The sequence below is a fragment of the Desulfosporosinus fructosivorans genome (genome assembly GCF_004766045.1).
GTDB lineage: Bacteria > Bacillota > Desulfitobacteriia > Desulfitobacteriales > Desulfitobacteriaceae > Desulfosporosinus > Desulfosporosinus fructosivorans.
Genome location: NZ_SPQQ01000008.1, coordinates 1 through 85,051, shown reverse-complemented (window position 1 = coordinate 85,051; position 85,051 = coordinate 1). Strand labels below are relative to the sequence as shown.

The window sequence follows — 85,051 nt, the reverse complement described above, 5'->3', positions numbered from 1 at the left end:
AATATCGACATCCAATATCCACCCGCCGTTCATCTCCATGGTTTCCTTCCATATGACACCAAGTGCCTGGTGCTGTGACCGCCCCGGACGGAACCCAAACGAACTATCTTTGAAGTCTTGTTCATAGATCGGTTCCAACAGCATACACACAGCCCTTTGAATTATCTTATCTTCTAAAGTGGGTATACCGATTGGCCTCAGCTCTCCCTTTCCGTCCCCTTTTGGAATGTAGGCTCTTTTAACGGGTGGAGCTTTGTAACGTCCTGACTTAGCTCTCTCCACTAGGCCCTTCAGGTTCTCTTGCAGATTAGCCTCGTATTCCTTAGCTGTTACTCCGTCTACTCCTGTGGCTCCATTTTTCTTGGTTCGCCTGAAGGCTTCTTCGAGCCATGTGATGTCCATGTGATAGGCTAGCGATGTGAAGACCATCTCTGGTGACTGCTTCGCCAATTGTGCTATTCGTTGCTGTTTCGTTGACACCGAACTGAATTCCGATGTATTCACGGTGTTTCCTCCCAACGATTCCATAATAAGGTGCAACGCCCTTCCCTCTATAGGGTCCTCTTGGGTGAGTTCCCCTACTTCATTGGTACTATGACGGCACTACGACTACTGTTATCGCATCCCGCCGCACTTCGTTTCCTTCGCTTGGCAGTACCATCCTCTATTCTCATTCTTCGCTCTTCCCATGGCTGAGAACAGGCCTTGGAAAGCCTGGAGTTGTTAACCCGTGATCCCCACCGGACACTTAAGATGGACGTAACAGTTTCTCCCAGGTTCCTGGGGAATCCCTTGTGCATTTGCTCTGCTCTATGACCCCGGTCGGACAATGGTACTAGGTCAATAGGGTACCCTCGTGCTGCTCTCGCCTTCTTAAAAACGAAAGCTCCAACGAAGCATTTTTCGAGGCTCAATCACACAGCTTTTGCACTCGCTGTCTACGCTTCACACCAGAAATCGCTTCCCAGTATGCAAGACTCGCTACCGGCTGTTGACCAGACTTTACCGGGCAGGTCACTTCCTCCCTGCTAGATTCCTTCTAAAGGTTTCAGCCCAAAGGCATTCCCCTTTACCAGACTTGATCCTGGCGCAATAAGAATAATGGGACGCAGACTGAACGCTATATCAGAATGATGCGAATTAAACGCCAACTACATCTATAGGAACTGCTTTACCATTCTTGAAAACTTTGATAGTGTCAAATTTTTCTGACGATTTAATCTTGTATATTAACATATTGTCAATTTTTCGAGTATAATTCGAATCATCAGTCAGTTCTTCATTAAAACTAATTTTAAGTGTATGTTCTTGTTCTTCTATTTCAAATGTTACATCTGTGAAAAAAGATGCTCTGTCTCCTTGATTAACATTAATTGCATTTAAAAAGAAGTAGTCGTAGTCATCATTGTCAATATTACTAGAATAAAGATAGACGCCATTTTCTTCACTAGTTGTATCAATAAAATTTTGAACTCTCTTAGGGATATCTTGCCTCACGACTTTAGAAAACTCCGGATCAGATTCTTTATTGCATCCCATAGTAGTAGCAAGCACCAAACAGAAAATTAGTAGTAAATAAATCATCTTTCTCAATAAATTCTCACTCCTTATTTGTGGCACATAATTCTACGAATGCGTCACAGTTTAAGATTAATGCGAATTAACCGCACTCAATTAATACTCATTATTAATATATTTCTTTAGCGTTTTTAGGTAACAAGTAAACATCTTTTAAAAACTTTAAACTGTTATTTGCCTCAATTTCGTTATATCTAACATTCATAATATGAGATACCTCTTTGGCAATACCATCAAACAAATCGCACATGATAAAGACTGCTTTCCAGATATCTTTTACAGCTCCAGAAGAATAGGTTTTCAAAAATGCATTCCACTTCTCCTTTTCCAACCATCTATAAATGTGCTTTCCCGACTTTCCAATACTAACAGTAAAATTTGTTTCGAATCCAATTTTCCATCCTAATAAACGCAATAACTGTGGACGGACAACAAAATTTAACATATCCATTACAGAAGGTATTTCCTCTCGCCATAAGCCCTTTGCAACATTATTAAGACACCACCAAAATTCATTACATGTATCCAAAAATTGAAACTCTGTCGGTTTCTTTACCCAAAAATCCTCATCCGTTGCTTCTTCAAGATTTGGTAAACATTTGTCTTTGGCAAGCAGTATTTTACAAAGCCTGTTTCCTTTAATATCCTTAAGTACATGTGTTAGTGTACATACATGCAAGTCTAGACGATTTCCATCAGTAAATTGAATTAACCATCCATAACAGCTTTCAACATCACTTTGATAATAAGAATTTTCTTCAGGATATTGCATATATAACCGTTCGCCAAATTGGTCAATCCACCTCTTATTATTACGAAATGACTTTGTTTTCTCAACAACATATACAATATCATAATCCTGAAAAATATCTTTTATAGCATTCGGATTTGTTCTTGACCCGTTCAAAAGAACTGCACGAATTCTTTCATCCTTCTTTGCGATATCTAATATTAAATCGAACATTTCCTGTTCTGTACGCATTCTAACCTCCAAATGAAAAAATAACCTTACTTCACGTTATCCTACCGATGGTCAGTATAAGAATTTTGTGAAGTTATACTAATCGGGTCAAAAAACGAAGTAGTACCAATATTTCGCACCAATTTATTTACTGTTCTTTATTCAAAATATCCTTTTGCTCTTGAACAAACTGTTCTATACCTTCATTCCCATTAAAGTAATTGGCTAGAGCAATATCCTTTGTTGCTTCGGTTTTTTTGTTTGCTGAAGTCACCCTTTGTCTCTCTTTTTTCCCCAAGTGATTCTTTCATGCTCATCCTTAACCCATTTAATAAAGTTTTCACGTTCTTGTTGGTGGTTAATTAATAATTGTACGTTTTCTTTTTTATTTAGATATCTTCTTACCTTCCAGGTTTCATGAATAACGTTTCGATATCGATAATCATTGTAGAGCTGGCTAAACCATTCTTCTTTATTTAATTCCTCAAATTCTGTGTTCTTTGTAGATGAAAAAGCCATTATGATTTCTCCAAGACCAATGAAAATATCTCCTAAAAAATCAAGCATTTAATACCTCCTAACTTTACCAACCACACCAATTGCTGTCTGTCGATAATATATTATTAATAATCATTACTTCCAATTATCCTACTCATGCCGTCCAACACTGAATTTTAATGGGACGGCTTTTTTACTGCTGGGTTTAAGAATAATGTGCATTATTTCCATTCTTCTTTTAGGAGTGCAAATAAATATTCATCAGTGTATTCTCCTTTATTCCATGCATTTTTTATAAAGTGACCTTCCTTTCTCATTCCAATCTTATCAAGCAATTTAATAGAAGGCTTATTTCTTACATCAGTTATAGCAATAACTCTGTGCCTATTCCATACGGTGAATATAAACCCCAATAGGCTGCTGACTGCCTCTATTCCAAAACCTTTATTTTGATATACTGGGTTTAATGTAAATCCTATTTCTACCTGATTTATGTCCTGCGGTAATGTATGTATTGCTAAATCTCCTACCAGATTTCCTGTATTCTTTAATTCAATTGCAATTTGAAACCAACTATCGGGTATACCAGGTTCAAAATCCATTTGTTCTTTTACGAATTCCACTGCTTGTTCAATTTTAAAATTTACCCATCCTTCACCTTGATATAGAGCTACTTGGGGATTTGTCCTGTATTGAAAAAAGGTCTCAGCATCAGTTTCTTTAAACTTCCTTAAAATTAACCTTTCTGTTTCTATCTTGGAAAACTTTATTTTACTCATATTATTTCTAGTACCTCCTTTACTTCCCATTATCCTACTGATGGTAGCCAGTTTAAGAATAATCCTGCTAATAAAAGTCAACCATAAATTTCAAGAAATATCAATATAAATGTGAACATAGCGAAGCTGACCAGATAGATACCGAAAGACAACTGGCCGGTTTGAACAATGAGTTATTAGGCTGCAGCATAAACCGCTTTCACTCTGGCATAGTAGATGCGTAGGAACTTGTTTAACGCAGCGATTTTGGCAACTTTTTTTGGCTTCCCTTCTTTTTCTTTCTTAATCATATACTGGTAAACAGCGTCATCTTCAGACGGCTTGCTAATCTTTATGTACCTCATGATTTCGTATCCTGTCTTACGCAAAGAGGCTGAGCCACGTTTGGAAATGCTTCGCTTAGTAGCTGTGAATTTGCCCGATTGAAACGGTGGTGCATCAAGACCTGCATAAGCAATGACGGCTCCACCACTATGAAAGCGTCGTACATCTCCTATTTCTGCTATAATCCTTGGGCCGAGTATCTCACCAACTCCAGGCATAGCCATGACAACTTTATATTCCTTCAGCGACTTTGCCAATCCTCTCATCTGTGCTAGAATACTCGCAAGGGTCGTGTCTATCATGTGCAGGACCTTAACTGCTTCCTCTACGAGCATTTTGGTCGATGGCGTAGTGGAAGACAAAGTGGGGATGCCCTCCAGTGCAAGTGCGTAGATTTTCTTCGCTTTTTCCGTGCTGGCTCGGTATCCTTTTCTTTTTGTCCAGCTGTTATAGTTGTTGATGTATCTGGCCTCAGACATACGCGTAATGTTGTCAAAGTGCCAGTATTCCTTTACAAAGTCGCACAATTTGTCCCGATCCGGTACGTCAGAGCGATTCCAAAGGAGTGTTTTTATCCCCGGCATTGTTCGATCCAGCAGATTTGCAAGCGTCTGTTTCGAATGAATACGCATAGATATGTAGCTTAAATATTGTCGGTTGAGTGTTTTTAACTCATCATACACATCTGCCGTTGGCGAGTAGTTTACAAGATGATACCAGTGATCTATACCAAAGTTCCCTATCTTAATGGCATCAAGCTTATCTGTTTTTCCTTTGCGGATTGCAACATTAACATACTTGCTCATTACCAACGGATTAATAACAGATGTAAAAATACCATACTCTTTCAGATATGCTAGTACTGGGTAATGGTATGCTCCTGTAGACTCCATAACGACACGGGTTTCCTCTGTAAGTGTGTTGATCTGATTTACCAATTGTTTTAAGTCACTTTCCGTGTGTTTCAACTCAAAAGGTTTATGTAGCACCTCCCCATACGGTTTCATAAAACAGACAGTACTTTTCCCCTTTGAAATGTCAATCCCGACACTGATCATACTACTCCTCCTAATTATTTGTGTTGGCGTCCATCCTCGCTTATTACCATTCATATTGGTTAGTTACACGAAAGCCTCATCGGTTTCAACCTGCTTAATCGAATGCACATAATAAGGGGATGGCTGACTGATTATTCTACGGATGCGAAATCCAATGCGAACTACGCCAGGCCATTTCTCCCCTTATTATATTTAAATAAGCACAAGCATCCAACCCGTCATTCGGATCGTTTGCTTGTGCTTTTATAGTACCAATGCGAGCCTGACGATAGTCATTCATATAACGTCACGAGGGTCTGCGGCGTCGGGTTACTATATTTTTAGTCTCTCCGATGTCTGCAAATACGCTGTTACCGAATGGGCTGTACCTAGCGGTCCATGGAAGGCGGAGCGTCCTCTCCGATGCCTAACCTTCACAATTTCTATTTACTTTTCCTTTGAACTTTTAGTAAAGTGCTATGAACAGCACCATCATTTTGGAATTCAAACCTTCCATCTTTAATCAAATGATTCAACAATTCTACTTCACTAAAGGTTAGATATCCCTCAACAATTAATTGACAATATACATCATCCAAACTTCTTGCTTTCCTTTTACCTTTTAGATAATCGTAACAAAAATCCGAAACTTCATCGTTCAATCTCTTAACTTCTGGGACTGAAACCCATTTGAAGTCTCTTTCACTTTTCCCCAATGCAAACAAGGCATCTAAAATTGAATACTCGATATCACCATAATCTGGATTTTTTCTATACAACGGTGTGAAATAATCAATTGCTTTTTCGTACTCTTTACATAAAATATATGCCTCTCCCAAACGCCATTGTGCATAGATATCGGTAGAGTGACTCTTCGCAACTTCTTGTCTATGCCTTTTTAATCCTATGTAATCCCCTTTACTGATGAGATTATAGTCATCTTCCCAATCTTCAAATCCATTCATGTCATTATCATCATCGAGCTTTTTTCTTCGACTACTAATGTTTATAATCTTGCTGTCATTATCCAAATAGATCACCTCCATGTGATTGTTTTATACCTTCAAACCCTGACTTAGTGAGCAAGGATGGCGAACTGCTATAACGTTCCGAGGGTTTGCAACGTCGGGTTATTACATTCATATTCTCTCCGATGTCGCAAAACCCTCTGTTATCCAATGCCGTACGCCCCCAGATTCAGAGGCCGCCATGGACGGCGGCCCCTTGAGCCTCCGATCATTTAAGTACTCAATATAAGAAGATTTCGACATAACTTTATAAGCACTAAAAGTAATGCTTAAACTGCGGTTATCATGACTAAACCGGCAAAACCGAGATAATATAACCACCGGCAATTAAGCTTATAAGATTTGCGATAAAAGCATAAATCAAGATACGGCTCTTTTTATGTTCCTTAATATAGATGGGAAACGCAATCATTTCTGCCGCAAATACAAAAATCTCTCCAACTAATAAACTGAAAATCAAATAGCTTGGCATCAGCGAACCTCCGCTATTCAACAAAACATTCAGTATGCCCTGAGTAACAAGGTTGATAGCAAGAAAAATAAGCCAACTTCTCGTTTGTCTAAACCTAAAGAGCCAGAAAATGATGCCTTCAAGTATAAGCGTAAGCAGTAACCGTATTGACACCAAGAGCACCGAGCGAAACGGATATTTCCCGGGTGTGAGCTCCTGATTGGATACGTTCAAGGTAACCACGTTGTTATAACGCTGTAAGGGTGCACCAAGCGTACACTCAAAACTCTCCCCATTTGTGGTAACCTTGAACGTATACTTGCCACCGACCTGTATATCTCGCGAATAAAAAACGTAATATCCTTCCCATGCAACCCGCCGAACTATCGCTTCTGGTTGACTTTCATTGGATACCAATACAATTGAAAGGTCATCTGGCGGATTGTTAATCAGTATAACCAATGATGGCGGTTCCGCAGAATTTGCCAAGGCGTTTGCAGGCAGGATTGATATCATCAACATACCTAACACCATAACCAATAGCAAGCGTTTACCAGCCTCGTTCATATTTGAACCCCCTTGGCGAAGATAATTTAAGTAAACTTAATCACATTATCCTGCTAATATTTTTATAACCGATTCTTCAGTTGTGACACATTTTCCTACGAATACCTAAAAGCATATTCAGAATGGTACGTTGTATTAAAAGGACTCCTACTTATATTGCTCGTCAATCTAAGTAGGAGGGGGGCGACAACCAGTTATATATTAAAATTCCACATCTACTCTGTACATTCCTTCCAAATCAACAAATTAAAGCCAATACCCTTAAGTCCTGGCTTTGTTTATGTCCCAATTCTATGGATTTCTGCACAAACTAAGAATTAGCAGAAGTCTGAATAAAGGAGGCGAATGTCTAGCGAACCAACGGTAAGTGCAATGTCTATAATGCGACGTTGAGATAATCAATTATAGGACATTAGAGAGTGAGAGTGTAGGTGTACTCTGTTTATGTGCCAATTCTCTCAATTTTACTGGGATAAGTATCCTTCTGAGTCCTGATAATTAAGTTCATATGAGAGCTGCCATTTGTGCAATGGCAGCTCTCATATGAACTTAATTTCGGGGTAAATCATTCGGTAGTATAAACGATCTTCGCAGGATAATCCTACAATTGTATTATTAGTTCTATCAAACCCACGTACATAAATGCCCTCTCTTCGTCGAGTAAAACGAAGGGAGGACGTTGTGTCAATAACCGGAACTTAATATCGGTTCTAAACCAAAATATGGCGCTAAATGAAAAGCAGGGCACTGAGCAAACAAGTCGTTCTAGTAGTGCCAAGCTTTGTATTACGATAAGAAAGTTGTCTAAAACTTCTCGCTTGCCATCCGATTTTCTAATCAGGTTTCTCCACATTGGAACACCCGTACCTCAGTTAGCGCATGCATCCAGTCTTGATTTAATTACTGTACAGCTGCGCACCATCATCATGAAAAGAGGCAGTTAGAGGTAAAAGAGTGGATAAATTAAAGATAAATAGAGGGGAGGAACTTGAATTACGTCAACAGACGCAAACTAGAGGATGGAAAGAGGCAGTTAGGGGTAAAACGGTGGATAAATTGAGGACAAATTGAGGGGAGGAACTAAAATTACGCCAACAGACGCAAAGTAGAGGATGAAAAGAGGCACTTAGAGGTAAAACAGTGGATAAATTGATGTCTCGTCTCATTCTTTAATAACCTTATCTACCACAAATATTCCTCCATTTCTATCCAATAATCTTCGACGAAATAGAGGGATTTCCTTCATTAAGTGGAAAATATTATATATAGTTTAAACCAATCTTCTTAAAATGTCACAATAACTCACATTATACCGAATACCTCAAACTTTGCTCAATTAATAGTAGTGTGGAGTAGGAGGTGAGAAAGATATGATTAAACTCGAATGTAAGTCCAAAAAGGCGGAAGAAGGTTATTCTTATGAATGGGGTAATAACGCAAACAGTAATTGATTTTTTTATGGCTGTTAATTGGGCAAGTATTGGCTCTGTATTATTTGGTGCTATTATTTCAGCATTTATTATTCACAATCTAACTAAATGGCGAGAGAACCAGCGACTTAAAATTGACCTTCAGGTAAAGACTGCTGACATACTTATTGATACTGTAAAGACTTTTAATAATATGTCTTCAAATATGACAAGCAATAATTTTGCATTCCTCATAAATTATAATATAACTCTGGAGTACAACCCCATTGTGAAAGGCGAAATATCTGATCCATACAATTCAACAATGATATTAAATGATATACGACAAAGGCATATTGAACAGGGTAAAGAAAATGTCCGTAAAAACTATGATGTTTTAAATGATACATGGGAAACTTACAGTAAAACGTTTTTCCCCATTATTTCTATACTCGAATCAAAGGAAGTTATATTAAACAAATTTAAGGGCTTCAGATACTTGTTATTAGATGAATTTAAAGAACTTATGGAATTACAAAAAGAGTTTTCGGCTATATATTTTAATGAGATTTCCCAAAATATAATGAACTCAGAACCTATTGAAGAAACCACTCTGCAAAAGGTTGATGATGTTCGGCAAAAGATTATGGAAAAGTGCATAGACATAGGATGTATTATGTGGGATTTACTCGTAGGCCTACAGAACGAGTTCTTGAGCAAATTGTTTAAGTACAAAGTACCGTTGAGACAACCAAAAGATAAGACCTTACCAGTATATAAGTCAGGATTTGTTTACGATATTAAGAATTGAGGGTTTAATAGAATGAAAACTAAAACTTGGATCACTGAGGAATGGTCAAAAGGTGCGATATTGTGTTCAATACTTAGTGTTCTTTTTACAATAGGATATGATCTTATCAAAAGCAAACCAATATTTAGCACTATTTGGCTGGTAATAAAGGGAGTTTGGAATTTTATCATTTACACTTTGAATTTCAATCTTAAAGTATGGTGGGTAATAGTCGGTATAATAATAACGATTGTAATTATTTATTTTGTAGTTAATTTTAAACAAGAAGTAGTAAAACCAGATTTCTTGGGTTATAAAGTAGATAAATTTAAACGATGGAAATGGACTTGGGACTACAGATGGAATAAATTAGAAGATACTTGGAGGATTTCTAACTTGACTCCTCATTGTCCAAGGTGTGATACTCCATTGATAGAATATTCAATGGGTTTAAGATTTGATTGTCCTAGATGTGATTTTAACGCAGAATATGATGAGTGTGATGAACCACATAAAATTGAAAGATTAATATCGGATAATATAAATCAAAGATAGATTTCGAAGTCATACAATACAAAGGAGATTATTTAATGTCAATATGCACTGATTACGGTTATGAGAGCAAATATGATTGTTGTAGCAGTATAGCAAAGGATTATGGGTTGATATAAATGACGACATAGGAGGTTTTTTAGTGGAAAAGGAGTCTGGTAGCAAATTAGATACTTTAATTGATGAGATAATTAGAATAAACGAAACATTTCATTCCTATGAACCTAGAATTAAGGAAATAGGAATGAATTATCCTAAACTTATGTTTTATGATGATTTTGATAATAGTAAATATCTAACTGAAAAAGATGTAATCAATTATCTTTGCATCAAATGGAAATTACGTAACGATTACAATGGTAAATTAAGCGAATTAGGTCTCAGAGGTATATTTGAAGCTGTGGAACATTGGGATTCCGAAAAACTTATTAGCAGGGTTTATGATAAAGAATATGGCGTCTTTGGATTTTTGAACGCCATATCCATTGGTAAAGGTTCCGTGGAGGCTTTTATTGAGTATCTATATTCAGATTATGAAATGGATGATGATTGTAACCTTATAGACGAAGTCGATTGACGCTGTCCATGAGTGTATAAAAATTAACTCGCAACATTTCAGTGGTTTTTAGAATCTTTATAATTGAATATAGGCCATAATGCTAAGAGCAAATTTATGGAGGCCAGTCAATAGTGGCTGGTTTAATAGCCCTGGGAGGATTTAAAATGAAAATTGACATCAAAGTATCATCTAGTAGGGAAAAAAGTATTGGTATGGATCTGAAAGAAGCGTTTCCAAGTTACGTTGACGAAATGAATGAATATTCTTTTCATGTATCTATTAGTGTAAGTGAAAATGGAAGTCGTGTTGCGACAGTTCATGGGCTTGTTTTTGATGAAAATAAAATATTAAATGAACATGAGAATATAGTTAACATCGCAGATATACATAGTGCTGATGCATTAGGAGCAATATCGAGCTTAGTAAAAAGTTCGATTTATAAACAAGAATCTGACGAAAATTTGATATTTGAATCTCCTTATATTTGTTACATCGAAACTTTATATGTCTATCCCCAATATCGAGGGAAAAGCATTGGTAAATATATATTTAATAATATATACAATATTTTTCTATATAGTCTAAATATACATACACGTTGTTTGGTTATTTGCCCAAAACCACAAGAACCCGTTGATAAACATAGTTGGGTTAATTCGTTAGATGATGATGGGCGCTTGAAGAAAATTATGCTTAATGTTCTCAAAGGATGCGGCTATAAGAGAATCGGCAAAACAGAATTTTTCGCAATAAATTGTATGACCTAAGCCTAATATTATTCTAGATGCTGATTTATATTGTTCTTATTTCCATAGTGAAATTACCTAAAGAGTCTGACTGGTTAGATAGGCTAATTTCCGCCAGTAGCTTAATAAGTGATTTATAATCAATACTATTTTCTTTCGAAATCCAAATGCGTATTGTATCAAAAAAGGGATATACCCTTGAATGAGGAAACATATTTCTTACAACCATTTTGCCTGACCACGGCACGAGGAGTTTGTGCTAGTGCTATATCGGTGTGGAATTAAAGTTTAATACAAGGGGACGCAGAGATTTATGCTGGCAAATTGAGCTTCCCATTATCCTACTAACTATATCTTAGCTAATCATATCCCAGCTTCCAGTTATAGACATTATCAAAACTTATACTTTATCGATTCCACTATTACCGAAATACGGATTCATCGTACTAGTTGGTAATCGCAAACCTAAACTTCAGATAATTGTTACACCCTTAAATCTCCATAATTACCCTTTCTCTTGAGTAACTCCCCGCCACATTGGGGCAATTATTAGCGCCAATTTGGTTCGCTGCTTCAGCTTTCTTTTTATGTATTCCTTCGACATGCTGAGTTCTGACTTTTTTATTACGTGGGGTCACCCGTGAGCGATAAATCTGACATCCTATTTCTAATAGCTCGTATAACTGCAAACACTTTCTATAGCCTAAATTCTTCATTATTCTGTTAATCCCTGCCAACAACTGTTCCTTTTTACAATATTCTTTATATTTTGCCCTATTAGCACTAACTTTCAGTTTGATAGCCTATCTTGCCTAGCTTACTCTGCGTAAACCATAACACTCAGCTCAGACAATTCTATGTGAAAAAGGGAGCCGAAGTCTAAGATACCCTTAGTTTCGCTCCCTTGATTAGTTATCCACTCAACTGAAACTCTCTTCCATTCCATCTTCAACACATCAGCTGGAATACAAAAACCTTCCGTTTCACCCTATAACACTAAGCCACAAATCTAAGCTTTCTTCAGTAGATCCTTGCCTATTAAACTTCTTCAAGAAATTTAACCTGGATCTTACCCTCTAGTAAGTCTTCAAACTTTTGGGCTGCTTCCTGAAAATAAGCTGAACTCCCATGGGGTTTGAAGGCCTCCTTGCCGGCTAATATCCTTGGGCCGGCAGTCCAAATCCTCTTTCCCTATTCAGAATCACGGTTTTCATCTCGAATGGTCATGACTTTGAGCCCAGGAAACGGCTCTCCATCTATGAATTCCGCTTCTCCCTCCTGCTGTGCTTTTAAAAGGATATCCATGGCATCTGCAACTTTAGCCGCAAGCTGAAAATACATCATTTTATAATCCGGCATCCTAATATCCCCCCTATTTCAAGCAGCGGCAAGGCTCCGGGTCATGACCCGGTCCTGCCGTCTGCTTTTATAGGGGAAATTAAAAAGCGCATGCGAGGTTTTTTTCACCCTACACATGCGCTATGCTTCGTTACTTGCTGAATCCTAAACACCTAACCTCAATCAACCGGAAGCAATCCGGCTGTGAACAGAAAGGCGGTCCGCATAACCGGTACGCGAACAGTTCCTTTCCGCTGCCTGGGTCAGGAATAGGCTGATCTCTTGCTGCGTGAAGCCGCACAGTCTGCTCCCTGCCAGACATCCCATTACACTCACTTCACCCGCAGCACAGGCACCTTGCTTGTGCATAAACGGGCAGCATTGTATAATAAAAATGTCGTCGTGGACAGCCGGACTGTTACGTGTAGGTGCTTGCTCACCTGCTCGTGCCTGGAAGTGCGTCAACACTTTCAGGTCACGGCGACTTTTTAATTTCCACCTATTCCTAATTATAGCTTTTTTGAGGTGAATTGCAACTGAAAACTCTTTTTTACCCTCGCTGCTATCACCAACAATAAAGAGATTATACCTTAGGTGATAGTGGGTTCGATTATCCATAAGATATCTCAGACTCTGGTTCTGGGTTAAATCGCTACAATTTCACCTTGCCAATTCAGTTTAAATGAAATATCTCCATAGACTCAATTACTTTCAAATTCTGTTGACTTATCTTAAAAGGTTCAGCCGGCAAAGGCTTCAAGTATTTCCTTTCCTCCTAGAACAACTCATTGGGAGTATGTCCCTTTGACACCAACGATAGCTAAGAATGCATATATATCTCAAAGCAGATGAGCCCTTGGGTGGAGTTCAAATGGTGCATCGATGCACCATTTGAACTCCACCCAAGGGCTCTTTGGCTTCCGTCAGACACTATCTGATCTCGACGGCGTTGCTAAGCAGCATTTTGGCGCTTTCTTCCTTGATAAAGTTAAGCAATATCACTTCTTTAATAATGAATGACTACTGTTTCGGCTCTCCGGAGTACATATCCAATCTTTGTATTGCCTTATACTTGCACCATTTCATACAAGTTCCGCATTTTGTGCACTTTTCTTCATCGATCACATACGCTTTCCCGCGTTCTCCGCTGATCGCCTCGGCCTTGCAAACTTTTTTACATTTGTCGCAACCCCGGCATTTTTCAGAGTTAATCTGATACCGATAGGGAGCTCTGACTGGATTGCTTTTTGGCTTCCCATCTGCATTCTTTGTGAGACGAGACAGTATATCCTTTAGCATTTTGTACCTTCTTTCATTAATCCAGGATCGCTCTCTTCACCAATGTCTTGGCTATTTGTACCTTGTACTTATTGTCCGCCAGTGGCACCGTACCCTTGGCAAGAGCAGCAGCTGCCGTTTCCGCCACCGATTCACTGATGACTTTACCCTTTAAGACATCCTCAACTCCGGTTGCCCTTTTGGGCCTCGCTGCTTCCGTTGACGGTCAGTTTTAGCGTATCTCTTTCAGCCATGTGCATTTACCTCCCTTTTCCCGGCCATGTCGTTGTTTGCCCTGGTATCACATACCAATTTAGTCAATCTTATCAGCCGATTCACTGTCAAAAAGAGCGCTGATTTCTGTGAAAAACCGTAAGATTGTAGCTTGCTCATCGTCGCTGTAGTGTTTGAAAAAAGCCAACCACTCTTGTCTGGCTTGGTTATGGATTTTTTTATGCTCGTCATAGACGGACTGTCCGCTCTTAGTCAGTTGAAAATAAATTTCTTTGTTATTGTCCGGCTCCTGGTAGCTTTCTATTAAGCCCTTACCCAGTAACCTTTTGCTGATTCTACTGATGCCTCCCCGCGTCAGGCCCATTTTTTCTGAAATCTTTGTGACATTCGGATGGTCAATCATACCAATCCAGTCAATACAGTGGACTTCCGCAAGGCTGATTTCATCCAACAGACCCTCTCCTTTATGCCGGAATACGTCCGAGTTCTCCTGTATTTTTATAAAAATGTCTAAGATTTTCAGTGCTTGATTCATACGATCCCTCCTTTTTGTTGACGGTGTAACAATAATGTATCACGGTTTTGTTCCATCGTCAACAAAAATTCAGCTTTGCGAGACTGTGCCATACGATACACCAGCAATACAGTATGGTGTTTGTCAAGGAGTGAACGATTTTGTTTTGCAAAAAAACAGATGGCGCAACGGACTTTCCCGCTGTACCATCTGTTAACCAAGATATTAGAAATGGACCTCAACCTCCGGGTCCATTCTATCTAATGCGGTGAGCATTTTCTGCAACTCATCATAAGCTTTGATCATGTTATCGCGGTGAATGTTGAATTGTGCTTCGGTCGTCCTGACCGAGGATTTGGTTTCCGCGTCTTTGAGCTTCTTTTCCAGTTCGGCAATTTATTTATCGGACCCACAAATTTAAATCCGAGCAGGCGCTGCCAATAAATCCGTTCGCAGTTTCAAGATCTATACACACGGCTCTAATTAACCCTTTTATAAAAAAATATCCTGCAACATCAAATTTGCAGGTACATATTTAACTTTTTTAGATTAATGATAAACCCAGCATCTAGCAGCATATCCAATCCTAAAAGTCCATTAATATCTTCGTAAATGTAGCTTGTAAAATCCAATGAACAATTATTAAGGCAATATTCTCCGACCTCAACTTTGTCCACTTTCTTTACAAAAGAATGTTCTTTCCCACCTATGCCATAAGAGGTAACAATTTCATCCTCACCACTTACTAGTATACCTATTTCATCAACACAATCTTGGGTTAACAGAGAATGTGAGGCACCTGTATCTATTACAACATTGCTTATTTGCTTCGTTTTCCCTCTATATGTAATTTTAATATTAGTAAAAAGCAATCCATCTCTATATTCAATGCGCATTTCTTAATGCTCTCCTCAATCCAATTCTCGTTCTCAACTTTATCACTACTACTTCATTTGCAGTATGATAAATCAAAACATTATCCTTAGATTCCAAAAGCTCACGCGTTGCTTTATCATCCGCTATAGGCCCAATTACGGCTATTTCATCCACATACTCCTTGTCGTTTTCAATATGTGATTTTAAAACTTCAAACTTAACAAACTGATTGGGATAAATATTTCTTACCTCATCCCACTTCATATAAAAACACCTTCCCAGAATTTAGTATAAATTAGTATATCCCATAAAAATCAAAGCTTCAATAGGCAACTATATAACTGGTGTCTGAATTGAATTTCAGACGCCGGTTTCCTCTATAACAACTCAATCAAGTCATCTATCGTAAGTTCCGCTTGTTCCAAAATGCTCTTTAGAGTCTTTAGGTCGACGGTAATTCCAGAGTGTACTGGCACACAAACCAGATTCCACTGGAACGACGTAAGTAGTGGTGACTTCCTCGAATGTGTGAAACTCTAAAGTCTGCTCTCTTATCAGTTGTTTTGACCCAGTGAATCCGATCACTTATCAACTTAGGTAAAACATCTGCAAGCGGGGCCATATGCACCAACTTTTTCTCCTCATCACCCACTACGAAAGGAATATCCCCTATTGGCTGATTCAAATTGCTTGAATGGACATATTCCAGAAAATAAATGAAAACCCAGACGGGAAAATTGCGCCTTAGATCCTATATGACATTAAGTAGTTCCAAGCACTTGGTCAATCATCGTCAAAAGATAATCAGGGAAATCATCCGTATCATGTTCAATGGATATAAGTCGCTTTTTCATTCTTTTTCCGACTTCGACAGCCTCTTCTTTATTACCATACTTGCAAAGTAACTCCAGTTCATCGATCCTTTCAAACAAGGCTTCTCCACAAGCACTTTCATGTTTGTAACTTAAAAAATCGCCCTTCAAAAACCAACTCAAAGTCCTTTCAAAATGCTCAATAATAACATCTGGATTGATACTTACCCTTCTTAGTACCGTATCTTTGCCAAAGACTTCTTCGGACAGATCCCTTATCTGAAAATCCATATTAAAACCCTCAAAAGCTGTGAGCGCCCGTCCAAAATCATGTAAAGGAATATCCTTTCCATCTATAACCAGATAAACTTGATTTTCTTCTTCAGCATGTTGAATCCGGCATGTTCCAACGGTATTAAGGCTATACTGCTCCTTGTCGATTTGAATTGCATTATCTATAAAATACTTATCCGACAAATGTGTAAGTGTTTTATATCCAAGACCCGTCAATATCTTCTGATGCATTTGTTCGATTGCCACTGCCTGATTTTCTTCAAGCTTTACGAATATCTCAAACTGATAGCCACCCTCCATTTCTTCGGCTTTCCATACGGAAAACCCTGGCATAATCATATTCGAAATCTCAAATCGATGTATAATCCCATCGGCATCATAGACTGATATGATTTTTGGAAAGTCATCCATCTTGCTGACACCAAGTAACTCAGCCATATAATCATTATGACAATCCAAACAGAAATCACCAACATTTGATACATGAATAGTCGATTCTCTTGATTTGCACTTTTTGCATTTCATGAATACGTCTCCTTTCCGACGCTTTTATCCTCTAAATCGTTCCCATGAAACAATTAACTCTTCATCATCGCCCTGCTGAGCCTTTCCAGTGACATTTGGCCCAGTATTACTCCCTATCACTCCGTTGAAATCTCTTTCCGCTCCTTTTTACGTCGTGCCTTTCCAAGCGACGACAACTTCTCAAACTATCCTCTCAACTAGCTTTTCCATAAAACATACTGTAAATGGTAAATGCTCATATTTCTTCAACCCTGTCTCTATGAAACCATATAATTTATACCAATTCTTCAGAACTGAATTCTCATCAACAATACCAATAGATACTTTCTTTGCTCCTTGAGCTTTCACATAATTAAAGACAAAATCCATTAAAAGTTTCCCATACCCTTTATGCCTATATCTCGGTAACACAGATAATCTTTCTATGTAGAAAATATCATTAGCCTTTTCAATTGCTACAAATCCGATTTGAATTCCTTCTTCAAATAAGCCAAACATTCCGATCTCTTTATCTTTCATTTTTTTAAGATTTTCTAAATTTGTGAATGCTGGATTTGAAGGGCAATTCTCTTCCGTAAGGTTTAACTCTCTTGCAATTGTAATAAATGAATCCTTGATTACCTTTAAACTATCTACCAAACTTGCCTCGTTCATGATTTCTTTAATACTTACTTTCTCAAGAGACATATGAACCTCCATTCCGCCGCTGTCGCTGGCGGCACAAATAGTAATGAGTTATTTATCACTCCGCCGAAATCTCTTTCCGCTCCTTTTTACGTCGTGCCTTATCCAGGCGTTCTTGATACATCTCTCGAATCCAAGTACTCACAGGCGCCTTCCATTGTTGGCTTGGGCTGGGGATATTTTTGATCAGACTTCTGGGGTTTAACCCCATCTCTCTAGCCATTTTCAGGGTTTCGTCGTTCAGTCTGCATTTCTAAGGCTTCCGTAGGTACAGCACGAAACGCAAAACTTGCAGAGATTATTGGGAAATATAATGCTATTATTAACGAGAAGGAAACAGATCCCAGCCTGCGGATCGAATTTGAAGCGAAGTAGAGTTATAGTTCTCAACTATTTTGCCCGCCGTTATCTCACTGCGTTTGCTTCAATAAATCCTCTTAGCATTCCGCTAGCACTTCTTGGAGGACCCTGCAAGCAACCAATATCGCCAAAAACAAAAAAGTAATCCTTGGCTCGGGAAACTGCTACATTCATTAAACTGTTATTAGCATCAATAAAATAGCATCCATCCCGGTTACCATATACTGTGGATAAGATAATAACTCTTCTTTCCGCCCCTTGAAAAGTATGCACTGTGCCGATATTGATTTTCGAATGATAAACCGGTAGTACTTTCTTCAATTCCGCCCTGATCGCTTGAACCTGAGCCTTAAACGGCGTGATAATACCCAGCAAATTTTCCCGGATCTCATCGGGATAAGCATTAACAATACAAGCATAGTTAGCTTCCAGCCATGCTGCAATCTGTTTAGCTTCTGTAAGATTTAATCGACTGCTGCTCCTTCTGACCGAATACTCGGATTCAATCTGCATATGCCCCATCTGCGGCCATTGCATAAACGGTAACTTTGGATCCCGTTTTCCCTCCCCGCGCATGGGTTGAAGATTTCCTTCGTACACCAGCTTATTCGAGTAGTCTATAATTTCATCATAACAACGACGGTGTTCACTTAAGAACAGGCCCCTCTCCTCAAACTTTTTGTATTTGCAGCATTTGGCTGCAACTTTCATTACACTGGAGCTGGAGCAGTTTAACTCCGTCCGTGCCAGTAATTCAAACTCCTTTAAACTGGGGATAACCCTATTAGAGACAGCTAAGGCTTTATCTAATGCACCATTTACAGCCCATATCGGCTCAATCTGATGTATATCCCCGACAACAATTGCCTTTTTAGCGAGTGAAAACGCTCCGGCGGCAATTTCCGGAGACACCTGCCCTGCTTCATCTACTATGAGCAAATCGATAAAGTTAAACAAATAGAAGTGTTTTTGATCACCATAAGCCCGAAAATGCTTGGGGAGCGCGAAAAACGTCATGACTAAGCACGGCGCAACCATGCTGAGCCTATGGTAAAACTTATCTAAAACACTTTCAAAGGTCATACCTGCCTGTTTCCCAACCGGCCGATCTTCTTCCAGGACCCATCTGCACTCGAAATAATGGACCGCCAGCCAGAATTCCACGTATCTGACCTTAGTATCCAAGAGATCGTTGACGTAGTCTGAGTCAAGTAGGTATTTGCTTTCCTCTTTTTTATACAAGCTAACATTATGATGTTTCAATTGTTCCAATTCATGATCGTATCGGATTTTCAGCTGTTCCAGCTTCTTTTTGTTCTTTTTAAGCTCCGTAAGGATTTTCTTGTGTTCCTCACTTTTATAGCTGTATTTTTCCTTGATTTCATCCAGACTCATAGACACGCTGAGAAAGCCCTGCTCATCCTCATTGATAAATAATCTGAATTCCGTTTGTATTTTTTTGGCAAATGCCTTTATAAACCGGAGCAATCGGTAGATCAAAGGAATCCTTTTAAAGCAGGCTTCCCATTCTTCGACTCTCCGGTGAATATGCTCAACCATTCCTTGTTGGCATTTAATCTGGTTTTCAAAATTGCAAATACAGTCATCCAGCGGCTCTCCGTTGAGTCCCAATTCTGAAGCTTCCTGAACCAATTCAAGCAATGTTTCTTTTTTGTTATTTAAAAACTTTAATTCTTCATGCAACCTGCTTTGGCATGCATCAATGTCTTTATAGGCACTACCAAAATATTTGTTACACCCTTCTATGAGTTTGAGCTTTGATTTTATAAGATTATCTTTATCCTCAATCTTCGCAACAAAAAAGCCGCCTTTTTGATCGGTATATTGATATCCCTTACTCTCTGCTTCTTTCTTTTTCGAGGCGGCGGGAAAATAAACAGCGAAACTATCTACGCCCTCAATCCATCGTTCTTCCAAATTTGCCAAGCCTATTTTTTTGATATTGCCAAAAGAAGCAATGATGTTGGTAACCGCTTGATTGTTGGTGGAAGAAGCCACAATTACAGGAGCTCTTTCCTTATGTAGGGCCCGTTTTACATACATATCCGCAACAATAGACTGCAATAGAGTAGTTTTCCCGGTACCAGGCGGACCATTGACCGCCACTATTTCAGCCTCACTCATGCTGTTGAAGTGATTGACTGCTTCTCTTTGTGAGGGAGATAAAGGATATTCTCCCCCCATTTGACCGCAGTGGGCTTTCATCTGTGCCCATGTATTTTGGACAAGGGGGCTGGTCTCTGGTATTTGCAGCGATACAAAGTTATCGTAAAGAGCTTTGAATTGTTCGTCTTTTTGGAGATCATTGTACAAGTTCATAATATGGAAAGTAGTAAAAACCGTCTTATCCAGAAAAACATAGACGTTATTTTCCAGTTCGAAGTAAGGTTCCTTTTCGTCCAGATTCCGAATGGTGTTTTGGTCAAATTGAGATTCCGTAACTTTCTCATAGAAATTCTTGAAAAACTTGACATACTCTGGCCAAGCTTTAATCTTTATTACCTGGTCCACTTGATTACTCATAAAATCATCAACTGCACCGGTAGTCCCAATTGCTAATTTAGGTTCAACCATAGGGTGCAGAAATTCTCTCGGAAACCAAGGAAGTTTTCTGTCCTCTCCATCAAATGACAGAGCTCCATTAAGCTTAAGAAGAGCCGGGATAAAATAAACTCCGGTTAACTGATCAATTTCATCCTGAACTTTTTCATTAGCTTCAAAAATTGTTTTGATGGCTTTAGCACAAATAATGATATTGAGCAAGGATTTCTCCTTGGCTTTTTTCTTTGATTCGTCCTCGTCCTCATGCCCAGAGTTTTTTCTATTGGCCTCTGCAAATAGTTCTTGAGTGGCTTGCGGATTAATTCTTCCTTGCAGCAATTCTGCTGCTTCGACCATCTGAAAAGGGTTATCCTTAAAAACAATTTCTTTGTTTGATTGCGCTGCTACAGCACTCCTGAAATATTTCGTGATCTCTTGTGTCTTAAAGTTCATCTAATTTTCCTCAAAACCTTCCAGTTTTTTATAGGGTTCAACTATTAATCTAGCTAAGACAGTGCTATATGCCACACCTTACAATTGGACGCCCAACATGCTCCAGAAGACTTGCTTAGCCCTTGTTGCCTTATTAAGCGTATTAACCATTATGATCCAAACGATCGACAGCCTCTTTCACTTCCTGAAAAGAAACCCTCTCTTGTTCCAAGCGAACTCCCTGACCCCAAGTATTATTTTGCAGGGAAGAAACCAGCCGGTGTTCATCTGCCGTCAACCGATTCAACTGTGTGAAGGAAGGCTTCTCTTCTCTGACCCATAGGTGCTGATGACTCATCAATATCCTTTCATCCATAAGCAGCGACTGGGCTTGAGGCAAAAAGCTGCGGACTTGGTCCAAAATGGCAAATCCGTGGGTATCGATATCTCCCCAATAGTAGATTGCTTTCTCCTTTAACCAGGTCACGGACTTCAACACCTCAACACCGTATCCCAGCCCGAAGATCACCAACGCTTCCTTGACATCAGGAAAGCATAAGCCATTGATTTCATTTTCGGTTATAAACACCTTGGATACCGGAGGATTGAATTCCGCCAGCTGTTCCACCGGAATCGTCAGATCGGAAATGCCCTGAAGATACTGCTGCCGATTAAGGAAGCGCAGCCTGACTTGCACCGGCTTGGACTGCAATCCGTAACGCAGCTCGAATGAGGAAGCGCTGTTATCAATCGCCTCATCCGGCAAAATAATATTCAATAATTCCGTCAGAAACCCTTTCCTTTGCTCAATAAACTTGGTGTCAATCCCGGGAATATCCAGTTGCCGCAGATATAAGCCGCAGCGCGGGTGACTGAAAAACCAGCTTAGCACGGCCAGGATACCACTCCAGTCGGCTCCGGCGGCCAGTACTTTGTGGGGATGTTTAACGATCCATTCCTGCAAAACGGGCCATTCCGCCTGAATCAGCCGGGCAAGCTCCAAAAATCTGTCTCCTTCCCGCTCTTTTCTTAACAGGCGCAGGGCATCCCGTATGGTGGGAATAAGGGCATGAGTTGGCAGGAGATTACGGCCCGATTGACGGTGAACCATTTCCTTTTCCACCAGTTCATAGCCAAAGCCGGTCTCCTGCTTGCTCTGATTCTTAAGGGACTTGATCCAGCGGGAGATTTCAGCGAAATTCTCGTTTACCTCACTGCTTTGCGGCTTTTTCAGGGGGATGCGCAAGGGAAATAGATCATCAGGCATCAGCAGTGAACGCAAAATTCGGCCCGAATCCCACTTCCGCCGTAACTGTTCTCGGATCCATGGAGGATCAGACCACTTGATGGACATATTGGGCCACCTCCCTGGCCTTCCGCTCTTGCTCATACTCCTGGATAGAAATATCTCGCAGCATGGATTGATGTTTTACATCATCATGATGGACAAAGCCCACATGGGCAATAAATTTGGCGATTGTGGGGATTTTGAGAAGGGGAGTGACAATCAGCAGCTGCAATTCCAGCTTTTTGAAAAGTTCCAAGCCAAAGCGAGCCGATTCATCCGAGCTTTTCAAAAACGCTTCATCAATGACTACGAAACGGAAAGACTGGGGCCGGGATTCCTGCCCTTCCAAACCAAAATGATAGACCAGGCCGGCTGCCAGAATGGTGTAAGCCAGCTTTTCCTTTTGGCCTCCGGATTTTCCGCCGGAATCGGTATAATGCTCATATTCCTCATCGCTTTCCCGCCATCTTTCCGAAGCGGCGAATAAAAACCAGTTGCGGACATCAATGACTTTTTTAGTCCAGCGCTCATCCCTTTTGGTCTCCCCAGGCCGGCCCCGGAAGCGCTCAATGATGGCTTTCACCTGCAGGAACTTTGTTTCAGCATATTGTTCATCCTCAGAACCGCTCAAAGCCCCTTCAGTGCAGGCTTTCAACTGAACTCGGAATTCTTTGATATCCGTATCATAGGTTTCAGCATACTCCAGCCGGATATACCTTCCTTCGTTATAGTCGATGGCGTTCAGGGAACCGTTAATCTGTTCAATCCGGGTCTGGATGGTATCCTGTGCCTGTTTTAATTTGGCCTGGAATAAAGCGATTTGATTAATAGCATTTTCATGCAGCAATTGCTTAAAACGCTGTTCAAATGCCGGCAACCCGTCGCTTTGCAGTTGCGCCAATATCCGTGCATATTCGGGCAAGCTCTCCAGATCGGAATCAAACTCTCTTGTTTCTTCAGGGTATCTATAATTATAATCCTGCATCGCCTTAACAAGCCTGTTTTTGAGCCGTCCAATCTCATCGGCCAATGTATTGCGTTCGCTTTCGATCCAATCCAGATAATCCCGTTCCAGCGTTTTCCCATTGTCCAGGTTCAAACCGGTATTCCCCAAAGCCTCCGACTCATGCTGCTCCAGGAAAGGGTAAGCTTCTTCCCGCATGGCCGGCGTGGCTTCAGCCGCAGCCTTTCCTGTGCTCACATTATCCCGCAGCAGAGCGTCCCGGTTATTTTCCATGGTTGTCTCATCTTTGCGGGCCCTCTCCACAACCTTTTCATGGATTTCCCGCTTCTGCATCAGTTCAGCCAACTGATTCTGGAGCCCTTGCAGGATATCGTTTTCCTGCTCCAGTTTCCTCTTCAATTTTTCTTTTTCTTCAATATCCTTTTCCGCTGTCTTCGTGTCGATGTCGGCAAAATCGTCAATACTTGCCATGCCGACAACAGCCTGAACACGTTCCTGACTTTCCCGCTGCTTCCGGTAGATATCATCCAGTTCCGTATGATAGAATCGGGCCTCATTCCTCAAGTCCTGTTCACTTTCCTCCAAAACGGCAACTTTTTTCTGGTTGGAAAAACCCAGCATATAGCGGCGGCGGTCATTGAGTCCATGCCGATCGTCTTTTTCATGACGTTTGCCCCCGGTTTTCATCTGCCCGGATTGGGTGATGGCCTGAGCTTCCCGGCGAAATTGCTCCATCGTCTCGCAGCAAACATGAGCGAAGCGCTGGCGCAGCTCCTTGCTGAGCCAGACGCCAAAAGGCGTACTGGGCTTGATGTTCAGCTTTTGAGCTGCGGAGAAAGGATTTAACCGGCCGGAAGCAGACGGCTGGCCCTCATCCTGAACCCGGTAATAGACCAGCCGCATCCCCAGGTGGGTCCGGTCTACCCACTGCATGACGGCCTGATAATGACGCTCCGGCACCAGCAGCGACAGACTGAAGCTATGCAGCAGCCTCTCGATAGCACCTTCCCAGCTCTCTTCCCCCGCTCTGACTTCCACCAGTTCACCGACAAAGGGCAATTCGTCTTCTCCGATCTGCAGAACCCGACAAAGTTGTTGGCGTTTCTCAACGTATTCCCGAGGAATACTGGAAGTACGGGAACGGAGGGATGCCAATTCTTCAGCCACTTGATCGGCGGCCTTCCTTGCCTTGTCCTCCTCCGTAACGGCAGTTTTAAGATCCTCCTGCAGACCTCTCTGCGCTTCTTCCTCACTCCGTTTAAATTCCGCTGATTTCCTTTGGTTAGCCAGGAAAACAGCTAACGAATCCGGCACGGGCAGCTTAAGTATTTGGGCATGACTGGCATAGGCCTCCAGATTCTTCCTGAAACGCCTAAGCGTTTGCCTGCCGATCTCAATATCCCGGGTCAATCTTTCCAGGGCATCCCCGCCATTAGCAAAAATAGCTCTCTCAATTCCTTGGATATTCTTAGCCAAGTCACGCTGGATTGATTCTGCCTGTTCCCGTGCTGCAACAGCCAGAATCAGTTTCTGCTCCTGATTGGCGATTTCAGCACTCAGCAAAACCAGCCTCCGCTCGGCGAACCAGGGGCCTAAAGCCTGGCGTGCTTGATTCAGCAACCTTTGTTTGTCTTCAAGCCGGAGGCAGCGATTTCCCTGATCAACAAGGGGAGCCAGCAGCTGAATCTGCTGCTTGGCTTTAAGGACAGCTTCATGGGCCCCATTCAGATCCTGAAAATGTTTGATCAGGTCATCCACGTTTTTAGCCGTATTAGGAACTTCCAGCATATTGGTTCGGACAAAATCCGTTAAAGCCTCAACCTTTTTCATAGAGATGGTCTGCTGAAACAGATCCAGAGCCTGCTCCTGAGCAATGCCGAACTTACGCCGAAAGACTTCAGCATAGCGGGTGTAATCTTCATAGACCTGAACCCAGTTGCCAGCCTTTAAACGTTTTTTCAGAACTCGGACATCGTTGTTAAATCTGGCAAAGTCCCGGGTGATCCACATCTCTTTATCGGCTACAATATAAAAACGGACCGGAGACTTCTGGGGATCCGGAAACCAGAAAAATTGAGCCAGAGTAACATTCTGAGACAGACCCTGATCCAAAAATGTTGCCAAGATAACTGAATAGTGATTGGTGTCTCGCAAGGAATCCGGCTGACCATTCCCTTCACTGCTTCGCTTCTGGCCAAAATAACCCCGCACATAAGAGGTGACTGAACGCTCCTTGGCGCTGGAATCGGCTGCTTTGTTATAAGCTACCTTCCGCGGATGGACCAAAAGGGTCGTTAAAGCATCAACCAAGGTGGATTTACCCGAACCCACATCTCCGGTTAAAAGACTGGTTTCTCCTTGGGGCGAAAAGGTCCAGACTTTACCGTCGAAAGTACCCCAATTATAGACTTCAAGCTTATGTAAGCGAAATCCCGGTGTTGCACCAAAAAGCCTGCCGGGTTCTTCGGACTCCAGGTTAAATGAACTCATGACTTCGCCTCCCCGTCCTTTAGTTCACCGGCATTGGCGTAACGCCGGTATTCTTCAAGCCGCTCGTTGAAATGGCTGAGCCACTCCCCGGTGACAAAATTGCGGAGAATGCGCTGGACTTCAAAACGTTCTTCGTTGCCTCGTAAACGATGCAAAAAGCCCATTTTTTCCACTCGGTCAATATGCTTATCGATGTCAGCCATTAGTTTTGCTTCATTGGTGGTGTCCTTCAAAAACAAGCTCATGCGCTCGGCTATCTGCTGCCTGGTGATAATAAGCCGCTGATCCCCGGTGGTTGAATCAAACTCCACCAATTGTTTCCGCAGGAGCACAAGCAAAAGACTAACCGGATAGCTCAGTCCATGGCGAGGTACCAAACGAGGAATAGCCTCTTCGCCTTCTCCGTAAGAACGCTGCTTCAAATATCCATAACCATCCAGCTCATCTACGATCAGGGTGAGGCCAATCTTACCCACATAATCTTCAATTTTGTTTTTCTGGGCCTGGATGACTTCCCAATGCTCCTGATCCGTTTCTTTAAATACAACATTTTTAAAAAGTGCGACGACAGTGCGTGAAAATGCCAAATCATCCATTGCATTCATGACTTAGTCCTCCCCCACGGTTCATAACCTCCTGAATTCATAGCTAGCAAATTCTTAAACCCGCTGAAAAATTATTTTAGCCAGCTTGGCTACACGTCTGGTTCCTGTTTCATCCTGCCAGAATACTTCCTCCAATTCGTCGGGATGAAACGCCGCTTGCGAGCTTTCGCTGGCAATGACCAGATAGGTAATAAGTTCGCTCAACCCCAGCTCGAGAGGAAAATGCCCAATAATTTGCGAGAGCGAGATTCTGTCCTGAGATTGCAGCAGGTAGCCAATCCGGTCTTTAAGTTTTTCCTTATCCACATAGACTTGGGAGAACAGCGCTTCCGCCGGAACATCGTCACTTCCTGCGTCCATGATGTCGTCCTTCAGTTCCGGCCGCTGGGGAGGTGAAAATAAAGGCCTGTCTAAGGGAAGGCTGATTTCCGGTTTTACCCCGTCAATTTCCATGGACCAGTCCGAGGGCGGAGTATTGCGGATTGCCACAGCCTTTCCTTCAATTTCCCGCACAAGCTGATTGATCCGGCGCTCTTCCTCCAAAAAGTTCTCATCCACATACCGCCTTAATTGCTGAGACAGAGCAGCTACTGTTTCCTGGACATGGGCACCGGCATTAACCCAATCATGGTGAATATAGCGGATATTCCGGCTCGGGCCCATTTCCTGCACCGGTTTCATCTGCAAAACTTTATCCAGGGTGCTCTTAAAATCATCTTGATAAGCTGAGGACATTAAAAATTTCCAGAATGCAGCAAAACTCTTTCCTTGCTCCGATTGGGCAATCCCGTCCTGTTTTGCAAAGATTGATTCCAATAATTCTCCTTTTCCCCGTTCCCAGATGGCAATCCGTTCCCGCATCCCCCGGTCCAGTTCCCGAAAATTCTGCTCTACTGCCCGGAAGTCGGCCAGAATCTCTCGGGCAGTCCTCATCGCCTGCCAAAAACGCTCCTTGATTTGCGTTTCATCCAGCAGCTCCACCTGTCCCTTCTGCACCCGGATGATCTCCTGTTCAATTTCGGCTTTACGTCGTTGGAGCTCGGCCAAGCGTAACTTTGGATCGGTTTCAGAACGCTCCACAATCTGGTGAAGGAGTTCAAATACAGTAATCAGGCGTGATTCTGTACCGATAAAAACTTGTTGCCTTAAACTCAGAAGCCACTCAATGGCTTTCTGGGCCAGGGAGGTTAAATCAAAATAAGGCTCGTCCTGTCCCGGGGGATAGAATTTCCGCAGCCAACCATGTTCATCATTGGCCCAGTCATCCAGATATTCTCGTCCTGAACGCGGAAAGAGGGAGTCATCGCGCCCCTGACTGAGCAGCTCAATGAAGCCTTCCAAGCGGCTGATCAATTCTTGCTCAGCAATCTGCCGCTTGTTTTCCGCAATAAATTCTCTATAGTGAAACGACGCCACAAAAGGAGCCTGAGATGATGTTAATAAACGCCAGGCCGGATTTTTCTTGCGCAGTAACTCCAGAAACTCGAAAGACATATGTTCCGAAAACTCAGTTTTTTGCTGTGCCATCGAACGACTTTCCTCCGTTTGATTTCCTTCTTTGTTAAAATATAGATTTCGACAGCTTACATCTATTTCCTCTAAAAGGTCAACAATTTGTAGACCCGTGAAGAGCAAGGGTTAAAGTAGAAGCTATTCGCCATTTTCGATAGTGTTCTCCTGATTTTTATCAATTCCTGCTTGGGGAAGAGGATGAGGAGGATGAGGAGTATAAGGGTTTAGCAAAGAATTGAGCAAAGTGATATTGCATGCTATAATTCAGATAGATTTAACTCTGAGTCGGGAGTGATTCTATGGCATCCCTAACTAAAACAGAACAAACGGCCTTAGACAGAACAATTCAACATATACGCGATGTTTGCAGGGATAACCTAATTTCTGTGATTCTATACGGTTCTAAAGCCCGAGGGGATTCTTTGCCTGAATCCGATATTGATATTATGATTCTTGTCCGCAATCGCGATAAAGTAGACAGAGATAAACTTTATGATTTTCTTTTACTTGACGATGTGGGTTATAACATAAATATTTCGCTCAATATTTATGAAGGGGAATACTTTAATCAGTTGTCAACAATGCACGTACCTTTTGTTAAAAATGTTCTTAAAGAAGGAGAAACATTGTGGACCGTATAGAAACCAAAGATTTAGCCTTTTATCGATTGCAATCTGCTAAAGAACGGTTAGCAGTTGCCGAGGATCTTTTTAATCTGGAACATCACCGGGATTGTTTATCCAAGGCATACTACTCCCTCTTTCAGGCGGCTAGGGCGGCTTTGGCTACATTAGGACTTGATTCGCGGAAACATTCTGGGGTAATAAGTGTGTTTAATATTAATTTTGTGAAGACCGGAATATTTCCAAAAGAATACCGAAAGATTATCGCAAGCTCTCAGGACCTGAGATTAGCCAGTGATTACGATGATTTCTATCTCGCTAGTAAACAAGACGCTAAAAAAACTCTTAAAGATGTCTAAATGGTAATAAAAGGTGTCGAAGACTATTTAAATTCTTACTATGCCGACCTCCAATGAAACAAAGGCTTCCCTGAGAGAAATAAATCTCGGGGAAGCCTTTGTTTCGATATGCTTATTCTTATGGTAGAGTCACCGATCTTAACACAATAGTCCATTTTATGTAGTAGGCAGCGATGTTTATTGATTTTGTTCACTATATGAGAGTTTAGCGAACCTGAGATTCTGAACTAGTTATACCTTGATTAAGGGAAGAATGGCTATGATACCTTATAAGGGAATTTAGGACAATATTATTCTCACTCAAAACTTCAATGTTGGATTCTATGATCACTTGGTCAATCATCTTCAAAAGATAATCAGGGAAATCATCTGTATCATGTTCAATGGATATAAGTCGTTTTTTCATTCTTTTTCCGACTTCGACAGCCTCTTCTTTATTACCATACTTGTAAGCAACTCCAGTTCATCTATCCTTTCAAACAAGGCTTCTCCACAAGCACTTTCATGTTTGTAACTCTCTCCGGTACTATCTTCATAACATCAGCTGAAATACAAAAACTTTCCGTTTCGCCCTACAATACTAAGCCACAAACCTAAGCTTTCTTCAGTAGATCTGGTCACAAGTTTTATAAAATTCCAGTACTCGCCAGTGGTATGTGCCAGGTCGAGGGAATCGGCTTCAGTAAGTATGCTTTTGGGACCTTATTGCGAAATATAAAGTTCTTATCTAAGCCATCTTTCCGGCACCTAAATCTCAGAAAAAACATCTGATAAAAGTATCTCTAAACCCGGGAAGACAGTTGATTGAATAGTATCTCCCTGCTGGAGGCTCATTAGGTTGTCTATATCTCTTTCTTTAGAAAAAGAGTATTGAAGTATACTTTTATTTTCCGGGTTTACAACCCAGTATTCTAAAATACCGCTTTTCATATAGAGATTTAATTTTGCAGCCAGATCCTTGCCTTTGGTGGATGGAGACAATACTTCGACCACCAGTGACGGTATGCCTTCATACTTGTTCTTTTCATTAACCTTGTTTTCATCACAGATCACGATTACATCCGGCTGGACAACATTCGGATCTTCTTCAAACCTGGTCGCATAACCGAAAAGCCGTATATCCAACGGAGCAGTTAAAGACCGACAAAGTTTTCCTCTAAAATAGTTATTAAAGTGCCAAGATATTTCGTTTACAACCACCTGATGAGTAAAGGTAGGTGAAGCTAACAGATAAATCTCACCGTCGATCAGTTCGTACCTTTGATCAGAGGAATCAATCAGCTCCATATATTCTTCGTAGCTCACCGTCTTTGTCGGTTGATATCTTTTTGCTTCTTCATGTACAAGAAAATAGTCCGGTTCGTTATAGCGGATGAGTTTGGCAATACTCTTGCCGTTTTTGGTAATAACAATATCTTCCTTCTCTACGAGAGCAAGATATTTTCCAAACGCATTTTGCATATCTGTGGTATTAATACGCATACGATCACCTTCATCCAGAATTTCAACTTAGGTATTATTTTAGAGCGGTTTAGCTATTCTGTCAATTATATTTTAGCTAAAATTCAAGCCAGACAAAGGCAGGGTCTCATATCCATATACAGACCGTTCCGAATTAAGCAGGAATATTCATACCACTTAGAAACATCTTTCGAAATTCATAGCAAGAATATCACTCCGTTGAAATCTCTTTCCGCTGCTTTTTCTGTCGTGCCTTATCCAGGCGTTCTTGATACATCTCTCGAATCCAAGTACTCACAGGTGCCTTCCATTGTTGGCTTGGGCTGGGGATATTTTTGACCAGACTTCTGGGGTTTAATCCCATCTCTCTGGCCATTTTCAGGGTTTCTTCGTTCAGTCTACATTTCTTTTTTGCTTCAGCCCATTCTGCATCCTTTTTTATATTACTAGCCATGTTGTATTCCTTTCTTCACACAATTTGAATTAGATTAACATCCATATTAATCACTATTTCGTTTTACAGCCCGATACTGCTGCTTGCTACAGTTTGGCTTGTCAGGAACCCCCATGGGGAAGCAGGTCCTTATGAGCGCCGTGCCAGGGATTATCCGTCCCACAAATAACAAAAGCGCACATACATCTCAGAAAATGGCTGTAGATGTCTGTGCGCACGAATATCCCATCTATTATTTAGACTTTCCCATAATGTCACCTCACGTAAGAACATCAAGCTGTTGAATAATACTGGAGAGCATATTATTCAGTAGTTATCCGCTCAACTGAAACTCTCTCCGGCTCTATCTCCGAAAGCAGAGGTGGCTACCATGATTTGAACCTCTCCCATAATATCAACTATTCGATTATTCTTATTCTTATTCATCTCTACCTTCGGTAAAAAACTCATCCAGACACCCGTCATCAATAGCTGACCCTCTATTTTTAATATGGAACTGACCGTGGCCTACCCATTTAATAAAATTTGCATGCCTTAGGTCCATAACAAAAGGTTTCAATCTCATCAAAGAAAAGGTCTTTTGCTTTGATGAATACTTTTATTCCTGCAGTAGGCTTATCTTACAGATTCTCTTAACATTTTTTATGGATTATAGGCTTCAATCTTCTCACTGACAAGCCTCAGCCGACCACCTTTTACTGACCAGACCGATTCAGCCCAGGCAACTGTATTAGCATGAGTAATGAACGAAATACGTTGCTTGCCGTGAAGCTCCTGAGTACCATCACCGTCATCGTCAGCAGGATCCAGGCTGACAAATACATCATCCATGACTTCATCATCTACATACGACTGGTCTTTAAGAAATACCCCTGCATTATTATAGACACCACTGTCAATATATAGAGGAACAACTGCCCCATCATGAAAATTAACGATGGAATTAACCCCTGTGTTTTTATCGATAATCTTCATCTCAAACCCGGGAAAGCATACTACTTTCAGAGCCAAGCCTTTGTTCAGCTCTTCCTGAGATACCACTGAAACTACCTTTCTATTTTCATATGCCATTAGGGCATAAAGAACAATTCCTCCGCTGCCACCAGTTTCAACAGAAACCAGGATCTCGTTTTTCTTTGCGGCAGTGAAACTCCCGATATTGAATCGCGGTAACATGACTCCAAAATCTTCAGGCAGTAAAAATGCGGCAAACTTCCCTGTAACCCCATCCCTGACAACTACCGCCAAATTACAGGTTTGGTGGCCAAAAAGGGCATTCGTATCATTGTTTTCGCCAACCAGCAGCACATCGTCGGCAGCACCGTCTCCATCGGCGTCAATTCTAGTGCTGTCATAAACATATCTAGTCTTTCCGTTTTCCGAATCATCCTGCGAGAACGTACTACCGGGAACAAAATCCGGAGAATACTGGTGCGTTGTATGTGCTGAAGTACTTTCCGAAACAGTAGGATCTAGGTTTTCACCGGAGGAAGTATTACTGGTGGTTGAATGACTTTCATTGGATGTTGAATTAATGCCGTCGAAGGTATTAAGACTGGCGACTGTTTTTTTGCCGCCCGTAGTATCATTCTGCGTATTGTTTGTACTACTGGTTACCTTGATAGCGTCTGTTTCAAAAATCTTATGATAATTAAAGGCAACGATTATCCCTGCTGTACAAATAATCATTATTGCAATGATTATAATAGCAGGTAACTTGTAAAAAATATTTCTGGTCTGCATTGGCTTCAATTTTCGGCTTCACAATTATTGCACTGGCAATATGTGATGGCCAACCCCTTCCCGTTAAATAATTCTTGAAATCAATTTCTGATTTCTTGCAAAATTACTTCTAATACCCAGCTTTTTGGCATACAACCTATTTCCCACAGTTTATTTCGCCCATTCTTAACCTACTAGGAAACGGATTTTTCTCATATGGATATTGCGAAGTTTATCTTCCGCCTTCTCAACAATCCTGAGTAGAAACCTTAAAAATATGGTTACTGCGAGCTTAATTGAAATTTACAAAATACCCTAATTTTTACGTTAATAACGACCTTACATAATCAACTGGTACATCCATACGAGTGGCCGTTTCTTCAATCGAAAGCCCGGTGTTTATAAATCTCTTAACAACCATAATCATGTTTTCGCCGACTTCAATAATGTGCTTATCCACATCATAGAAACGAACTACTCGCTGGCCCCATGAATGTTCAAAGAGCGGATGAACATATTCGATACTTTTCATAGTGTTTAATTTTGTAGCAAAGCCGTCCATGTCATCTTCCTCAAAATATAACTCACATGCATTATTTCCGAAAACAATTTCTTCATCTTGCTTATGAATAAACCCTTTCCAAGTATCAGCAGTCTGCAATGCAATGCCGCCCGTCAAAGTAACATTTGCCCCAAAATCAGCAACAATCTCTAACCCTAAAACGTCGTGATAAAACTGCTTTGCTTTTTCTATATTTCTTACAACAATCAACGTGCAAGTATACTTCATTCTCACGATCCTCCAATGTAGATTAGATAAAAAATAACATTTTACTAATGTCCGTTAAGATTCCCATTATTGCTATAATTAGGATTTGTGCAAGTCTCCAATTATATGAATCGAATCTAACTTCGCATTTTGACATTATCAATACTTATACTCTATTGACTCCGCTTTTACCGAAATCAGGATTCACTGCCTAATTAGTAATTGTAAACTATACTTCGGATAATTGTTACGCTCTTTAAAATATCCATATTTACCCTTTCTCGTGAGTAACTCCCCACCACATTTGGGACAACTATTAGCGCCAATTTGGTTCGCTACTTCAGCTTTCTTTTTATGTATACCTTCAACATGCTGAGTTCTGACTTTTTTATTACGTGGGTCACCCGTGAGCAGAAAATCTGGCTTCCTATTTCTATTAGCTCATATAACTGCAAACACTTTCTATAGCCTAAATTCTTCATTATTCTGTAAAACCCTGCCAACAACTGTTCCTTTTTACAGTATTCTTTATATTTTACCCTATTAGCACGGAACTTCTGCTTGATAGTCTAATGAAAAAAGCACCCTTGCCTATTTTTGAAAAATGAGCAGGGGGATTTTTTCGTTATCCGTTTGTTTGTGCGCAATCATTATGGAATTATTGTTTTATTAGTGAAATTTATTATAATCTTTATGGGAATGACAAACAGGAATTTGGGGTGTAGATTATTTATATACAGTGGAATTGACCAGAGCTGACTATAAATAATTAATCAATTTCTAAGGGGGTGTAACGTGGATACCGCATTAATTTTAAGGATTGCTTCTGAAAAAAATGAGTATTTAGAGAATAACGAGATTTCCAGTCTGTTAAGTCAATCGGCATTAGTCGGAAAACTCACTGCAGATTTTATAGATAACCCTTTGTTTGCTGTGTTTCGTGTTATGGGTCTGAGTGAAATTCCACATATTGAAACATTATCTTACACCCAAAAGATGATAGGCTATATCAACCAGAACATTGCCACGCAACAAGGATTTTTATGTTTAGGTGGAGTGGAAGAAATTGTCCCTTGCTACAATGCAATGCTGCTGGAAGCCTATTGCCGACTTGGGCTTGCTGCCAGTAAAGAGGCACAAGCAGCTTTAAGTTGGATAGAACAATATCAGCTTTTTGAGCGCAATCAAACCACTTCATGGCCTCACAAAGGTATTTGCAAACATGGTGGTTGCCTTGGAAAAACGCCGTGTTATATCGGAATCGGTAAAACAGTCCGTGCGCTTGTAACATATTCGGAATGTGTTAAGCATGAAAATCAGAAAGTGGAAAGTCTTCTTATGCAAGGAACAGACTATATGCTTCGACATAAAATGTTCCAGCGGCTATCGGATGGCAGACCCATCAGCCCGCATATTACAGACATAATGTTTCCGCAGAGTTATGCTCTCTCCCTTACTGATTTAACTTATATTGTTGGCAAAAGACAATTAACGGCGCATGAAAACAGCGTGGCCTTGTTACACCTCCTTCAGGAAAAGCAAATAACGACAGGCCAGTGGAAGATAGATTATCTTTACAGTTATAAAGGTTACATCGGTTTTGAAACCAGGCGTAAAGCGTCGGAATGGATTTCAGTATTATTTCCGATATGGCTATCTGGTTTATTATGAGCATAATGGAAAACTGACAAATTCCAATTTGTCGTACTCCAAGTTGTGAGAGTGGACTTTGTTATGAAAAAAGAACATGTGTTTTAACGTTAAACAGGGGTGCGGCAGTTGTGGCTACCGCCCCCTTGTTTTTATATACATGCAAAAATCACATCTAGTCAGCGCAATGATAAAGATTTCCCACATAGGAAACATAAGCGCGAACAGTTACCCCCAAATGGACATATCTCGAAAGATATAACTAGTAAGCAAGCTCCGTAGTCAGCTCGGTGATGATACCGCTTTGGTCTTCCAATGCCACGCCAACCGCTTACATCGCATTGGCCATGCTCATTATCACCCACAGCCGTCACTTTTCCGTCAGATTTAAGACCAACGTGACATTCTCCAATAAAGGCATGTCCAATAAGCGAATACGCATTCGTTTATTGGACATGCCTTGGTTATTCGACGATGGGGTGCATGTCGACATAAAACCGGATTTAAACCTTTAGCAAGCCACGGAACCCTCTGGCTGCATAGTAGGATTCTGCACCATTGTGATATACGAAGACATTGCCGTAACGGAAATCCGCAAAGATGGCACCGCCCAGCTTTCTAATATCTGAAGGTGTTCTAATCCAGCTCGATGTTTTTGCGTCGTACTTTCCTAGTTTCTGAAGGTTCCGGTATTCTTCTTCTGTTAAAAGCTCGATGCCCATGGCAGCGGCCATATCAATGACGTTGTTTTTGGGCCTATTTTCTTTCCTTGACTCAAGAGCCTCACGGTCGTAGCAAAGACTTCTACGGGCTTTAGGACTTTCTTCAGAACAATCACAAAAAATGTATTCGCCCGTCATCTCATCAAGACCAAGAACATCCGGATCACCGCCCGTACTTTCCATTTCATTAAGCGACCATAGTTTTTCAGGATTATTTTCTAGCTTTGCTTGTATTTTACCCCAATCAAGACCTTCATGGCGATTCATATTTTTCTCAAAACGAGCTTTTAATGCTCTGAGTAGTTCATCGCGTTCTTCAGGTGATAAATCCATGTTAATTCTCCTTTTCATAAATAATACTCTCTTATTATGTATTTCATTTATGATTTGAATTCAATCAAAAAAGGACTTGATTTAAAGTAACTTAATCAGCTCTTCTAGCTCTTCAGACAATACTTTTGCAAGAACAAAATCAGTCTCTTTTAAAGCCAATTCTATTTTTGTTTCAACTGATTTTTTCTTTTGTTCAATTTCTAAATAGTCTCTATCAAAGTGACTAGCATAAATCATCTTTCTGAATTTTCTTATACTCATTTTTCTGATCGTCTTATCCTCAATGATTAAAACATAATCCATACTATTTACAATCGAATAAAAATCATGAGAAATCATGAGAATCGCACCTTGATAGTTTTCAATGGCTTTTTCCAGCGCTATTTGTGAATAGATGTCTAAATGACTTGTCGGTTCATCAAGAAGCAATATATTTGCTTTACTGGCAGAAACTTTAGCCAATTGAAGCATATTTTTTTCTCCACCAGATAAAGATCCTATCTTTTGATGAACGATTTCTCCTTCAAAACCATAGTTTGAAATATATGCTCTAATCTGATCATAGCTTTTAAACCCAGCATCGAAGAACTCTTCAAGTATCGTATTAGACTCATTGAGCCTTTCGCCTTGAAGCTGAGATAAATAAGCCACTTTAACGTCACCATTTATTTCAATTGAATTATGATTATTTTTAAAGATTTCTCGGAGTAAAGTCGTTTTCCCAGCACCGTTTGGACCGATAAGGGCTACTTTATCCGTAGATTTTATCTCAAAGTTAACATTTTCTAAAGGCAACACTATAATTATTGACGTTTAAAATAATGGTGTCTTCGATTTCATGACCAATATCTAACCTGATATCCGGTTGCTTTATATCTACAAATGGCGCTTTAATTCTACGCGCTTCTAATCTTTCTTGAACTTTAACCCTAGCTTTTAGTTTTTTTCCTTTAGAAACGTCGGCGATATAAGTTGCGTTTTTTCTAAGTTTGTTTATTAAGATCTCGTTTCTCTTGATTTCTTCATCATCAACTATAGTGAGTTCTTGTAACTCAATTTTAGTTTGAAGTAATGAGAAGTTATAATCAATATATCTCCCATCAAACTCTTGGAGCTCCATGTTTTCAAGGTGGATAATTTTGTTAAAACAATGATTCAATAGATATCTGTTATGCGTAATAACCAGCAATATTCCTTTGTGAGAATTAATCAGATTCTTCATCGCATTTAGGTTTTCAAAGTCCAAAAACACATCTGGTTCGTCCATAATCATTAAGTCTGGACTACTGAGCATTTCCTTCATCACTTGAATAAGTTTGAATTCTCCACCACTCAGCTCAGATACCTTAATATCTTTTTGCTTGATTAGGTTTGCTAGATTTAGCTTCTTATTTATATTGTTTTCAAAATCATTCCCGCCCATTGAATCAAATGCGTCTAAAGCGAGTTGATACTTTTCTAGTAAAGAATCAGTCTCCGAAGATGTTTCCATTTCAGTACAAATCGATGTTATTTCATTCTGTATCTTAATGAATTCTTCCCCTATATATTCGAAAACTGATGCGTCTTTCGTTTTGTCTGGTTGTGAGAACTTACTTACATACCCAATTCTACACGTTTGATCCATCTCCAATATGCCATCGAACATATATCGATCTGGATCCATCAGTATATCGATCAGTGTGCTTTTTCCACTGCCGCTTGTTCCTATAAAAGCGCAATGTTGTGCCTCTTCTAGCGTAAATGAAATCTTTTTATAGAGCTCTTTTTGCGGAAATGAGAATGATAAGTTATCAACTTTTATCATGGTAATACCTTCCTTTATAACTAAAAAAGATCCTATTAAAATAGGTTCTTCAATAAATAGTCTCCCCAATCGAAATGATGCAATTGAATAATCTGTAGTAACGACATTAATTTCGGGTTACCGACCGTTGGAGCATAACACTTTATACTGCTAATTTCAATCATTTCACATTAAAGCCACGGATAAATCAGCCAATTCCGAATTCATTGACATCCATAAGGCCTCAATCTTCATTCGGTGCATATCTGGATGAAGAAAATAAAAAAGCTGCAAACCTGAGGCGTGCAGCTTTAGAAAAACTATACTCAATTTTTTTGCCAGTGATCGCAGACAGGAGCCGGAGGAATACTCTGAATGAATTTGAAGATATTCTCCGGGTCATATTTAGCTTTTACTTTCCGGAGCCGGGCAAAATTATCCCCATAATATTCCTGTCCATAACTTTTTAAATTTAAATCAGGTACATTAACGTATGATCCGGTTATATAGGGCTGCAGTTGTATACGGGTCTGTTCAACAAGCTTAATATTCTTCTGTGTTTCAGCTTCTTCTGTCCATGAGGCGTCCCATTCCATATAATATTTTGTATTGCGCCAGAAAAAGGCTGTATCCTCGGGAGGTACCCGGTTCATTGCGCCTCCGGAGTTTAGGAAAAAGAAATTGGATTCACTTCCTTTTGCTTTTTCCAGGAAACTTCGGATTGAATTAATTCCTTCTGTGGGCAGGATTTGCTCCACCCAGGCAGATGACCACGTAGTATTCTGATTATCGAACAGCGGTTCATTCGGAGCCCAGAATTCTATTGCCTCAGGTAGTGTAACCTCATTAATCAACACCTTAATAGGAGATCCAACATCTGTCAAAGGCATTATCAATTTTTCTAATTCTGCTTTGGGACCTAGGAATATTCCCTGCGAACGGAGCAGACCATTCGCTTTCGAGAATATCTCCAATATGGTCCCCAGTCTTTCATCGACCGAAGGAGACCATCTTTGCCATACATCAACAACTCTGTCCAATTGCTCCCACGGCCAGATTATTTCAAATATTCCAACTTGAAAGGGAGCAGGGCGTATTGTAAATGTATACGAAGTTATGATGCCAAAGTTACCTCCTCCGCCTCCACGGATGGCCCAAAATAGATCTGGATTTTCGTTCTCGCTGGCGCGTAACATCTCACCATTAGCATCAACGATAGTAGCAGCCAGAATATTGTCAGAAATCAGTCCGGCGGTACGCTGGATAACTGTAATTCCACCCCCAGTACTTATTCCGCCTATACCAACTGTAGAACTATCTCCAAAAGGAGCCAAGACGCCTTCTTGCGCAAGCATCCTCACCAGCGGACCTACACGTATTCCTGCTTGGACGGTGGCGATTCCCTGTGTTTTATCCAACATGACATTTCTCATTTGACTGGTATCTATCACTATTCCACCATTTGTCTGAGAGAAATCTTTCGCTAGAGCATGCCTGCCGCTTCGCATCCGAATGGGTACATTATTCTCACGAGCCCATTTGACAGCATTTGCGACATCCTCATCCTGATGTGCAAAAACAAATACGATAGGGAATGCATTGGTGAATGGGTTCCAGTTCATACGTGCCTGCTGATACTCTGGATCATTAGGGTATATTACTGTTCCCGTTAATTTTGTATTTTTATTCATTCAATCACACCCTCGATTTATGAATTAGCTTCACATAAAAGTGATTCCACTTTTCATGCCCAAGCACTCTACGTTATAATATGAGCTTTTATTGGATATGTGTCATCTCTTTAACATGAGTTGTTATTCAATAAAAACTTTGCCGCCGTCATAAATCGAGAAGTCATTGAGCAAGGTGCAAAAATGTTAGCGGATGAGCTTTGTTGGAGCGATTCCAGCGAGTCCTTCAGCTGCCTGGCCGTTTTATCGAGTTCCGCTTTGGACGTCTTGACATTCTCCAATTGGACCTTCAGATTGGCAAGCTCCGTAGTCAGCTCGGTGATGATACCGCTTTGGTCTTCCACTGTTTTCTGGAGGTCCGCGTTCTCCTGCAGGGCTAGGTCTTTTTCCTGTAAGGCCTGGTCTTTTTCTTGCCGGGCCTGCGTCCGTTCATTGACCGCTTTCCTGAGTTCCTGATTAATCATGCCTTCGACATCCATATCGGCGATGAATTGTTCTCGTCCTTCTTCCGGGACTCCTAAGAGGATCACTGCCTGGGAGTATGTCAGATTGCGCACTGGTGCGTAATCTGAGTTGCTGTCGGAGGTCAAGCAGTTTGCTCCCGTACTCTCTAAAGACCTTCATAAGTCTGTCGGCCGTACTCTGAGAGTAACTGACCGACTCCTCCAGCCACTTGCCCCATTCTCCATCATAATCTAGATCAAAAAACTTGAACCCAATTTCTTGTGCCAACTGCTTGCCAATAGTTGTTTTTCCGACACAGCTTACCCCACTGAGAAATAATCGCATTTACTATTCACGCTTTCTTAGTTTTTCTTTACTAATCTGTTAGATCCTATCTTCTTCGTCTAAGCGCCGTTCAATCTCTTTATCAATCAAGTCAAACTGGCGAGCGTATTCTCGTGCCCGTTGTCTCTGCGCATAATAATCCTGTTTGCGTAGCTCTCTTTTAGGTAAATTTCGAGGGGATAGCTTTTTCCAAGTGAGCAATTAAATATAATCCCTCATAAATACAAGGAAATGAGGGATATCATCTATTATAAATAGTTAAATTTATTTGGATTTCAAGTATAATACATATAGCGAAGCGAAGCAGAAAGATTATAAAAACAGGAAAGAGTTAGCGAGTATGTTTAAATTTTTCTGCCCAAAGTGTAAAAATAATTTATTTAGTGCAAGTGATCATCGCTATGAAGAGAAGATCTACTGCTCAATCTGCAACACTTATCTTGATAATCCATATTACAAGAAACCATCTAATTAACAAACCATTCCTCTAAGGGGCCGTATCGAAACTAAGTTCAACTTAGTTTCGATACGGCTTTATTAGAGCTCTTGACTCAACTCATCTTCCAGGAAAATCCTGCAGGAATTAGCACCACTGCCGCTAAGGCCGGTTGCTGGGTTTCATCGGGCCAGTCCCTCCACCACTCTGAATGAGAATCCATATTTAATTGTTTTTTACAATATAACATTAAAGGAGCATCTATCAAGTTTTCAATATAATTTAAACATTAAAATTGTCCGGTGGCAGTCGTTCCTATAGGCAGTGATAAATTTTTATTCAACCCACTCATTAAAGCTATCCTTGTTCTCAATAATTTTTTCAGCAATCTTTGTCCCAACATAAGAAAAATAATGTTCAACAAGTTCTTGACTGAAACAATTGTTATTACCTTCTATGAACTTACCACTCTCAACAACTCGGCGAAGCAGAGGAATATTATTTGTTTGGTTTATATCAAAATTCTGAATGGCAATTTCAAATTCTTCTTTTAAGATAGACGTGCCCCAATACTTAGGCCCTTTTTGAGGTTTGATCTCTAAGGCACGCCTCACAAACTCATGTGGAAATGCGCCAAAAGTAATAAGAATCTTGGGTTTATGTTCGAGAATAAGTTCCCTGAACATCACTATTTCTGCCTCTACTTCAGCTCCCCACCAATTCAATGTATTAGGAACCATTCCACTTTCTCTAACAACGTTCCAAATAAAAATATCCGTCGTATCGATTCTCTTATGTATTTCTCTATACACTTTGTCCTGTATCACTTCTACTACAGGTGTCCAAATATAATAGCGAACAGCAGGATGTTTTGGATTAACTAATAGCCAAATTGGATAACTTCTTTTTCCCGACTCCCTTGTCGTTATGGTTGTCATTTCATATCAATCCTCTCATTATCTTGATCCCATGGTTTATTTCAATCTTTCCATTTCCGATATAATTAGTGTTTAGAATACTGCTCCTCCTTGGAGAAGTCAATACCGATGCCCTGGTTAACCTTAGACTGTTACCAGTGGGTTTTACTACAAGCGGCTTCTTGATATCTGATAGCTAAGACATACACTGTTCTATTTTTTTGCAATTAATACTGTCTATAACTGATATATTTGGGTCTAAAGAAACAAGGGTTTGAATTCTTTTAGAATCAAACCCTTGTTTTTCTTTCGTTTAATGTTCTGAAATGAGCTCCTGATCAATCAACCGGGCCAAATACTCAGAGTAATGTGTCAACTTCTCTTTTGGTCTTAGCTGAATAAGACTAACATTCGTATCCTCCATGTCCTCAACCTCAGGCCCATAACTAGGATGAAGAGCAATCACTCTGATGGCCTTGGAAACCCCAGCAGGATCACCGATGAATTTAAGCGAATTTGAATAGTTTTGTAAAGTATTCATGTTTTTTGGGCGGTTCTCATCTTCCACCCTATCGTTGTTCCAGATGTTTAAGCGTTTCCGGTATTTGGCATCGAGAATGATCGACCCAGAATAAGCAGCGCTATTAAATACATCAATTCGAATATCCGGTTTATAATTCGTCCCTTCCATATAGACAATTCGGTTGCTTCTGAGCGCGCTACGCTTCGCGCGGGCCATTTTTTCATTAAACATCACGGAAAGACGAATTGTATCTTTAACCATTTCCACTACGGTATCATCTTGAAGTACCGGAAAGACTAATTCTTGTCTTACCTGGTGAGAAGCATCATAAATCCAACCCGAAACCGGCGTATATCCCGCCTGTTCCAAAGCAATAATGGTTTTAATGTAACACCAATATTCATATAAAATATCAGTCCGCTTCCATTGCACCTTAAAATCAAGAGCTAAGGGACTCTGGAAATCCTGTGCTCTGAGTTTCTTCCACCATATGAAAACTCTCTTGTAGCGCCAATCTCGTTGAAGTTTCAGCGTTAAGTGATTAGAGTCACTTAACGGTTTGAGCTCTTGGAACACTGGGTGATCTATGTATTTTCGGACATAGAAAATTCCCTTTTTCATTTCCCGTTCCATCGCTTCAAGACTAGTAATTTTGCTTTTTAGAACCCTTACTTCGTGACTTGTCGATTTTTGATGGACGATAAAGGGTGACCTCGTTTCAATCGCCCTCTGTTCTTCCGTAATCGTACACCTTATTGCTCGCAGGACACCCTCCATTTGAGACGACACATAATAAAGGAATCCCAATACCATCCGATTTTCAGGCGTATCATAGGTAAGTGAATCGATTATTCCGAGGATAACTTCAGGTTGTACCAAGCTTTTGGCGGCAGCATTCGCCCGTTGCCCTTGTACTGATAGGAGCCAACGGGAGCACTTAGCGTCCTGCTTACAATTCACATTGGCTTTTACTTGTCGGTAACGCCGCTCCAGATGCTGATCTGGGCATCGTGTCAAATCTTCAAGGGTTATCCCAAGCTCTTTTACCATCTGCTTCAGAATTACAAACTCGGCCAGCACTAGGGGGGGAAGTAAGCCCCTTTCTCCGTAGAGTTCTATTCCACGATTCATCCGAGTTTGATCATAGGCGAGACCCTGAACCATTTCGTTAAGCTCGTCACGCATCACGTCAAGCTGGTCTTCCGTAATATTATTGGGTCTTACGCGCAAGGTGGCTTCGAACGAATCGCTAACTTCCCCTTTTCGCTTCACAAAGATCAAATAGTCAGCAGGAATCAGTGGGTAATCTTCATTAAGATCACTATAGAGGGGAAACCGTATAGTCCCAGAGGGCAAACACGGAATCCCTTCTTCATCGAGAATTAGCTTCACAGAATCATAGCCATCTAAGCCGTCAATATAGAGGTAGGCATCTTCTTGGTTTGCAGTATACGAAACATAGAGGTTATCTCGTTCATAAACCTCGATAACGCTGTCTTGACTAACCTTGCGCTGGATCTCTTGTCTGCCTATGAAAAACATGATAGAAATCCCTGCGTTTTCAGGATGCATAGCCATGATCTAAAAGTTCCTTTGCTTTTTTATGACAGACATCCCGCGAATAATTAAACGTTGAGACAGAGGGGTATTTCTCAAACAATTTTAGGATCTGGCTCGTCGCTTGCTCAGGTTCTGTGTATTTACCAAAGAGCTGCACAAAGTCGCTCTCTGGGCCTTTAAACTTAGTCATGATCCGTTGCACCAGTTGCAGATCAAAAGCCTTACCCCGTTCGAGGAACTCCTGCCCCTGTACATTGCATGGGATGTTCTTTAAATACGATCCGATTTGGCGAATGATCCGGTAACCCACAACCCTGTCCTTGTCAATTTTACGCAAGACCGAGTTCAATTCATCCAGAAAATCAATTTCATCATCCGTCAAACCAATCTCTGTTGGCGAATTATTGCACCACGAGGCAAAGACATTTCCAGGGACTGGTGAGAGTTGAGCTCGCTCTTCAGAAGGTTTCCCAGATGAAGCCTTTTCTTCAAAAACTGCTTTCCAGGCGCGCAAAGACTCATAAATTTTCAACCTAATGACATTCGCTCGATCAAGGACCTTATCACTAAATTGGAAGGACGATTCATCAATATTTACCGTACCTACAAAAAAAACATTATTCCCAATGGGCACTCGTGGCGAATACTCGTGCCGATTATACACTTCAGGTGCCAGTTTCTCACTGTATAACGTTAAGTACCGGTCTTCAGAAAGTTCTAAAATACTTAGAAATTGACTAAAGTAATGTTCGACCCGTGCCAAGTTCATTTCATCAAAGCAAATGAGATAAAGCTTGTCCTTGTTATCCTCCAGGGATGCTTCGATGAGTAGATCGACAAGCCCAGTTTCTGCCGGACGGTAAATCTTGTGAATCGCATCGTAAAAGCCGATCAAGTCAGCATCGTCATTCCAGCTGGGCCGAACCGGAATAAATAAGAATTGTTTACGTTCTTCACCTGCTTCATCTACTCCTGAAAGTCCTAAGGCGCGAGCGTAATTAATGACAAGTTGGGATTTTCCCACCCCAGACATTCCTGCTAAAACCACTAACGCTCCAGTTTTAATGGCAATATGGAAATTTACGAGGTCTTCCATGTCATATACCAGCTGATTCGACAACGCCACCTGATTTAAATCTTTAATGAACGTTTGCTCTCCGCTATCAACCTGCGCTTCATAATTTACCGGTTTAACATTTGGCTTTGATTCCACGCTCGGAGAGTTTAGCACGACCTGTGAAGAAGGCACTGTGAACCGTTTAATAAATTCACTAACTGGAAAAGGTTCACCAAATAACAAATGGTTGCTGATTTCATTCAAATCCTCATCCAGTAAAAACGCTAAATTTACGCGCCGCAAGATTTGGCTTTCAGGTATTTCCGCTGGGACACAAGTCACCTCTTCCCCTTCAGGGCAATAAATACGCCAATGTTGCCTAAGTTCGCCTAACCATCCGGACTTACATCCAAAAAAATAATCCTGGTAGCCAATAATTAGCGGTGGGTCTTCCGGGTATTGATAAGACAGAAAATCTATGGAAGGGAGCTTCTCATAAAGTATTCTGCGAACACGCTCAACTGGAACATCTTTCGGAATAATGGGTATGGGAGTGAATTGCGAAGTATAGGGATTAAAAGTAATAGGGGTATCGTGAAACGCAACATTCTTGCCATTAAAATACACTCGTTGGGTATCTTTTTTCACCGCTTCCACTGTGAAAGAAAGCAGTCGACTTTTAAAGAAGTCCCTGGCACGTGCTTTTCTACTCTCATTAATTTCGAACTGTCGAAAATGTGAAATTGTCACAAGCTCGTCAGGAAACCCTGCTAACATTAAATCTTTACCCCAGATTGTAATCTGACGCCTTCCGTCTAAAGCTTTATGGAGACTATCCGGTAAGATAGAAATCATATCCACCTGCAAACGCAGAGACTGAGAGTTAATATCTACGTCTATACTTTCTATTACAGGCTTTCCTATAACAACGGAATTCCATATCCTACTATCTCTAATCATGGGACAATCCTCCCTCTGAAATTCAAGAGTTCACTACACGGAACATTCCAGTACCTAGCAATATCTCGAATTTCTTCAAGCTTATTAGGCTTCACTTCATTCTTTTTATACAGGACAAGTTGACACGTAGACATTCTTCGTCTCGGACGGTTCCAATCAATTTCCATGGCCCAAATGGGAATGATCCCTAAGGCATTGAGTCTATCGTCTACTTCATTATCCAGTTCTGCAAAAATCAACGCTTTTCGTCCCTGATAGGCTGTAAAATCAAGGTCACCACATAGGTCTTCCTTTGCTTTATGCATATCTATTAGTTGATATGGTTCCTTTATTTTTTGGGTCTGTCTCTGTTCTATTGTCTGTTTTAGTAAGTCAAACTCTTTATCTTTTTCGGCTCGTTCTTCTTCAAGTTCTCTTATTCTATTTCTAAGCTTTCCAGTATCTTGCTTTTCTTTGGCCCATTGTGATTTTAAAGCTACTATGTCTATTTTTAGTTTTTCTAATTGTTCCTTAGTTCTTTGCCCCTCCAAATTAGCTTTTTGTAGTTTTTGTTCCAATATTGTTATCTTTTTACGAAGATCTTCGGCCTCTTGAGTATCCCTATCTTCGATATTATTCTTGGTCCGCGTAGAAATAACAGCAACAGTATCTTCTAAGACATTGTTATTAGCTAGAGACTTGTCTTCTTCTGCTCGAGAATATATTTCTTCCCCCATTGCTCTTATCTCTGAGTTAGGACTTAACGTAAACATGTATCCGACTTTAAATCGTTCTTCTCGAGGAACAGTTTCGGAGGAAAACGGAGTGAACGCTTCTTGAGAAAATGCCTCTAATTCTTTTCTTAGATATCGATTGATTTCTTGCCAAACCCTTCCTCTATCCTCTGGTTTCCCTCTAGGGTGAGCTAGAATTTCCTCAATTATTTCACTCTTTGTTGACCTTATTCTTCGTTTTAATCTCTTAGCAAGCTCTTTCATCTCCTCAATTGTGAACCCATTCAAAATCCGCTGGGGGTTATACTGAATACCATCCATAACCATCCTCCTTATATAGGCATATTTATAATTTTTCTGCATCCACTCTCTAATTCCTTCCGTTTTCTACATAATCTTATAAAACAAATTAACCCAATATATCCCACCCAAAAACCATGAACACTTCTCCGTTACAGGTCATAGATTGTGTTATGGTTAATTGATAATGGTTATCTTTCGAGGAGGAATCTATATGTGTGGTATCGTAGGTTTTGTAGATTGGAGACGGGATCTTACCTTCCATAAAGATATTTTGGTCGGTATGACTCAAACTCTTATACCCAGGGGACCAGATGCAGAAGGGTACTGGCTTTCCCCTCGCGCTGCTCTTGGCCACCGCAGGCTCGTTGTCGTTGACCCCCAAGGTGGCCTTCAACCGATGATTCGCCAGCGCGGTGAAGACACGTTTATTCTGATCTATAACGGAGAACTCTATAATACGCCCGAGATCCGTCAAGAGCTATTGAGTCGCGGTTACCATTTTGAAGGGCATTCTGATACTGAAGCCTTACTTCTCTCGTACTTAGAATGGGGTCCATCATGTGTTGAGCGTTTGAACGGTATATTTGCCTTTGGCATCTGGGACAGTAGAGAACAGCAGTTATTCGTGGCACGTGATCGCCTAGGAGTTAAGCCGCTCTTTTACAGTCAACAGACAGGCTCCCTTGTTTTTGCGTCAGAACTTAAAGCCCTGCTACAACACCCGGATATATCCCCCATAATCAGTCGAGAAGGCTTAGCTGAAGTCTTCCTTGTCGGACCTGCACGCACTCCTGGAATTGGTGTCTACGAAGGAGTTTCCGAACTAAAACCAGGGCATGTTCTCTTTTATTCTGCAAATGGTTTACACATCCGCAGGTACTGGGCTTTACCGAATAATGTCCATACGGATGATCTAGGAACGACAACCGCTAAGATACGCGAACTTTTTCTCGATACCGTTGAACGGCAGTTAGTTTCCGATGTTCCGATTGGAACCCTACTCTCTGGAGGTCTCGATTCTAGTGCTATTACAGCAATCGCTGCTGTTGCCCTTGATAAAGATGGAAAAGGACCTCTGCCAACCTTTTCAGTTGATTATGCTGATAACGACCGTTATTTCAAGTCCAATGACTTCCAACCCGGCGCAGACGGTCCCTGGATTAAACGTATGTCTAAAGCCTTCGGAACCAACCACACCAATTGCACCTTTGATATTCCAGACCTTATAGAAGCACTAAAAGCTGCAACACTTGCCCGCGATCTACCTGGAATGGCTGACATTGACTCGTCTTTGCTACTCTTTTCTAGGGAGATAAAGAAGCATGTCACAGTTGGTTTATCCGGTGAATGTGCAGACGAAGTGTTCGGTGGTTACCCTTGGTTTCATCGGCAAGATGCCCTCGAGGCCCAGACCTTTCCTTGGACACTGCATGTCGAAAATCGTTTACAGATTCTATCCCCTGAACTAAATGCACTTCTTCATCCCCACGATTACTTACAGAGACGCTATGAAGAGGCACTAGCAGAACTCCCTCTGCTGCCAAGTGCTTCCTCAGTAAGTCACCAAGACAGCAGAAGCTTGCAGGGGAATGCACAACGCGAGGCGCGAATCCGCGAGATCACCTATTTAACCTTAACCCGTTTCATGCCCACCCTTCTAGATCGCAAAGATCGCATGACAATGGCTACCGGGCTTGAGGTACGCGTTCCTTACTGTGACCATCGCTTAGTTGAGTATGCTTGGAATATCCCTTGGGAGATGAAAGCTATTGAAGGCAGAGAAAAAGGGCTTCTGCGTCATGCTCTCACCGGGATCTTACCCGACGATGTGCTTTGGCGCAAAAAAAGCCCCTACCCAAAAACTCACAACCCCATTTATCTGTTGACTGTTCGTACCTGGCTAAGTGAAATTCTGGCAGACAAAACTTCTCCAATTCTCCCCTTCCTGAACATCTCAGCTTTACGGGATCTCATGAAGGTCTCATCTACCATGCCTTCTGGTAGTCCATGGTTCGGGCAACTAATGGACATTCCGCAACTCTTTGCCTACCTTATCCAGGTAAATTACTGGTTAGTAGAAAACAAAATTAGAATTCTTTAGGAAATAAATAGGGGCCACGACGTAATATCGTGCCCCTACTAGAAATGATCAAACGGCTTTATTTACATCGTTTACTTCATTACCTTTACTCTCATGAGGTTTCTTAATGACTCTAACCTTTGTAATTCTATACCCTATAACTTCCATCACTTCAAAGTTAAATCCATCAAAATAAACAGTATCCCCTTTGACTGGCTTACGACCAATCCGGGCGAAAACGTATCCCCCTATGGTAGAAACGGTATCCTCCTCCAGTTCAATCTCGAACATTTCAGAGACCTCTTCTAATAAAACCCGTCCATTTAGGATATATTCATTTTCAGCCAATTTCTGAACGTCTGGCTGTTCAGACTCAAATTCATCATAAATCTCTCCGACCAATTCTTCAAGCATATCCTCAAGTGTGACAAGTCCGGCCGAGCCGCCAAATTCGTCCACAATAATAGCCATATGGGTTCGTTGGCTCCTCATTCTCTGGACTAGATGAGAAATCGGCATTCCCTCAGGAACTGCCAAGATATCTCGCTTAATTTGTGTGATCTCTTTCGTCCCCGCCTGTTCCTGTAACCGAATGATGTCCCGCAAATGGACTAGGCCCAAAACATGGTCTTTATCATCATCACACAGTAAGTAACGAGTATGACCGTACTGTCTTACAATCTCCAGAATCTCCTCAAACGTATCCTGTATGAAGATACATACCATATCTTGGCGTGGAATCATAACCTCACTAGCAATACGGTCTGAAAACTCAAAGACATTATCCAAGAGTTTACCTTCCATTTTGTCCAAATAGCCATGCTTTTGACTGGCATCGACCAACATTCTTAGTTCCTCTTCACTATGTGATAAATCGGCCTCATTGGCCGGTTGAATTCTCAAGATATGCAAAATAAGGTTAGCTATACTATTGAGCGACCAAATAACTGGATAAAAAATCCAATAGAAAAACTTTAAGAAGCCAGCAGTCACAAGGGCAATGCTCTCAGCATTTTGAATGGCTAATGATTTAGGAACAAGTTCTCCTAGGACAATGTGTAAAAGTGAGATGATGAAAAATGCTATGGCAAAAGCAATGGTATGAGTATAGATCAAACTCCAACCACCAAAACCCGCAAACAGCGGTTCGATTAGGGTGGCAATCGCTGGTTCTCCTAACCAACCTAAACCTAAGGAAGCTAATGTGATTCCTAGCTGACAAGCAGAAAGATAGGCGTCAAGTTTCGAGGCAACATCAAGTGCGGTTTGCGCTCTGCGCGAACCATTCTCCGCGAGTTCCGCTAAACGCGTTTTACGTACTTTTACCATTGCAAATTCAGCAGCCACAAAAAGACCATTAATTCCAACCAACAAGAGAGCAATTAAAACCTTTGTCACACTCCAGAGCAGACCTTCGATGATTTTTCTCCTCCTTTTATTTCCAGAAGCAACCTTTATGAATCCTATCATATCATTAGTATTTTGTTAGAATATAATTATACATCATTCTTTGTATTAATGTTAGCAGTTTGAGTTTAAAGCTATAGTTATTGTACTTACCATTATATACGAAAGACCCCATCTTGTGAAATGTGTTGAAAATCTAAGCAATAAGCCCTTCTCCCGAAAGGAAATTTACTGCGTATAAAGCTAATCTCGGATATCTAAATTTCTGGACAAGTATTGAGATAAGAAAAGGGTTGTGTTATGCTAAAAGAAAAATAGCGATATTTTAGGTGCCCTTTGCGGGAGAATAGGGAAGTTCGGTTTAAAACCGACGCGGACCCACCACTGTATTCGATGAGCAACGCATACCACTGGCTTTGGCTGGGAAGGTTACGGATACGCGATGATTCGAGAGCCAGGAGACCTGCCTAAAATATTTACGTCTTCCCACACCTTGGGGAGCGGCGGTGATGACGGTAAAGTCCCGACCACAGATTTATTTGTGGTCGGGACTTTACTTTTTCTACAAATTATTACAAAATAGAGGGGGAAATACCATGGATAATTTAACAGTAGCTCAACTAAACGCCCAACTTGAGACAATCACAAAGAACATCTCGGACCTTGATGAGGAGAGCGTTGCTCAGATCCAAAAACGCTTGGACTCGCTCACCAAACCACTAGGTAGTCTTGGACAATTAGAATCTTTGGCAAAGCAGCTAGGCGGTATCCAACGAACCTCGAGTCCTAAAATATTGAAGAAAGCCATCCTATTAATGGCCGGAGATCATGGGGTTGCCGCAGAAGGGGTAAGTGCCTTCCCTCAAGAAGTGACACCCCAAATGGTTTACAATATCATAGGGGGTGGCGCAGCCATCAATGTTTTAGCTCGCCAGGCCAATGCAGAGGTTTTTTGTACTGATGTTGGAGTTGCCTTCCCTTTAGAGGGGGACATCATTCACAAACGTGTTGCTAACGGAACTCAGAATATGGCCAAAGGACCCGCAATGACCCGTCAGCAGGCCCTCCAAGCCTTGCTAGTTGGCGCAGAAGTTGCCGATGAAAAAATCCGTGCAGGCTTTAACCTCTTAGGAACTGGAGACCTTGGCATCGGGAATACGACCCCCAGCTCGGCAATCGTCGCCCTGATTACAAATTCCCCCATTGAATCCGTCGTTGGCCGAGGAACTGGCATCGATGATGCTGGATTAATTAAGAAACGAAGGGTAATTGAAAAAGCAATTGAACTTAATCAACCCGATCCACAGGACGCTCTTGATGTTCTAGCTAAGGTAGGAGGATTAGAAATCGCAGCAATCGCAGGCTCAATCCTTCAAGCTGCAGCAAGCCGTGTCCCCATCGTGATCGATGGTTTTATTTCGACTGCTGGAGCACTCATTGCTGCGAAACTTGCCCCGAAAAGCACCTCTTTTATGATCCCCTCCCACGGTTCAGTAGAAATAGGTCATCGCAAGGCCTTAGCTTATCTGGGACTCGATCCGGTACTTAACTTAAATATGAGACTTGGCGAAGGGACTGGGGCCGCCTTAACCTTTCACCTCGTCGAAGCAGCTCTTCATATTATTGAGGAAATGTCCACTTTCGCGGATGCTGGAGTCAGCGAACAGTCAACCTAAGTCCTTCGAGGGAGATCATTAAACCAGATTTGAGTAATCTGTAAGCCAAAAAACAAGTAAGTAGGTGGATGCAATCTCTCAATTTACGTTCATCACTGGCGGTGCCCGTAGCGGCAAAAGTAGCTTTGCCGAACTTCTTGCCGCTCATGCAAAACGGCCCGTAATATACATTGCCACTGCCCAAATTTGGGACGAAGAAATGGCTCTACGCGTCAAAAAACACCAGCTCCAACGTCCAGCAACATGGCGGCTCATCGAAGAGCCCCGAAACGTTCGAGAAACCTTGATTAAACTTAAAGACGAAGAGGGGGTAGTTCTCCTTGATTGTGTCACACTCTGGCTCACCAATCTACTCTTAGCCGGACAATCACAACCAGTGACCCCTTCCTGCCCAGATGGAGAAAAATTCCCCTTAGACCTTCAGAACGACAATGATTCATTTAACAACGAGCTTGAACCTCAGATCTTGGATATTGTGAAAAACGTTGCTCAACTGGCCCAAGAAATTAAACCGCAAGTTATCTTTGTCTCGAACGAAGTCGGTCAAGGAATTGTTCCTGAAAACCCTTTGGCCCGAGCCTACCGGGATTTAGCTGGACGAAGCAATCAAATCCTGGCTCAGAGTGCTGAACAGGTTTATATGGTCGTAGCAGGTTTCCCCATAGAGATCAAACACTCTGGCGAAAAGCTGCTTGCGTCCCTGCTCAAGGAGTGATTAAATTGCGTGGATTTCTAATTGCCCTTACATTTCTGACTCGGCTCCCTTTACCTGCACCCAAAGTAGAAGTCACCTCGGAGGAATTTACACGTAGTTATCGCTATTATCCTTTGGTCGGACTTGTTATAGGACTAGTTCTCTGGCTTCTGGCGAAGGGGTTGACTCTTTACTTCCCCCCCTTGGTTCTAGGTGCTCTCTTATTAGTTGTAGAGTTAATGCTTACGGGAGGGCTTCACCTCGATGGGTTCATGGATAGTATGGATGGTTTATTATCCGCCCGCAGTCCAGGACGCATCTTGGAGATCATGAAGGACAGCCGAATTGGAGCTCATGCCTGCATGGCCCTAGTAGGCCTACTCCTCTTAAAATTCACCCTACTGGCTAGCCTAAGTCCGACTCAGTTTTCCATTCTCCTTGTTATGCCCATGCTCTCACGCTGGGTATTTCAAATTGGAGTTGTCGGATTTCCGTATGCCCGCCCCCAAGGACTTGGAAAAGGTATTCATGAAACGATCCACTGGATCCCGTTTCTTATCAGTGGAGGCTTAGTCTTAGGAGCCTCCTTTTATCTAGCCAGCTTTGCTGGGCTAATTGCCTTTGGAGTATGCGTGATTGCCATAACCCTTTGGGCTGCTAGGATTTCCTCCCTCTTAGGGGGCCTAACTGGAGATTTGTACGGAGCATTTATCGAGGTTTCAGAAGTGGTGTGCTTACTGGCCGCTTTTCCTTTTTTGCGATAATGCCCTTAGAATCTCTTGAGCGATGACTAACTAAACATCATCCACAATGCCCACGTCTTCTCACAAACGCAACCAATCCTAAAACATCATTACTGAACTGATGTTTCATTCAAGCAAAGCCATTCTTGTTTAGTATTTCTAAACCAAGAAATGGCTTTGCTCGTCATAACCTGACATTGAAGTATGTACTACTTAAAGCTGCTCTGCTAGAAGGTAGAGGTCTTCATTTTCCTTTTTAACTCTCTTCCTTAGTGCATCAATTATCGCCTCTGTATCCCTTATGAACTCATCTGGATTATCTTTAATATAGTTACTGTTTTTATACAAACACCTGTATTCATCAAACGCGCTACTTAGCCCACCCATTTCATTAATGAAGCATTCGGTTGTCTGCCTCACCTTTAGGTCATTTGAGGTCCTAAGCTTTGGATACAGAACTTCGTCCTCATGCTTCAAGTGTATTTTCAATAGGCCTGCGAGTTTAGCAATCTTCATGGTAACCTCAAAGGCAGAGGCAGTGACTGATACTTTTTTTACACTCAAATAGCCTTCGACTTCAGTGATCAAATTGGCAATATCATTATGTTGTCTATTCAGATTTGATATATCCACTTTAATTATTCTCCTTCAATCCTTAATTTTGTTGCAAACCGCGGTTTTATGCTTTCGGTATGCCTAAATAATATAATAAAAATAGATTACCAGTTGTGTCTCAGAAGGTTTTTTGATGTGATAAAAATCACACTTAAGCGTGTAAAGGGGACGGTCATTTTAACACACAGACAAGGGGACGGTTCTTCTGTCTAACTTGAAGAGTTAGACAGAAGAACCGTCCCCTTGTCTGCAGACACTTTTCCTACAGTCAAATAGACTTCGTCTTCTCTGCTCAAATTGGCAATATCAGCGTGATGTCCCAAGCACCCTCGCCCCGCTTACCCTTTGATCGCCCGAGCTAAACGTTGAATACCCTCATCAATGATCTCGGGAGTTGAACAGGAGTAATTCAAACGCACTTCGGATGTCACACGCCCATCTGGGTAAAATAACGCACCCGGTACATAAAGAACATTTTGTCGAATGGTCTCCTGAACGTAGTCAAAACTGTTAGTAATCTTTTTGAAGCGCGCCCATAAAAATAGCCCTCCAGAGGGAATAATCATCTCCACCTCGTTCCCTAAATACTTTTCGACGGCCCGAACCATAGCGTTTCTGCGTTCCTTGTAAACTGTGCGTAAGTTCTGGATATGACCGGGAAGCAATCCTTCTTTTAAAAACTCAAGTACAGCGCGTTGCGTAAGGTTATTACTGTGCAAGTCCACACCTTCTTTGGTTTGACAAAGATGGTTAATGATATCGGGGTCCGCGACGACATAGCCTACCCTCAGTCCAGGGGAAAGAACTTTGGAGAAAGTACCCAAGTAAATGACGTTATCCCCTAGTTCTATTAAATTCGGGGATTTCTCTCCTTCAAATCGCAACTCACCATAGGGATTATCTTCAACAACTAGCAAGTCATGAGCCTTTGCCACATGCAGCAGTTCAATCCGTCGTTCAAGCCCCATAACCTTCCCTGAAGGGTTTTGATAATTGGGAATGAGATACAGAAACTTTGGTGTGACTAGTTTCAGCTTCTTTTCCAGTTCTTCTGGAATAACCCCCTGCTCATCACACGGTATCATCATCATCTGCGCTCTAAACGATTGAAAAGCCTGAATCGCTCCTATATAAGTAGGCGTCTCTACAAAAACGACATCCCCAGGATCAAGAAAGGTTTGCGCTAACAAACTCAATCCTTGCTGGCTACCCGTTGTCACCGCTATTTCCTCGATTTTGACCGGTTTACCGTTGTGCTTATGCTGCTCTGCTAACCACTGTCTGAGCTGTGGATGACCGGCAGTTTGAGCATATTGCAAAGCTGGTTTCCCTTGCTCTTCAAAAACGTGTTGAAAACTGCGCTGCAATGCTTGATCTGGAAAAAGTTCCAACGCAGGCAATCCACCGGCAAAAGAAATCATACTGGGGTTCTGCGCTGCCTTTAACATTTCTCCGATAAAACTTTCACCCGACTCTTCCATCCAACTCGCGTACTGCATCCTATTTCCTCCTCAAGATCCGCTCAAGTTTTTTCTCCAAGACTCTACATATTTAGATAATAATTAATTACTCTTTAATTAATTCGACTTTGTGAAATAAACTCCTGCCCCAAGAAATATTTATCCTGTAATTTAAAATTAAAACAATAATTTTATCATACATTGTTCCATATAAATGTACAACGACAGATTTATAGAGTACACTTATAGAGATACCACTTAAATGTTGACTGAGTATATTCTATTTTCATTAGTAGAGCACTGAAAGGGAAAATCGTAACCATGACAATCTTTATCCTCACTTTCGCTTTATACGCATTTGCGGGTTGGGTCATGGAAACCCTGTACCGTTCGGTCCCACTACGCAGGTTAGTCAATCCTGGATTCTTAACTGGCCCTTTCCTTCCAATCTACGGATTATTCGCAACGATGGTGATTTGGTCCTCAGGACTATTATCCCTTCTGGATTGGAAATGGCAGTTCATTTGGTTCGTGTGTTTAAGTACCGTACTAGAATATGCCGCTGGTTGGTTTTTCGAGCGTTTCTTTCATCTGCAACTCTGGGACTATCATGAAACGCCCCTCAATCTTCACGGGCGGATAGCGCTTCCCTATTCTCTGCTCTGGGGAGTCTTGGGCCTTGTGTTTCATCATGTCATTCATCCTAAAGTTCAAATTTATCTTTTGCAGATTCCCTTCCCGACCAGTACTATTTTGGCAATTATATTGACCACTTATGTAATATGGGATATTATTCACTCAACCCTATTACTTCGACGTCTTGAGCATTTTATTGCTGTATTTCAGGAACGATATGAACGATTGGAACTTACGCCGTTCCAAATGGCCTTTTCTCCGTTTCGGCGCCTCCTGAATACGTATCCCAGAATGCGCCACACTTTAAGTGAGAAAATGGATCTGCTTTATGCAAAACAGGCAGCCCTCGAACACTTTTTAGTACTCCAACGCAAAAAATTTTACGATCCCGATAGAGAAAACGACACCCACACACTTGATTAGGAAGGTGAAACAATTGAGTTTAGCAGAGCATATTGATGACATCTTGAACCACGATGAGTATAAACAGTTAGCTTCATATACTCATCACCGTCCTTTTACCACGCTAGAACATTCCATCCGCGTTGCTCAAATTGCTTATGACTGGTCAATACGACTAGAAGATAGAAAAATCAGGCTAGATACGCAAGCACTCATCCGCGGGGCCCTACTTCATGACTTTTTCTTATATGACTGGCATCACCTTAGACCCGACGGGTCAAGATGGCATGGTTTTCGCCATCCTCGTATTGCCTGTGACAACGCGGAACGTTGTTTTAACCTTAATGAGAAGGAAAAAGACATTATTTTAAGTCATATGTGGCCGCTCACCGTTCGCATGCCCCGGAGCCGGGAGGCTTTTCTCGTTATGATCGCTGATAAAATGGCCTCTATACAGGAATTTAGATTTAAATTCAAACGTACCCTGCCCCCCTCCGAAAGATACACTTCTCTCCGTCTTGTAAATAAGAGCAACTAGAGAAGGCTCACTTTTTACTTTAGAAATGACGAAAATGGCATGCCTTGAATTCTAGCATGCCATTTCTCATTGTCAATCATAGCCATTTCACAAATTTTGGACCACTCTTTTTCGTATTTCTCACAACACAATAGAATTGACGAAATATCAGCGAATCTACAAAAATATGTAGCTTTCAAAGTAAAGCTGCATTAAACTAGAGCAAGGATCCTTCTTAAGCATCAAGAGTATGGATCCCTAAGTATTGATGCCGTGGGAGGATGACCGTTGACCAAGAAACACTTTTCCTTTATAACGTTGCTCATTTCACTTGCTATAGTGGTTTTTCTTTATCCCAAGCTACAGAACCCCACCGCTTTAAAGGCGTTTGTCTCACAGTGGGGATTACTAAGTATTTTTATTGATCTTGTTATCGTCATGATTTTGGCTCTTTTCCCAGTGATACCCTTCGTCTTAATGGCTGGGATTAACACCATTCTTTATGGGTGGATCGGTGGTTTTTTGCTTTCCCTTTGCGGAAGTTTGTTAGGTGCCTCTTTAGGTTTTTGGTTAGCACGTACGCTTGGACAAGCCTGGGCACAGCCCAAGATGTCGAAGCTAGGAAAATGGGGCACTCTTCTAAGAGGCAATAGCTTTTCCGTTGTTCTGCTCTCGCGACTTATTCCAGTACTACCCTCTGCAGCAGTTAATTATGCCGCCGGCTTATCCCTTATGACCTTTCCATCGTTCTTGATGGCCACACTGCTCGGTAAAATACCCATGATTGTTTGGGAATCATGGGTAGGACATGATTTATGGCGAATATCACATCATCCCCGTCGGCTGCTATTAGCCTTAGCCATCGGCGTTCTGGTTTTTGGTTCAGTTGGTCTCTATTGGTATTTTACAAAGAAATTCCCAAAGGAACCTCGCTTACTGTGAAAATTTTAGCGAGTGCGAAGTTACAAAACTCCAACAGGTCTCTCTGAGGCTGTTGGGGTTTTGTGTATATTTTCTACTCTGCGAACTCAATACCTAGCGAATGCCTTTGCAATTGCTCTATACCCAGCTGCATTGGGGTGCCCATAATCCGAGCCGATTAGTGAGCTTTCTTTTCCTCTTATCTCACGATCTATATAAACCACCACAAAACCATAGCGTTTTGCCCAAGAAATAACTATAGCGTTAGCGGAATCGATAACCCCCTGTACTTGGACATAATATTGGGCGTAAGGGCCTGCTGGCAGGGGATTATACAGAGTACCCACTTTTATAATTGCTCTAGGATTGAGCTGCCTAAGAACTTCTCCTATTAGCGCAAGCGTTTTAGCCAAATTACCTAAAACAACACCTAACTGCTGTGAGTTAACTAATTGATTAGAATTCCTTATAAGACGCAGTAGATCATTGGAACCTATCGTGATGGTGATTAATGATGCCTGGGAAACAAGCTGTCTTAGCCTGTGATTAAACTGTAATAACTCAAGTAGACCCTGTGTCGTTAATCCGTTAACACCCAAATTATAAACCCGCAAGTCAGGGTCGTGCCTTCTAAGAAAATTACTGTAGACGGCAGGAAAAGAAAATTCGCTTCCAACTCCATACCCTGCAGTTATCGAATCACCCAACGCCAGATATAAACTCACCCTTCTCACCGCCTTCAAAACATTCCTACATATCACATTATAGGTTATGTTTACCATTTACCATCTGTCACTCGCTGAGCATAAACCTTAAAGATTGTGGGATGCTATATAGAAAACGTGGCTATGGCCAAGCCTTCATTATGATCTGGTTCTGATTATGACTCAACAGAAGTTCAGGATTATTGTGCTATAGCCGAGGCTGGCGAGACCCCTAATGGCGGAGACTAAGGAGGAATCACTGATTAAAGCGTGGGAACTTATTAAAAAAGGAAATACTTCATCGTTTTACGCGGCCCTAGGCAACCTTTTTTTAGTCATTCTTAAAGGAATAACGGCTTCTTTAAGCGGAAGTGGCGCTATGTTTGCCGAAGCAATGCACACAGGCGCCGATACAATTAACCAAATCTTTGTCTTTATAGGGAGCATTCTTGCTGAACGAAAGCCCACCCCCCGCTTTCCGACGGGTTTCGGGCGTCTGATCAATGTTTTCTGCATGGGTGCTGTGATCATCGTTACGATCATGGCCTATGAGACCCTTCTTGAAGGGATTCATTTAATCCAACATCCCGCATCGATTGATAGTTTGGGATTAATTATTTTTAGTTTAGGCACTTCCATGGTTATTGATGGGTTTGTCTTATCCAAGGCCATGCGTGAAATCGCGCGAGAGACTCGCTCTGAAGCAAAAGGATTAGTGCTCATCCCTGTCGCTCTAAAAAATGTAAACCGAGCTTCTCCCGCCACTCGCTTGGTCTTCTACGAAGATCTGGTAGCCACCTTTGGCGCTATACTGGCCCTTGGAGCAATACTTGTGACACGCTTCACGCCTATTAAAACCTTAGATGGATTTGCTGCGATCATCATCGGACTTCTTATGGGGGGAGTAGCTTATCGAGTAGGCTATGACAACATGGTAGGACTCATCGGTGTTTCTGCTCCGAAGGAAATCGAGGACAAAGTCTGCCAAATTATTTTATCTGACCCAGACACTACAGATATCAATAAAATGCGCATCCTCCAAGAAGGGCGTTTTTATCATGTCGAAAGCTACATTGAACTTCGTCCGGGCTTAACCTTGGCTACAGCTGACAGGATTAAATCTAGAATTCGGGATCAGCTCTTAGCTTATGAAGATATCACGGATGTCACGTTGGGGATTATTGAAGACACTGGCGTAAAGGATTGGCCGCCTAAGGACCCTCCTAGCGATAAAGAAAAGAGCTAAAACACACCCTCTAAGGATATCGTTTTAGCCCTGACCATATCAAACTAATTGTTTATCGCAACAGTAAAAGGGAGTGATGTCGTTGCTGTCTTATATGGCTTTTCTCATGAGGATGCCCAGAGATACAACGATGCTACTGAACCATAAGGCGAATACCTTTTTCTGTAGCGTTCAAACTTTTCCTTTGGTAGCTCTTTGAGACCATATATGTTCATCATACCTCGACAGATTGCTAGATCCTTAAAGCTAAGCACATCAGGACGATTGAGGGAAAATATCAGAAGCATTTCAGCGGTCCAAACTCCCACTCCGTGAAGAGAAGACAGCTTTGAAATAATTTCCTCATCCGGCAGAGTATGAAGCTCCTCGAAATTGACGGTTCCTGATAAAGCCGCCTCTGCTATGCCCTTTATGTAGCTAGCTTTTCGCTCTGACATCCCGCAAGCTTTAATTTCAGACAGGCTCAGCCGGGTAATACTTTCTGGGCGAATACTTTCTGAATTGTTCAGCACTGGACTGTTACCGTCTGGATTGTTACTTAAAGTCGGAATATCCTCGAGCAGTATACACAGTCTGGTCCACACCGTTTCGGCAGCCTTTTTGGAAATCTGTTGGCTTACAACGCTGGAAATCAAGGCTGTGAAAGGATCAGGAGTAATCTCACGTTGGATTATTCCGATTCTATCGATGGCTGCACCCAGCTTTTTGTCTTTGCGTTTTAAGAAGTCAATTTCCGTTTGCCCATAGTCAAAAATCAGCATGGTTTTAGCTCCTATCGAATGATTATCTATTTATTATATGCCATCATTAACCACAGTAATATCATAATAACAAGCGTTTCCAAGGTACGTGTAAATCTTTAATAAGCCAACTCAACCATCAACTATACATTTTCTATATTTTGAAACCCTTTCCCTAAAACTTCATGTGCCTCACTAACAATAATAAAGGAATCTGGATAATTCTTCTTCAAATATGTTCTTAGTTTTATGAGTTGTGTTCTATCCATAACCGAATAAATCACAGAATTTTTTTCTCCAGAGAACCCCCCTTGTCCTTCAAATGCTGTGCATCCTCTGTCTATTTCATTAATTATATATTTTTGAATGTACTCACTGTTATTAGAAAATACCATAACAGCTTTTACGGAAGTAAATCCTTCAAGAACTCTATCAATTATAAATCCATTTAGAAGAACACATACAACTGAATACAATGCTGTTGCAATCCCAAAGGTTAGAGCTGCCAGGAGAACTACAAAAATATCAACTGACTGCATGGATTTCCCTAACTCTAAATGCAACGATTTGTTCAATATCTTTGCAATTATATCCGTTCCTCCCGTTGATGCGTTTTGAGAAAAAACGATCCCTAGACCTGTTCCAAGTAATAATGTCCCAATTATTGCTGAGAGTAATACATCATTTGTCAGAGCCTGCGGTTTCATAACCACTTCTATTAACCACATGGTTCCAGACACACCGAAACTAGCATAGATCGTCTTAGCTCCAAAATTACCGCCTATGAACAGAAAACCAATAATGAATAAAACAACATTCATAACCAACATCAACATTCCAATCGGTAAGGAAGGCATGTGATAGTTTATAATAATAGCAATACCTGTAATCCCACCTCCAGTTATATGAGCTGGTACATAAAAATACGCCACTGCGATACTAACCAAAATAACACCTAAAGTTATTATTAAATACTCTTTTATTGGCTCTTTCATATGTAGATTACCTCTTCTTTTTTAGGATTATACCACAATATACGACTCGCCAGTAGGCCTACGCGAGCGTTCCATTGGGTTGTAAGTCCTTTTTCTTTTGAATAATGTTCTGAACTTAGAGAAAAGCTATTACTTGTTACCTCGTTATTATTAACCATTTTGCCTACAACCACAACATGATAAGACAAACATTTGGGAGGAAGTTATGGCAAGCATCTACTGGTATTGTCTTCTAGCTATCATTGGGGTGGGAATCGCGGCCTTTACAATATATAAGAAAAGAGATATCAAGCTCTCTACTTTTCTTGTGTTTTTTATATTTTCTACATGTGTTACATGGATAGGTGAATTTGTTGTGCTTGGTTTACTTGATGGGTATGCTTACAAAACTGGTATCTACACAAGCCCTTGGGCCCAAAACATTTTAGGTCATCTTATACTCAACTCGACTTTCTATCCTGGCACTGCGATATTAGTTGCAGCGTACTCATTGGGATATGGGTGGATTTCTTTGATTACCGCTATTTATTTACTAATAGAGTATTTGTTTATGAATTTAGGAATATACGAACATCATTGGTGGAAATATTACATGACAGGTGTTGCGATTTTTATTTATCAGCTCTTTACTAAAGTGTGGTTTAAAAAGTTAGACAAAATACCGCATGGATGGTTGCGCACTAGCACATTCTACTTCGTTGGGTTTGTCATTTTACACTATCCGATTCCAATAATTCTACTTTTAGGGAAACAACACTATAATGTGAATTGGGCCCAAGATATGTACTTGTCTAGTACCATGTTTATATTCCTTTATCAGTTAGTTGAGACTTTGATCTTAGTGTTTTTCGTTTGCGTCCTTGAAAAATGGTATTGGAAGTTTGTGCCCTTCATTATTTCTTTTGTGGGTCAAAGCCTACTGGTCAAGTTGAACATCCTAGTTTTTCAGGACGGGTGGAATCTGTTCTACACAATGTTAGTTTATTTTTTCGGTTTATCAATTTTTATTTTACTTGAGAGATATTCCTTGCAAACTGAGGAAACAATAAATTGATTAATCTTGAAGCAAGGGATTATTGAATGGTTAAAGTCTAGAGGAGAAAAAGTAGATTAGCTAAATTTAGAACGCTTCAAAAAGAACAGTCGAATATCGACTGTTCTTTTTGAAAGTAATTTACTCTACCTAATTTTATTCATTAACGTTTAAGGCTTCGAAGGCTTCTGCCGCAATGCAAAGGTAATAGCTAAGACCAACTTGCTGACTTTCGAGCATATTCCTATGAAAATCGTAAGTTTATTTTACAATAAAAAAGGACGGCGCATGGCGTTCACCATACTGACTCGATGGGTGATTGACGATCTCGCCATTGTAGTAAAGAACCGCTGAGGCGCCGCCGTCAAGATTCGCAACATTATAGGCACCGTATTCGAGCATAATATCTTGTACATCCTTAAGGGTTGCACCTATGGACCCAATCTGACGTCCATCGATGACCAGCATCAAAATACTGCCATCCCTCGTCTGTCCTATCGCTGTCCGGGGAGCAATACCCCATCCCCCGTCTCCATGGGTAATCGCCGGTTTACCATCAATTACAAGGAATGGACTGAACGAGACGGCATCCCTTATGCCCATTTGTTTAATTTGGTTCAGGGTATAATGACCAAGAATCAAAACATTGTCATTATTTAGCCCTATAATGTCAAATGCTGAGACTGGAGCTTTATAGAGAATTTTATCGTCCGAGATAAGGATACCCAGCGGTTGACCACCGTTGCCGTTACCCTGCGGGTCATCAAACGCCCCTCCATTAATGACGGCAACTGCTCCGTTCTCTTTAGCAATGTCTTCAGCCTTTTCTCCCTTTTCGCCGAGATAACGCGTTGCTGCTACCTTTACACGTTTAGGATTATTAACCTTAAGAAGATAACCTTTAAAACCCTTTTGACTGATATCAATCAGCTCTGTTCCAGTATTGTTTTCAATTCCAAGCGTCTTAATGTTTGAGGGATGGGAGTTGCCCAGATCCGCGGCTTTGTTGTTATCCATTATTTCTTGAATCTCTGCCCCGCTAAACAAGTACGTTGCAAGGTACTGATGGTTCAACGTCGTCATTGCGCTAGTCACCCATAAGTTACGAAGCATCTCAAAGGGTTTGACGGGAGCATATAAAAACCCCAAAAAGCACAAACCAAAGATTAGGAAGAGACTGAGCATCCCCTTTAATGTTTGCTTTAACCGTTTTTTCTTGCGACTGTAATAATAGATCCCTGCAGGTTTTCTATCAGCTCTAAGTTGAATTATTGAATTTGAAGACCTAGAAATCCCTGTATTACTCATTTTAGCTCCATCTCCTAAGAATAAACATGATTCATCAAATATCTATATTCTACACCATATTCTTTATATAAAGTTAAACCAATTTGTAGAAATAAACCCAAAATATTTATACATTAACGAACACACAACAAAATCCGCCATTTGAGTGGATTTTGTTGTGTGTTTCTGTTCACGTAACAATTATGTTTACGTGGAATATATTGGTAAATACAATAAAACGCGTTGGTTGGGAAATTTCGAATTTCCTTATCCAACGCGTTGCTCACTTCTTACTATTAAGATAGTGTATCCCATTCATTCAACCTCTATATCGTATCCTTGCCAAAATATGAACACTTTTCTTTTCGGCACCCGTGGGGATGCCTATCACTATGCTTACAAGCAATGTTCTCATTGACTAATGGCAAAGAAACACATAATTGTTCTTTCACTATTTTTGTCGCCTCGACCAATGATTTTCGGACGAAATTCTTGCAACAACACGGCCCAGTTTCGTTGGCAATAGTACCAAGAATTCTTGCCACTATTCTCATGGTTGTGGCAGTTTCACGGTCCTTTGAACATGTTGCACCAAAAATGACACTAAAACAGGCACCAATCGCAGGGGCAATCCCACATACCCCTGTTAGACCACAATATCCTCCGATCGCTTGTTTCTTTGTCCTGTTTAGTGCTTCATCAATCTGTTCATTCGTAACCTTAGCAGTTCCTTCGTTTTTAAGTGCAGCCATTAAAGCTCCTGCCGTTATCCAGGCATTTTCACAACCTAGCATCGGTATACTATTCAGATCCATAAGCAACTCTGCAATTTCTAAAGGGTCCTCGGATTTAGTGGTTATCACGTAATCTTTTACAGTACCAAATAGGCCTTTCCCGTGACATTCATCGCATATGTAATGCCCATTAGGGCAGGAAATGTTGCCGATATCCTTTTTACCACAGTCAAGACATGTAAATTCCTGTCCAATACTTAAGTATTCTAACTGTCCTCCACAAAAATGACAATTCTCAGTATTATATTTAGGGTGCTGACCAGCACTTGAAGTCGGCCCTCAACAATCTGTTGAAGCGCCCCTATTATTTAAGTTCTGAATTAGGTCTATCAAGTCCAGCACCTCCTGTTGGCGATGAATCAAAGCGTGCAACAGATGCACCCAGCAATAAGTTCCCGAACATTTAGTCCCTCTGCTTTGAGGATCTGATCATCAATACCCGTTTCCCCAACTTCATTTTCGATAATTACCAGAGACGGGTTACCACTCTCCAACTGTTGTGTCGAAAATCCTTTTACGAGGTATTTCGCGACCTGCAATATAATCGAAGTTTTGCCCGAACCTAAGAATCCACCAAAAAGTAAAACGTTCATTACTTTTAACTCCTATAGTTTATTATACATTAAATTGGGAGCACTCAACGAACAATCGTTCATAACCTTTGGTCAAGCTCAATTCGAGATAATCGAAGGCTCTGGCAAGCGTTACCATCTCTTGGCGGGTTTCAAGGGACATCAAGGCCAGATAAGCCCCCGTCTTTGAGGAATTCCCGATATAGGTGATCTTTTCTTGGACAGCCTTTGGCAAGATCCCCGTCCCTATCAGACTTTCTACAGGAAGATGAGCGCCAAACTGACCGGCCACGATCACCTCATCCAGATCCGCAAATGTGAGATCCATAGCATTTACCAGCGCTACAAACCCTGATAAGATCGCACTCTTAGCCAGTTGGACTTGGCGAACATCCCCTTGGGAAATCAGGATTTTCGTTGGACCCTCTCCGATACGAATTCGTCTTTTCTTGCCGTCGAGGTCGATATAGGACAGTCTAGGGTCCCCTACCTCTAATTCCTCAGGCTTAACGATATTTCCACGGGGAGTGATAAAATTATGTTTCAGCAATTCTCGAATAGCTGCCAGTATCCCGCTACCACATAAGCCTAACGGAGCTTTGTCTCCAATAACCTCTAAAATAAAGCCCTTCTCTGTATCGAAATGGACTTCCTCGATGGCCCCGTCGGCAGCACGCATACCGCTACTGATATTCATCCCTTCAAGGGCCGGTCCCGCTGCACAGGAGCAGGACACTAATTTTCCCCCGTCGGAGAGAACGATTTCTCCGTTCGTGCCGATATCGATAAAGAGTACTTTATCCTTCCTAGCGTGGAGCCTTGCCACATAAGCGCCGGCCACTATATCTGCTCCAATATAGGAGGAAACGGCTGGTAGACAATATACCCGACCGAAGGAGGAAAGGGCAGTCAAACCAATATCTTTCCCCGAAATATCTTTCTCCTCTACAAAAATCGGTGCATAGGGAGATTTCCCAATCGATAGCGGATCAACCCCAAGAACCATATGCATCATCGTGCAATTAGCCGCAATGGCGACTTCATAGATAAAGGAAGGGGAGAGCTTTTGCCTTTCACACATGGTCTGGACCATCTCATTTAAGGAATCGACAATGGCCGTTTGTAGCTGATCCCGCCCGTTCTTACCATGATCGAGAACATAGGTGATGCGAGTTAGCACATCTTGACCAAAATTTTTCTGGGCATTGATAGCAGCTTCGCTATCAATTTCTTCGCCTGTCCTTAAATTGATCAGGGAGGTTACAACGGTGGTAGTTCCTATATCTACTGCAACTCCGTAAAGCAGCTCACTGGTATCCCCTTTTTCAAGACCGATAAGCTGGTCTTGATTAAATACCGCTGTATAAGTTCCCTCACCCATAGTGATTTGGCGGAGCACATCCCAGGGCAGATGATTGATAGCCAACGCCTTTTCGAACAGCACTTGGTAAGGGGTTTGTTCTTCCAGTGTGGGCTTTCTAATCTCAATGGTCTTTTTCCAGATCGTCGGATTGGGTTGATACTCTGGTACATAGCCTCCTGTCAGAACCTGGTGATTCACCTCCTGATCAATGATATCGATCTCTAAATCCGCTGCAGGATAGATGAGACAGGCTAAACGGATACCTTCCTCGATCTCTTTTTTTGTAAGGTGTTCTTCCTCATCAACAGATAGAGGTGGAAGATCCCCTCCTAAATGTTTAATCTTACACTTGCCACAGCTACTTCGACCACCACAGGGGCTGTCAATGAAAATCTGCTGAGCAATAAGAATATTTAGAAGACTGTCCTCTAGCCCTCTATCATAAGTAAATTTTATATTTTGTCTTGGTAAAGCAATTGTATGCATTCTAAAACCTCATCTTCCAGTACAAAGCCCTCAAGCTCCTAGGCTTTATGACTGCTTTCCTGGACAAAATGTAACATCGCCTGAATATTTTTCAGAGAGGACTTAGTTCCCAGACCACAAGCAGGCGCGATGATATCTGACCCATCATCCATCACCTTCTGGGTCAGGACGCGAATGCGGTCTGCATCTGCAAGTTCCAGAGCATAGGTACTTACATTACCTATCATAATCTTACCGGGCATCACTTTTTTCGACTCTTTGATGCTGACAATAGAGTCGAAGCTGTGGGCATCGGCACGGATTTTATTCAGTTCTTCGTAAACTTTATGCATTTGTCCACAGATGTGCACAATGATTGGTATATCCGGATTTATCTCGTGGAGCCCATCAATCAATTGATTAATATAGGTCACCACATATTCGTCAAATAAACGGGGGCCTAAGATCTCCCCTGAGCCACTGGGGTCAGAGATAGCTATCACATCTGCTCCTGCTTCGATCTGAGCCTTGCCAAAACTAATGAGCCCTTCAGTGACAAAGTTCATAAAAGCATGCGCATCTTCTCTATGGCGTCTTAATCCCTTATAGTAATCTACCGGTTCAATCAGAGAAGCAGCAACACTTACAGGTCCAGAGAGATTACCGATAATAGGCACGCGATTATCGTCTTTTTTTAGAATTTTAATGGCATCTAGCACCACTTTTGCCCGTTTACCATAGGGGTCTAGATGTGGTAATTGATTCCATTCAGAAAGGTTTTCGATGACATAGCCAGTGACATGGGGTTCATAGACGGTAGAACCTAAGTCCACGACGGCACCCATCTGTTCTGCTTCGATGGTCATACAGAAGGGTACGCCATAATTTTCGAAACAACCATAATCATAAACTGCCTTGGCTAGTCCCGCCATTTTAATAGGATCTGTATGCGCTTCTGGCCAGTGGATATTTGCCTTTTCCATCAAGGCAGTGACCACCATATTCATCATACCACCCGGGCAAATACAAGGGGAGCGATCGGTAGCCTCGCCTTTTAAAGCGCTTAAAAGTCTGTCTTTTGAATCCATGGGTACTTCCTTTCTGGTCTTATGTCTAAACCATTCCGACTAGTTTTTTCGCCAAAGAAACTGCCGAAATGGCATTGACGGCATAGCCATCAGCCTTGATTTGATCACAATAAGCCTGGGAAATAGGTCCACCGCCGATCATAACTTTCACTTTGTCTTTAAGTCCTTCTTTTTCCAGCATATCCACGACTTCTTTCATGCCAGGCATTGTGGTAGTCATCAGGGTGGAAAGACAAATTAGTTGCGCTTCCACGTCCTTTGCTTTTTCGACGAAACTTGTCAGTGGCACATCCCTGCCTAAGTCATACATTTCAAATCCTGCCGTCTCGAGCATAATTCGCACAAGGTTTTTGCCGATATCATGGGTATCCCCTTCTACGACGCCTATAACACATTTGTAGTTGACAGCACCTGTATCCTTCTCCAGAGGTAGATGAGGTTTTAAGACTTCCAGACCATTATACATAGCATCCGAACACACCAAAAGATCGGTCACGAAATACTCTTCTTCTTCATACATCTGACCAGCGCGGTTCATCCCGTCTACAAGCCCTCTAAGAACCCCGTCAAGTGCTTCGTATCCTTCCTCAATATATTCTTTAGCTACATCTGCTACATCATCATCTTCCATTTCAAATACGCAATCGGATAATTGTTGTATTAATTCTTCTTTTGACTTAGCCATACCCTTCACCTTCGCCTTCTTAAATTAGTGTATTAATGGTCAGTTTCCGGTTCGTTTAACAGCGCTTCATCAAGGGGGTAGCGTCCATATTTGCGAACCGCTTCCATCATATGGTCGATATTTTCAATAGGGACATTTTGCGTAATATCACAACCAGAAGCAATAATATAGCCTTTTGGGCTGTCTTTTCCCTTGCGGATGCAAGTCTTAACGGATTCGAAAACATCTGATCTTGAGCCCAACATAAGCACATCGACAGGCGGGACATTGCCCAGTATGGGTAAACGCGCTCCCACTTGTCCTTTTACATATTCCAGATCCACAAGGTTATCAATACTGAGCATATCCGGTCCTGTATCCACCATGTCCATCACAATACTCGTCGTATTGCCACATATATGATAGCAACACATCCCCCCCAATTGATGAATATGGTTCATCAGTTCGGTGGCATAGGGCTTAACGAACTCTACATATTGGCTTTTTCGAAGGAGTGTGCCCGATGCAATCGGATCACACATGACAATGATAATGCCTCGTTCGATATATTCTTTATAAATATCTTTGAGAGCATCAGTGCACAGACGAAGTAGCCGGTGGATTGATACCGGATCTTTACGGGTTGCCCTTAAAAGATTTTCAGTGGGAAAGATACTTGATACAGCAGTAAAAGGCCCTGTAATCAACACCCCTGTTGGAATCTCCTGTCCCATTTTTTCCTGACAGATTTCACAAGCCTCTAATGTTTTCGCAAACCAAGGATCATTTTCTTTTTTTGTCTTGTCGAAATCCAGTTGATCAATATCTTTAAGGTCTTGTAAAACGTGATTCACAATGGCAGGCAGACTATCCTCAGGATCATTCATTTCTGACCCCAGTGCGGTTCCTACGCCGTGAAGGCCATATTCAATGATCATCAGATCATTCCCATAACGTTTATAACAATCGATTTGCGACTGGGCCTGCAATTCTGCCGAAGCGCGTTTTTCTCGATGAGTTATCCCAGCCACTCTGTGTGAGATGGAAACTAAGATAGGCATCGCAAGAATGCGATCCATTTTTTCCCCTTTAATGAAGGCCTGAAGCCGTTCGTTAGGCGTCATTTGGTCTTGTTCATGCATAGCAATTCCTCCTTGTTTTTACTAGTATTGAATTAAGGTGTTAGCAGCTTTAACGTCTTGATCTGACCATCTTTAAGTATGCGATTACGGTTATGGATACAAGCATTACCTACCAAGTTAACTTTACCGCGAAGTTCCAAACAGGCTTGGGCATAGGACATGGGCTCTGGTAATGTGTAGTTTTCCCACTCTGCCATTCCCAGCGCCACTAACTGGAGGGAGGTCTTAGGACAGAGATGCATTACTACCTGTCCATCAATTAGTTTTAGTGATTCTTCTACAAATGGTTTTGAAAAATGACGACCCTGCAGTTCGAAATATTTTGGTCCAAGGATATTAAGTCCTCCTACCGGATCTTCAAAGGCAATGAAATCCACCCCAGCTTCTAGGGACTTTTCGATGTAACGTAACAACTGGAGGCGCATCTTCTCTATCACTTTTTCAATTACTTCCGGCTTTTTTCTCCAGATCTTAAAGAGTTTACCGATATCGATTAAATTGTTTAAGGCGGTCAGCGGGCCGCAGATCTGGATACCTACAGCTTCCCTTGCGGCTTTAAGTATTTTAACGGCAACCAGGGTTTCTTTTAATCGACCTTTCTCAAAATCCAAATCAGGTAACCTCAACAAATCGTCTTCATCTCTGTACACCGGTGCTTCGCAACGTGGCCCAATCCTCGCCGTTCCCAGCTTGATATTGCCGCCATAGTTTTCCGCTTCCACGGTGTGGCAGAAAGGCACCATACAAAGGGCTCCTCCTTCTACTTCCCGTACGGCGCACGCGATTTTTGCGATCCCGTCTCCATATGTGTAAGCTTCTGGAAAAGGCAAACCTACTTTTTTTACCACGTCCTCTGTAAAACCGCTGGAATCTGACCCTTCGGGACATTTAAAATCTGTAAATGCGATCGTCGGTTCCCTCCTAACCCTTGCCCAATCCGAGTATATTGCATGAAATCTCCATATCCTTTTATTAATACTTATATATAACCAAATTATAATATCACAACTCTTTAAATTTTTATACAGTGCATAGCGTTTATGTTTACTGAAAATAAAACATTATTGTCTACATAAACTACAGCCCTTTTTACATGTAAATAGCAAGTAGAGATACTAAAGAAAAAATAGACTTGGCAGAAGCCAAGTCTTAGGTCAAAATCTTGATATAACATTGAATCTTTAACTAAAATACTACCTCATCATTGACTTCCTGTGCTCTTCTGGCAACTGGAATAAGCCCTAGTTTTACATGCTTAAATTCTTCGGATGCCGATTTTGCTGACGTTTTTCCTTCCACTTTGCTAACACTGTAAAGAATGCTGGTACAACCACGAGTGTCATAACGGTTGAAAAGAATAGTCCAGAAATGATTGTGATTGATAAAGCTCTAAACATCAGTTCCTTGCCTGTAGCAAGAGAGAGCAGTCCTGCAATTGCAGTTGCTGCAGTCAAAATTACCGGCTTTAACCGAGCCTTTCCAGCATTAATAACCGCCTGTTCCAACTCTACCCCAGTATGAAGTTCATTCTCAATAAATTCAACAAGGACAATTCCATTTCGAACGACGATTCCCACTAAGCATATCAAGCCCATAACCGATCCAAAACCAAAGGGTGTTCTAGTAAGAAATAGTCCCACCATACTGCCTGAGAAGGCCAAATAAACAGTACTCAGCACAAGAATCGGCAGACTCAGCGAGTAAAATTGCATAGCGATGACAATTAGAATAAAGAAGATAACCACGATCATCAATTTACCTAAATCTGTAAATATGTCACTTTGATCTGTTGTTTCCCCTCCAAACTCCAGCGTATATCCGTCAGGGAGTTCGATTGATTCTATCATGGGCTTAATCTCTTTCATTGCCTCTGTCGCAGTAATACCAGAGAGGTCACAGGTAACCTCTGCCACTCTGTTCAGATTTCTCCTTGGAACTGTACTGATGCTGAAAGAAGGCGCCATCTCGGCAATTTCCTTCAGTGGTATTAACTGTCCATTGACATTTGGAACATATAGTCTGTCAAAAACCAGCATAGGATCAGCTTTAGACTTATCCGAGTACATCATAATATTGATCATATCTTTGCCATTGTCAAATTCGCTAACCGTGATTCCCTCACTTGCCAATCTTAGCGTTTTCGTGAGATCATCATATTTCACCAGATGATGTTCCATCTGTGCTTTGTTGATCGTGAATTCAAGGTCCGTTTTATTAAGTCCTATGGACCCGTTAATATTAGTTGCCCCTTGGTAGTTTGAAAGCATACCTTTGATGTCATTCTCCAGATTTTGAAGCACCTTGATATCTTCTCCGTATATTCTGATATCCACTGGAGAACCAACTGGAGGTCCAAATTTGATTTCTTTTGGTAAAACACTTATACCCGGATACATCTCCCTAAACTTGGTGTTCCACTCTTGAACAAGTTCATCTGTTCTGACCTCTTGAGTATTTACTTTCACAACAATTTGCGCAATATCTTTTCCCTTGCCAATGGCCAGGTCCCCTCTGAACATGGAGGGAGCACTGTCCCCTGAATAAGTATTCACGAGGATTACCCCTTGCTGTTTCTGAACCCAGGCTGCTATTTCCTGCGCCTTTTGATTAGTTCCTTCAAGACTTTCTCCTTTCGGCATTCTTACATCAATCAGCATTTCTCCTCGGACCGAATTTGGAAAAAGCTGTATCGAAATAAATGGGAACAAACCGTAGGCAAGGGTACTGATCAAAACTGCTATTAAGCCAACTTTTAATGGCTGTTTCAGAATCCTAGGCATGAGCTTCTCGGAATACCAGACAGCTAATCTGTCAAGCTGATTTCCTAAGAGGCCATTGCTCTTGGTGTGATGGGACGGGGAATCAGCTTGTCTTACCGCCCTCCAGTGCCTAAATATCGGGATAATGGTGAGGGACATGGCCATCGAAGCAATCATTGATAGCGTGATGATAATAGGCAGGGGTCTAATAAATTGCCCAACGTTTCCCTGCAAAAAGGCAATGGGACCAAACGCAAATATGGTTGCCGTGGTGGCAGTAAGTATTGAGATAAACACTTCATTGGTCCCGTTGACCACTGCTTCTAAAGGGGGTTCTCCAAGTTCAACTAGCCTTCTTTCTATATTGTCATTGACAACGACAGCATCATCGACCAAAATACCCAAAACGATGATTAACGCGGCAATAGAAACCAGATTTAACGTTATATTCATATTGGGTGCAAGCATTAAGCCCATGGAAAGAGAGATTGGTATGGCCAGCGCTATGATGCACGACGTGATAAAGTTTAGCCCAAGAGAACAGACGATCAGTACGGAAATGACAGCTATGATTACTTCCTTCGTAAGATCCGAAAAGAGCTCGTCAATTCTTTCATTTTGAGAATATACATGCTCCAACTTTGACCAGGAGGGGAGCTGCTTTTCTAATTGGTTTATCTTATTATCTACGTTCTTTTGCATGCTTGGAACATCGCTGCCAATTTCCGCCTGAACACTGATCGAAACGGCAGCTTTACCATTGAGACTTACTAACGATTCCTCTTCTTCTGTAGCGAGCGTTATTTTAGCCACATCCCGTAGGTATACCGGTATACCCTGTTCATTCATGGCGACAACCGTACTATAAAGAACATCTGGATCGCGGTTATCTGTGACTTTCAGTTGATAAAGTCGGCCACCGTTATTCACCTCTCCTAAGGGTGTTCTCTCATTTTCCTTTTTTAGTGCACTGGCAACTTGCATCCATGATATTCCAAGTTGATTGATTTTATTGTTATCGATATCGATTCTTAGTTCCTGATCAGGAAGTCCCATAATTGTAACATCCGCTACATTAGGAAGGGTTCTAAGTTGATCCTTCCATAGCTTCAATGTCTCTCGCAAACTATAGACTTTTTCATACGAATCGGCAGTCACTGTAAATGTTTCGATAAACGTCTTACTTAGATCATCGTTGATTTCCGGCTGTCTACAATCTGCAGGAAGGCTAGTTTCGATATCCTTGACCTTGTTCCTCAGTTCATTCCATTTTTCCTTGGCATTTACCCCATTTTCTAGCTTAATCACGATTTTCGAGTATTGTGATTTTGATTCTGACTGGATTGATTTCAGCCCCTGTATCTCATTGACTTTCTCTTCAATTATTTTGGTGACCGTTTGTTCCACTTTTTCGGGAGAAGCGCCAGGATAGACTGTTAACACCAGGGCCTGGTCAACAACAATATCTGGCTGCTCCTGATGTGCTAACTGAAAAAAAGTCGCAAATCCATAGATAACAAGCATTACAAAGAATAGCAGTGTGATTTTTCTCTTCTTAATTAAATACTCAATCATGGCTCCACACCACCGGATACCTTCACTCTAGCTCCTTCAAAAAGTTCACCGGCCCCACTTACAATAACTTCTGACCCTTCCTCAAGGCCCGTGAGGATTTGAACTTTGTTATCTTTCAACTCCCCGAGAGTTATGTCTTTTTTCACGGCTTTTCCATCATTATTAATAAATAAGTAAGGATTTTTTTCGCTCAAACTTATAATCGATTCTACCGGTAAAAATATAGAGTTTTGAGACTTACCGACATAGCGGCAAACTGCAACCTGTCCTGGAACCCAATCATGCTCGTTATTCTGAACAGTTACTTCCACGCCAATTGTTCCAGTCATGACATTGGTCGCAGAAAGAATGTTTGTTACAACCCCTTGTTTCTCTTTTCCATACAAACTGACTGTTACGCTGTCGCCCTTTGTCCAATTATCTATACTGTTATCTGGAACCGGGAGGATTAACTTCAAAGAATCAATATTGCCAAATCGGAAAACTGGTGTGCCAGCAGCTACGATTTGACCATCGGAGGCCGATTTATTCAGAATAGTACCCTTAAAAGGTGCCTTAAGCTGAGTCTTTCCTAGCGCAAGCTTTGCTAGATCGCTATTTCCTTCGGCAAGTTTATACCCTTCTTGGGCCATCTGTTTGGTTTCGACTCTTGCTCCTTCCTGGGCCATATCGTAAACTGCTTTTGCAGCCGTCATATCGGTTTGTGAAACCGTGAGACGTGTTTGTGCATTTTCGTAGTCACTTTTCGATATTGCACCTTCCTTTAAGAGACTTTCCATTCTTTTGAAATCTATTAAAGCTTTCTCATATACAGCATTGGCTTTGTCATAGGTGGCTTTTGCGCTTTCCTTTTCTTGTTCTCTTGCCCCATTTAAGGTTTGACTAAGATTCGCTTCTGCCTGAGCTAGGGAAGCATTTGCTATTCCTGAGTTAATTTGATATTGGCTAGAGTCTATTCTAGCAATAATTTCATCGAGCTCGACGCTGTCGCTTTCCTTTTTGTCGATGGCTATAATTCTCCCTGGGACTTCAAAGGAAAGAATAGCCTCCGCCATCGGCTGCAACAGGGCCGAAAACTCACTCTTATCCTCGACTTCAACCATTTTAGCAATTTCTGTTTTTACTTGTTTCACATTGGAATCTGCCGTAATAGCCTGATCCTTCGTTAGACTCCCGCAACCAACCATTGAAATACACATGGATATAATAAAAGCAAAATGTATTATTTTTTTCATACTACTCACCTCTTAATATTGGCAATAAGCTATAATTTATTACCCTTCTGCCTTTTAATAATAGGCATTCTTTTGTCTATTTAAAGGGGCATTTATTATTCACTTCCGTTATATGTATATCTTCACTTTTTTAGCATCCCATTTAAAAAAATCTTTGAGGCACTTCTGCATAACCTTTCAATTTCAATCGGTATCAAGTCCCCTTCAAGTCTGTTTTGCACAACAAAGAGGCCGATAAGCGATTCCACATACATCAGCGACGCCGTGAAGAAGTCATTTTCGATAAGGATTCCTTCTTGATAGAGTGCTGTAAATCTTCTCTCTAATATTTCAATGAGTTTACTTAAAATTAGGGTAACGTTGGTAACTAATTCTGATCTCCTTTTTGATTCAATGATTGCGACAATAAGCACACCCTTACTGTCAACGATTCGTTGATACAACTCCATTCCAAATTGATAAAGCATTTCTTCTGGCGAAACGTTACTCTCTAGGATGGTCTCAAGCCTTAGGTGGTTATATTGGGTTATTTCTTTAGTAATTTCTAGGAATATACCCTCCTTGCTTTTAAAATGTCTAAAGAATGTCGCCTCATTGACGCTTGCTTCTTTAGCGATCATTTTTGTTGTCGTCCCTTTAAATCCATTTTCCATAAAAAGTATTTTCGCTGCTTCAAGGATTCTAAAACTCAAATCATTTTCGTTTGTACCCATCGATTCTGTATCTTTCATTAATTCTCCCCCCACTAGAACGGCTGCATGCAAGTGCTTACTTGCATAATATTAACATGTTTAGCCAATAATTAAAAGTCCCTTTTGACACCATGTAGAGAAACTCGAAAGCGTCAATTGGCCCTTATCCGGAATTTGGGATAAGAGGCCAATTGACGCTTACCTTCATAAGAACTTTCTACATAATATCATTTCCTTAGTTGCTTATTATATCCTCTGTCTTCGAGTGGTTGCGATTTCTCCAGCCACGGCTTTCCAAAGAATACTACGTTTCGCTCACAATTGTACTTAAATGGCTTGCGGGCTTTACGTCCTCTTTTTGAGCAACAATAACAAATCTATGTTCTTTGCTTTCAATAAATCCTTGTGCTTCAACTATTGATTGCAATAGACATAATTGCTTAAAACAATTATCTACAGAGAAATTCGGAAATTCCCATTCAATAATTTTTGCAAAATAGACCAATGCTCCCACATCAAAAAATTTAAGTTTTGGAAAACATTCGTCAGATTTTAGGATAGTCAATCCTTTGGCCTCAATTAATAGCAGATTATTTTTCAAGGCATGTTCACTACTGCTAATTTCCTTGAAATCATTTATTAAAAACCTTGATAATTCCTTGTTGTTTAATCCGCCAACTTGTTGGGTAATAAACAAACCATTCGGCTTTAACAGTCTATAAACTTCGTTGATGTCAAAAGCCGCATGCCTGTTTATTATTATGTCAAACATCTCGTTTTCAAGTGGAAGGTAATTATCATTAAAAACTTGTCTAACATCAATGCCAAGTGGTATAAGTGTTCTTCTGCACAGTTCAAAGTTTAAAGGATATGCTTCAGTAGCAAAAATATTGCAATAAGGGTGATTTAAAGTCAATAAATACTCCCCACCGCCTGTCCCCATATCCAACAATATAGAATTGGCATTTAAATACTGTCGAACTATTTTGTCGTAATTCCAAGGCAAAGGTTCATCAGATTTTCTTTTATCGATGTAGGAAAAATCCCATCCCTGAAAACTCCTTTTTTCTTCTGACAACCAGCATTCCTTTAATTTCATATATTCCATAACCTAAACTCCTTCTCATAATTATTTTTGATGAAAAGCAGTACAGTTAACTGATAACAAAACTCAATCTCGACACAATCTGCTATCAGATTATATTAACTGCACCGAGTAGGTAATTTGATTTATTCTTTTCATAGAAGTCACTTCCTTGTAAACATTTTCATTAACACTCAATGATTGCCTTTTAATGCGCAACCTCCATCCCCAACTATTGGCTATAAGATATTCCCACATATTGAACTCCTTTTTTCTAATGCTTCTTATTAGCTGATGTCAACCACAAATATGCTAAACGGTAGGTATCGCATACATAGTCAAGAGTATTTTATCATAAAAGAGACTACAGGAGCCGAACAAAAATGGGCGATCGTATTTCACAAGAAACGAACGGCTCCAGCATTTCTACGCTGAACCCGTTCGTTTTTCTTTGATACTACCACTTCTCCACCAAGCACCATCACTTCAAAAAATCATCTATGATTAGAACATTTCTTTGCTCATTCTGTCAATTGCTTCACTTGTAGAATCGTATACGCCAGGGAAGGAACTCCAATTCCCTCCCTGAGTTAAACAAGGGATAAAGTATAACTTCCCACAATTCCTGCAGGCCCGCTCTACTTCTCTAGCAATTATTTCCGGTGTCCAGGCCGGGAAATCAACGACACCACTATCGATATCTCCCATAAAGCTGATTTGGCTACCATATTTCTTGATAAGTTCAGGCGTGTTGTTCGTTGTCATGACTCCTTGCCAGATGTCTACTCCCATTTCGATCATATAGGGAACTAGGTTAGCTGCATAGGAATCACTGTGGTGCACGATCAGTTCGACCCCATTTTCTTTATAAAAGCCATATATTCTCTTATAAGCTGGGAGAAAAAACTCTTCGAACATCGCGGGAGAAATGAAGGAGGATTTTTGACTACCCCAATCGTCATGATGAAAAATGCAACTAGGATGAATATGATCGATCAAGGCCTTTGCATGCGCTAACTCATGTTCAGTTAGGTAATCAATAAGCTCATGCATAGCTTCCGGCTCCTCATATAAAGCCATCAATGCATCTTCCATGCTCATAAGATGATGGGTCATTTCAAATACACCAGGTGCAACGAACAGTGTTACAAATTCCTCGTTACGATCAACTGCACTTGCATGTGCTATAGCCGCAGCCCAAGCTTCGTCCGAACTTGGAATAACCGGCGCCTTAACGTACTTTTTCCACTCTGTAATATCTTTCAATACTTTGTGTTCATTATCATGCACAGGGAAACCACCAAGTTGCCCTTCCGGCCATTTAAAAGTTATACCCCACTCGTTTTTTATCGTCTGACCAGGTTGGGGAAACGTTCCACCTGGGGCTTCCATTATAAAATGCATAAACTCATATTGATTCACAAAACGATCAGGATTTCCGCCTTTAATCGTCTCTAATAAATTTTGTTTTTTTGATAACATAAATCTTCCTCCTTAATCGGTAGCATATTTAATTCTATTTTTTTGCTAATTCTACCGCTTTCACAGCCGCACTACCAGCGTCGGGAGCAAAGCCATCGGCACCGATTGAAGCAGCGAATTCTGCTGATACAGGCGCACCACCAACGATAACCTTGAAGCCTGTCAGTCCGCTGGCTTTAAGTGCTTGAACTGTTTCCTGCATTTTCGTCATTGTTGTTGTTAGAAGTCCTGAACATGCCACTATACTTACGTTCTTATTTTCTTTGATGGCCTCAACAAATTTGGTTGCTGATACGTCTACGCCAAGGTCAACCATGTCAAATCCTGCACTACCGATCATCATTGAAACGAGGTTTTTGCCAATGTCATGAAGATCGCCTTCAACAGTGCCGATAATACACGTACCTAAAGATGATGTGCTTTGACCCGCGAATAGCGGTTTCAGCACGTCGACACCCTTGGACATGGCTTTAGCTGCCATCAACATTTCAGGTACGAAAATTTCTCCTGCGGAAAATTTGTCACCGACAACACGCATAGTGTCAACCATTGCTTGGAGAATATCTTTTGCTGCATTTCCTTCAGTTAATGCTTCCTGTACTAAACCTGGAACGAGTTTAGCTTTACCTGCATCTACCATAGCTTTTACGTCTTCAATCTTAGACATCATTAAGTTCCTCCTTATGGATTATTACATTTTACGAGTAGCTAGCTTTTTGACAGTATCTTATGAGGTAATAACGATATTTAATTGGAGTAGACAATCCATAAATATATCAGCGAAGGTCTCACAACCTAAGAGCTTGTGTACAAAATTGATACTTTTATTACGCAGGTGTTTGCATGGGAGGTTCGACAGGCACTGGTTTTTTGATTGCAAATACTACTAAGAAGAATGCTAAGATAGCTAGATATCCTCCTGTCCCGAAATAGTATTGAAATCTTAAAGTAGTGATATGCAAAGGTTCCATAATGGCGGCATAAAAGTATCCGGAAAGGAATCCACCCAAACTCATACCTGAGACAATTATGGACATAGCCATCGGAGTCTGGCTGGGATGCACTGAAGCACCAGCAAGCATCATAATAGAGGACATGCAAAGGGTCAATCCAACACCTAAGCAGGCTTCTCCGATGATAAACAAGGATACACTTTGACTGAACGAAAACAATACCTGAGAAACTGTAAAAAAGACAAGGCCTATATTAAGAGTCTGTCTTCCAACTTTTTGAAACACTTTGCCGAACACTGCTCCGGCCACCATCCCTCCGACAGTCATGAACATCAGGACGACACCGGCTACTGCAGCATTAGCTTTAATGGTTAAAAGTACAGAGGACATATTTGTAAGTGATGGATAGTCCAATATCGTCAATATTCCAAATAATATGCACCAGCCAAAGACTGAAGCAGGCATTTTTAATTTTTCAGGTGCCGCACCGTCTGCCCCTGCAGCCATTTCTGCCTGCTGAGGCTCTGGTAGGAAAATTAAAACTATAATAAATGTGATTATACCAAGAGCATGCGCTAGAAAGCTGTAATTCCAACTTACTGCAGCAAGAACACCGCCCAGCAACTGGAGCACGATTCCTCCGATATTCATTACAACGCTGTTTATTCCCATGACACTAGCCTGCTTATCAGGCGGCACGAGATTGAAGATCAAGGCACTGTTGAGAGGCATAATAAGCCCTAGTCCTAATCCGAAAAGAGCTCTGGAAATCAATATCTGGGTAAAATCATGCAGGAAGTAGGGCACTACTCCACCAATGCTGAACACGAATGTTGCAAAAAGCACCAATGTCCTGTATTTTACAGATTTTCCGGCAACACTGCCTGCCAGGATGGATACCGGTATGGATATAAGAGCCGGAACGGTGGATACCAACAACAGAGTACTGAAACTTATAGCGGGGAAGGCTGCTCCAATCGATGCTATGGCAGGAGTAATGGTTCCAATGCCCATAGCAAGAAACCCTAATGAAAATATAGCCAATAATACTAAAGACTGCCTTTTATCTTTCATAATATCTTCCTTTCAGTAAAAAAATAGTAATAGTATCCATTTGTGAATAGTAGTATTTTTGTTTTTTAGATCTTCTAATATGGCAACTTCACTTAGTCCAACTAAATATACCTTTTGCTTATCACTCCCCTCTTTTTTGGTGAATACACTTCTAACGACACCTAATTTGTATATACATATAGATGTATATATGTATATATTCATAATAATATGAATATACACTTTGTCAAGCATAATATTTTAATTTAATGTAATAAATTCAATCAATTCTGCAACTTTTCATCCGCCATCCGCCGGAGCGAAAGAGCTTTTCTATTCAAATACCTGCGTTATGCCTATACTTCATTGGGCATGGACGAACAGCCTCATAATTTCATGTATTGAGGCAAACAGCAGCATCCCGAACACACTCCAAATGTATTGAGGCTAAGATCGGGTAATCCACGTGTCAATAGTGGCACTCCAGTTAAAGAAGCAAATTTGCGAAAACGAACGGGTTCAGCATTTGTACGCTAAACCCGTTCGTTCTTGATTTATATACTTTATTAATTTTTTCAACACAGAAAAATCGTATTGTGAATGTTGTCTACAAACGACTTCTCACTGGCGGCGATCCAGTTATTATAACCAACCTGGAGTAGCCCAATTTTCAATGGTCATCCTCCTTTTGATTTGCATCGGTTTTTTTGGCCTCTTCTCGCAAACCTCTGCCGCATCTATGTTTGCGGCAACTGCCACTACCGCATGTTTTTTCATCGCCGTCACATAGCTTGTAATCTCCCCCTTCAATCATTAGTGCTTTTCCGTTTACTAAAGACTCTGCAAGTTTCTTTCTTGCATCATTATAGATACGCTGAACGGTTGTGCGTGCAATATTCATTTTGTCAGCACACTCTTCTTGTATAAGACCTTCTAAGTCGATCAGTCGTATCGTTTCATACTCATCGACCGTCATAGCAATAAAAGACTCTTGTTTAATCGAGGCGTTTAGTGGTCCAAATCGTTTGTTCTCTGGCAAGCAACATACTTTTCTCCATTTTCTAGGTCTTGGCATAATTCCTTCACCCACCTCGATTTTCGTCAAAAGTAACAGGAGCCTCCCCCTGCTACTTTTGCAGCCTTTTATAAGGTTTCTAGTTCCTTGCTTATGGTATCAAGCTTTCTTTCAAGCAACTCTTTTTGTTCTTGCAGTGATTCCTTTTGTTTTATTGATCCTGTAGTATCTTCTCCAAAATTCGGATTACCCCTTCTGTACCCTAGTCCTAATCCGGTATCACTGCTAACAGTTTTTGCTCCCCTGCAATTTCCTAAACCTCTTCCACTCTTCGCTCCACGTCCCATAACACCTGTTCCATCTCTACCTGGCATATCGATTACCTCCTTATCAGTTATTGACATATGCCCTTTATAATCATTATTATACCTCATTTTGAACATATGTCAATAACCCAAAGCGGAGATATTTTTTATAGAACTCCCCCCTATTTAACTATCTCATTATAATAATAAGGAACGCAGAACTCAACTTGCACTATATCCTAATTTTAAAGTAGACGGAAATACTTTTATACTATGCTGACCGCTTCAAAAAAGCTATTCGCCCAAATATCCAATCCTCGTAATCCCACAAAAAGCCCTCCCCCCCATAGTGGATTTTCAGCACCGTAGTTAATCACCATGAGTAGCACACTAAAAAGGAACCTATAGAGATAGACCCTTTTTCAAGGTGTCCATTCTATAGGTTCCAGTATATTTCGATACAGTCCTTTAGTCTATCTAAAAGCTACCACTCACACTCTGTACAACCTGAGTGTGAAAAAACAACATTAAAGTTAGCTTGTAGCATTTCGAGTTTTTTGCGGGAGAAATGGAAATAATTCAATGAAAAAATTGCTTCTCCTCATCTACTAAACCCAATGCAACTTCTATTAAGGCAGTGAGATGCATCATTTTCATATCAAGTTTGTAGTGCTTATTCATGTCAACAAACTGGTCCATACAGTTATGGCAAGGAATGCATCCAATTTTCGCGCCTGTTGCCACTAATTGATCAACTTTAGGTTTGGCTTTAACCATACGCATTGCTTTGGTTTCAGCTACGGCACCCGCTCCTCCGCCAGCTCCACAACAAAGGTTATACTCCCTGTTTGGAAACATTTCGCGAAAATCCATGACAGTATTACTCAACACATAGCGCTGAGGCTCAACAATCCCCTCTTTACGAACTGTATTACAAGGATCATGTAGAGTTACTGGAATTGTATTTCTGGTTTTATCAAGCTTCAATGTGCCGTCTTTAATCCAATCGGCATACAACTCCATTATATGGCGAACCGGGAACTGTTTCCCTTTCCAATAATCACGAGCAAACACTCTGGTCGATCGGAACGCATGACCACATTCTGTAACAATAATTTCCTTAGGGTTTAGCCTCTCAGCTTCTTCAAACATCGGGCGTGAAATTTCATCGAATTCATCGTTTTTGCCGGTGAACAAACAAATATTAGTAGCATCCCAGCGCTTAGAACTGATCGTAAAGTTTGCTTTGGCCGCATGGAAAACATTTAATATGCTTTGCAGATCTGCTGGATAATGTTTAATCTCCCGAGCATTGAATCCAAAGAAGAAATCTGCATTAGGAACATCTAAAGGAATCTTATAAGTCGGATCTTTAAGATCTTCCTGCATCATTTCTTCAATCCATTCTAATGTCTCTTCATAATCAATTTGTTCAACACCCATCTGGTTACCTGTCCGTATATGATCATCAGCAATAACTTGCAAATAACCGGGTGCCTTTGCCACTTTTCCTCGAAAGGCTCTCGTAAGTGCGTTTATATTCACTCCCATTGGACATTCCACGGTACATCGATTACACATTGTACAATTCCAGATAAAGGGATCGTTTTCTGCTTCTTCTCGCATACCTAGAACTACTTTACGTATAAATTTACGAGGGTCTTGGTCCTCATGTAGATCACTATAAACACAGCCAGCCGTACACATTCCACAAGTAAGGCAATTTGAAAAATCGTAGCTTTTTAATAATACTGCAATTTCATCACGTAAGGTTGGATCACAATTTTTAATTCTTATTGGTTCTCCCATCTTTCGATCACCTCCAACATTAAATTAATATTCTAGACAATTCAAAAGACTAAAAAGCACAGTTAAATAATCTAAATAATCTGACCTGTGCCTTAGTTGGGTTAAAGTGTTGTCTGACAAAAAACTTTTTAAATTTAGAATTTGATATGTTATAAAAAAACGCCAGTAAATCAATTGTTTGAGATGTGGTTGAGGCTCAAGTGCTAGTCCCTTAAAATTATTTCACCATATTAGCACTTGCTATTTAACATGAATACAGTGTGCTGGGCAGCCCTCGGCAGCTTCTTTGGCGGCTTCTTCACACTCACTAGGGACTGGGTTTGTGTAAGCTACAGCTAACCCGTCGGCCCCCATCTTAAAAACTTCAGGACAAAATTCAGGGCACGATTCACACCCGATGCATTCATCTTGGTCTACTTCAGCAATCATAATATATCCTCCTCAAAATTATTATTTTCTCTTTGAACAAAGCCACTACATAGTCTGAGAATCTTTGTTCATTTGGCCTGGTCAATCGCTTCCTAGCATCTGAATTGACCTTCTTATTTTTATGGACATATACCCTTTATAGTTTAAATTATACTCTTCATTTAAAACATATGTCAATAACAGTTTTGGCATAATTTATAAACAATTCTTCTATTATTATGTGCATTTTCAAGGCATTTTTCGTATTTCCGACATCTCAACCCCCCCATAGCTGCCATTCACTCCGTGCTTATAACTTGAGGCGAAGAAGCTTTTGAAACAGCGAAGGCAGAGATAACAAGCCTATTTTCTTATCTATTGGGTATTCGTAAGTTCGATCTGTGCCGACTTGTCGGTGGTGGTATTCCGGTTACTAGAACCGATAAATACTTTTGCACATCACCAACTATTAGCCCTTTCATAAAATCATGACCACCCGCTTAGCGGGTGGTTTGCTCTAGCCCTATAAGGGCATGATACAGGCTGAGCCTTAAGGCTCATT

Annotated in this window: 76 protein-coding genes, 4 pseudogenes and 2 riboswitches; of the genes and pseudogenes, 16 read left to right on the top strand and 64 right to left on the bottom strand. The window is 41.1% G+C overall.

From position 1 onward, the window contains the following. From E4K67_RS30230 to E4K67_RS20310, 9 genes are all read right to left on the bottom strand, one after another. Positions 1–540, bottom strand: a 540-nt coding sequence (locus E4K67_RS30230; RefSeq protein WP_243454555.1) for a reverse transcriptase domain-containing protein, incomplete at its 3' end; no start/stop codon positions are given. Between the two features lie 600 nt (positions 541–1,140). Then, the gene (locus tag E4K67_RS20340; protein WP_243454568.1) at positions 1,141–1,584 is read right to left on the bottom strand and encodes a hypothetical protein; all 444 of its coding nucleotides are present in this window, start codon (positions 1,582–1,584) and stop codon (positions 1,141–1,143) included. A 103-nt stretch (positions 1,585–1,687) separates the two neighbouring features. Beyond that, positions 1,688–2,560, bottom strand: a complete 873-nt coding sequence (locus E4K67_RS20335) for an aminoglycoside 6-adenylyltransferase (RefSeq protein ID WP_135550077.1) — start codon at positions 2,558–2,560, stop codon at positions 1,688–1,690. A 127-nt stretch (positions 2,561–2,687) separates the two neighbouring features. Continuing rightward, on the bottom strand, positions 2,688–2,813 hold the full coding sequence (locus tag E4K67_RS31170; RefSeq protein ID WP_274594902.1) for a hypothetical protein: 126 nt from the start codon (positions 2,811–2,813) through the stop codon (positions 2,688–2,690). Further along, a complete protein-coding gene (locus E4K67_RS20330) occupies positions 2,810–3,106 on the bottom strand; it encodes a hypothetical protein (RefSeq protein WP_135550075.1) in 297 nt (98 codons plus the stop codon). The genes E4K67_RS31170 and E4K67_RS20330 overlap by 4 nt, the downstream gene beginning before the upstream one ends. A 152-nt stretch (positions 3,107–3,258) precedes the next feature. Next, on the bottom strand, positions 3,259–3,816 hold the full coding sequence (locus tag E4K67_RS20325) for a GNAT family N-acetyltransferase (RefSeq protein WP_158408530.1): 558 nt from the start codon (positions 3,814–3,816) through the stop codon (positions 3,259–3,261). 176 nt (positions 3,817–3,992) lie between these two features. Then, a complete protein-coding gene (locus E4K67_RS20320; protein ID WP_135550071.1) occupies positions 3,993–5,198 on the bottom strand; it encodes an IS110 family RNA-guided transposase in 1,206 nt (401 codons plus the stop codon). A 422-nt stretch (positions 5,199–5,620) separates the two neighbouring features. Then, positions 5,621–6,208, bottom strand: a complete 588-nt coding sequence (locus E4K67_RS20315; protein WP_135550070.1) for a hypothetical protein — start codon at positions 6,206–6,208, stop codon at positions 5,621–5,623. A gap of 286 nt (positions 6,209–6,494) precedes the next feature. Next, entirely contained in the window at positions 6,495–7,223 is a 729-nt protein-coding gene (locus tag E4K67_RS20310; protein WP_135550068.1) for a hypothetical protein, read from the bottom strand. A 1,419-nt stretch (positions 7,224–8,642) separates the two neighbouring features. Between E4K67_RS20310 and E4K67_RS20305 the strand changes: the two genes are divergently transcribed. The 4 genes from E4K67_RS20305 to E4K67_RS20290 all read left to right on the top strand — a co-directional run bounded on the left by E4K67_RS20305 (position 8,643) and on the right by E4K67_RS20290 (position 11,300). Further along, positions 8,643–9,443, top strand: a complete 801-nt coding sequence (locus E4K67_RS20305; protein ID WP_135550066.1) for a hypothetical protein — start codon at positions 8,643–8,645, stop codon at positions 9,441–9,443. Between the two features lie 12 nt (positions 9,444–9,455). Beyond that, positions 9,456–9,977, top strand: coding sequence for an autoantigen p27 domain-containing protein (locus tag E4K67_RS20300; RefSeq protein WP_135550064.1), 522 nt, complete (start codon positions 9,456–9,458; stop codon positions 9,975–9,977). 139 nt (positions 9,978–10,116) lie between these two features. Continuing rightward, positions 10,117–10,551 carry a hypothetical protein gene (locus E4K67_RS20295; RefSeq protein ID WP_135550063.1) on the top strand — a complete coding sequence of 145 codons (435 nt, stop codon included), beginning with the start codon at positions 10,117–10,119 and terminating at the stop codon, positions 10,549–10,551. Between the two features lie 113 nt (positions 10,552–10,664). Beyond that, positions 10,665–11,300, top strand: coding sequence for a hypothetical protein (locus E4K67_RS20290; protein ID WP_135550061.1), 636 nt, complete (start codon positions 10,665–10,667; stop codon positions 11,298–11,300). A gap of 470 nt (positions 11,301–11,770) precedes the next feature. Here E4K67_RS20290 and E4K67_RS30225 read toward each other — a convergent pair whose 3' ends face one another. The 16 genes and pseudogenes from E4K67_RS30225 to E4K67_RS20200 all read right to left on the bottom strand — a co-directional run bounded on the left by E4K67_RS30225 (position 11,771) and on the right by E4K67_RS20200 (position 28,062). Further along, the gene (locus tag E4K67_RS30225) at positions 11,771–11,995 is read right to left on the bottom strand and encodes a hypothetical protein (RefSeq protein WP_199242607.1); all 225 of its coding nucleotides are present in this window, start codon (positions 11,993–11,995) and stop codon (positions 11,771–11,773) included. A 475-nt stretch (positions 11,996–12,470) separates the two neighbouring features. Further along, a complete protein-coding gene (locus E4K67_RS30220) occupies positions 12,471–12,638 on the bottom strand; it encodes a hypothetical protein (RefSeq protein ID WP_199242606.1) in 168 nt (55 codons plus the stop codon). 162 nt (positions 12,639–12,800) lie between these two features. After that, positions 12,801–13,235 (bottom strand): hypothetical protein, encoded by a 435-nt coding sequence (locus E4K67_RS20275; protein ID WP_243454554.1) that lies wholly within the window; start codon positions 13,233–13,235, stop codon positions 12,801–12,803. 402 nt (positions 13,236–13,637) lie between these two features. Then, a complete protein-coding gene (locus E4K67_RS20265; protein WP_135550059.1) occupies positions 13,638–13,916 on the bottom strand; it encodes a DUF362 domain-containing protein in 279 nt (92 codons plus the stop codon). 16 nt (positions 13,917–13,932) lie between these two features. After that, positions 13,933–14,097: pseudogene (locus E4K67_RS31600) on the bottom strand (hypothetical protein); the annotation flags it as partial. Between the two features lie 111 nt (positions 14,098–14,208). Beyond that, on the bottom strand, positions 14,209–14,664 hold the full coding sequence (locus E4K67_RS20255; protein ID WP_135550057.1) for a MarR family transcriptional regulator: 456 nt from the start codon (positions 14,662–14,664) through the stop codon (positions 14,209–14,211). A gap of 494 nt (positions 14,665–15,158) precedes the next feature. Then, positions 15,159–15,539, bottom strand: a complete 381-nt coding sequence (locus E4K67_RS20250; RefSeq protein WP_135550056.1) for a retropepsin-like aspartic protease — start codon at positions 15,537–15,539, stop codon at positions 15,159–15,161. Continuing rightward, a complete protein-coding gene (locus E4K67_RS20245; protein WP_135550054.1) occupies positions 15,529–15,783 on the bottom strand; it encodes a hypothetical protein in 255 nt (84 codons plus the stop codon). The genes E4K67_RS20250 and E4K67_RS20245 overlap by 11 nt, the downstream gene beginning before the upstream one ends. Before the next feature lie 497 nt (positions 15,784–16,280). Then, a complete protein-coding gene (locus E4K67_RS20235; protein ID WP_135550052.1) occupies positions 16,281–17,150 on the bottom strand; it encodes a DUF7686 domain-containing protein in 870 nt (289 codons plus the stop codon). Positions 17,151–17,330: 180 nt separating this feature from the next. Next, the gene (locus tag E4K67_RS20230; protein ID WP_135550050.1) at positions 17,331–17,837 is read right to left on the bottom strand and encodes a GNAT family N-acetyltransferase; all 507 of its coding nucleotides are present in this window, start codon (positions 17,835–17,837) and stop codon (positions 17,331–17,333) included. Positions 17,838–17,892: 55 nt separating this feature from the next. Continuing rightward, complete coding sequence (locus E4K67_RS20225) at positions 17,893–18,057, bottom strand: hypothetical protein (RefSeq protein WP_243454553.1); 165 nt, start codon at positions 18,055–18,057, stop codon at positions 17,893–17,895. A gap of 182 nt (positions 18,058–18,239) precedes the next feature. Continuing rightward, a complete protein-coding gene (locus tag E4K67_RS20220; RefSeq protein WP_135550046.1) occupies positions 18,240–21,209 on the bottom strand; it encodes a DEAD/DEAH box helicase in 2,970 nt (989 codons plus the stop codon). A 142-nt stretch (positions 21,210–21,351) separates the two neighbouring features. Then, positions 21,352–22,542: a DUF3322 domain-containing protein gene (locus E4K67_RS20215; RefSeq protein WP_135550045.1), complete on the bottom strand. Its 1,191-nt coding sequence runs from the start codon at positions 22,540–22,542 to the stop codon at positions 21,352–21,354. Further along, positions 22,523–25,930 (bottom strand): ATP-binding protein, encoded by a 3,408-nt coding sequence (locus E4K67_RS20210; RefSeq protein WP_135550043.1) that lies wholly within the window; start codon positions 25,928–25,930, stop codon positions 22,523–22,525. The genes E4K67_RS20215 and E4K67_RS20210 overlap by 20 nt, the downstream gene beginning before the upstream one ends. Continuing rightward, positions 25,927–26,535, bottom strand: a complete 609-nt coding sequence (locus E4K67_RS20205; RefSeq protein ID WP_135550041.1) for a DUF4194 domain-containing protein — start codon at positions 26,533–26,535, stop codon at positions 25,927–25,929. Before E4K67_RS20205 ends, E4K67_RS20210 begins: the two co-directional genes overlap by 4 nt. A gap of 54 nt (positions 26,536–26,589) precedes the next feature. Beyond that, positions 26,590–28,062 carry a DUF3375 domain-containing protein gene (locus tag E4K67_RS20200; protein ID WP_135550039.1) on the bottom strand — a complete coding sequence of 491 codons (1,473 nt, stop codon included), beginning with the start codon at positions 28,060–28,062 and terminating at the stop codon, positions 26,590–26,592. Between the two features lie 284 nt (positions 28,063–28,346). Here E4K67_RS20200 and E4K67_RS20195 point away from each other — a divergent pair, with 284 nt between their 5' ends. Continuing rightward, positions 28,347–28,688: a nucleotidyltransferase domain-containing protein gene (locus E4K67_RS20195; RefSeq protein ID WP_135550037.1), complete on the top strand. Its 342-nt coding sequence runs from the start codon at positions 28,347–28,349 to the stop codon at positions 28,686–28,688. Beyond that, positions 28,676–29,029: a HEPN domain-containing protein gene (locus tag E4K67_RS20190; RefSeq protein WP_135550035.1), complete on the top strand. Its 354-nt coding sequence runs from the start codon at positions 28,676–28,678 to the stop codon at positions 29,027–29,029. The genes E4K67_RS20195 and E4K67_RS20190 overlap by 13 nt, the downstream gene beginning before the upstream one ends. Positions 29,030–29,776: 747 nt before the next feature. Here E4K67_RS20190 and E4K67_RS20185 read toward each other — a convergent pair. The 5 genes from E4K67_RS20185 to E4K67_RS20170 form a co-directional block, all read right to left on the bottom strand. Then, positions 29,777–30,511 carry a type II toxin-antitoxin system prevent-host-death family antitoxin gene (locus E4K67_RS20185; protein ID WP_135550034.1) on the bottom strand — a complete coding sequence of 245 codons (735 nt, stop codon included), beginning with the start codon at positions 30,509–30,511 and terminating at the stop codon, positions 29,777–29,779. 190 nt (positions 30,512–30,701) lie between these two features. Next, on the bottom strand, positions 30,702–30,944 hold the full coding sequence (locus E4K67_RS20180; RefSeq protein ID WP_135550032.1) for a hypothetical protein: 243 nt from the start codon (positions 30,942–30,944) through the stop codon (positions 30,702–30,704). 321 nt (positions 30,945–31,265) lie between these two features. Beyond that, positions 31,266–31,409 carry a hypothetical protein gene (locus E4K67_RS30395; RefSeq protein WP_206752218.1) on the bottom strand — a complete coding sequence of 48 codons (144 nt, stop codon included), beginning with the start codon at positions 31,407–31,409 and terminating at the stop codon, positions 31,266–31,268. A gap of 177 nt (positions 31,410–31,586) precedes the next feature. Further along, complete coding sequence (locus E4K67_RS20175; protein ID WP_135550030.1) at positions 31,587–32,687, bottom strand: hypothetical protein; 1,101 nt, start codon at positions 32,685–32,687, stop codon at positions 31,587–31,589. A 301-nt stretch (positions 32,688–32,988) separates the two neighbouring features. After that, positions 32,989–33,456: a VOC family protein gene (locus E4K67_RS20170; RefSeq protein ID WP_135550028.1), complete on the bottom strand. Its 468-nt coding sequence runs from the start codon at positions 33,454–33,456 to the stop codon at positions 32,989–32,991. Between the two features lie 774 nt (positions 33,457–34,230). On the opposite strand from E4K67_RS20170, the gene E4K67_RS20160 reads away from it, so the two are divergent. Next, positions 34,231–35,106 carry a hypothetical protein gene (locus E4K67_RS20160; protein WP_135550026.1) on the top strand — a complete coding sequence of 292 codons (876 nt, stop codon included), beginning with the start codon at positions 34,231–34,233 and terminating at the stop codon, positions 35,104–35,106. Positions 35,107–35,588: 482 nt separating this feature from the next. On the opposite strand, the gene E4K67_RS20155 is transcribed toward E4K67_RS20160, so the two are convergent. The 9 genes and pseudogenes from E4K67_RS20155 to E4K67_RS20115 all read right to left on the bottom strand — a co-directional run bounded on the left by E4K67_RS20155 (position 35,589) and on the right by E4K67_RS20115 (position 46,893). Next, a complete protein-coding gene (locus tag E4K67_RS20155; protein WP_135550025.1) occupies positions 35,589–36,140 on the bottom strand; it encodes a DUF4256 domain-containing protein in 552 nt (183 codons plus the stop codon). A gap of 81 nt (positions 36,141–36,221) precedes the next feature. Then, positions 36,222–37,947, bottom strand: a pseudogene (locus tag E4K67_RS20150) (ABC-F family ATP-binding cassette domain-containing protein). 305 nt (positions 37,948–38,252) lie between these two features. After that, positions 38,253–39,617 carry an FAD-binding oxidoreductase gene (locus E4K67_RS20145; protein ID WP_135550023.1) on the bottom strand — a complete coding sequence of 455 codons (1,365 nt, stop codon included), beginning with the start codon at positions 39,615–39,617 and terminating at the stop codon, positions 38,253–38,255. Positions 39,618–39,805: 188 nt separating this feature from the next. Further along, positions 39,806–40,406, bottom strand: a pseudogene (locus E4K67_RS30215) (DUF3102 domain-containing protein); the annotation flags it as partial. Between the two features lie 39 nt (positions 40,407–40,445). After that, on the bottom strand, positions 40,446–40,607 hold the full coding sequence (locus E4K67_RS29855) for a hypothetical protein (protein WP_158408528.1): 162 nt from the start codon (positions 40,605–40,607) through the stop codon (positions 40,446–40,448). Between the two features lie 352 nt (positions 40,608–40,959). Then, a riboswitch (SAM riboswitch) is annotated at positions 40,960–41,060 on the bottom strand. 117 nt (positions 41,061–41,177) lie between these two features. Further along, complete coding sequence (locus E4K67_RS20130) at positions 41,178–41,780, bottom strand: hypothetical protein (RefSeq protein WP_135550017.1); 603 nt, start codon at positions 41,778–41,780, stop codon at positions 41,178–41,180. Positions 41,781–42,072: 292 nt separating this feature from the next. Next, the gene (locus E4K67_RS20125; protein WP_243454552.1) at positions 42,073–43,860 is read right to left on the bottom strand and encodes a DUF2357 domain-containing protein; all 1,788 of its coding nucleotides are present in this window, start codon (positions 43,858–43,860) and stop codon (positions 42,073–42,075) included. Continuing rightward, positions 43,844–45,859, bottom strand: coding sequence for an McrB family protein (locus E4K67_RS20120; protein WP_135550015.1), 2,016 nt, complete (start codon positions 45,857–45,859; stop codon positions 43,844–43,846). Before E4K67_RS20120 ends, E4K67_RS20125 begins: the two co-directional genes overlap by 17 nt. Beyond that, entirely contained in the window at positions 45,856–46,893 is a 1,038-nt protein-coding gene (locus E4K67_RS20115; RefSeq protein ID WP_135550013.1) for a GAS domain-containing protein, read from the bottom strand. The genes E4K67_RS20120 and E4K67_RS20115 overlap by 4 nt, the downstream gene beginning before the upstream one ends. Before the next feature lie 193 nt (positions 46,894–47,086). Between E4K67_RS20115 and asnB the strand changes: the two genes are divergently transcribed. Continuing rightward, positions 47,087–48,976 carry an asparagine synthase (glutamine-hydrolyzing) gene (gene asnB, locus E4K67_RS20110; RefSeq protein ID WP_135550011.1) on the top strand — a complete coding sequence of 630 codons (1,890 nt, stop codon included), beginning with the start codon at positions 47,087–47,089 and terminating at the stop codon, positions 48,974–48,976. Positions 48,977–49,024: 48 nt separating this feature from the next. Here asnB and E4K67_RS20105 read toward each other — a convergent pair whose 3' ends face one another. Then, on the bottom strand, positions 49,025–50,329 hold the full coding sequence (locus E4K67_RS20105; protein ID WP_135550335.1) for a hemolysin family protein: 1,305 nt from the start codon (positions 50,327–50,329) through the stop codon (positions 49,025–49,027). Positions 50,330–50,672: 343 nt separating this feature from the next. Beyond that, positions 50,673–50,847: riboswitch (cobalamin riboswitch) on the top strand. Positions 50,848–50,958: 111 nt separating this feature from the next. Here E4K67_RS20105 and cobT point away from each other — a divergent pair. The 3 genes from cobT to cobS all read left to right on the top strand — a co-directional run bounded on the left by cobT (position 50,959) and on the right by cobS (position 53,496). Continuing rightward, a complete protein-coding gene (cobT, locus tag E4K67_RS20100) occupies positions 50,959–52,038 on the top strand; it encodes a nicotinate-nucleotide--dimethylbenzimidazole phosphoribosyltransferase (RefSeq protein WP_135550009.1) in 1,080 nt (359 codons plus the stop codon). 73 nt (positions 52,039–52,111) lie between these two features. After that, positions 52,112–52,753, top strand: coding sequence for a bifunctional adenosylcobinamide kinase/adenosylcobinamide-phosphate guanylyltransferase (cobU, locus tag E4K67_RS20095; protein ID WP_135550332.1), 642 nt, complete (start codon positions 52,112–52,114; stop codon positions 52,751–52,753). Positions 52,754–52,758: 5 nt separating this feature from the next. Further along, positions 52,759–53,496: an adenosylcobinamide-GDP ribazoletransferase gene (gene cobS, locus E4K67_RS20090; RefSeq protein WP_135550007.1), complete on the top strand. Its 738-nt coding sequence runs from the start codon at positions 52,759–52,761 to the stop codon at positions 53,494–53,496. A gap of 192 nt (positions 53,497–53,688) precedes the next feature. Here cobS and E4K67_RS20085 read toward each other — a convergent pair whose 3' ends face one another. Both E4K67_RS20085 and E4K67_RS20080 read right to left on the bottom strand, forming a co-directional pair. Then, on the bottom strand, positions 53,689–54,108 hold the full coding sequence (locus tag E4K67_RS20085; protein WP_158408527.1) for a hemerythrin domain-containing protein: 420 nt from the start codon (positions 54,106–54,108) through the stop codon (positions 53,689–53,691). Between the two features lie 320 nt (positions 54,109–54,428). Beyond that, complete coding sequence (locus tag E4K67_RS20080) at positions 54,429–55,589, bottom strand: aminotransferase-like domain-containing protein (protein WP_135550004.1); 1,161 nt, start codon at positions 55,587–55,589, stop codon at positions 54,429–54,431. Between the two features lie 282 nt (positions 55,590–55,871). On the opposite strand from E4K67_RS20080, the gene E4K67_RS20075 reads away from it, so the two are divergent. The 3 genes from E4K67_RS20075 (at position 55,872) to E4K67_RS20065 (ending at position 58,047) form a co-directional block, all read left to right on the top strand. Next, entirely contained in the window at positions 55,872–56,609 is a 738-nt protein-coding gene (locus E4K67_RS20075; RefSeq protein ID WP_243454551.1) for a putative ABC transporter permease, read from the top strand. 13 nt (positions 56,610–56,622) lie between these two features. Next, on the top strand, positions 56,623–57,126 hold the full coding sequence (locus tag E4K67_RS20070) for an HD domain-containing protein (protein ID WP_135550330.1): 504 nt from the start codon (positions 56,623–56,625) through the stop codon (positions 57,124–57,126). A 267-nt stretch (positions 57,127–57,393) separates the two neighbouring features. Then, positions 57,394–58,047 carry a TVP38/TMEM64 family protein gene (locus E4K67_RS20065; protein WP_135550000.1) on the top strand — a complete coding sequence of 218 codons (654 nt, stop codon included), beginning with the start codon at positions 57,394–57,396 and terminating at the stop codon, positions 58,045–58,047. Between the two features lie 86 nt (positions 58,048–58,133). On the opposite strand, the gene E4K67_RS20060 is transcribed toward E4K67_RS20065, so the two are convergent. Next, the gene (locus E4K67_RS20060; protein ID WP_243454550.1) at positions 58,134–58,751 is read right to left on the bottom strand and encodes an SGNH/GDSL hydrolase family protein; all 618 of its coding nucleotides are present in this window, start codon (positions 58,749–58,751) and stop codon (positions 58,134–58,136) included. A 214-nt stretch (positions 58,752–58,965) separates the two neighbouring features. Here E4K67_RS20060 and E4K67_RS20055 point away from each other — a divergent pair, with 214 nt between their 5' ends. Then, a complete protein-coding gene (locus tag E4K67_RS20055) occupies positions 58,966–59,976 on the top strand; it encodes a cation diffusion facilitator family transporter (RefSeq protein ID WP_135549996.1) in 1,011 nt (336 codons plus the stop codon). Positions 59,977–60,080: 104 nt separating this feature from the next. Here the strand turns inward: E4K67_RS20055 and E4K67_RS20050 are convergent, their stop codons facing one another. Beyond that, the gene (locus tag E4K67_RS20050) at positions 60,081–60,737 is read right to left on the bottom strand and encodes a DNA-3-methyladenine glycosylase family protein (protein ID WP_135549994.1); all 657 of its coding nucleotides are present in this window, start codon (positions 60,735–60,737) and stop codon (positions 60,081–60,083) included. Between the two features lie 122 nt (positions 60,738–60,859). Continuing rightward, positions 60,860–61,711: a YitT family protein gene (locus tag E4K67_RS20045; RefSeq protein WP_135549993.1), complete on the bottom strand. Its 852-nt coding sequence runs from the start codon at positions 61,709–61,711 to the stop codon at positions 60,860–60,862. Positions 61,712–61,916: 205 nt separating this feature from the next. Between E4K67_RS20045 and E4K67_RS20040 the strand changes: the two genes are divergently transcribed. Then, positions 61,917–62,765: a hypothetical protein gene (locus E4K67_RS20040; protein WP_135549991.1), complete on the top strand. Its 849-nt coding sequence runs from the start codon at positions 61,917–61,919 to the stop codon at positions 62,763–62,765. Positions 62,766–63,005: 240 nt separating this feature from the next. On the opposite strand, the gene E4K67_RS20030 is transcribed toward E4K67_RS20040, so the two are convergent. From E4K67_RS20030 to E4K67_RS19940, 19 genes and pseudogenes are all read right to left on the bottom strand, one after another. Further along, positions 63,006–64,052 carry a phosphodiester glycosidase family protein gene (locus E4K67_RS20030; protein WP_135549989.1) on the bottom strand — a complete coding sequence of 349 codons (1,047 nt, stop codon included), beginning with the start codon at positions 64,050–64,052 and terminating at the stop codon, positions 63,006–63,008. A gap of 305 nt (positions 64,053–64,357) precedes the next feature. Beyond that, the gene (locus E4K67_RS20025) at positions 64,358–65,155 is read right to left on the bottom strand and encodes a DUF5714 domain-containing protein (RefSeq protein WP_420841572.1); all 798 of its coding nucleotides are present in this window, start codon (positions 65,153–65,155) and stop codon (positions 64,358–64,360) included. A gap of 32 nt (positions 65,156–65,187) precedes the next feature. After that, positions 65,188–65,418, bottom strand: a pseudogene (locus tag E4K67_RS20020) (GTP-binding protein); the annotation flags it as partial. Positions 65,419–65,440: 22 nt separating this feature from the next. Then, the gene (locus tag E4K67_RS20015) at positions 65,441–67,246 is read right to left on the bottom strand and encodes an ASKHA domain-containing protein (RefSeq protein WP_135549986.1); all 1,806 of its coding nucleotides are present in this window, start codon (positions 67,244–67,246) and stop codon (positions 65,441–65,443) included. A 38-nt stretch (positions 67,247–67,284) separates the two neighbouring features. Continuing rightward, on the bottom strand, positions 67,285–68,313 hold the full coding sequence (locus tag E4K67_RS20010; protein ID WP_135549985.1) for a uroporphyrinogen decarboxylase family protein: 1,029 nt from the start codon (positions 68,311–68,313) through the stop codon (positions 67,285–67,287). Between the two features lie 25 nt (positions 68,314–68,338). Beyond that, entirely contained in the window at positions 68,339–68,998 is a 660-nt protein-coding gene (locus tag E4K67_RS20005; protein WP_135549983.1) for a corrinoid protein, read from the bottom strand. A gap of 32 nt (positions 68,999–69,030) precedes the next feature. Next, complete coding sequence (locus E4K67_RS20000) at positions 69,031–70,119, bottom strand: uroporphyrinogen decarboxylase family protein (protein WP_135549981.1); 1,089 nt, start codon at positions 70,117–70,119, stop codon at positions 69,031–69,033. Positions 70,120–70,151: 32 nt separating this feature from the next. Next, positions 70,152–71,027 carry a uroporphyrinogen decarboxylase family protein gene (locus E4K67_RS19995; RefSeq protein ID WP_135549980.1) on the bottom strand — a complete coding sequence of 292 codons (876 nt, stop codon included), beginning with the start codon at positions 71,025–71,027 and terminating at the stop codon, positions 70,152–70,154. Between the two features lie 339 nt (positions 71,028–71,366). Further along, a complete protein-coding gene (locus E4K67_RS19990; RefSeq protein ID WP_135549978.1) occupies positions 71,367–74,453 on the bottom strand; it encodes an efflux RND transporter permease subunit in 3,087 nt (1,028 codons plus the stop codon). After that, positions 74,450–75,688 carry an efflux RND transporter periplasmic adaptor subunit gene (locus tag E4K67_RS19985; RefSeq protein ID WP_135549977.1) on the bottom strand — a complete coding sequence of 413 codons (1,239 nt, stop codon included), beginning with the start codon at positions 75,686–75,688 and terminating at the stop codon, positions 74,450–74,452. The genes E4K67_RS19990 and E4K67_RS19985 overlap by 4 nt, the downstream gene beginning before the upstream one ends. Positions 75,689–75,810: 122 nt before the next feature. After that, positions 75,811–76,419 carry a TetR/AcrR family transcriptional regulator gene (locus E4K67_RS19980; RefSeq protein ID WP_135549975.1) on the bottom strand — a complete coding sequence of 203 codons (609 nt, stop codon included), beginning with the start codon at positions 76,417–76,419 and terminating at the stop codon, positions 75,811–75,813. Positions 76,420–76,684: 265 nt separating this feature from the next. Continuing rightward, the gene (locus tag E4K67_RS19975; RefSeq protein ID WP_135549972.1) at positions 76,685–77,488 is read right to left on the bottom strand and encodes a class I SAM-dependent methyltransferase; all 804 of its coding nucleotides are present in this window, start codon (positions 77,486–77,488) and stop codon (positions 76,685–76,687) included. Between the two features lie 480 nt (positions 77,489–77,968). Then, a complete protein-coding gene (locus E4K67_RS19970) occupies positions 77,969–78,946 on the bottom strand; it encodes a uroporphyrinogen decarboxylase family protein (protein WP_135549970.1) in 978 nt (325 codons plus the stop codon). 34 nt (positions 78,947–78,980) lie between these two features. Further along, positions 78,981–79,613, bottom strand: coding sequence for a corrinoid protein (locus E4K67_RS19965; protein WP_135550328.1), 633 nt, complete (start codon positions 79,611–79,613; stop codon positions 78,981–78,983). Positions 79,614–79,773: 160 nt separating this feature from the next. Then, a complete protein-coding gene (locus E4K67_RS19960) occupies positions 79,774–80,973 on the bottom strand; it encodes an MFS transporter (protein ID WP_135549968.1) in 1,200 nt (399 codons plus the stop codon). A gap of 649 nt (positions 80,974–81,622) precedes the next feature. Next, complete coding sequence (locus tag E4K67_RS19955; RefSeq protein WP_135550326.1) at positions 81,623–82,027, bottom strand: DUF134 domain-containing protein; 405 nt, start codon at positions 82,025–82,027, stop codon at positions 81,623–81,625. Positions 82,028–82,095: 68 nt separating this feature from the next. After that, positions 82,096–82,341 carry a DUF5320 domain-containing protein gene (locus tag E4K67_RS19950; protein WP_135549966.1) on the bottom strand — a complete coding sequence of 82 codons (246 nt, stop codon included), beginning with the start codon at positions 82,339–82,341 and terminating at the stop codon, positions 82,096–82,098. A gap of 510 nt (positions 82,342–82,851) precedes the next feature. After that, a complete protein-coding gene (locus tag E4K67_RS19945; RefSeq protein ID WP_135549965.1) occupies positions 82,852–84,081 on the bottom strand; it encodes a (Fe-S)-binding protein in 1,230 nt (409 codons plus the stop codon). 240 nt (positions 84,082–84,321) lie between these two features. After that, positions 84,322–84,510 carry a ferredoxin gene (locus E4K67_RS19940; RefSeq protein ID WP_135549963.1) on the bottom strand — a complete coding sequence of 63 codons (189 nt, stop codon included), beginning with the start codon at positions 84,508–84,510 and terminating at the stop codon, positions 84,322–84,324. Positions 84,511–85,051: the final 541 nt, after the last annotated feature.

Coding starts and splice junctions, on each gene's coding strand:
- E4K67_RS20340 (WP_243454568.1), bottom strand. CDS start 1,584: ATGATTTATTTACTACTAATTTTCTGTTTGGTGCTTGCTACTACTATG.
- E4K67_RS20335 (WP_135550077.1), bottom strand. CDS start 2,560: ATGCGTACAGAACAGGAAATGTTCGATTTAATATTAGATATCGCAAAG.
- E4K67_RS20330 (WP_135550075.1), bottom strand. CDS start 3,106: ATGCTTGATTTTTTAGGAGATATTTTCATTGGTCTTGGAGAAATCATA.
- E4K67_RS20325 (WP_158408530.1), bottom strand. CDS start 3,816: ATGAGTAAAATAAAGTTTTCCAAGATAGAAACAGAAAGGTTAATTTTA.
- E4K67_RS20320 (WP_135550071.1), bottom strand. CDS start 5,198: ATGATCAGTGTCGGGATTGACATTTCAAAGGGGAAAAGTACTGTCTGT.
- E4K67_RS20310 (WP_135550068.1), bottom strand. CDS start 7,223: ATGAACGAGGCTGGTAAACGCTTGCTATTGGTTATGGTGTTAGGTATG.
- E4K67_RS20305 (WP_135550066.1), top strand. CDS start 8,643: ATGAATGGGGTAATAACGCAAACAGTAATTGATTTTTTTATGGCTGTT.
- E4K67_RS20300 (WP_135550064.1), top strand. CDS start 9,456: ATGAAAACTAAAACTTGGATCACTGAGGAATGGTCAAAAGGTGCGATA.
- E4K67_RS30225 (WP_199242607.1), bottom strand. CDS start 11,995: ATGAAGAATTTAGGCTATAGAAAGTGTTTGCAGTTATACGAGCTATTA.
- E4K67_RS30220 (WP_199242606.1), bottom strand. CDS start 12,638: ATGCCGGATTATAAAATGATGTATTTTCAGCTTGCGGCTAAAGTTGCA.
- E4K67_RS20275 (WP_243454554.1), bottom strand. CDS start 13,235: ATGGATAATCGAACCCACTATCACCTAAGGTATAATCTCTTTATTGTT.
- E4K67_RS20265 (WP_135550059.1), bottom strand. CDS start 13,916: ATGCTAAAGGATATACTGTCTCGTCTCACAAAGAATGCAGATGGGAAG.
- E4K67_RS20255 (WP_135550057.1), bottom strand. CDS start 14,664: ATGAATCAAGCACTGAAAATCTTAGACATTTTTATAAAAATACAGGAG.
- E4K67_RS20250 (WP_135550056.1), bottom strand. CDS start 15,539: ATGCGCATTGAATATAGAGATGGATTGCTTTTTACTAATATTAAAATT.
- E4K67_RS20245 (WP_135550054.1), bottom strand. CDS start 15,783: ATGAAGTGGGATGAGGTAAGAAATATTTATCCCAATCAGTTTGTTAAG.
- E4K67_RS20235 (WP_135550052.1), bottom strand. CDS start 17,150: ATGAAATGCAAAAAGTGCAAATCAAGAGAATCGACTATTCATGTATCA.
- E4K67_RS20230 (WP_135550050.1), bottom strand. CDS start 17,837: ATGTCTCTTGAGAAAGTAAGTATTAAAGAAATCATGAACGAGGCAAGT.
- E4K67_RS20225 (WP_243454553.1), bottom strand. CDS start 18,057: ATGGCTAGAGAGATGGGGTTAAACCCCAGAAGTCTGATCAAAAATATC.
- E4K67_RS20220 (WP_135550046.1), bottom strand. CDS start 21,209: ATGAACTTTAAGACACAAGAGATCACGAAATATTTCAGGAGTGCTGTA.
- E4K67_RS20215 (WP_135550045.1), bottom strand. CDS start 22,542: ATGTCCATCAAGTGGTCTGATCCTCCATGGATCCGAGAACAGTTACGG.
- E4K67_RS20210 (WP_135550043.1), bottom strand. CDS start 25,930: ATGAGTTCATTTAACCTGGAGTCCGAAGAACCCGGCAGGCTTTTTGGT.
- E4K67_RS20205 (WP_135550041.1), bottom strand. CDS start 26,535: ATGAATGCAATGGATGATTTGGCATTTTCACGCACTGTCGTCGCACTT.
- E4K67_RS20200 (WP_135550039.1), bottom strand. CDS start 28,062: ATGGCACAGCAAAAAACTGAGTTTTCGGAACATATGTCTTTCGAGTTT.
- E4K67_RS20195 (WP_135550037.1), top strand. CDS start 28,347: ATGGCATCCCTAACTAAAACAGAACAAACGGCCTTAGACAGAACAATT.
- E4K67_RS20185 (WP_135550034.1), bottom strand. CDS start 30,511: ATGCGTATTAATACCACAGATATGCAAAATGCGTTTGGAAAATATCTT.
- E4K67_RS20180 (WP_135550032.1), bottom strand. CDS start 30,944: ATGGCTAGTAATATAAAAAAGGATGCAGAATGGGCTGAAGCAAAAAAG.
- E4K67_RS30395 (WP_206752218.1), bottom strand. CDS start 31,409: ATGACGGGTGTCTGGATGAGTTTTTTACCGAAGGTAGAGATGAATAAG.
- E4K67_RS20175 (WP_135550030.1), bottom strand. CDS start 32,687: ATGCAGACCAGAAATATTTTTTACAAGTTACCTGCTATTATAATCATT.
- E4K67_RS20170 (WP_135550028.1), bottom strand. CDS start 33,456: ATGAAGTATACTTGCACGTTGATTGTTGTAAGAAATATAGAAAAAGCA.
- E4K67_RS20155 (WP_135550025.1), bottom strand. CDS start 36,140: ATGGATTTATCACCTGAAGAACGCGATGAACTACTCAGAGCATTAAAA.
- E4K67_RS20145 (WP_135550023.1), bottom strand. CDS start 39,617: ATGAATAAAAATACAAAATTAACGGGAACAGTAATATACCCTAATGAT.
- E4K67_RS20130 (WP_135550017.1), bottom strand. CDS start 41,780: ATGACAACCATAACGACAAGGGAGTCGGGAAAAAGAAGTTATCCAATT.
- E4K67_RS20125 (WP_243454552.1), bottom strand. CDS start 43,860: ATGGCTATGCATCCTGAAAACGCAGGGATTTCTATCATGTTTTTCATA.
- E4K67_RS20120 (WP_135550015.1), bottom strand. CDS start 45,859: ATGATTAGAGATAGTAGGATATGGAATTCCGTTGTTATAGGAAAGCCT.
- E4K67_RS20115 (WP_135550013.1), bottom strand. CDS start 46,893: ATGGATGGTATTCAGTATAACCCCCAGCGGATTTTGAATGGGTTCACA.
- asnB (WP_135550011.1), top strand. CDS start 47,087: ATGTGTGGTATCGTAGGTTTTGTAGATTGGAGACGGGATCTTACCTTC.
- cobT (WP_135550009.1), top strand. CDS start 50,959: ATGGATAATTTAACAGTAGCTCAACTAAACGCCCAACTTGAGACAATC.
- E4K67_RS20080 (WP_135550004.1), bottom strand. CDS start 55,589: ATGCAGTACGCGAGTTGGATGGAAGAGTCGGGTGAAAGTTTTATCGGA.
- E4K67_RS20075 (WP_243454551.1), top strand. CDS start 55,872: ATGACAATCTTTATCCTCACTTTCGCTTTATACGCATTTGCGGGTTGG.
- E4K67_RS20055 (WP_135549996.1), top strand. CDS start 58,966: ATGGCGGAGACTAAGGAGGAATCACTGATTAAAGCGTGGGAACTTATT.
- E4K67_RS20050 (WP_135549994.1), bottom strand. CDS start 60,737: ATGCTGATTTTTGACTATGGGCAAACGGAAATTGACTTCTTAAAACGC.
- E4K67_RS20045 (WP_135549993.1), bottom strand. CDS start 61,711: ATGAAAGAGCCAATAAAAGAGTATTTAATAATAACTTTAGGTGTTATT.
- E4K67_RS20040 (WP_135549991.1), top strand. CDS start 61,917: ATGGCAAGCATCTACTGGTATTGTCTTCTAGCTATCATTGGGGTGGGA.
- E4K67_RS20030 (WP_135549989.1), bottom strand. CDS start 64,052: ATGAGTAATACAGGGATTTCTAGGTCTTCAAATTCAATAATTCAACTT.
- E4K67_RS20015 (WP_135549986.1), bottom strand. CDS start 67,246: ATGCATACAATTGCTTTACCAAGACAAAATATAAAATTTACTTATGAT.
- E4K67_RS20010 (WP_135549985.1), bottom strand. CDS start 68,313: ATGGATTCAAAAGACAGACTTTTAAGCGCTTTAAAAGGCGAGGCTACC.
- E4K67_RS20005 (WP_135549983.1), bottom strand. CDS start 68,998: ATGGCTAAGTCAAAAGAAGAATTAATACAACAATTATCCGATTGCGTA.
- E4K67_RS20000 (WP_135549981.1), bottom strand. CDS start 70,119: ATGCATGAACAAGACCAAATGACGCCTAACGAACGGCTTCAGGCCTTC.
- E4K67_RS19990 (WP_135549978.1), bottom strand. CDS start 74,453: ATGATTGAGTATTTAATTAAGAAGAGAAAAATCACACTGCTATTCTTT.
- E4K67_RS19985 (WP_135549977.1), bottom strand. CDS start 75,688: ATGAAAAAAATAATACATTTTGCTTTTATTATATCCATGTGTATTTCA.
- E4K67_RS19980 (WP_135549975.1), bottom strand. CDS start 76,419: ATGAAAGATACAGAATCGATGGGTACAAACGAAAATGATTTGAGTTTT.
- E4K67_RS19975 (WP_135549972.1), bottom strand. CDS start 77,488: ATGGAATATATGAAATTAAAGGAATGCTGGTTGTCAGAAGAAAAAAGG.
- E4K67_RS19970 (WP_135549970.1), bottom strand. CDS start 78,946: ATGTTATCAAAAAAACAAAATTTATTAGAGACGATTAAAGGCGGAAAT.
- E4K67_RS19965 (WP_135550328.1), bottom strand. CDS start 79,613: ATGTCTAAGATTGAAGACGTAAAAGCTATGGTAGATGCAGGTAAAGCT.
- E4K67_RS19960 (WP_135549968.1), bottom strand. CDS start 80,973: ATGAAAGATAAAAGGCAGTCTTTAGTATTATTGGCTATATTTTCATTA.
- E4K67_RS19955 (WP_135550326.1), bottom strand. CDS start 82,027: ATGCCAAGACCTAGAAAATGGAGAAAAGTATGTTGCTTGCCAGAGAAC.
- E4K67_RS19950 (WP_135549966.1), bottom strand. CDS start 82,341: ATGCCAGGTAGAGATGGAACAGGTGTTATGGGACGTGGAGCGAAGAGT.
- E4K67_RS19945 (WP_135549965.1), bottom strand. CDS start 84,081: ATGGGAGAACCAATAAGAATTAAAAATTGTGATCCAACCTTACGTGAT.
- E4K67_RS19940 (WP_135549963.1), bottom strand. CDS start 84,510: ATGATTGCTGAAGTAGACCAAGATGAATGCATCGGGTGTGAATCGTGC.